The organism is Rhizobium altiplani (assembly GCF_001542405.1).
In the GTDB taxonomy this organism is placed as follows: Bacteria; Pseudomonadota; Alphaproteobacteria; order Rhizobiales; family Rhizobiaceae; genus Rhizobium; species Rhizobium altiplani.
Genome location: NZ_LNCD01000012.1, coordinates 1 through 113,228, shown reverse-complemented (window position 1 = coordinate 113,228; position 113,228 = coordinate 1). Strand labels below are relative to the sequence as shown.

Annotated in this window: 103 protein-coding genes, 1 tRNA gene and 5 pseudogenes (1 of these 109 running past the window's edge); 54 read left to right on the top strand and 55 right to left on the bottom strand. The window is 58.7% G+C overall.

Going from position 1 to position 113,228, the window contains the following annotated elements; genetic code table 11:
* Positions 1 to 160 carry the 3' end of a branched-chain amino acid ABC transporter permease gene (locus AS026_RS02915; RefSeq protein ID WP_018116860.1) on the top strand. Its footprint begins 737 nt before the window's first position, so 160 of the gene's 897 nt are visible here — the last part of the coding sequence; its start codon lies beyond the left edge, outside the window; its stop codon occupies positions 158 to 160.
* Here the strand turns inward: AS026_RS02915 and AS026_RS02910 are convergent, their stop codons facing one another.
* The 5 genes from AS026_RS02910 to AS026_RS02890 form a co-directional block, all read right to left on the bottom strand.
* Positions 161 to 628, bottom strand: a complete 468-nt coding sequence (locus tag AS026_RS02910) for a molybdenum cofactor biosynthesis protein MoaE (protein WP_025659807.1) — start codon at positions 626 to 628, stop codon at positions 161 to 163.
* A gap of 1 nt (position 629) precedes the next feature.
* Positions 630 to 884 (bottom strand): molybdopterin converting factor subunit 1, encoded by a 255-nt coding sequence (gene moaD / locus AS026_RS02905; RefSeq protein WP_018116862.1) that lies wholly within the window; start codon positions 882 to 884, stop codon positions 630 to 632.
* Complete coding sequence (gene pgsA / locus AS026_RS02900; protein WP_018116863.1) at positions 881 to 1,471, bottom strand: CDP-diacylglycerol--glycerol-3-phosphate 3-phosphatidyltransferase; 591 nt, start codon at positions 1,469 to 1,471, stop codon at positions 881 to 883. The genes moaD and pgsA overlap by 4 nt, the downstream gene beginning before the upstream one ends.
* A 110-nt stretch (positions 1,472 to 1,581) precedes the next feature.
* The gene (gene uvrC, locus AS026_RS02895; RefSeq protein WP_062368608.1) at positions 1,582 to 3,621 is read right to left on the bottom strand and encodes an excinuclease ABC subunit UvrC; all 2,040 of its coding nucleotides are present in this window, start codon (positions 3,619 to 3,621) and stop codon (positions 1,582 to 1,584) included.
* Positions 3,618 to 4,385 carry an SDR family oxidoreductase gene (locus tag AS026_RS02890; RefSeq protein WP_025659805.1) on the bottom strand — a complete coding sequence of 256 codons (768 nt, stop codon included), beginning with the start codon at positions 4,383 to 4,385 and terminating at the stop codon, positions 3,618 to 3,620. The genes uvrC and AS026_RS02890 overlap by 4 nt, the downstream gene beginning before the upstream one ends.
* 362 nt (positions 4,386 to 4,747) lie before the next feature.
* Between AS026_RS02890 and AS026_RS02885 the strand changes: the two genes are divergently transcribed.
* Positions 4,748 to 5,380 (top strand): outer membrane protein, encoded by a 633-nt coding sequence (locus AS026_RS02885; RefSeq protein ID WP_018116866.1) that lies wholly within the window; start codon positions 4,748 to 4,750, stop codon positions 5,378 to 5,380.
* Positions 5,381 to 5,452: 72 nt separating this feature from the next.
* On the opposite strand, the gene AS026_RS02880 is transcribed toward AS026_RS02885, so the two are convergent.
* Entirely contained in the window at positions 5,453 to 6,286 is an 834-nt protein-coding gene (locus tag AS026_RS02880; protein WP_062368607.1) for an oxidoreductase, read from the bottom strand.
* 113 nt (positions 6,287 to 6,399) lie between these two features.
* Between AS026_RS02880 and AS026_RS02875 the strand changes: the two genes are divergently transcribed.
* The gene (locus AS026_RS02875; RefSeq protein ID WP_062368606.1) at positions 6,400 to 7,305 is read left to right on the top strand and encodes a LysR family transcriptional regulator; all 906 of its coding nucleotides are present in this window, start codon (positions 6,400 to 6,402) and stop codon (positions 7,303 to 7,305) included.
* Here AS026_RS02875 and AS026_RS02870 read toward each other — a convergent pair.
* Together AS026_RS02870 and AS026_RS02865 are read right to left on the bottom strand one after the other, a co-directional pair.
* Positions 7,296 to 7,892, bottom strand: coding sequence for a glutathione S-transferase (locus AS026_RS02870; protein WP_018116869.1), 597 nt, complete (start codon positions 7,890 to 7,892; stop codon positions 7,296 to 7,298). The two genes, AS026_RS02875 and AS026_RS02870, sit on opposite strands and share 10 nt — an antisense overlap.
* A 58-nt stretch (positions 7,893 to 7,950) precedes the next feature.
* Complete coding sequence (locus AS026_RS02865; protein ID WP_062368605.1) at positions 7,951 to 8,820, bottom strand: 23S rRNA (adenine(2030)-N(6))-methyltransferase RlmJ; 870 nt, start codon at positions 8,818 to 8,820, stop codon at positions 7,951 to 7,953.
* 83 nt (positions 8,821 to 8,903) lie between these two features.
* Between AS026_RS02865 and AS026_RS02860 the strand changes: the two genes are divergently transcribed.
* The 3 genes from AS026_RS02860 (at position 8,904) to AS026_RS02850 (ending at position 12,895) form a co-directional block, all read left to right on the top strand.
* Complete coding sequence (locus AS026_RS02860) at positions 8,904 to 11,042, top strand: molybdopterin-containing oxidoreductase family protein (protein ID WP_062368604.1); 2,139 nt, start codon at positions 8,904 to 8,906, stop codon at positions 11,040 to 11,042.
* Positions 11,039 to 11,632: an NUDIX domain-containing protein gene (locus AS026_RS02855; RefSeq protein WP_062368603.1), complete on the top strand. Its 594-nt coding sequence runs from the start codon at positions 11,039 to 11,041 to the stop codon at positions 11,630 to 11,632. The genes AS026_RS02860 and AS026_RS02855 overlap by 4 nt, the downstream gene beginning before the upstream one ends.
* 99 nt (positions 11,633 to 11,731) lie before the next feature.
* Positions 11,732 to 12,895 (top strand): alpha-D-ribose 1-methylphosphonate 5-triphosphate diphosphatase, encoded by a 1,164-nt coding sequence (locus AS026_RS02850; protein WP_062368602.1) that lies wholly within the window; start codon positions 11,732 to 11,734, stop codon positions 12,893 to 12,895.
* A 106-nt stretch (positions 12,896 to 13,001) separates the two neighbouring features.
* Here AS026_RS02850 and purN read toward each other — a convergent pair whose 3' ends face one another.
* Together purN and purM are read right to left on the bottom strand one after the other, a co-directional pair.
* A complete protein-coding gene (gene purN / locus AS026_RS02845) occupies positions 13,002 to 13,676 on the bottom strand; it encodes a phosphoribosylglycinamide formyltransferase (protein WP_018116874.1) in 675 nt (224 codons plus the stop codon).
* On the bottom strand, positions 13,673 to 14,746 hold the full coding sequence (gene purM, locus AS026_RS02840; RefSeq protein ID WP_018116875.1) for a phosphoribosylformylglycinamidine cyclo-ligase: 1,074 nt from the start codon (positions 14,744 to 14,746) through the stop codon (positions 13,673 to 13,675). The genes purN and purM overlap by 4 nt, the downstream gene beginning before the upstream one ends.
* A gap of 246 nt (positions 14,747 to 14,992) precedes the next feature.
* Here purM and AS026_RS02835 point away from each other — a divergent pair, with 246 nt between their 5' ends.
* From AS026_RS02835 to AS026_RS02815, 5 genes are all read left to right on the top strand, one after another.
* Positions 14,993 to 16,117, top strand: coding sequence for an AI-2E family transporter (locus AS026_RS02835; RefSeq protein WP_018116876.1), 1,125 nt, complete (start codon positions 14,993 to 14,995; stop codon positions 16,115 to 16,117).
* Complete coding sequence (hdaA, locus tag AS026_RS02830) at positions 16,110 to 16,823, top strand: DnaA regulatory inactivator HdaA (protein WP_018116877.1); 714 nt, start codon at positions 16,110 to 16,112, stop codon at positions 16,821 to 16,823. Before AS026_RS02835 ends, hdaA begins: the two co-directional genes overlap by 8 nt.
* A gap of 65 nt (positions 16,824 to 16,888) precedes the next feature.
* Positions 16,889 to 19,093 carry an RNA degradosome polyphosphate kinase gene (locus tag AS026_RS02825; protein ID WP_025661241.1) on the top strand — a complete coding sequence of 735 codons (2,205 nt, stop codon included), beginning with the start codon at positions 16,889 to 16,891 and terminating at the stop codon, positions 19,091 to 19,093.
* Between the two features lie 12 nt (positions 19,094 to 19,105).
* Entirely contained in the window at positions 19,106 to 20,629 is a 1,524-nt protein-coding gene (ppx, locus tag AS026_RS02820; RefSeq protein WP_062368601.1) for an exopolyphosphatase, read from the top strand.
* Between the two features lie 233 nt (positions 20,630 to 20,862).
* Positions 20,863 to 21,483 (top strand): YdeI/OmpD-associated family protein, encoded by a 621-nt coding sequence (locus AS026_RS02815; protein ID WP_062368600.1) that lies wholly within the window; start codon positions 20,863 to 20,865, stop codon positions 21,481 to 21,483.
* Positions 21,484 to 21,570: 87 nt separating this feature from the next.
* On the opposite strand, the gene AS026_RS02810 is transcribed toward AS026_RS02815, so the two are convergent.
* The 4 genes from AS026_RS02810 to AS026_RS02795 all read right to left on the bottom strand — a co-directional run bounded on the left by AS026_RS02810 (position 21,571) and on the right by AS026_RS02795 (position 26,810).
* Positions 21,571 to 22,929, bottom strand: a complete 1,359-nt coding sequence (locus AS026_RS02810; protein WP_062368599.1) for an esterase-like activity of phytase family protein — start codon at positions 22,927 to 22,929, stop codon at positions 21,571 to 21,573.
* Positions 22,930 to 22,974: 45 nt separating this feature from the next.
* The gene (locus AS026_RS02805) at positions 22,975 to 24,042 is read right to left on the bottom strand and encodes an adenylate/guanylate cyclase domain-containing protein (protein WP_025661237.1); all 1,068 of its coding nucleotides are present in this window, start codon (positions 24,040 to 24,042) and stop codon (positions 22,975 to 22,977) included.
* Positions 24,043 to 24,189: 147 nt separating this feature from the next.
* Positions 24,190 to 25,335 (bottom strand): ribonuclease D, encoded by a 1,146-nt coding sequence (gene rnd / locus AS026_RS02800; protein WP_018116883.1) that lies wholly within the window; start codon positions 25,333 to 25,335, stop codon positions 24,190 to 24,192.
* 83 nt (positions 25,336 to 25,418) lie between these two features.
* Positions 25,419 to 26,810 carry a multicopper oxidase family protein gene (locus tag AS026_RS02795; RefSeq protein ID WP_062368598.1) on the bottom strand — a complete coding sequence of 464 codons (1,392 nt, stop codon included), beginning with the start codon at positions 26,808 to 26,810 and terminating at the stop codon, positions 25,419 to 25,421.
* A 268-nt stretch (positions 26,811 to 27,078) separates the two neighbouring features.
* On the opposite strand from AS026_RS02795, the gene aspS reads away from it, so the two are divergent.
* Complete coding sequence (aspS, locus tag AS026_RS02790; RefSeq protein ID WP_018116885.1) at positions 27,079 to 28,869, top strand: aspartate--tRNA ligase; 1,791 nt, start codon at positions 27,079 to 27,081, stop codon at positions 28,867 to 28,869.
* A 59-nt stretch (positions 28,870 to 28,928) separates the two neighbouring features.
* Here aspS and AS026_RS02785 read toward each other — a convergent pair whose 3' ends face one another.
* Positions 28,929 to 30,095 (bottom strand): serine hydrolase domain-containing protein, encoded by a 1,167-nt coding sequence (locus AS026_RS02785; RefSeq protein ID WP_062368597.1) that lies wholly within the window; start codon positions 30,093 to 30,095, stop codon positions 28,929 to 28,931.
* A 66-nt stretch (positions 30,096 to 30,161) separates the two neighbouring features.
* Between AS026_RS02785 and AS026_RS02780 the strand changes: the two genes are divergently transcribed.
* The gene (locus AS026_RS02780) at positions 30,162 to 30,806 is read left to right on the top strand and encodes a TetR/AcrR family transcriptional regulator (RefSeq protein ID WP_062368596.1); all 645 of its coding nucleotides are present in this window, start codon (positions 30,162 to 30,164) and stop codon (positions 30,804 to 30,806) included.
* A gap of 80 nt (positions 30,807 to 30,886) precedes the next feature.
* Here AS026_RS02780 and AS026_RS02775 read toward each other — a convergent pair whose 3' ends face one another.
* Entirely contained in the window at positions 30,887 to 32,074 is a 1,188-nt protein-coding gene (locus AS026_RS02775; protein ID WP_062368595.1) for a YdgA family protein, read from the bottom strand.
* Positions 32,075 to 32,310: 236 nt separating this feature from the next.
* Between AS026_RS02775 and parC the strand changes: the two genes are divergently transcribed.
* Both parC and AS026_RS02765 read left to right on the top strand, forming a co-directional pair.
* Positions 32,311 to 34,566: a DNA topoisomerase IV subunit A gene (gene parC / locus AS026_RS02770; RefSeq protein ID WP_062368594.1), complete on the top strand. Its 2,256-nt coding sequence runs from the start codon at positions 32,311 to 32,313 to the stop codon at positions 34,564 to 34,566.
* 132 nt (positions 34,567 to 34,698) lie between these two features.
* Positions 34,699 to 35,232 carry an SRPBCC family protein gene (locus AS026_RS02765; protein ID WP_018116890.1) on the top strand — a complete coding sequence of 178 codons (534 nt, stop codon included), beginning with the start codon at positions 34,699 to 34,701 and terminating at the stop codon, positions 35,230 to 35,232.
* Here the strand turns inward: AS026_RS02765 and AS026_RS02760 are convergent.
* The 4 genes from AS026_RS02760 to hemB all read right to left on the bottom strand — a co-directional run bounded on the left by AS026_RS02760 (position 35,171) and on the right by hemB (position 38,562).
* Positions 35,171 to 36,058: a DMT family transporter gene (locus AS026_RS02760; protein ID WP_062368593.1), complete on the bottom strand. Its 888-nt coding sequence runs from the start codon at positions 36,056 to 36,058 to the stop codon at positions 35,171 to 35,173. The two genes, AS026_RS02765 and AS026_RS02760, sit on opposite strands and share 62 nt — an antisense overlap.
* The gene (locus tag AS026_RS02755; protein WP_018116892.1) at positions 36,059 to 36,835 is read right to left on the bottom strand and encodes an arginyltransferase; all 777 of its coding nucleotides are present in this window, start codon (positions 36,833 to 36,835) and stop codon (positions 36,059 to 36,061) included. It abuts the gene before it with no gap.
* 179 nt (positions 36,836 to 37,014) lie between these two features.
* Positions 37,015 to 37,473 carry an RDD family protein gene (locus AS026_RS02750; protein WP_018116893.1) on the bottom strand — a complete coding sequence of 153 codons (459 nt, stop codon included), beginning with the start codon at positions 37,471 to 37,473 and terminating at the stop codon, positions 37,015 to 37,017.
* Positions 37,474 to 37,548: 75 nt separating this feature from the next.
* Entirely contained in the window at positions 37,549 to 38,562 is a 1,014-nt protein-coding gene (hemB, locus tag AS026_RS02745) for a porphobilinogen synthase (RefSeq protein ID WP_018116894.1), read from the bottom strand.
* A 135-nt stretch (positions 38,563 to 38,697) separates the two neighbouring features.
* Between hemB and AS026_RS02740 the strand changes: the two genes are divergently transcribed.
* The 7 genes from AS026_RS02740 to AS026_RS02710 all read left to right on the top strand — a co-directional run bounded on the left by AS026_RS02740 (position 38,698) and on the right by AS026_RS02710 (position 45,405).
* Positions 38,698 to 39,135, top strand: a complete 438-nt coding sequence (locus AS026_RS02740; protein WP_018116895.1) for a DUF6163 family protein — start codon at positions 38,698 to 38,700, stop codon at positions 39,133 to 39,135.
* Between the two features lie 130 nt (positions 39,136 to 39,265).
* Positions 39,266 to 39,781, top strand: a complete 516-nt coding sequence (gene ldtR / locus AS026_RS02735) for a transcriptional regulator LdtR (RefSeq protein WP_018116896.1) — start codon at positions 39,266 to 39,268, stop codon at positions 39,779 to 39,781.
* Positions 39,782 to 40,405: 624 nt separating this feature from the next.
* Positions 40,406 to 41,710 (top strand): L,D-transpeptidase family protein, encoded by a 1,305-nt coding sequence (locus tag AS026_RS02730; RefSeq protein ID WP_018859192.1) that lies wholly within the window; start codon positions 40,406 to 40,408, stop codon positions 41,708 to 41,710.
* A gap of 177 nt (positions 41,711 to 41,887) precedes the next feature.
* Positions 41,888 to 43,186: a serine hydroxymethyltransferase gene (gene glyA / locus AS026_RS02725; protein ID WP_062368592.1), complete on the top strand. Its 1,299-nt coding sequence runs from the start codon at positions 41,888 to 41,890 to the stop codon at positions 43,184 to 43,186.
* Positions 43,187 to 43,195: 9 nt separating this feature from the next.
* Entirely contained in the window at positions 43,196 to 43,672 is a 477-nt protein-coding gene (gene nrdR / locus AS026_RS02720) for a transcriptional regulator NrdR (protein ID WP_007531462.1), read from the top strand.
* 3 nt (positions 43,673 to 43,675) lie between these two features.
* A complete protein-coding gene (gene ribD, locus AS026_RS02715) occupies positions 43,676 to 44,785 on the top strand; it encodes a bifunctional diaminohydroxyphosphoribosylaminopyrimidine deaminase/5-amino-6-(5-phosphoribosylamino)uracil reductase RibD (protein ID WP_062368591.1) in 1,110 nt (369 codons plus the stop codon).
* Positions 44,785 to 45,405, top strand: a complete 621-nt coding sequence (locus tag AS026_RS02710; RefSeq protein WP_062368590.1) for a riboflavin synthase — start codon at positions 44,785 to 44,787, stop codon at positions 45,403 to 45,405. The genes ribD and AS026_RS02710 overlap by 1 nt, the downstream gene beginning before the upstream one ends.
* Here AS026_RS02710 and AS026_RS02705 read toward each other — a convergent pair.
* The 3 genes from AS026_RS02705 to AS026_RS02695 form a co-directional block, all read right to left on the bottom strand.
* Positions 45,368 to 45,904: a GNAT family N-acetyltransferase gene (locus tag AS026_RS02705; RefSeq protein ID WP_025661227.1), complete on the bottom strand. Its 537-nt coding sequence runs from the start codon at positions 45,902 to 45,904 to the stop codon at positions 45,368 to 45,370. The genes AS026_RS02710 and AS026_RS02705 overlap by 38 nt on opposite strands.
* A 26-nt stretch (positions 45,905 to 45,930) precedes the next feature.
* Positions 45,931 to 46,434, bottom strand: coding sequence for a cupin domain-containing protein (locus AS026_RS02700; protein WP_062368589.1), 504 nt, complete (start codon positions 46,432 to 46,434; stop codon positions 45,931 to 45,933).
* A 99-nt stretch (positions 46,435 to 46,533) separates the two neighbouring features.
* Positions 46,534 to 46,884, bottom strand: coding sequence for a hypothetical protein (locus AS026_RS02695; RefSeq protein WP_018116903.1), 351 nt, complete (start codon positions 46,882 to 46,884; stop codon positions 46,534 to 46,536).
* Positions 46,885 to 47,216: 332 nt separating this feature from the next.
* Here AS026_RS02695 and AS026_RS02690 point away from each other — a divergent pair, with 332 nt between their 5' ends.
* From AS026_RS02690 to AS026_RS02680, 3 genes are all read left to right on the top strand, one after another.
* Positions 47,217 to 47,672, top strand: coding sequence for a 6,7-dimethyl-8-ribityllumazine synthase (locus AS026_RS02690; protein WP_016553506.1), 456 nt, complete (start codon positions 47,217 to 47,219; stop codon positions 47,670 to 47,672).
* 3 nt (positions 47,673 to 47,675) lie between these two features.
* Complete coding sequence (gene nusB / locus AS026_RS02685) at positions 47,676 to 48,158, top strand: transcription antitermination factor NusB (protein ID WP_018116902.1); 483 nt, start codon at positions 47,676 to 47,678, stop codon at positions 48,156 to 48,158.
* A gap of 207 nt (positions 48,159 to 48,365) precedes the next feature.
* A complete protein-coding gene (locus AS026_RS02680; RefSeq protein WP_062368588.1) occupies positions 48,366 to 50,501 on the top strand; it encodes a sodium-translocating pyrophosphatase in 2,136 nt (711 codons plus the stop codon).
* Positions 50,502 to 50,567: 66 nt separating this feature from the next.
* On the opposite strand, the gene AS026_RS02675 is transcribed toward AS026_RS02680, so the two are convergent.
* A complete protein-coding gene (locus AS026_RS02675; protein WP_018116900.1) occupies positions 50,568 to 51,104 on the bottom strand; it encodes an outer membrane protein assembly factor BamE in 537 nt (178 codons plus the stop codon).
* A 179-nt stretch (positions 51,105 to 51,283) separates the two neighbouring features.
* Between AS026_RS02675 and AS026_RS02670 the strand changes: the two genes are divergently transcribed.
* From AS026_RS02670 to AS026_RS02640, 7 genes are all read left to right on the top strand, one after another.
* Positions 51,284 to 51,874, top strand: a complete 591-nt coding sequence (locus AS026_RS02670) for a ubiquinol-cytochrome C chaperone family protein (protein WP_205634443.1) — start codon at positions 51,284 to 51,286, stop codon at positions 51,872 to 51,874.
* Between the two features lie 10 nt (positions 51,875 to 51,884).
* Positions 51,885 to 52,439 carry a YceD family protein gene (locus AS026_RS02665; RefSeq protein ID WP_018116898.1) on the top strand — a complete coding sequence of 185 codons (555 nt, stop codon included), beginning with the start codon at positions 51,885 to 51,887 and terminating at the stop codon, positions 52,437 to 52,439.
* Positions 52,440 to 52,542: 103 nt separating this feature from the next.
* Positions 52,543 to 53,589: a phosphate acyltransferase PlsX gene (gene plsX, locus AS026_RS02660; protein WP_025661225.1), complete on the top strand. Its 1,047-nt coding sequence runs from the start codon at positions 52,543 to 52,545 to the stop codon at positions 53,587 to 53,589.
* Between the two features lie 19 nt (positions 53,590 to 53,608).
* Positions 53,609 to 54,580 carry a beta-ketoacyl-ACP synthase III gene (locus AS026_RS02655; RefSeq protein ID WP_041912225.1) on the top strand — a complete coding sequence of 324 codons (972 nt, stop codon included), beginning with the start codon at positions 53,609 to 53,611 and terminating at the stop codon, positions 54,578 to 54,580.
* Between the two features lie 107 nt (positions 54,581 to 54,687).
* Positions 54,688 to 55,026: an integration host factor subunit alpha gene (locus AS026_RS02650; RefSeq protein ID WP_007531489.1), complete on the top strand. Its 339-nt coding sequence runs from the start codon at positions 54,688 to 54,690 to the stop codon at positions 55,024 to 55,026.
* A gap of 217 nt (positions 55,027 to 55,243) precedes the next feature.
* A complete protein-coding gene (locus AS026_RS02645; RefSeq protein ID WP_018116346.1) occupies positions 55,244 to 55,786 on the top strand; it encodes a MerR family transcriptional regulator in 543 nt (180 codons plus the stop codon).
* 125 nt (positions 55,787 to 55,911) lie between these two features.
* Positions 55,912 to 56,577, top strand: a complete 666-nt coding sequence (locus AS026_RS02640; RefSeq protein ID WP_025661223.1) for an HAD family hydrolase — start codon at positions 55,912 to 55,914, stop codon at positions 56,575 to 56,577.
* Between the two features lie 4 nt (positions 56,578 to 56,581).
* Here the strand turns inward: AS026_RS02640 and AS026_RS42205 are convergent, their stop codons facing one another.
* From AS026_RS42205 to AS026_RS02635, 3 genes are all read right to left on the bottom strand, one after another.
* Positions 56,582 to 56,734, bottom strand: a complete 153-nt coding sequence (locus tag AS026_RS42205) for a hypothetical protein (protein ID WP_167354881.1) — start codon at positions 56,732 to 56,734, stop codon at positions 56,582 to 56,584.
* 168 nt (positions 56,735 to 56,902) lie between these two features.
* Positions 56,903 to 57,337, bottom strand: coding sequence for a CAP domain-containing protein (locus AS026_RS39105; RefSeq protein WP_082728416.1), 435 nt, complete (start codon positions 57,335 to 57,337; stop codon positions 56,903 to 56,905).
* A 173-nt stretch (positions 57,338 to 57,510) separates the two neighbouring features.
* On the bottom strand, positions 57,511 to 57,888 hold the full coding sequence (locus tag AS026_RS02635; RefSeq protein ID WP_062368612.1) for a hypothetical protein: 378 nt from the start codon (positions 57,886 to 57,888) through the stop codon (positions 57,511 to 57,513).
* A gap of 471 nt (positions 57,889 to 58,359) precedes the next feature.
* Here AS026_RS02635 and AS026_RS02625 point away from each other — a divergent pair.
* From AS026_RS02625 to AS026_RS02615, 3 genes are all read left to right on the top strand, one after another.
* A tRNA-Pro gene (locus AS026_RS02625) sits at positions 58,360 to 58,436 on the top strand.
* A 217-nt stretch (positions 58,437 to 58,653) separates the two neighbouring features.
* Complete coding sequence (locus AS026_RS02620; protein ID WP_025661220.1) at positions 58,654 to 58,869, top strand: hypothetical protein; 216 nt, start codon at positions 58,654 to 58,656, stop codon at positions 58,867 to 58,869.
* A gap of 177 nt (positions 58,870 to 59,046) precedes the next feature.
* Positions 59,047 to 59,259 (top strand): hypothetical protein, encoded by a 213-nt coding sequence (locus AS026_RS02615; RefSeq protein ID WP_018859824.1) that lies wholly within the window; start codon positions 59,047 to 59,049, stop codon positions 59,257 to 59,259.
* A 24-nt stretch (positions 59,260 to 59,283) separates the two neighbouring features.
* On the opposite strand, the gene AS026_RS02610 is transcribed toward AS026_RS02615, so the two are convergent.
* Genes AS026_RS02610 through AS026_RS02590 form a run of 5 tightly spaced genes read right to left on the bottom strand, consistent with a single transcriptional unit; the run spans position 59,284 to position 64,215 of the window.
* Positions 59,284 to 59,577 carry a DNA-binding protein gene (locus AS026_RS02610; protein WP_025661219.1) on the bottom strand — a complete coding sequence of 98 codons (294 nt, stop codon included), beginning with the start codon at positions 59,575 to 59,577 and terminating at the stop codon, positions 59,284 to 59,286.
* 10 nt (positions 59,578 to 59,587) lie between these two features.
* Positions 59,588 to 60,850 (bottom strand): O-antigen ligase family protein, encoded by a 1,263-nt coding sequence (locus AS026_RS02605; RefSeq protein WP_062368586.1) that lies wholly within the window; start codon positions 60,848 to 60,850, stop codon positions 59,588 to 59,590.
* Positions 60,847 to 62,406: an undecaprenyl-phosphate glucose phosphotransferase gene (locus AS026_RS02600; RefSeq protein ID WP_025661217.1), complete on the bottom strand. Its 1,560-nt coding sequence runs from the start codon at positions 62,404 to 62,406 to the stop codon at positions 60,847 to 60,849. The genes AS026_RS02605 and AS026_RS02600 overlap by 4 nt, the downstream gene beginning before the upstream one ends.
* 57 nt (positions 62,407 to 62,463) lie before the next feature.
* The gene (locus AS026_RS02595; RefSeq protein WP_018116398.1) at positions 62,464 to 63,633 is read right to left on the bottom strand and encodes a glycosyltransferase family 4 protein; all 1,170 of its coding nucleotides are present in this window, start codon (positions 63,631 to 63,633) and stop codon (positions 62,464 to 62,466) included.
* Between the two features lie 6 nt (positions 63,634 to 63,639).
* Positions 63,640 to 64,215 carry a polysaccharide biosynthesis/export family protein gene (locus AS026_RS02590; protein ID WP_025661216.1) on the bottom strand — a complete coding sequence of 192 codons (576 nt, stop codon included), beginning with the start codon at positions 64,213 to 64,215 and terminating at the stop codon, positions 63,640 to 63,642.
* Between the two features lie 192 nt (positions 64,216 to 64,407).
* On the opposite strand from AS026_RS02590, the gene AS026_RS02585 reads away from it, so the two are divergent.
* Entirely contained in the window at positions 64,408 to 66,552 is a 2,145-nt protein-coding gene (locus AS026_RS02585; protein WP_062368585.1) for a GumC family protein, read from the top strand.
* On the opposite strand, the gene AS026_RS02580 is transcribed toward AS026_RS02585, so the two are convergent.
* Positions 66,553 to 67,794, bottom strand: coding sequence for a GNAT family N-acetyltransferase (locus tag AS026_RS02580; protein ID WP_062368584.1), 1,242 nt, complete (start codon positions 67,792 to 67,794; stop codon positions 66,553 to 66,555).
* Between the two features lie 118 nt (positions 67,795 to 67,912).
* The gene (locus tag AS026_RS02575; RefSeq protein ID WP_018116394.1) at positions 67,913 to 68,122 is read right to left on the bottom strand and encodes a DUF2842 domain-containing protein; all 210 of its coding nucleotides are present in this window, start codon (positions 68,120 to 68,122) and stop codon (positions 67,913 to 67,915) included.
* Between the two features lie 113 nt (positions 68,123 to 68,235).
* Between AS026_RS02575 and AS026_RS02570 the strand changes: the two genes are divergently transcribed.
* Together AS026_RS02570 and AS026_RS02565 are read left to right on the top strand one after the other, a co-directional pair.
* The gene (locus AS026_RS02570; protein WP_025661213.1) at positions 68,236 to 69,339 is read left to right on the top strand and encodes a COX15/CtaA family protein; all 1,104 of its coding nucleotides are present in this window, start codon (positions 68,236 to 68,238) and stop codon (positions 69,337 to 69,339) included.
* Positions 69,340 to 69,519: 180 nt separating this feature from the next.
* Positions 69,520 to 70,249 (top strand): annotated as a pseudogene (locus AS026_RS02565) (NYN domain-containing protein).
* A gap of 57 nt (positions 70,250 to 70,306) precedes the next feature.
* On the opposite strand, the gene AS026_RS02560 reads toward AS026_RS02565, so the two are convergent.
* Positions 70,307 to 73,144, bottom strand: coding sequence for an Rne/Rng family ribonuclease (locus AS026_RS02560; protein ID WP_062368583.1), 2,838 nt, complete (start codon positions 73,142 to 73,144; stop codon positions 70,307 to 70,309).
* A gap of 746 nt (positions 73,145 to 73,890) precedes the next feature.
* On the opposite strand from AS026_RS02560, the gene AS026_RS02555 reads away from it, so the two are divergent.
* From AS026_RS02555 to prfB, 3 genes are all read left to right on the top strand, one after another.
* Positions 73,891 to 75,045, top strand: coding sequence for an N-acetylmuramoyl-L-alanine amidase (locus tag AS026_RS02555; RefSeq protein WP_245307302.1), 1,155 nt, complete (start codon positions 73,891 to 73,893; stop codon positions 75,043 to 75,045).
* 241 nt (positions 75,046 to 75,286) lie between these two features.
* On the top strand, positions 75,287 to 77,734 hold the full coding sequence (locus tag AS026_RS02550; protein WP_062368581.1) for a penicillin-binding protein 1A: 2,448 nt from the start codon (positions 75,287 to 75,289) through the stop codon (positions 77,732 to 77,734).
* 100 nt (positions 77,735 to 77,834) lie between these two features.
* Positions 77,835 to 78,966 (top strand): peptide chain release factor 2 gene (gene prfB / locus AS026_RS02545; protein ID WP_100248113.1). Its coding sequence is split into 2 segments (ribosomal slippage): positions 77,835 to 77,903 and positions 77,905 to 78,966, totalling 1,131 coding nucleotides; the frame shifts between segments, so codons are not numbered across the junction.
* Positions 78,967 to 79,064: 98 nt separating this feature from the next.
* Here prfB and AS026_RS02540 read toward each other — a convergent pair.
* The 4 genes from AS026_RS02540 to AS026_RS02525 all read right to left on the bottom strand — a co-directional run bounded on the left by AS026_RS02540 (position 79,065) and on the right by AS026_RS02525 (position 81,663).
* Entirely contained in the window at positions 79,065 to 79,580 is a 516-nt protein-coding gene (locus AS026_RS02540; RefSeq protein ID WP_025661208.1) for a hypothetical protein, read from the bottom strand.
* A gap of 3 nt (positions 79,581 to 79,583) precedes the next feature.
* A complete protein-coding gene (locus tag AS026_RS02535) occupies positions 79,584 to 80,357 on the bottom strand; it encodes an NAD kinase (RefSeq protein WP_025661207.1) in 774 nt (257 codons plus the stop codon).
* A gap of 398 nt (positions 80,358 to 80,755) precedes the next feature.
* Complete coding sequence (locus AS026_RS02530; protein WP_062368580.1) at positions 80,756 to 81,049, bottom strand: hypothetical protein; 294 nt, start codon at positions 81,047 to 81,049, stop codon at positions 80,756 to 80,758.
* A gap of 95 nt (positions 81,050 to 81,144) precedes the next feature.
* Positions 81,145 to 81,663 (bottom strand): Hsp20/alpha crystallin family protein, encoded by a 519-nt coding sequence (locus AS026_RS02525; protein WP_029792831.1) that lies wholly within the window; start codon positions 81,661 to 81,663, stop codon positions 81,145 to 81,147.
* Between the two features lie 397 nt (positions 81,664 to 82,060).
* Here AS026_RS02525 and AS026_RS02520 point away from each other — a divergent pair, with 397 nt between their 5' ends.
* Positions 82,061 to 82,516, top strand: a complete 456-nt coding sequence (locus AS026_RS02520; RefSeq protein ID WP_062368611.1) for a pyridoxamine 5'-phosphate oxidase family protein — start codon at positions 82,061 to 82,063, stop codon at positions 82,514 to 82,516.
* 210 nt (positions 82,517 to 82,726) lie between these two features.
* On the opposite strand, the gene AS026_RS02515 is transcribed toward AS026_RS02520, so the two are convergent.
* Positions 82,727 to 83,524, bottom strand: a complete 798-nt coding sequence (locus tag AS026_RS02515) for a lytic murein transglycosylase (protein WP_062368579.1) — start codon at positions 83,522 to 83,524, stop codon at positions 82,727 to 82,729.
* 83 nt (positions 83,525 to 83,607) lie between these two features.
* On the opposite strand from AS026_RS02515, the pseudogene AS026_RS44375 reads away from it, so the two are divergent.
* The 3 genes and pseudogenes from AS026_RS44375 to AS026_RS44370 form a co-directional block, all read left to right on the top strand.
* Positions 83,608 to 83,691 (top strand): annotated as a pseudogene (locus tag AS026_RS44375) (recombinase family protein); the annotation flags it as partial.
* A 236-nt stretch (positions 83,692 to 83,927) separates the two neighbouring features.
* Positions 83,928 to 85,601 (top strand): dihydroxy-acid dehydratase, encoded by a 1,674-nt coding sequence (gene ilvD / locus AS026_RS02510; RefSeq protein WP_062368578.1) that lies wholly within the window; start codon positions 83,928 to 83,930, stop codon positions 85,599 to 85,601.
* Between the two features lie 87 nt (positions 85,602 to 85,688).
* On the top strand, positions 85,689 to 85,868 hold the full coding sequence (locus tag AS026_RS44370; protein ID WP_082728417.1) for a helix-turn-helix domain-containing protein: 180 nt from the start codon (positions 85,689 to 85,691) through the stop codon (positions 85,866 to 85,868).
* A 523-nt stretch (positions 85,869 to 86,391) separates the two neighbouring features.
* Here the strand turns inward: AS026_RS44370 and AS026_RS02505 are convergent.
* Positions 86,392 to 86,967, bottom strand: coding sequence for a helix-turn-helix domain-containing protein (locus AS026_RS02505; protein ID WP_245307299.1), 576 nt, complete (start codon positions 86,965 to 86,967; stop codon positions 86,392 to 86,394).
* Between the two features lie 192 nt (positions 86,968 to 87,159).
* On the opposite strand from AS026_RS02505, the pseudogene AS026_RS44115 reads away from it, so the two are divergent.
* From AS026_RS44115 to AS026_RS02490, 4 genes and pseudogenes are all read left to right on the top strand, one after another.
* Positions 87,160 to 88,254: pseudogene (locus tag AS026_RS44115) on the top strand (AAA family ATPase); the annotation flags it as partial.
* A gap of 297 nt (positions 88,255 to 88,551) precedes the next feature.
* The gene (locus AS026_RS42925; protein ID WP_245307301.1) at positions 88,552 to 89,139 is read left to right on the top strand and encodes an ATP-dependent metallopeptidase FtsH/Yme1/Tma family protein; all 588 of its coding nucleotides are present in this window, start codon (positions 88,552 to 88,554) and stop codon (positions 89,137 to 89,139) included.
* Positions 89,139 to 90,113: a hypothetical protein gene (locus AS026_RS02495; RefSeq protein WP_062368577.1), complete on the top strand. Its 975-nt coding sequence runs from the start codon at positions 89,139 to 89,141 to the stop codon at positions 90,111 to 90,113. The genes AS026_RS42925 and AS026_RS02495 overlap by 1 nt, the downstream gene beginning before the upstream one ends.
* Positions 90,114 to 90,239: 126 nt before the next feature.
* Positions 90,240 to 91,007, top strand: a complete 768-nt coding sequence (locus AS026_RS02490) for a metallophosphoesterase (RefSeq protein ID WP_062368576.1) — start codon at positions 90,240 to 90,242, stop codon at positions 91,005 to 91,007.
* Positions 91,008 to 91,210: 203 nt separating this feature from the next.
* Here the strand turns inward: AS026_RS02490 and AS026_RS41925 are convergent, their stop codons facing one another.
* Positions 91,211 to 91,348, bottom strand: a complete 138-nt coding sequence (locus AS026_RS41925; protein WP_160330088.1) for a hypothetical protein — start codon at positions 91,346 to 91,348, stop codon at positions 91,211 to 91,213.
* Positions 91,349 to 91,590: 242 nt separating this feature from the next.
* Between AS026_RS41925 and AS026_RS02485 the strand changes: the two genes are divergently transcribed.
* Positions 91,591 to 92,028: a hypothetical protein gene (locus AS026_RS02485; RefSeq protein WP_062368575.1), complete on the top strand. Its 438-nt coding sequence runs from the start codon at positions 91,591 to 91,593 to the stop codon at positions 92,026 to 92,028.
* A 78-nt stretch (positions 92,029 to 92,106) separates the two neighbouring features.
* On the opposite strand, the pseudogene AS026_RS42920 reads toward AS026_RS02485, so the two are convergent.
* A pseudogene (locus AS026_RS42920) lies at positions 92,107 to 92,255 on the bottom strand (aminoglycoside phosphotransferase); the annotation flags it as partial.
* 127 nt (positions 92,256 to 92,382) lie between these two features.
* Here AS026_RS42920 and AS026_RS02480 point away from each other — a divergent pair.
* The gene (locus AS026_RS02480) at positions 92,383 to 92,826 is read left to right on the top strand and encodes a hypothetical protein (protein ID WP_062368574.1); all 444 of its coding nucleotides are present in this window, start codon (positions 92,383 to 92,385) and stop codon (positions 92,824 to 92,826) included.
* A gap of 98 nt (positions 92,827 to 92,924) precedes the next feature.
* On the opposite strand, the gene AS026_RS02475 is transcribed toward AS026_RS02480, so the two are convergent.
* From AS026_RS02475 to AS026_RS02445, 7 genes are all read right to left on the bottom strand, one after another.
* Positions 92,925 to 94,196 carry a phospholipase D family protein gene (locus AS026_RS02475; protein WP_062368573.1) on the bottom strand — a complete coding sequence of 424 codons (1,272 nt, stop codon included), beginning with the start codon at positions 94,194 to 94,196 and terminating at the stop codon, positions 92,925 to 92,927.
* 49 nt (positions 94,197 to 94,245) lie between these two features.
* On the bottom strand, positions 94,246 to 97,269 hold the full coding sequence (locus tag AS026_RS02470; RefSeq protein WP_062368572.1) for a type I restriction endonuclease subunit R: 3,024 nt from the start codon (positions 97,267 to 97,269) through the stop codon (positions 94,246 to 94,248).
* Positions 97,270 to 97,279: 10 nt separating this feature from the next.
* Positions 97,280 to 97,522 (bottom strand): hypothetical protein, encoded by a 243-nt coding sequence (locus tag AS026_RS02465; protein WP_062368571.1) that lies wholly within the window; start codon positions 97,520 to 97,522, stop codon positions 97,280 to 97,282.
* Positions 97,523 to 97,535: 13 nt separating this feature from the next.
* Positions 97,536 to 98,825 carry a restriction endonuclease subunit S gene (locus AS026_RS02460; RefSeq protein ID WP_062368570.1) on the bottom strand — a complete coding sequence of 430 codons (1,290 nt, stop codon included), beginning with the start codon at positions 98,823 to 98,825 and terminating at the stop codon, positions 97,536 to 97,538.
* On the bottom strand, positions 98,825 to 101,215 hold the full coding sequence (locus tag AS026_RS02455) for a type I restriction-modification system subunit M (protein WP_062368569.1): 2,391 nt from the start codon (positions 101,213 to 101,215) through the stop codon (positions 98,825 to 98,827). The genes AS026_RS02460 and AS026_RS02455 overlap by 1 nt, the downstream gene beginning before the upstream one ends.
* A gap of 222 nt (positions 101,216 to 101,437) precedes the next feature.
* Entirely contained in the window at positions 101,438 to 102,853 is a 1,416-nt protein-coding gene (locus AS026_RS02450) for a UvrD-helicase domain-containing protein (protein ID WP_062368568.1), read from the bottom strand.
* Positions 102,850 to 104,580 carry an ATP-dependent nuclease gene (locus AS026_RS02445; RefSeq protein WP_063805893.1) on the bottom strand — a complete coding sequence of 577 codons (1,731 nt, stop codon included), beginning with the start codon at positions 104,578 to 104,580 and terminating at the stop codon, positions 102,850 to 102,852. The genes AS026_RS02450 and AS026_RS02445 overlap by 4 nt, the downstream gene beginning before the upstream one ends.
* A 629-nt stretch (positions 104,581 to 105,209) precedes the next feature.
* On the opposite strand from AS026_RS02445, the gene AS026_RS02440 reads away from it, so the two are divergent.
* Positions 105,210 to 106,880 (top strand): AAA family ATPase, encoded by a 1,671-nt coding sequence (locus AS026_RS02440; protein ID WP_062368566.1) that lies wholly within the window; start codon positions 105,210 to 105,212, stop codon positions 106,878 to 106,880.
* 77 nt (positions 106,881 to 106,957) lie between these two features.
* The gene (locus AS026_RS42200) at positions 106,958 to 107,719 is read left to right on the top strand and encodes an HNH endonuclease (RefSeq protein ID WP_167354880.1); all 762 of its coding nucleotides are present in this window, start codon (positions 106,958 to 106,960) and stop codon (positions 107,717 to 107,719) included.
* Between the two features lie 60 nt (positions 107,720 to 107,779).
* Here the strand turns inward: AS026_RS42200 and AS026_RS39075 are convergent.
* Positions 107,780 to 107,951, bottom strand: a pseudogene (locus AS026_RS39075) (ArsR/SmtB family transcription factor); the annotation flags it as partial.
* 694 nt (positions 107,952 to 108,645) lie between these two features.
* Between AS026_RS39075 and AS026_RS02425 the strand changes: the two are divergent.
* Positions 108,646 to 110,109: a recombinase family protein gene (locus AS026_RS02425; RefSeq protein WP_062368563.1), complete on the top strand. Its 1,464-nt coding sequence runs from the start codon at positions 108,646 to 108,648 to the stop codon at positions 110,107 to 110,109.
* A 31-nt stretch (positions 110,110 to 110,140) separates the two neighbouring features.
* Here AS026_RS02425 and AS026_RS02420 read toward each other — a convergent pair whose 3' ends face one another.
* The 4 genes from AS026_RS02420 to tnpA are packed head-to-tail and all read right to left on the bottom strand — an operon-like array spanning position 110,141 to position 113,147.
* The gene (locus AS026_RS02420) at positions 110,141 to 110,704 is read right to left on the bottom strand and encodes a UPF0149 family protein (protein ID WP_062368490.1); all 564 of its coding nucleotides are present in this window, start codon (positions 110,702 to 110,704) and stop codon (positions 110,141 to 110,143) included.
* On the bottom strand, positions 110,701 to 112,275 hold the full coding sequence (gene tnpC, locus AS026_RS02415; protein ID WP_028749712.1) for an IS66 family transposase: 1,575 nt from the start codon (positions 112,273 to 112,275) through the stop codon (positions 110,701 to 110,703). The genes AS026_RS02420 and tnpC overlap by 4 nt, the downstream gene beginning before the upstream one ends.
* Before the next feature lie 48 nt (positions 112,276 to 112,323).
* Positions 112,324 to 112,680 carry an IS66 family insertion sequence element accessory protein TnpB gene (tnpB, locus tag AS026_RS02410; protein WP_028749713.1) on the bottom strand — a complete coding sequence of 119 codons (357 nt, stop codon included), beginning with the start codon at positions 112,678 to 112,680 and terminating at the stop codon, positions 112,324 to 112,326.
* Positions 112,677 to 113,147 carry an IS66-like element accessory protein TnpA gene (tnpA, locus tag AS026_RS02405; protein ID WP_062368489.1) on the bottom strand — a complete coding sequence of 157 codons (471 nt, stop codon included), beginning with the start codon at positions 113,145 to 113,147 and terminating at the stop codon, positions 112,677 to 112,679. Before tnpA ends, tnpB begins: the two co-directional genes overlap by 4 nt.
* Positions 113,148 to 113,228: the final 81 nt, after the last annotated feature.

Here is a 113,228-nt window from a genome sequence, read left to right as displayed (position 1 = left end):
ATATTCAGATCCGTTGAAGTCGGCCGGCGGTGCCGCCGGTCTCGGTGTCGCGGAGACGATGTGGAGCGCTTACGGCCCTTATCTCTGGCGTGACCTTGTGGTGTTCTCGCTGCTCGTGCTTCTTCTCGTCCTCAGCCGGAGGGAGCGGGCGATACCCTGACTATTTCCATTTGTCGCGGGCAGCGTCATCTGCATCCTTGGCCGCGACCCATCCGCCCGTCGAACCATCCTTGCCGTGCTCTTTCTTCCAGAAGGGAGCGGCTGTCTTCAGATAGTCCATCACGAAGTTCGCGCCATCGAACGCGGCCTGCCGATGCGGCGCCGCGGCGATGACAAGCACGATATTCTCCCGCGCGGCGATCTTGCCGTAACGGTGGATGGCGGTCAGCCCGAGGAGCCCGAAGCGCTCGATCGCAAGGCTGGCGATCCGGCTCATCTCGGCCTCGGCCATGCCCGGATAGTGTTCGAGTTCGAGTGCTGCAAGCTTGCCGCCCTCGTCACGGCACAGGCCCGAGAATGTGACGATCGCGCCGATGCCGCTGGTTTGCGTACTGAGCCGATCGACTTCCGCCTGAAGGTCGAAGTCCTCGCGTTGGACGCGAATATAAGGCTCGACCTTGCTGCTCACTTCAGCCTCCGGTCATCGGCGGGAAGATGCCGATCTCCCTGGCGTTGCCGATCGGTTCGTCATGCTCGACGTGCTCCTGGTCGACCGCGACGCGGATGACGTCTGGAAACTGAAGCGCGGTCTCATATTCTTCGCCCATCGTCTTCAAATGATTCAGAAGGTCGGCAACGGAAACGACGGAAGAGGGCAAGGTCATTTCTTCTTCGGCCTTGCCGATCCGTTCGCGCACCCAGGCGAAATAGACGAGCTTTGTCATTCTTCATCATCCACGATGTGCTTGAGGCCCGCCCGGAAATAGTCATAGCCGGTATAGATCGTCAGCAGTGCTGCGATCCAGAGAAGGCCGATGCCGGTCTTCGTTGTGTAAGGGAAGATTTCGTCTCCAGCGGGGCCAGCGAGCAGGAACGCGATCGCAACCAGCTGCACCGTGGTCTTCCACTTGGCAATCCGGGTTACGGGCACGCTGACCTTCAGGGCTGCCAGATATTCGCGCAGACCGGAGACCAGGATCTCGCGGCAGAGAATGGTGATTGCAGCCCAGATCGACCAACCGGCAATCGTCTGGTCGGCCGCTACCAGGAGAAGAATGGAGGCGACCAGCAGCTTGTCGGCGATCGGATCGAGCATTCGGCCGATGTTCGACGTCTGGTTCCATATGCGGGCGAGATAGCCGTCGAGAAAGTCGGTGATCGACGCGATGATGAAGATCCACAGCGCCACCCATCGTGCCGTATTGCTGATCGCCAGCTTTCCTTCGAGGAAAAAGCACAGCACGATCAACGGTACTGCCAGAATGCGGCCATAGGTCAGCAGGTTCGGTATATTATATGCGCGCGATGCCATGAAACATGTCTCTGAAGTTATGTGCTCGTAGATGACGGCTTTGAGCGTAAAGCGTCAACATTCTTTATATTTTTTCGCTGCCTTTGCGTGGAATTTGCGACTGACGCCACCTATTTCGCGGCGTCATCATGAAAATGATTATAAACCTGCTTGGCGACGGTCTCCGAAATGCCTTCGACGGTCATCAGATCGGACAAAGCGGCGCGGGAGACCGCTTTCGCGGTTCCGAAGTGCTGCAACAGGGCGCGCTTGCGCGACGGTCCGATCCCGCCGATCTCATCAAGCGGGTTCTTGACCATCTCCTTCTTGCGCCGGGCGCGATGCGAGCCGATGGCGAAGCGGTGCGCTTCGTCGCGCATGCGCTGGATAAAATAGAGTACGGGATCGCGCGGCGGCAGCGTGAAGCTCTCGCGTCCCGGTGGGAAGAAGCGCTCGCGCCCGGCGTCGCGGTCGACGCCCTTGGCAACGCCGATGGCGATCACACTGTCGGTGATCCCCAATTCCTCAAGGATCGCACGCACGGCCGTCATCTGTCCCTGGCCGCCGTCGATCAGGATGACGTCCGGCCAAGCGGGGAAGGGCATGTCGGCGGCATCCGCCGGCGATGCCGGTTGGCTGCGATCGGGAATGCCTTCTTCTTTCAGCAGACGCGAGAAGCGTCGTGTCATCACCTCGCGCATCATGCCGAAGTCGTCGCCCGGCGTGATGTCGGTCGATTTGATGTTGAACTTCCGGTATTGGCTCTTCACGAAGCCTTCCTGTCCCGCGACGACCATGCCGCCGACCGCATTGGTGCCCATGATGTGCGAGTTGTCGTAGATCTCGACGCGCTGTGGCACATAGGGAAGCTTGAAGGTCTCCTTGAACCCCTCGAGCAACCGCGATTGCGACGCGGTTTCAGCGAGTTTGCGGCCATGCGCCTCGCGGGCATTGGCAATCACGTGCTCCACGAGGTCACGTTTCTCTCCGCGCTGCGGAATGAGGATCGATACTTTGTGTCCGGCCTTTTCGCCGAGCGCGGCAGCGAGCAGTTCGAGTTCCTCTACGGTCTCCGACAGCAGGATTTGCTTCGGTACCGGCTTGTCGTCGTAGAACTGCGCGAGGAAGGCGTTCAACACCTCGGCAGCCGAGAGCTGCGGGTCAGCCTTCGGGAAATAGGCGCGGTTGCCCCAGTTCTGCCCAGTGCGGAAGAAGAACACCTGGATACAGGAGATCCCGCCCTCATGATGGATCGCAAAGACATCCGCCTCTTCCACGCCCGCGGGGTTGATGCCCTGGTGACTGGAAACATGCGACAGCGAAGCCAGGCGGTCGCGGTAGACGGCGGCGCGTTCGAAGTCGAGATCCTCGGCAGCGACATTCATCGCCTCGGCCATATGCTCCTTGACCTTCTGGCTCTTGCCGGAGAGGAAATCCTTGGCCTCCTGCACGAGCTCGGCGTAGCCCTCGTCACTGATCTCATGCGTGCATGGCGCCGAACAGCGCTTGATCTGGTAGAGAAGGCAGGGGCGGGTGCGCGTCTCGAAGACGCTGTCGGTACAAGTCCTGATGAGGAAAGCGCGCTGCAGCGAGTTGATCGTCCGACCGACGGCGCCGGCTGACGCGAAGGGACCGAAATAGTCGCCCTTGCGAGCGCGGGCGCCGCGGTGCTTGAAGATGGCCGGGGCGCGGTGGTCCCCCGTGATCAGAATGTAGGGAAACGACTTATCGTCACGTAAGAGCACATTAAAACGAGGCCGCAAGCGCTTGATAAGATTCGCTTCCAGTAGCAGCGCTTCCGTCTCGGTGCGGGTCGTCACGAACTCCATGTTCGCCGTCAGCCGTACCATCTGGGCGATCCGGTTGGAGTGCACGCGCCCGAGCGCGTAGTTGCTGACGCGCTTCTTCAGGCTGCGGGCCTTGCCGACGTAAAGCACGTCGCCGGCCTCGTTGAACATGCGGTAGACGCCAGGGCTGTTGGGCAGTCGCTTGACGAATTCGGCGATCAGGTCGGCGCCGACGAGGCCGGTTTCGTTCACCCCGCCTTCGTTCCAATCGATCGCAGTCGTGGTGGGCGCAGCGGAGACGTCGCTCTCCACTTCGATTTCGTCGTCTGCGTCGTCCGTTTCGTCGTAAAGAACGCCGCCATCCGGCAGCTTTCTTGAATTCATTCCGTAATCTCCGCCACATCTGGCGTCTGCCAGGCAAGATGCTGGCCGCCATCCAGGGCAATCATTTGACCGGTGATCGAGGGCGTTTCGTAGAGGAAGCGAATCGTTTTGCCGAATTCCCCGAGCTGCGGCCCTCGTTTGAGGATAAGCGCTGAAACCTGCGCTTGGAAGTCTTCTTGCGACTGTCGCTCGCTCGGCATCGAGGGGCCGGGTCCGATCGCATTGACACGGATACGCGGCGCGAGCGCCTGCGCCATGGTCTGCGTCGCCGTCCACAGGGCGGACTTAGACAGTGTGTAGGAATAGAAGCTCGGCCGCAGCGCCCAAACGCGCTGGTCGATGATGTTGACGACGAGACCATCCGTCTCGTCGGGCAATTGCGCCGCAAAGCCGGCCGACAGAATCGAGGGGGCGCGAACATGGACCGCGAAGTGCTCGTCCCAGGCGTCGGCATCGATGTGGCGGACGGAGTCCTCGTGGAAAACAGAGGCGTTGTTGACGAGGAGATCGATCGGCCCGATCGCTTCCGATGCCCTTTTTATCAGGTCGCTCGTCTCGCCAACTTCCGTAAGGTCTGCCCTTACGGCAATCGCCCGGGAACCGTTTTGCCGCAATTCCGCCGCGAAATTCTCGGCCTCCTCAATCGAGCGGCTGGCATGGATTGCGACCGCAAAGCCATTCGCAGCCAAATCCACAGCGATTGCCCGGCCTATTCTTTTCGCCGCCCCCGTCACCAGCGCCGTTCGAAGTCTTTTCTTGTTCAAAACAATGCCTTTTCGCCGCGCAACTCTGTTCGCTGCTTATATAGGCGCGGGAGAAGATGAGATAAATAGCCGTTTTCATTGCGATGTTGCCGGAATTACTGTATGTATTATTTAAGAATATAATTCCGCAAAATAAGTATTCATGATTTAACCATTTATTATGGTTAACAAATAGTCTGTTGCGGCAAAGCAACATCGAATTTCAGCCGCCCCCGCGCCACAATCAAATCACAATTTGGCTCTTTCAAATCCTCAATTGGGCATCAATTTCCCTTCCGAACCGCAAGGGACATTTGTAATAACCCGCGAATGCTTCGCTGTAGGACAGTTGACGAAGGGCGCGGGTCTGAAAGGAGACGAGTATGCGTACGTTTATTGCTAGCCTGTTGGTTTCGACCGTTGCCCTTGGTGGGTTTTCCGCCGCTTATGCAGCCGATGCCGTTGATCAGATCCCGGAAGCTCCGGTTGCACAGAATGAGCCGGCTCCCGCTGCCAACTGGCAGGGCTTCTACCTCGGTGGTGCCGGCACCTACAACATGGGCGGCTTTGGCAACAAGTACAACGCGCGTGCGCTCGGCGGCCAAGTCTACACCGGCTACAACTGGCAGGCTGGCCAGATCGTTTACGGTGCCGAAGCCGACATCGGCTATTCCGGTGCTGACGGCGCTGCTGGCGGCGGCGAAGGCAAGAACGAAGTCAACGGCTCGATCCGCGGCCGTATCGGCTACGACCTGAATCCGTTCCTGCTGTACGGCACGGCCGGTCTCGCTGCGACCAAGAACAAGTTCAGCAACGCCGCTGGCTCCGACACCGACACGTCGCTCGGCTACACGGTTGGTGCAGGAGCGGAAACCTTCGTCACCAACAACATCACGGCCCGTGTCGAGTACCGCTACACCAACTACGCTGACAGCGACTTCCACGTAGGCGGCGCGAACATTTCGCGTGGCTACGACGAGCACAGCGTCAAAGTCGGTATCGGCGTCAAGTTCTAAGCCGAACATCGAATGCGGAAAAGCCGGGTTCCCAGCCCGGCTTTTTTGTTTCTGCGATGAACTGCTTGCGGCCTATTTGGGAAAGTCAGTCGAGACGGCAAGCTCACGCCATGCAGCGAGTTCTTTGGCGACATGGGCGTTCTTGGCTTCGATCACCGCCACGGTATCGCTCCCGAAGGGCATGCGCAGCGGAGGATTGTCGGAATGCGCCAGCGTGACCATCGCCTTGGCAAATCGAGCAGGGTCGCCGGGCTGCTGGTGGTTATGGCCGGCTGCGAATTCGCGCATCGCGCCGACCGGCGTCTCCTTGTAGTCGGCAATCGAGCTGGGACTAACGGCCAGTGAGCTCTCGTCGAGGAAGTCGGTGCGGAAGAAACCGGGCTCGACGACCGTCACCTTGATGCCGAGTGGGGCCACTTCAGCAGCGAGAGCCTCGGAGATACCTTCGACCGCGAACTTGGTCGAGCAATAGATACCCCAGCCGGCATGCGACTCGTAGCCGCCGATGGACGAGATATTCAGCACCTGCCCCGAGCGCTGGCGACGCATGTGCGGCAGGACCGCGCGGGTGACCTTTAGCAGGCCGAAGACGTTTGTTGCGTAGAGCTTTTCGATCTCCTCAATGGTTGCTTCTTCCACGGCGCCGAGCAGGCCGAAACCGGCATTGTTGAGCAGGATGTCGATCTTGCCGAAGCGCTTGACGGCTGCTTCAGTTGCCTTGTGCGCCGAGGCTTCGTCCGTCACGTCAAGCGACACGGCGAGCAGATTGGGATGATTGCCGAATTTCTCTTCAAGACCCTTCGGGTTACGCGCCGTAGCGACAACGGCGTCGCCGGCATTGAGAGCTTCCTGGGCGATGAGGCCGCCGAAACCACGCGATGCCCCTGTAATGAACCAAACACGCATGACGATCTCCTTTGTCAGTTGCGCTGCGATTTGCTTACGGAGTGAAGGTAGCGTATTGGCATAACTGAGAGAATTTACGTTGTGTTTCATAGGGTGCTGAGAAAAATTCATCAATGAAACGTGTCCGTTCGACCGATCTTGCGATTTTCCTGGCGATCGCCAACCACCGAAGCTTCAGGAAGGCATCGGTCGAACTGGGTGTCACGGCGTCTGCCCTCAGTCACGCGCTGCGGGCAATCGAGGAACGGTTGGCAGTCCGCCTCGTCAACCGGACGACCCGAGGCGTAGCTCTGACCGAGGCCGGCGAGCGACTGTACGACCGTATCCGACCGGCATTCCTCGACATCGATGCAGCCCTCGACGATCTCAACAGCTTCCGCGGCCAACCGCATGGCAAGCTGCGCATCAATGCCGCGCGGGTCTCCACCAAGCTTGTGCTGTTGCCGATCGTCTCTCGTTTCCTGAAGGCCTATCCATCCGTCGAGGTCGAGATTGTCATCGATGACGGACTGATCGATATGGTGTCATCGGGCTTCGATGCCGGTGTGCGCTTTGGCGAAAGCATCGAGGCCGATATGATTGCGGTGCCGATCGGTCCGCGCCACCGTTTTGCGGTAGTTGCCGCGCCGAGCTACTTCGAGAGCCGGAACCGTCCGTTGACGCCGCACGATCTGCGTGACCACGAATGCGTGCGCTACCGCTTTGCCGGTGGCGCCTTCTATCGATGGGAGTTCGAGCGCGGCGGCATCGAACTGGAGATCGAAGTCAGTGGTCCCCTGACATTGGGCGATCAGGACACTATCCAGGATGCCGTGCTGCGCGGTTGCGGTCTCGGATACCTTTTCGAAGAGCAGGCGCAAGCGGCGATCGCAGAGGGCAGGCTGATACGCGTGCTGGAAGATTGGTGCCCTTTCTATCCGGGCTTCTTCCTCTATTATCCGAGCCGCCGGCAATTGCCGACGGCGCTCCGGGCCTTCATCGATTTCGTCAGGGCCGACAAGGGAACGTCTCAGGTCTGAGGTTTCAGTTCGCCGTAGGCGGCAAACTTCTTTTCGAATTCGCGGCCCCAGCCGATCAGTTCGGCATGATCGGCTTCCCATTGTTCCTTGAAGCGCAGATCGAGATACCCGAGCGTGGCGGCAAGCGCGAAGTGGCCGCCGTGCAGCCGCTTGCCGATCTTTGGCAGGTGCACACTGAGATGGTTCAAGCCGCTGACGGCCTTCTTCCACTGCCGGTCGATCCACGGCTGGTGGACCTTTTCCTCGTCGCGGAAGCGCCGCTCATAAACGATCGCCAGCAGGCAATCGCAGATACCGTCGCATAGTGCCTCGAGGATTTCCGCCTCGGTCCGCTTGCCGTTCTTGGCAGGGTAGAGCTTCTTGCCTTTCAGCCGGTCGAAATAGTGCATGATCGCGACGCTGTCGAAGATTGACAGCCCATCGTCGGTTAGCAGTGTCGGGATTTTGCCGAGCGGATTGTTATCGACAAGGATCGCTGGGCCGGCATTGGTATCCACTCGGATTTCGATGGCGTCGAGCTCCAGATAGCGCGCCGCCATGCGCACCTTGCTGGAATAGGGAGACGTCGGTGCGCAAAGGATCTTCATGGTCATTCTTCCATACTGTCATGTCTTGGCGCGACTATTTCGCGCCAGCTAGAGTCGGTCAATCGTCCTTTGCCGCCTTGGTTTCGCCGCGCAGCCAAAACGCTCGATGCGACGCGTAGCGATCCTGTGCAAGATGGTCCTTGAGCGCGGGTAGAAGCGCATGCAACTCGTCCTTCAGCGTGAAGGGCGGATTGACGATGATCAGGCCGGAGCCGGTCAATCCGTTGATCCCCCGGTCGCTGCGGACGATGAGCTCGGCGCAGAGAATCTTCGGAATGTCGAGGGCCTGCAGCGCCTCGTGGAATTCCTTGATCGGCGCCCCCTTCTTCAGCGGATACCACAGGCAATAGGTGCCGCCGGGGAAGCGGCGATAGGCTTTCGCCAAACCATCCGCAAGGCGTTCGTATTCGCCATCTTCCTCGAACGGCGGATCGACCAGGACGATGCCGCGTTTCTCCTTCGGCGGCAGGTGTGCGCCGAGCGAGAGCCAGCCGTTGAGCTTGGTGATCCGCACCTGATGATCGCCCTCGAAAAGCCGATGCAGCCGGGCAAAGTCCTCCGGATGCAATTCCATCGCGGAGAGCCGGTCCTGCGATCGAAACAGCATGCGGGCGAGCTTTGGAGAGCCGGGATAAAGGCGGATGCCGCCCTCCGCGTTTAGCTCACGCACGGCGGATAGATAGGGCTCCAGCAACTCGGCGACCTGTGGAGCAAGCTCTGTGTCCAGGAGCTTGCCGATGCCCTCGCTCCATTCACCGGTCTTTTGAGCCTCCTCGGAGGAGAGGTCGTAAAGCCCGATGCCGGCATGCGTGTCGAGCACGCGAAAGGCCGCATCCTTCTTCTGCATGTAGCGGATCAGTCGCGCCAGGACGGCGTGCTTGAGCACATCGGCAAAATTGCCCGCGTGGTAGATATGGCGGTAGTTCATTTTCGCTGATGCCCGTGATGAATTCGCCTGATCGACGACATTTGTGGCTTTTGGCCGGTTTCCGGTTCGAATATAGAAAAGCCATGAACATTGCGACCCCCATTCACGCCAAATCCGCCAAGTCGAATGTCAGGCTCGGTCACACCGCCTGTCCGCACGACTGTCCCTCCACTTGCGCGCTGGAGGTGGAGATCGGCGACGATGGCCGCATAGGCCGTGTGCGCGGAGCAAACAATCACAGCTACACCTCGGGAGTGATCTGCGCGAAGGTCGCGCGCTACGCCGAGCGCCTCTATCATCCGGACCGGCTGATGCACCCGCTGCGCCGAACGGGCGCCAAGGGGGCAGGGCAGTGGCAGCAGATTTCCTGGGACGATGCGCTGGATGAAATCGCCGAAGCCTTCGTCAAGGCGGAAGCCAGGGACGGCAGCGAAGCGATCTGGCCCTATTTCTACGCCGGAACGATGGGCTGGGTTCAGCGCGACTCGATCGAGCGCCTGCGCCACGCCAAGCGCTATTCCGGCTTCTTCTCGTCGATCTGCACCAACCCGGCCTGGACCGGTTTCACCATGGCGACGGGAACGCTGCGCGGACCCGACCCGCGTGAGATGGGCGGCACCGATTGCGTCGTGATCTGGGGCACGAATGCGGTGTCCACCCAGGTCAACGTGATGACCCACGCGATCAAGTCCCGCAAGGAGCGCGGCGCCAAGATCGTGGTGGTCGACATCTACGACAATCCGACGATGAAGCAGGCCGACATGGCGCTGATCGTCAAGCCGGGTACGGATGCCGCGCTGGCCTGCGCCGTCATGCACATCGCCTTCCGCGAGGGCTATGCCGATCGCGAGTACATGGCAAAGTATGCCGACGATCCTGCCGGCCTTGAAGCGCATCTGAGGACGAAGACGCCCGAGTGGGCCGCCGCCATCACCGGCCTTTCCGTCGATGAGATCGAAGCCTTCGCGCGCCTCGTCGGCATAACGAAGAAGACCTATTTCCGCCTCGGCTACGGCTTTACCCGCCAGCGCAATGGTGCGGTTGCCATGCATGCGGCGGCCTCGATCGCGACGGTACTCGGCTCCTGGCAATACGAAGGCGGCGGTGCCTTCCATTCAAACAGCGATATCTTCCGCATGAACAATGCGGAACTGACCGGCAAGGCGATGAAGGATGCGGATATCCGCATGATCGACCAGTCGCAGATCGGCCGCGCGTTGACTGGCGATGCCGTGGCGCTCCGCCATCGCGGCCCGGTGACGGCAATGCTGATCCAGAACACCAATCCGGTGAACATCGCCCCCGAACAACGGCTGGTGAAACGCGGCTTCGCTCGCGAGGACCTCTTCGTCGCGGTGCACGAGCAGTTCATGACGGAGACGGCCGAGATGGCCGACATCGTCATTCCAGCAACGATGTTCGTCGAGCATGACGATATCTATCGCGCCGGGGGCCAGAACCACATTTTGCTCGGCCCTAAGCTGGTTGAGCCGCCGGAGACGGTCCGGACGAACCTGTTCGTGATCGAAGAACTGGCAAAGCGTCTCGGTGTCGCCGATCGTCCCGGTTTCGGTTTCACGGCCCGCGAAATGATCGATCGGCTTCTCGAAGCCAGCAACCTGCCGGGATACGACCATTTCCTCGAACACAAATGGTTCGACCGTCAGCCGGATTTCGAGGATGCGCATTTCCTCAAGGGCTTCGCGCATCCTGACGGCAAGTTCCATTTCCGCCCGGACTGGGTCGACGGCCCTGCGCCGAACAAGCCGCCGGCCGCTGTCGGTGCTCTCGGACCATACAAGCAGCTGCCGGCGTTTCCGGATCAGGTCGATGTTATCGAGCTTGCCGATAGCGAGCATCCGTTCCGCTTGGCAACGTCGCCGGCGCGCAACTTCCTGAATTCCAGCTTCTCCGAGACGAAGACCTCGCGCCAGAAGGAAGGGCGGCCGGAACTGATGATGAACCCCGCCGATGCGACGGCAGGCGGCATCGAGCATGGCGACCTCGTGCGGATCGGAAACGACCGTGGCGACCTTCGGATCCATGTGCGCGTCACCGAGGAGGTCAAGCCGGGTGTGTTGATTGCCGAAGGCCTCTGGCCGAACAAGGCGCATATCGACGGTGAAGGGATCAACGTGCTGACCGGCGCCGATCCGGTCGCGCCCTATGGCGGCGCGGCGGTCCACGACAACAAGGTCTGGCTCCGCAGGGATGTTGCATGACGAAATTTGACAAGGCAAAAGCCGAGATCGTTGATGAAAAGACGCTCTCGAACGGCTGGACGCGCCTGAGCGACTTCCAGATCGACTATACGGATTCCGACGGCGAGACGCATCGGCTGCAGCGCGAGGTCTACCATCGCACGCCGGCGGCGACGATCCTGCTATACGATCCGAAGCGAGACACCGTTGTCCTCGTGCGGCAGTTCCGGCTGCCGGTCTTCCTGCATGATGAGCCGGCCTGGGTCATCGAAGCCCCGGCAGGGCTGTTGGATGGTGATGCCCCGGAAGTGGCGATCCGCCGCGAAGCTGAAGAAGAAACCGGCTTTCGCGTCCGCGATGTGCGCTTCCTTTTCAAGGCCTACAGTTCGCCGGGCTCGAGCATGGAACTGCTGCATTTCTTCGCCGCGACGTTCGACACCACCGATCGGGTATCGGATGGCGGCGGCCTTGCTCACGAGCACGAAGATATCGAAGTTCTGGAAGTGCAGCTCGACAAGGCGATGGCGATGATCGAGCGTGGGGAAATTGTTGATCTGAAGACGATTGCGTTGCTGCAATGGGCCACGTTGAACCGCGGGTCGCTGCGATAGCCGCAGGTTCAATCATGCGCGGTTCGTCGTTCACACCGATGTCATGAATCAGCGCTATGCGCTCCGCCTTGTCATAAATACGCGCTTGGAGAAAAACCGATGTGGCTCAGCAATTTTACTCTCGTCCTTCCAGATGAGATCGTGAGCCACGGCTCGGTGCGCGTCGAGGACGGCGTAATCGCTGAAATCAGGCCGGAACCGGTCGCCAACACCGCAATCGATGGTGGTGGGCGCCTGCTGATGCCGGGCTTCGTGGACCTTCACGGCGACATGGTGGAGCGCGAGATCGCGCCGCGTCCGAATGCGCCGATGCCGATCGATTTCAGCATCCATGAACTGGATAAGAAGCTGGCCGCTGCAGGCGTCACGACGGCGTTTGCCGCCGTCTCCTTCGCAACGGAAAGCGTCTACGGCCATGTCCGCTCGCTTGAGACCACCTCGGCCGTCATCGAGGGTATCAACCGACTCCAGGATGATTTGCTTATCGATCACCGCGTCCATGCGCGCTATGAGATCACCAACCTCGGTGCCGCGCCGGCGCTCGAGAAGCTGCTTGAAGCCGGCCACGTCGACATGGTCTCGCTGACCGACCATACACCGGGGCAGGGGCAGTATAACAACATCCAGAGCTACATCCTGAGTATTGCCGAGCGCCGGGCCATTTCCGAGGAGATGGCCGCCGAGATGGTCGCCAAGCGCATCGAGATGCGCAACAATACGGAGATCGAGATCAAGCTGAAACAGGTCGTCGATCTCGCCCTGAAACACAAGCTGTCGCTCGCCTCCCACGATGACGATAGCGCCGAGAAGGTCGCGCAAATGCACGATCTCGGTGTCACGATCAGCGAATTTCCGGTGACGCTTCCGGCGGCGGAAGAAGCGCGGCATCGCGGTCTCTGGACGCTGATGGGGGCTCCGAACGCCCTGCGCGGCCAGTCCATGTCCGGCAATCTCAGTGCGATCGATGCAGCGGCCGCTGGCCTGCTGACCGTCATCGCTGCCGATTATCATCCCGCGGCCTTCGTGCCCGGCATCTTCAAGATTGCCGACCGCACGAGCCTGCCTTACGCCGTTGCCATGGCGACCCGTAATGCGGCGCGTTCGGCAGGTCTTCTGGATCGCGGCGAGATCGCCGTTGGGCAGCAGGCGGATCTCGTGGTTGTTGAAGCCGGCGACGTGCACCGCATCCGCGCGACGTTCCGCAAAGGCCGTTTCGTTTACAGCGACGGCACCCTGCACCAGCCTCGGGCGCTTGCCGCCTGAGGCCAAGAGCATGTCTCCGAAAGTGGGAACCGCTTTCAGGACAAACACATGCGTGAAAGCAAAAAACTAAAGTAGGGCAAGCGAAACCAAAAGATCGCGCCGTGTTTTAGGCCCCTTCGCCGATCAGCGAGATAACGCTGCTACGTTCCGCCGGCGCTGCCGCAGCGCCGGTGCTGACGGCCTTGCCGCCCTCCATCTTCACCTTGCCGTGGGCAAGGAGCCGCAGCGCCTGCGGGTAGAGTTGATGCTCCACGGTGAGCACACGGGCGGCCAAGCTTTCTGCACTGTCGTTGGAGAGGATCGGAACGGCGGCCTGGCCGATAACCGGGCCCTCGTCCATGCCTTCGGTCACGAAGTGCACGGTGCAGCCGGCGATCCGCATGCCGGCGTCGATCGCTCGCTGGTGGGTATGCAGACCCGTGAACAGCGGCAGCAGGGAAGGGTGGATATTTATCATCCGGCCCTCGTAGCGCTGGATGAAGGTGCCGCTCAGAAGCCGCATATATCCCGCAAGGCAGAGGATGTCAGGCGATAGCTCATCGAGCGCGGCAAAGATCGCTCCTTCGTGCGCCTCCTTGCTGGCATAATCCTTGCGAACGAAGGCAAAGGTCGGAATGCCCTCGGCTGCCGCCTTGGCAAGCCCTCCGGCATCGGCCCTGTCGGAGATCACCCCGACGATTTCCGCCGGATAGTCGGCAGCCTTGGCAGCGGTGACCAGCGCCATCATGTTGGAACCGCCGCCGGAGATGAAGACGACGGCGCGTTTGCGTGACGTCGTCATATGGCGAGCGTACCCTTGTAGAGCGTGCCGGCCGCGCCCTCGGCGCGGGCAATCATCCGGCCGAGCGTTACGACCGTCTCGCCTTCAGCTTCAAGAGCGGCAGTGACGGTTGCGACGTTCTCAGCCGAAACGACTGCGATCATGCCGACGCCGCAGTTGAAGGTGCGCAGCATTTCATTGGCTTCAACGCCGCCGGTCTTCGACAGCCAGGAGAAGACGGCCGGAACTTTCACGGCCGTAAGGTCGATCTCGGCTGCAAGGTGCTTCGGCAGGACGCGCGGAATATTCTCCGGGAAGCCGCCGCCGGTGATGTGCGCCAGTGCCTTGATGGCCTTGGTTTCGCGGATCGCCTTCAGCAGCGGCTTTACATAGATGCGGGTCGGCGTCAGCAGCGCTTCGCCGAGGCTCTTGTCTTCCGCGAACGGAGCCGGGGCATCCCAGGCGAGGCCCGAAATCCCGACGATCTTGCGCACCAGCGAAAAGCCGTTGGAGTGAACGCCTGAGGAGGCAAGGCCGAGGATCACATCGCCTTCGGCGATGTCGCCTGACGGCAGCAGCTGGCCACGCTCGGCAGCGCCGACGGCAAAGCCTGCAAGGTCGTAGTCGCCGGAGGAGTACATGCCCGGCATTTCGGCAGTCTCGCCGCCGATCAACGCGCAACCCGCGTCGCGGCAGCCGGCAGCAATGCCCTCGACAATCGCCGCACCCTGGTCGGGATCGAGCTTGCCTGTCGCAAAGTAGTCGAGGAAGAACAGCGGCTCTGCGCCCTGGACCACAAGATCGTTGACGCACATGGCGACAAGATCGATGCCGACGGTATCATGATAATCGGCGTCGATGGCGATCTTCAGCTTGGTGCCGACGCCGTCATTGGCGGCAACGAGAACCGGATCCGTGAAGCCGGCAGCCTTGAGGTCGAACAAACCGCCGAAGCCGCCGATCTCGCCGTCCGCGCCCGGACGGCGCGTCGAGCGCACAGCCGGCTTGATCTTCTCCACCAGAAGGTTTCCGGCATCGATGTCGACGCCTGCGTCGCTATAGGTCAGGCCGTTTTTTCCAGACTGGCTCATACTGCTCTCCGATGGCTGCGCGGGGGCGGGAAATGTCACCGCCTCAATATTTGGGTCGCCATTGCATGACACGGGCCTACATGCAAGGGATTGCATGGAAAATGCCCCAATTTCCCGCTCTTTTGACGCAGGCCCTCTGGATTTTTAGCGCCGGGGTTGACCATTCTCTCGGCCACATCCTATGTGCTCGAAAGGTTGCATCTGTATGATGCGAAAGATCGAGACAGTCGATCAGCGGGGAATGTGATGCCACAGCAGGTTAGCGGGGCAGGTCTGAAGCGCCAGGTGATCTTCTGGCTGATCGTGCTTGCCTTCTTCATCGGCTTCCTTTTCATCTTCAGCTCGATCTTGTTGCCGTTCCTGGCCGGGATGGCACTGGCCTATTTCCTCGATCCGGTCGCGGACCGGTTGGAACGCCTTGGGCTGAGCCGCCTCATGTCGACGATCGTCATACTGATCGCCTTCATCATCATGATCGTGCTGGCCCTGATGATTTTGATACCGGTCTTGGCGAGCCAGTTCAGCGACTTTGCCGGTCGCCTGCCGGGCTACATCGAGCAGTTGCAGTCATTTATCACGAACTCGCAGAACTCCCTCATGCCGGATTGGGTGAGGAACCAGCTCGGGACGATCAAGAACAACTTCTCCGAAATTCTGTCGCAGGGATTTGGATTGCTCACCGGTCTCTTCAGCCAGGTCTGGAGTTCCGGCCTCGCCGTCGTCAACGTGATCTCGCTGATGATCGTTACGCCCGTCGTGGCCTTCTACATGCTGCTTGATTGGGACCGCATGATCGCCAAGGTCGATCAGTACATTCCCCGCGACTACGTGGCGAACGTCCACCAGATCATGCGTGAAATCGATCAGGCGATCGCCGGGTTCATCCGCGGGCAGGGCTCGCTCTGCCTGATCCTGGGCGTCTGGTATGCGGTTGGCCTGTCGTTGGTCGGTTTGAACTTCGGCCTGTTGATCGGCCTGTTTGCGGGCATGATCAGCTTCATTCCCTATGTGGGCTCCTTGGTGGGGCTTGTTCTTGCCGTCGGCGTTGCCATCGTTCAGTTCTGGCCGGACTACATCTGGGTCGGCGCGGTGCTCGCGGTCTTCTTCAGTGGCCAATTCATGGAAGGCAACATCCTGCAGCCGAAACTGGTAGGCCACAGTGTCGGGCTGCATCCGGTGTGGCTGATGTTCGCCCTGTTTGCCTTTGGTGCGCTGTTCGGCTTTGTCGGTCTGCTGGTTGCCGTACCGGCGGCAGCGGCCGTTGGCGTGCTTGTCCGCTTTGCCCTTTCGCGCTACCTTCAGAGCGATCTTTATGCCGGCCACTCGAAAGAGGGCCAGGTCGGCAAGACAAAAGCTGATCCCAATGACTGATGTGAAAAACGCTGGTCCAAGGCGCGCCGCCGTCGAGCAGCTTCCCTTGGCTTTTTCGCACGATGCTGCGACCGGGCGCGATGATCTCTTGATCTCGGAACGGCTTGCCGCTGCGGTCTCCATCGTTGATGCCTGGCCGAATTGGCCTTCTCCCGTGGTGATCCTCGCCGGTCCGGTGGGCTCGGGAAAATCGCATCTCGCGAATATCTGGAAGGACCATAGCGGCGCCGTAGAGATCCATCCGAAGGCCGGCGCCAACGCGGCTATTGATGCGGCGAACGGTCCCGTGCTTTTCGAGGATGTCGATCGGGTAGGGTTCGATGACAACGAACTCTTCCATGTCATCAACAGCGTGCGGGAGAACGGCCACAGCCTTCTGATGACAAGCCGCCTCTGGCCCATGTCGTGGCCGGTGGAGCTGCCGGATTTGCGCTCGCGCCTCAAGGCCGCGACCGTCGTCGAGATTGGCGAGCCGGACGAGGAACTGCTGTCGCAGGTCATGGTAAAGTTGTTTGCAGACCGCCAGCTTTATATTGATGACAAACTGGTCCTCTATATCGTTGTCAGGATGGAACGATCGCTGAATACGGCTCAGACGATCGTCGACAGGCTGGACCGGCTCGCCCTCTCTCGCGGCACAAAGATTACCCGAGCTCTGGCCGCTGAAGTGTTGAATGAATTGGGTAATTCGGAACCGTCGGATTGACTGTCACAGTTCCGTCGTGAAACTGATATAATTCGCTTGGCCGAATGAAACGGGACAATCAGACCATGGACAGCGCAGTCACGGAGCATCACGAACCCACTCCGGAAACCGATGAGACTGCGCCTTCGCTAGAAGAACTGTTGGCCAGCCCCGAGCGCTTCATCAACCGCGAGTTCTCATGGTTGCAGTTCAATCGCCGTGTTCTCGAGGAAACGCTGAACACTGAGCATCCCCTGCTCGAGCGGGTCCGCTTCCTGTCGATCTCGGCCGCAAACCTCGACGAATTCTTCATGGTGCGCGTTGCCGGTCTGGAAGGGCAGGTACGTCAGAATATTATGATGCGCTCGCCGGACGGCAAGACGCCGGCCGAACAGCTCGATGCTATCCTCCAGGAGATCGACAATCTGCAGATGGAGCAGCAGGCATCGCTGGCCGTGCTCCAGCAGTACCTTGCCAAGGAAGACATCCTGATCGTGCGTCCGGGAGCTCTCAGCGAATCCGATCGCGCGTGGCTCGCGACAGAATTCGAGCAGGCGATCTTCCCGGTGTTGACACCGCTGTCCATCGACCCGGCGCATCCGTTCCCCTTCATCCCGAACCTCGGCTTCTCGATCGGCCTGCAGCTTGTCAGCAAGAGCGGCCGCGAACCGATGACAGCGCTGCTGCGCCTGCCTCCGGCTCTCGACCGCTTCGTTCGCCTGCCGGATGATCGCAATACGATCCGCTACATCACGCTTGAGGACGTGACGAACGTCTTCATTCACCGGCTCTATCCCGGCTACGAAGTGCAGGGCTCGGGTACGTTCCGGATCATCCGCGACAGCGATATCGAAGTCGAGGAAGAGGCCGAAGACCTCGTGCGCTTCTTCGAAACCGCGCTGAAGCGCCGCCGCCGTGGATCGGTGATCCGCATCGAGACCGATTCCGAAATGCCGGCGTCGTTGCGCCAGTTCGTCGTGCAGGCGCTGAACGTTCCCGACAATCGCGTCGCGGTTTTGCCGGGCCTCCTTGCGTTGAACACTCTCTCCGAGATCACCAAGGCACCGCGCGACGACCTTCGATTTCCCCCCTACAATGCGCGATTTCCCGAACGCGTCCGCGAGCACGCCGGCGACTGCTTCGCTGCCATCCGCGAAAAGGACATGGTGGTTCACCATCCCTACGAGTCTTTCGACGTGGTGGTCCAGTTCCTGCTCCAGGCTGCGCGCGATCCTGACGTCCTGGCGATAAAGCAGACGCTCTACCGCACGTCGAACGACAGCCCGATTGTGCGTGCGCTGATCGACGCGGCCGAATCCGGGAAGTCTGTCACCGCTCTGGTGGAGCTGAAGGCACGGTTCGACGAAGAGGCAAATATTCGCTGGGCCCGCGATCTGGAGCGCGCCGGCGTACAGGTCGTTTTCGGTTTCATCGAGCTCAAGACCCACGCCAAGATGTCGCTGATCGTCCGGCGGGAAGAGGGCAAGCTGCGCAGCTACTGCCATCTCGGCACCGGTAACTATCATCCGGTCACCGCGAAGATCTATACCGACCTGTCGTTCTTCACGTGCAATCCGGTGGTCGCCCACGACATGGCGAACATCTTCAACTTCATTACCGGCTATGGCGAACCGGAAGAAAGCATGAAGCTTGCGGTCTCGCCTTACACGCTACGCACCCGAATCCTTCGTCACATCGACGAGGAGATCAAACACGCCAAGGGTGGTGCGCCGGCGGCGATCTGGATGAAGATGAATTCGCTTGTCGACCCGGAGATCATCGACGCGCTCTACACGGCAAGCCGCGCCGGCGTTGAGATCGATCTCGTGATCCGCGGCATCTGCTGCCTGCGTCCACAAGTTGCCGGTCTCTCTGAAAATATCCGCGTGAAATCGATCGTAGGCCGTTTCCTGGAGCATAGCCGCATCTTCTGCTTCGGCAATGGTCACGGGCTGCCGTCGGACAAGGCGCTGGTCTATATCGGCTCGGCCGACATGATGCCGCGTAACCTCGATCGCCGGGTCGAAACGCTGGTGCCCTTGAAGAATCCGACGGTTCACGAGCAGGTCCTGTCACAGATTATGCTCGGCAATATCATTGACAACCAGCAAAGCTACGAGATATTGCCCGACGGAACGTCAAGGCGCATGGAAGTGCGCAAGGGCGAAGAGCCGTTCAATGCGCAGCAGTATTTCATGACCAACCCCAGCCTGTCCGGCCGTGGCGAAGCCTTGAAATCCAGTGCACCCAAGCTGATCGCCGGTCTGCTTTCTGGCCGAAACAACAAGTAATATTGGACCTGCATGGTTGAATCAGAAGCCCAGGGGCGCCTTCCCGGTATTGCCCCGGTCTCCGTCGTCGACATCGGGTCGAACTCGATCCGTGTGGTCATCTATGAAGGCATGTCCCGATCGCCGACGATCCTTTTCAACGAAAAGGTGTTGTGCGGCCTCGGACGGGGCATCGCGCTGACCGGAAAGATGGACGAGGCAAGCGTCGAGCGCGCTCTGGCGGCTTTGCACCGGTTCAAGGCTTTGTCCGATCAGGCGCGCGCTGCCACCATGTACGTTCTCGCGACCGCGGCTGCCCGCGAAGCATCGAACGGCCCCGACTTCATCCATCAGGCCGAGACCATTCTTCAGCGCAAGGTCCGTGTTCTATCCGGCGAGGAAGAGGCGAAATTCTCCGCCCTCGGCATTGTCAGCGGCTTCTATGCGCCAGACGGTATTGCCGGTGACCTCGGCGGCGGTTCGTTGGAATTGATTGACATCAAGGGCAAGGAAGTCGGCAAGGGGGTTACCTTGCCGCTCGGTGGGCTTCGTCTGTCCGAATATGCCGGCGGCTCGATGGAGAAGGCCAGGACGTTTGCTCGCAAGCATGTGAAAACAAGTTCCAAGCTGCTGGCGAAGGGGGCTGGGCGCACTTTCTATGCCGTTGGCGGTACCTGGCGAAACATCGCGAAGCTGCACATGGAAATGACGGAATATCCGCTGCACATGATGCAGGGTTATGAGGTTCCGTTCGATGCAATGATGCAATTCCTCGATCAGGTGGAGATTGCCAAGGACTCGAAGGATCCTGCGTGGATGGCCGTTTCGAAGCATCGCCGCGCGCTGCTTCCCTTCGGCGCGGTTGCCATGAAGGAAGTCCTGACCGCGATGAAACCGTCTGTCATCTCGTTCTCGGGGCAGGGCGTGCGCGAAGGCTACCTCTATTCATTGCTCTCCGAGAGCGAGCGCCGCAGCGATCCACTGCTGGCGGCCGCTGGCGAACTCGCCATTCTGCGCGCCCGTTCGCCGGAACACGCCAGGGAGCTGGCGGACTGGACGGGCCGCATGATGCCCTATTTCGGCATCACGGAGACGGAAGAGGAGGCGCGCTATCGCCAGGCTGCGTGTCTGCTTGCCGACATCAGCTGGCGCGCGCATCCCGATTACCGCGGCCTGCAGGCGCTGAACATTATCGCTCACTCATCCTTTGTCGGCATCAGCCATCCTGGCCGCGCCTTCATTGCGCTGACGAACTACTACAGGTTCGAAGGGCCTTATGACGACGGCGCCACGGGGCCTCTTGGTACGATCGCAACGTCGCGATTTATCGAGCGCGCCAAGCTCCTCGGCGGCCTGCTGCGTGTCGTCTATCTCTTTTCGGCATCGATGCCCGGCGTCGTGCGCAATCTCACCTTCCAGAAATCGTCCAAGCCCGATCTCGACCTGGAGTTCGTAGTGCCGGCGGAATATCACGACTTTGCAGGTGAGCGTCTCGATGGCCGGCTGCAGCAGCTTGCCAAGCTGGCGGACAAGCGTCTGGCTTTCCGCTTCGAATAGCACTCGGCGCGGAACTGACGTTCCGCGAAACCCGACCAACGGATGGCCCATCGACGTCCGGTGATCAGAAGGCTGGCGCTGCGGATAGCGGGAGACCGCATGCCCCGATGCCTGGCCCGCAAATATTGCCGATGCATGCAGCGTAGCGCAGTCCGGCGGCTATCGGCTAGGTTGACGTATCTGTTTGACATGCTTCAACTGGCCAATGACACAAACGAAATGCGGGCAGAGACATGATCACAGATATCGAGGACTTCTTCACGAAGGGATGCGGACGCTGCGAGCGCTTTGCGACTCCGGACTGTTCGACGCGGCAATGGATCGACGGCCTGAACGACCTTCGCCGAATTTGCCTCGAGGCCGGGCTCGTCGAGACGGTGAAATGGGCGCATCCCTGCTACATGCACGAAGGCCGTAATATCGTGATCCTCGGTGCCTTTCGTAGCGACTTTCGCGCCACTTTCTTCAACGCAGCGCTCATGAACGATCCCGAAGGCGTTCTCGAGAAGCAGGGGCCGAATACCCGGCATCCCGACATGATCCGCTTTGTGGACAACGCCCAAGTGGCAAAGATGGAACCTGTCATCCTGTCCTACCTTAAGGAGGCGATGGGATATGCAGAGGCAGGCATTAAACCGCCAAAGGAAGAAAGCGAACTCGAATTGCCTGACGAGTTGGTCGAGGCATTGGATTCCGACCCTGAACTTGCAGAAGCCTTTCACGAATTGACGCCCGGGCGACAGAAGAGCTACGTGATCAATCTCAGCGGGGCAAAGACGTCCGTTACGCGCACGTCACGCATTGTGAAGTTTCGCGATCACATTATCGCCGGAAAGGGCGCGACCGAGCGCTGAGCCGAACTTTCGAACGTCCGTAGATCGAGCATTCCGGTCAATGAAGCCCCGCCCTTCCGAGCGGGGCTTCTTGGCGAAGCCCGAGACTTACTTCGCGTTCAGAAGTTCGCCGACTTCAAGCAGGCTGAATTCGTTGTTGTCGGCCTTATCGACGGCGCGGCCGGCCGAGAAGGGCAGGTTGTTGTCGTTGCCGACGATGATGTGCGTGGCATCGACGCGATCGACGTTCTCAATCGTCACGAACGGCATGTCGTAGACGCCATCCTTGCTGCCGGCTTTCTTCTTGTTGTCGGGGTCCTTGATGTTCAGGAGGTCGATGTAGCCGATCTTGCGAACAGCCTTGCCGACGTTGGCGTCGTTGAATTCGATCTTGTAGATGCGCTTGAGTTCGGCTGGGGCTTCAAAGCAATCCGGCTTCGGCTGCTTGGGATCGGCGCAGGCTTTGTCCTTGGTGCCAGCGCCGTTGTCGCGCTCGATCACGAGTGCGGTCGAGCCATCGAGCATGTTGAAGTCGCCGATCGAAACGCCCTTGTCTTCGAAGGGGTAGAACCACGTACGACCGGTCCAGCTTTTGGAAGCAGTGTCAAATTCGATGACGCGGATGGCGGTGTGGCCGTCAACCGATTCCATCTTGCCGTCGTCCTGATAAAGCGCGCCTTCCAGCAGGCCATAGAGCTTGCTGCCGTCCTTGGACATAGCAAGACCTTCAAAGCCGCCCGAGCGCTTCAGGTTGAAGACCGGCGTCTTCGCGGTCGGGTTTGCCTGGATGGAAAGCACCGGATTGTCGGGCGACATGACCGGCTTACCATCGACCGTGGTCGCAATAACGTCGGTCAGGCGGCCTTCGGTGTCGAACTTGAGAAGGTACGGTCCGAATTCTTCGCCGATCCAGAAGCCGTTTGCGACGGGCTGCACGGATTCGATGTCGAAGTCCGCACCCGTCAGATAGCGGTTTTCGGCACCTTCGAGCACGATCGGGAAGGGGGCCTTCTTGTCCGGATCGGAGAGGAAGAGGTTCTTGACGACATCGACCTTGCCGGCCTGCCAGTCGAACTTGACCTGATGCAGGAAGAGCATCGCGTCGCTGGAGTTGGCCTTGGCGCCGAAGCCGTTATCCGAGAGCGTCCAGAACGTGCCGTCCGGCATGCTCTTGATGCCGGAGAAGCCCTGGATCGGCTGCCCATCGAAGGGCAGTTTCAGATCGGTCACGCGTGCGCCGTCCTTGCCGGGAACGCTGTTGAGCGCTTCGGTGCGCTTGCGGTCAGCAGTGGTGAATTTGCCGGAATGCTTGAGGAACTCTGGCGCATCGGCGGGAGCCGCCACGAGCGTGTTGGCGGGCAGAATGGCCTGGCTTGCAAGCTTTGCCGGAAATTCCTGCTGGTCAGCGGCGGCTGAACCGGCGATCAAAAAAAGAAATGAAACAGAAGCAAGAAGAGTATTTTTCATCGAAACCCCCAATGATTGGAATGCGGGTCTCGAATACCAAGGCTTTCATGTCGGTGCGTTGACGCTTGCATGAAGCTTTGGTGACGTCTTGTGGTTGTCCGCCTTGGCAAGAGCAATGATGCCGAGGCTTTGGCCGCGGCCCTTGACGGCGTGGCTTCCAAGATCCTCAGCCGAGATGGTCTCCGGCATCTTGATCCGCTGGGCGAGGTCGCTCGAGATCAGGACTGACCGGTTCAGCGTCTTTGAGAGCGATTCAAGTCGGGAGGCGGTGTTCACGGTGTCGCCGAAATAGGTGATCTTGTGATGGTCGACCCCGATTTCGGCCGTGATAACCGTACCGCCGTGGAGAGCGGCGCGCAGGCGAGGGACTTGGCCGTATGTCTTCAACCAGTTCTCGGCATCCGCCTCTATCGCTCCGATGATGTCGAAGATGCAGTTCACGCATCGCGCGAACTTGATCCCGCGCTCCAATGGCCAACTGATGATGGCGGCGTCGCCTATGTAGTCGTCGATGGTGCCCCTGTGCTTTCTCACGGGCTCCGCGAAGGCCGCAAACAGGGAGCTCAGCATCTGCTGCGCGCGGAGGTCGCCATGCTTCTCTGCGAAGGACGTCGAATCCACCAGGTCTATGAACAAGAAGACGCGCTCCTCGCTGATCGGCTTCCGGTAGCGGCTAAAAAGCATGCTCGTGAAGATGTCGCGCCCCAGTAGTTCGCGAATGCGCAGTACGAAGATGATGAGCGAACAGACGGCGAGTGCATAGAGAAAGGCATCGAAGGGCAGAACAACGGCATTGACCCAAGATGCCGGACTAAAGACGCCGAGCCACCACATGGAGAGGCCGGCGACCGCGAACCCAATGCTCATCAGGATTTCGTAGGCGAAGATTTTGGCAAGGAAGAACGTCACCGTCGGCAACGCCTGCATGCGCCGGTAAAGGCCGCGCAGGATCACCTTGCGCTCGAAGGCCATGATCGGCATACCGATGAACAGCGCAAAGGTTGCGCCCACGAAGGGATGGCCGCCGTAGAAGCGCATGTCGTAGAGGACGCCGCTCGCAGCGATAACAAGCGCGATCAACAACCAGTTCTGAACTGGAGATATTTCCCTCATGTCGTCCTTTTCGCGGTGCCGTGTCGCCGGGGGTGCTCAAGCCATATAGGAACACTACTGAGCTTCCGAAAGGCGCGCCAAGCCGGCGTCCCTGGATCAAATCGATCTGGCGATGACTATGCGCGAAAAAAGTCCGCTTGATGGCGCTTAGAGCGCCACCGTCTCCACCTTCTTGCCGACGAAACGGAGAGCGACCTGGCCCTGGATAAGCTGCAGCGCCGGCTCGCCGAAAAGCTCCCGGCGCCAGCCGTGCAGCGCCGCGACCTCTGCCATTTCACCTTCCGCTGCGATCCTGTCGAGATCCTCGCTGTTGGCGATGACCTTCGGAGCGACGCCGTGTTTTTCCGAGATCAGCTTTAAAAGGACCTTAAGCAGTTCGGCGGCAGCGGCAGCACCTTCCGGCTGCTGCGTCTGCCGCGGGGCGTGCGGCATTTCGGCCTTTGGCAAGGCAAGGGCCGCATTGACGGCGTCGATGACAGCTACGCCGGCAGCCGATCGCTCCCAACCCTTGGGGATCGTTCGCAAGCGACCGAGCCCTTCGGCGTCCTTCGGTTGCTGCTGGGCGATCTCGTAAATCGCGTCATCCTTCAATACGCGTGAGCGCGGCACGTTGCGGGAGCGGGCCTCGCGCTCGCGCCAGGCGGCGACATATTTCAGGATGGCAAGCTCCTGTGGCTTGCGCAGGCGCATTTTCAGGCGCTGCCACGCATCATCAGGATGCATGTCATAGGTCTCGCGCGCCTCGAGGATGTCCATCTCCTCTCGGAGCCAGGAGGATCGCCCTTCGCGTTCCAGCTCGGATTTGAGATAGCGGTAGACGTCGCGCAGATGCGTCACGTCGGCAAGCGCATAGTCCAGCTGCTTTTCAGAAAGCGGCCGGCGGCTCCAGTCGGTGAAGCGCGAGGACTTGTCGATCTGAACGCCCTTTGTGCGGCTGACCAGCTGATCGTACGAGACCGAGTCGCCGAAACCGCAAACCATCGCGGCAACCTGCGTATCGAAGATCGGATGCGGGATCAGTCCGCCGCGGTTGTAGATGATTTCGATATCCTGGCGCGCGGCATGGAAGACCTTTAGGACGGCCGGATTGGCCATCAACTCGAAGAACGGCCGGAGGTCGAGGCCCTTGGCGAGCGGGTCGACCAGCACCTCGGTCGTCGGGCTTGCCATCTGGATCAGGCAGAGTTCCGGCCAGAACGTCGTCTCTCGGAGAAACTCGGTGTCGATGGTAATGAATTCTGACTTGGCCAGCTCTTTGCAGGCCGCCTCCAAATCGGCGGTAGTTTCGATCATCTCAATTCATTCGCAGGATAGACATAGTTGAACCTTCCTTCTCCTTTCGGCCGGATATGTCAACTAGAACCCGCAAAGACCTGTCAAACAACTCTAACATAACTGGTCATACCGGTCTTTTGATGTTCGATGATGTGGCAATGCAGCACCCAGTCGCCGAGATTATCGGCCACGAAGGCGAGCTGCACCTTTTCGTCAGGCTGGACGAGATAAGTGTCGCTGACAAGGGGCGTGACATCCCGCGTCGATGACGACAGGACCGTAAAACTCATGCCGTGCAGGTGGATGGGGTGCGTGTGCGGCGTCACGTTTTCGAGCTGCAGGATGTAGCTTTTGCCAAGCTTCAGCTCTGCCAGGGGCGCCGTCGGATCCGGCCCATCACCCGGCCACGGCACCTTGTTGATGGCCCAGAAGTTGTAGCCCAGCGTGCCGCAGATGCTGTCGGCCGCTCCGCTTTCTGCCGTGGCGCTGAGGACAAGCGGGATCTTCTCTGCGGAAGACAGGTCGGCCTTGGCCACAGGGTTCTCGCCGAGCGCGGCGAGATCGCCGACATTGCGCTTCAGCGATGTTCCGACGGCTCGAAGCTTGGCGATCGTCTTCGGTGTTGTACCGCGGATGTCTTCAAGCGCGGCAATGGCGCCCTCGCTATCCGGCATCCGCACGGCGAGATCGAGACGCTGGCCGGGGCCGATCAGCAGCAGATCGAGCGAGAAACGTTTTGGCACCGGATTGCCGTCGATCGCGATGATCGTCGCCTCGGCCCCTTGCATCCTCAACGAAAAGATGCGGGTGACGTCGGTCGCGGCGATCCGCAGCCGAACAAGGCCGCCGGCGGGCGCATCATATTGGGGCTCCTGACGCCAATTGGCTGTCCTGACAGTGCCGTAGGTGCCGCTCTTTGCCGCGTCGCGCGGGCGGAAAGCCGCAATGAATTGACCATCGCCGCCGAGGCGCCAGTCGCGCAGGTTGAGCAAGACCTCTGCGTCGAATTTGGGGTCATCAGGATCCTCCACCACGAGAAGGCCTGTCATGCCGTGACCCATTTGCGTCAGAGTGTTGCAATGCGGGTGGTACCAGAAGGTGCCGGCATCCGGCGGGGTGAAGGCGTAGTCGAAGCTGTCGCCGGTATAGACGTAGGGCTGTGTCAGGAAAGGCACCCCGTCCATCTTGTTGGCGATTCTCAGACCGTGCCAGTGGATCGTTGTCGGCTCGTCGAGCGTATTCGTGAGCCTGGCAGCAAAAGGCTTCCCCTTCGTCATTCGCAAGATGGGCGGCATGCCGCCATCGCCCCAGGTCATGATGTCCCTCGTGATGCCTGCGTCGGTGATACCAGCGGTCGTCTTCACGGCCTTCAGCACCTGCGGCGCGGGTGCAGCCTCCGCCAGCCCGAACTTGCCCGCGATCCCGATCCCTACGCCGTAGGCACCTGCGACTGCAGACGCTTTCAGCAGATTGCGGCGAGTGAGAAGAGGCATTTCGAGGCTCCACACGAACGATATCGCTCCTCTTTAAAGTTGACCGAGAGTTTCAGCAATATGGTGCGAGGCTGTTAAACTGCCGCACGGCTGTTCACCAGCACGGGTTGCACTGCTGCTATAACCGCTCGCAAAGCGCAGACTCGGTGCGCCAACCCTTGACAAATCAGGCCGTCCATGCGCTTTTCCGCCCGATTTTCTTGTCGGTACGGGAGAGCCATCAGAGCCCCTTGCTGCCGTCTTAAGCCAAATACCGGGAATTGAGATTATGCATCGCTATCGCAGCCACACATGTGCAGCCCTCCGCAAGTCGGATGTCGGCGCGAACGTCCGGATTTCCGGCTGGGTCCATCGTGTTCGTGACCATGGCGGCGTTCTCTTCATCGACCTTCGCGACCACTACGGCATTACACAGGTCGTCGCCGATCCGGACTCTCCGGCCTTCAGGCAGGCTGAACTGGTTCGTGGCGAGTGGGTCATCCGCATCGACGGTCTCGTGAAGGCGCGCACCGAAGACACGGTCAACAAGAACATGGCAACCGGCGAGATCGAACTCTATGCGCAGGAGATCGAAGTTCTCTCCGCCGCCAAGGAACTGCCGCTGCCTGTTTTCGGCGAGCCGGATTATCCCGAAGACGTGCGCCTGAAGTACCGCTTCCTCGACCTGCGCCGCGAAACGCTGCACAAGAACATCGTCAAGCGCACGCAGGTGATCTCTGCCATGCGTCGCGAGATGGGCAATATTGGCTTCACCGAATACACGACGCCCATCCTGACGGCCTCCTCGCCGGAAGGTGCGCGCGACTTCCTGGTGCCATCACGCATTCATCCCGGCACCTTCTATGCCCTGCCGCAGGCACCGCAGCAGTACAAGCAGCTGCTGATGGTCGCCGGCTTCGACCGCTACTTCCAGATCGCCCCGTGCTTCCGCGATGAAGACCCGCGCGCCGACCGCCTGCCGGGCGAGTTCTACCAGCTCGACCTCGAAATGAGCTTCGTCGAGCAGGAAGACATCTGGAACACCATGGGTCCGATGATGACCTCGATCTTCGAGGAATTTGCCGAAGGCAAGCCAGTCACCAAGGAATGGCCGCGTATTCCTTACGACGAAGCGATCCGCAAGTACGGTTCCGACAAGCCGGATCTGCGCAACCCGATCGTCATGGAAGCCGTCACCGATCACTTCGCCGGCTCTGGCTTCAAGGTCTTCGCGGGCATGATCGCCTCGAACCCGAAGGTCGAGATCTGGGCGATCCCGGCAAAGACCGGCGGCTCGCGCGCATTCTGCGACCGTATGAACGCCTGGGCGCAGAGCCAGGGCCAGCCCGGCCTCGGTTACATCTTCTGGAAGGAAGAAGACGGCAAGATCGGCGGCTCCGGCCCGCTCGCCAAGAACATCGGCGAGGAGCGCACCGAAGCGATCCGCACGCAGCTTGGCCTTGATGCGGGCGATGCCTGCTTCTTCGTCGCTGGCGAGCCGTCCAAGTTCTACAAGTTCGCAGGCGAAGCCCGTAACCGCGCCGCCGACGAATTGAACCTCATCGACCGCGACCGCTTCGAGCTGTGCTGGATCGTCGACTTCCCGTTCTTCGAATACAACGAGGAAGAAAAGAAGATCGACTTCGCCCACAACCCGTTCTCGATGCCGCAGGGCGGCCTCGACGCGCTGATGAACCAGGATCCGCTTGGCATCAAGGCCTATCAGTACGACGCGGTCTGCAACGGCTTCGAAATCGCTTCGGGCTCGATCCGTAACCAGTCGCCGGAAACCATGGTCGCCGCCTTCGAGAAGGTCGGCCTCAGCCAGCAGGACGTGGAAGATCGTTTCGGCGGCCTCTACCGCGCCTTCCAGTACGGTGCGCCTCCGCACGGTGGTGCTGCATTCGGTATCGACCGCATCGTCATGCTGCTCGTCGGCGCCAAGAACCTGCGCGAGATCTCGCTGTTCCCCATGAACCAGCAGGCGCAGGATCTGCTGATGGGCGCACCGACACCGGCAACGCCGACGCAGCTGCGCGAACTGGCGATCCGCCCGATCCCGCCGGTCAAGAAGGACTGAGGCAGAGTACATGATTGAAAAGAAGCCCGGCGCGCGTCGGGCTTCTTTTGTTTCTGGCTTCAGAGCGCTGTGTAGATCGCGTCGCGCAGATCCACCGTAAACTGCCCCCACATCCCCTCCAGTGTCGTATTCGTCAGCGCCACGACACTCAGTTTCTTTGTGGGATCGACAAACCAGCTGTGGCCGTAGGCGCCGCCCCAGCGGATCGTCCCCTTCGACCACGGCACCTGTGCGGCGACCGGATCGGTCACCACCGCCCAGCCGAAGCCGAAGCCGACGCCCGGATCGAGAGGCTGGCGCACGCCGTTCGCCTGATCCGCCATCATGGTCTTGACCGTCTCGGGCGAGAGAAGCGGCGCGCCACCCTTGCGGATCGTCTCCAGAACCGCCAACACCTCGCCTGCCGTTCCTGCCATACCGGCGCCGCCGGAATGATAGGAGTTCGGATCGAAGATGCGGTCCGGCGCGAAACTCACGAAACCGGTCAGCGCCCGCACGGACGCTTCCTTGCCCATCCGCTCCGGCTGCGGCGAGGCACTCATATAGGCGGCGGCCAGCCGATCCCGGTCGCGCACCGCAAAGGCGGTGTCAGCCAGGCCGAGTGGCTCGGTCACCAGTCTTGCCACCGCCTCGCCGAGCGAACTGCCGGTCTCTTTCTCGATGACGCCGCCGATGACATCGATGGCGAGCGAATATTGCCAGTTCGAACCGGGCGCGAAGAGAAGAGGGGCGCTCGCAAGCCGCTTCAGGTTTTCGGCAATCGGCAGGCCGGGCTGATCGAGGCCGTCGGAAATGCCGGCCCGGGCATAGGGGCCGCCTTCCTCGGTGAAGCCATAGCTGAGGCCGGATGTATGGGTGAGCAGATGCCGGATGACAATGACCGGTTCCGTGCCGTCGGCAAGACGCGGGCGGAAATCCGGCAGCCATTTCGTCACTGGGTCGTCGAGGCCGATGCGGCCTTCCTCGACAAGCCGCATGGCGGCGATCGTGACGATCGGCTTGGTGATCGAGGCGAGCCGGAAGATCGTGTCCTCGGCCATGGCCTGTCCCCTTTCGCGGTCGGCCAGGCCGGCGGTGCGGCTATAGACGATATCACCGTCTTGGGCGATCAGGACCACCGCACCGACGAGGCGCTTTGCGGCGATGGTGCGGTCGATCACCGCATCGAGCGCGTTCGCGAAGCCGACTGTCTGCTGTGCATCCTGGGGTTCAAGGGGAAGACTCATCGGATCGAACCTCCTATAATCACAATGACCGTTCCTGAATAAACCGGATCGAGAAATATTTCTAGAGTGACCATTGTGAAAAATAATGACGACGCACGAGATAGCGGACAAAGAAAGCGCGGCCGCCCGCCGGCCTTCGATCGCGAAACGGTTCTTTCGGCCGCGCGCGACGTCTTCTGGGAGCACGGCTATGACGGCAGCTCGATTGCCGATCTGACCGCCTCGATGGGGATCACCCCGCAAAGCCTCTATGCGGCGTTCCGCTCGAAGGCGGAACTCTATCGCGAGGCGTTGAATCAGTACCGGCGCATGCCGCGGCCGAATCCCGGCAATCCGTTCGAAGAAAAGATCGATACAGTGTCGACGTTCAGGCGCTTCCTCGAGACATCGGCTGCCCTATTCACCGCCCCGGAACATCCCAAGGGGTGCATGATTTCCACTGCAGTTCTGAACTGTGCTTCCGAGAGCGGGGACATTGCGCACCACGTCGCGTCGTTGCGATTGCAGACGCTTGGCCTGTTCACCGCTCGCATCGAGCGCGGCATGAAGGAAGGGGATATCAGGCAGGATGCGAACGCTGGATCGCTTGCGCGCTTCCTCGGTGCGATCGTCCAGGGCATGTCGGTACAGGCGCGTGACGGTGCCACGACTGCAGAACTGCTGGAGATGGTCGGGCACGCTATGAACGAGCTACGCTGCTACGCCGCCTAACCGGCAGCGACCACCTTGCAAAAACAAAGAAACCCGGCGGGCAAGTGCGCGCCGGGTTTCAAAAACTCAAGCTCGGCGCATCAGTCGTTCGCCGAAACCTTGACCCCAAGCACCTGCGGCAGCGTGTTCGGTGCGCCCATGGCAGCGCCCATGATCATCGGGAACGGAACGGGCTTCGCCGGTGCGGCGGCAAGCGTCAGGCTCTTCGGGTTGTCGAGGAAGGTGTTGACGGCTGCCGATATGGCGTTCTGCAGCTCCGGAATGTTGAGCTGTGCCAGCATGATCGGCGTCATTGCCTTCAGCGAGTCCGCCATCTGCTGGCCGGAAATGTTCTGCTGGCCACCGGCGTAGTCGAGCGCACGCTTGGTGATGGAAGCGTCGTCGAAGCGGATCTGGGCGCTCTCGAACGACAGCTGCTGCATTAGCCCGAGCATCGAGAGACCGAGGGCCTGCTGCGCCTCTTCCTTGTTCTGGTTCGCTTCGGCCTGCTTGGCGGCTTCCTGCAGAGACTTCACGAAGGGCATCGTATAGCCGGAGATCTTGAAGGCCAGGTTCAGCTTGCCGACGTTGTTGAAGTCGAAGGCGAACTCGGAAACGTCGATCGTGCCGGGCGTCAGGTCCCAGGCGCCCTTCATCGTGATGTCGCCCTGGATATGCTGGAGGGCAAGCTTCTCGATTGCTTCCTTGCTCTGTGCGTCGCTTGCCTTGCTGAGATCGGCCTTCAAGCCCTTGAAGGCACCATCGAAATCGAAGCCGGACTCATCTTCGCGAAGCGTCAGATTGAGGTCGCTTTCGGCGAGAGAGAACAATTCCTCTCCATTCTGGATAACCTTCACGGGGCCGCTGTGGGCATTTTCGTAGAGGAGCATTGCGTCGAGCCCTTCGCCCTTCGGATCCGCGGGGATCGAAATGCCGCTCAGGGTCAGGTCGGATGCCGTGAAGGTGGAGCCTTCACTCGTGGCGCTGACGTTCGGGAAGGATGCTTCCTCGACATAGTAGCTGCCATCCTCGTCTGCTTCTACGCCGGTCATGGTGATGTCGCCGATGGACACCGCTTCGCCGCTGTTTGATTTGAAGCTTGCCTTCTTCAGCGTCACGGTGGTTCCGTTGACATCGACGCCGTCGGCAACGATGGTACCGCCCTGCTGGCTATAGGCTGCGTTGATCTTCTTCAGCAGATCCTGGCCGTCGAGCGCGAAAGCCGAGCCGGCGAGAGAAAGAAAGGCGACGCTCGAAAGCATCAGCCGTGTCGTCCGGTAAAAAGTCATTTGGGTCCTCTGGTGGCGGCGTTGTGCGGCGAGCGAGAATTCGCCGTCGGTCTATTGTGGTTCGGTCGTGGTTTATATTTACGGATTTCTAAATTTGTGTTGAAGGGAAAACGAAACAACGACGAAATTCAGGCAAAGCGTCTCGGGTCATTCTTTTCTCGTGCGCCAAGACTTCATCCACAGCCGGAATGCCCGGATTCCTTGCTCAAAACAACCATCTCGGCTAGTCAGGACATATGGGACAAGAGATTTTGCCGCCCTCTGGCGGAGACGACGACAGTATCCTTCCGGTCGATTTGAAGGCGGCGCTTGAAGAGCGTTACTTGGCCTATGCGCTATCGACGATCATGCATCGTGCGCTCCCTGACGTGCGCGACGGTCTGAAGCCGGTGCATCGCCGCATCATTCACGCCATGAGCGAAATGGGCATTCGGCCCAATTCCGCGTTCAAGAAATGTGCTCGTATCGTCGGCGATGTCATCGGTAAGTTCCATCCGCATGGCGACCAGTCTGTCTACGATGCGCTCGTGCGTCTCGCGCAGGATTTCTCACAGCGTTACCCTGTCGTCGACGGGCAGGGCAATTTCGGCAATATCGACGGCGACAGCGCTGCCGCCTATCGATACACCGAAGCGCGCATGACGGATGTGGCCGGCCTCTTGCTTGAGGGTATCGATCAGGACGCGGTCGATTTCCGCCCGACCTACAACGAGGAAGACGAAGAACCGGTCGTCCTGCCGGGCGCCTTTCCGAACCTGCTGGCGAATGGCTCGTCGGGCATTGCAGTCGGCATGGCGACGTCCATTCCGTCGCACAATGTCCACGAACTCTGCGACGCGGCCCTCCATCTCATCAAGCATCCCGATGCTACCGTCGAGAAGCTGGTCGAGTTTATTCCCGGTCCGGATTTCCCGACCGGCGGCATCATCATCGATGGCCGTGAAAGCATCATCGAGGCCTATAAGACTGGCCGTGGCGGTTTCCGTACACGCGCCAAGTGGGAGACCGAGGATCTTGGCCGCGGCGGTTATCAGATCGTCGTCACCGAAATCCCGTTCCAGGTACAGAAGTCCCGCCTGATCGAAAAGATCGCCGAACTTCTCTTGGCGCGCAAGCTGCCCTTGCTCGAGGACATTCGCGACGAGTCCGCCGAAGATGTCCGCGTCGTGCTGGTGCCGAAGAACCGGACGGTCGATCCGACGATCCTCATGGAATCGATGTTCAAGCTGACGGAATTGGAAAGCCGCTTCCCGCTGAACATGAACGTTCTCTCCATGGGCCGCATCCCGCGCGTCATGGCGTTGAACGAGGTCCTGAAGGAGTGGCTCGACCATCTCCGCGAAGTGCTGCAGCGCCGCTCGCGCTTCCGCCTGGCGGCCATTGACCGCCGCTTGGAAATCCTCGGCGGCTTGCTCATCGCCTACCTCAACATCGATGAGGTCATTCGCATCATCCGCGAAGAGGACGAGCCGAAGCCGGTGATGATCGCGCGCTGGTCCCTGACCGACAATCAGGTCGAAGCGATCCTCAACATGAGGCTGCGGTCGTTGCGCAAGCTCGAGGAGTTCGAGATTCGCACCGAGTTCGACGAACTCACCAAGGAGAAGGGCGAGATCGAGGCCCTGCTGGCATCGGAAGAAAAGCAGTGGCAGACCGTCGCCTGGGAAATCGGCGAAGTGAAGAAGAAGTTCGCCAAGGCGACCGAGCTCGGCCGTCGCCGCACCCAGTTCGCCGACGCGCCGGAAGCCGACGAGCAGGCTATCCAGCAGGCGATGATCGAGAAGGAGCCGATCACCGTCGTCGTCTCCGAAAAGGGCTGGATACGCGCTCTGAAGGGGCACATCTCCGACACCGCAACCCTGACCTTCAAGGAAGGCGACGCGCTGAAGGTTGCCTTCCCTGCGCAGACGACCGACAAGATCCTGATCATCACCACCGGTGGCAAGGCCTACACACTTGGCGGCGACAAGCTGCCCGGCGGTCGAGGTCATGGCGAACCGCTGCGCATCATGATCGATATGGACAACGATCAGGACGTCCTGACCGCCTTCGTTCACGATCCTGCCCGCAAGCAGATGATCGTCTCGACGGCGGGCAACGGCTTCGTTGTTGCCGAGACCGACATGGTCGCCAATACCCGCAAGGGCAAGCAGATCATGAATGTCTCCATGCCTGATGAGACGAAGCTGATCGTTCCCGTCAGTGGCGACTATGTCGCTGTCGTCGGCGACAATCGCAAACTGCTCGTCTTCCCGCTATTGCAGGTCCCGGAAATGGGTCGCGGCAAGGGCGTCCGCCTGCAGCGCTACAAGGATGGCGGCATTTCCGACGTACGCTGCTTCGCAATATCAGACGGCCTCGTCTGGGAAGACAGCGCGGGCCGCACCTTCACGAAGAACATGGACGAGCTTGCCGAATGGCTTGGCGATCGCGCCACCGCTGGTCGGACCGTTCCGAAAGGCTTCCCGCGCAGCGGTAAGTTTGCCGGCTAAGCGAAAATAATTCTGAGCCTCGCACTTGGCGAGCGGGGCAACTCCTCTACTTCTGGCCTGTAATCACAACATGGACAGACGTCATTCCGCAGGCGGACGGAATGATCGAGTGTGGTGCTCCTGGAGAGTGCCATGTCCGATCACGGAGGATTGTTGATGAGTGCTTGCAATACCATCACCTTGAACGTTGCGCATACATTCAATGCCTCGCCCTGCGCCGTCTACGACGCATGGCTGAACCCTCAGATCGCCAAACGCTTCCTTTTCGCAAGCGACGAAGGCCGCGTTATCCGAGCCGACATCGATCCAAAGGTCGGCGGACATTTTCTCGTCATCGACCGACGTCCGACAGGCGATGCGGTGCATTACGGCGTATTTCTCGAATTGCGCCGACCGCGGCGGATGGTCTTCTGCTTCTCGGCAGCCGAGCATGATCACAATGCGGATCGAATACAGATCGACATCGAACCGCTCGCCGAAGGCACGCGGTTGACGCTCTCGCACGAAATGTGCGCCCAATGGGGCCAGTTCGAAGAAGAGACGCGGAAGGGCTGGGTCCACGTCATGCAGGGGCTCGAGCGCGAACTCGATGCGATGCAGGTGGTCAGTGTGCCAGAGATTGTCGCGCAGGCTTCCGCCGAACCATCCAAAGCGAGTGCAGCATAATCGCGCAGACCAGGATCGTGCCGCCTACGAGCGTCATCGTCGGTGGGGCTTCCGCGAAGATCAGCCATATCCAGATCGGAGCCAGGATGGTTTCGAGCAGATAGAACATGCCGACTTCAGGCGCGGAGAGATAGCGTGGTCCGGTAGCTAGGCACCAAAAGGCGACCGGCATCAGAAGCGTACCGTTGAGGATGATCCAGGCTGGATTCTCTATAGCTAGCCCGACCGGCAGGGCCTTTGCAAAGCCGAGGGCCGCCGGCAGGGCGGCGGCAAGCAAGGGCACGAAGCCCATTTCCCGACGCGACGCCCGGGCAATGGTTATCGCCGATGCGAGGATAAAGGCGCTGAGAAGTGCCATGGCATCGCCGAAGAGATGGCCGCCGGCCAATCCATCATGCACGATCAGGCCAACACCGAACACCATGACCGCCATGGTGACGAGCGTGGATGCCGTGGGACGTTCCTTGAGAAAAATCCATGACAAGAGAGCGCCGAACATCGGATTGAACGCGACGATAAAAACCACATTGGCCGTCGCCGTGTTGAAGACGGCAAGCAGGAAGGTCAGCGTCGAGCAGCCGTAGAGCAGTCCCGTCGCAAGGCCGTGCCTGCCGGGCACGAGCACGGGCCATGCTCCCTTGGCGTATCTGATAAGACAGATCACCAGCAGCGCGGCGGCGACCGTCGTGATGCTGCGCATGCCCAGGATCGACCACATGTCGCCGTGAGCAAGCCGCACCAGTGGAATGTCCATGGAAAGAGCCAAGCCGCCGATTGCCGTCAGCAGCAGGCCTTTCCGATGATCGGAAAGGGAGGGGAGGAGCATTTAGTAGCGCGGGCTTTCGGGCAATACGGAGGGATCGAAACGTTCCCAGCCGCGCGAAGTCAGATGCTCCTGCGGCTGGAAGCGAGTCTTGTAGTCCATTTTCCTCGACCCTTGAACCCAGTAGCCGAGGTAGACGTGTGGAAGACCCAAGGCCTTTGTGCGCCTGATGTGATCAAGGATCATGAACGTGCCAAGGGAGCGGCGATCCATGTCAGGGTTGAAGTAGGAATAAACCATGGACAGGCCATCGCTCATGGTATCGGTCAGGGCGGCGGCCAAGAGCTCGCCGGTCGGGCGCTCTTCCAGGCCCGTCCCTTCCTTTCGAAGCCGATACTCGATGATTTTGGTGTTCACATGGGTGTCTTCGACCATGATGGCATAGTCGAGCACCGTCATGTCGGACATTCCGCCCTGCTGGTGGCGAAAATCGAGATAGCGTCGGAACAGCGAATATTGTTCGCTGGAAGGTTGGGCAGGGAATTCCGTGGAGATGATGTCGGCGTTCGTTGCCAGCACGCGCTTCATCGACTTCGTCGGCAGGAATTCCTGTGCGAGGATGCGCACGGAAATGCAGGCGCGGCAGGCCTCGCAGGCCGGACGATAGGCGATGTTCTGCGACCGGCGAAAGCCGCCCTGTGTCAGGATATCGTTCATCTCCGCTGCGCGGGGACCGACGAGATGCGTGAAGACCTTACGTTCCATCTCGTTGGCCAGATAGGGGCACGCAGCCGGAGCAGTCAGGTAGAACTGCGGTGATGGCGTCGTCTGCGTATTCATCTGTTGCGGAGATTTCCTTTGGTTCGCTGCTTATCTGACAGGATGACTTAAGAATAAAAAACGTCAACAGCGGGGCCGTTCTCCTGCCCGATGTCGCGCGTCATACTTTTGGATATGGCGTCGAAAGGCTCCCGGCAAAGGTCGGGAGCAGCGTTTATTTTAGCTTGTGGCGAGCCTGATCAGGCGGTGCGTACCGTGACGGTGCCAACCAGAAAATCGTGGATCAACCGGCTGCGTTCGGTGAACAGGCCAACCAGCAGAATCAGCGGCGTCAGGACTGAGTTCAGGATCCAGAAAAGCGCCAGGTGAACGATGGCCGTCAGGAAGTCCATCGGCTGCCCGTCGACGCGGATGATGGCAATGCCCATTGCGCGCATGCCGAATGAGGCCTGCTGGGAACCGCCCACCGTAAAGCCGAAATACAGGCCTGCAACGATCACGAACAGCGCCGGGTAGAGAAAGAATCCGAGCCCCAGTGTGACGATCGACAGGAAGAAAAGAATGACCGCCGCCGGTATGCAGAGCAGCAGAATGATCACGTAGTCGAGGATGAATGCGAAGACACGACGGCTCAGCGTGCCGCTATAGGCGCGCCAGTCGTCCGGTGCAGCATAGAGCGGATTGGGCGTGAGCGTCATCGTTACGGTCTCCTTTCGAAAAAGCGATGCCGTTGATATGGTATCGCTTCCCTCAAATGCAATATTGGCGCGCAATCAGCGCCTGGCTAGGATTCTTGCCACCTCGACTGCAAAGTAGGTGAGGACGCCGTCGCAGCCCGCACGCTTGAACGAGAGCAGGGTTTCCAGCATGGCGCGCTCGCCGTCGATCCAGCCGTTCATCGCGGCCGCCTTGATCTGCGTGTACTCCCCCGAAACCTGATAGGCGAAGGTCGGCAGACCGAAGGCTTCCTTCATGCGCCAGCAGATGTCGAGATAAGGCAGGCCCGGCTTGACCATCAGCATGTCGGCACCTTCCTCCACGTCAAGCGCGGCGTCGCGGATGGCTTCGGTGCCGTTTGCCGGATCAATGTAGTAAGTCTTCTTGTCACCCTTGAGCAGACCGCCGGTGGAGATCGCCTCGCGGTAGGGGCCATAGAATGCCGAGGCGAATTTGGTGGCGTAGCTCATAATACCAACATTCTGGTGCCCGGCAGCGTCAAGGGCGCGGCGGATGGCGCCGATTCTGCCGTCCATCATCTCCGACGGCGAAATGATGTCAGAGCCGGCATCGGCCTGCATGACGGCCGCGCGCGCAACCTGATCGACCGTCTCGTCGTTGACGATCTCGCCCTGTCGCAGGATCCCGTCGTGGCCATGGCTCGTGAAGGGGTCAAGCGCGACGTCAGTGATGACACCGATATTGGGCACCGCCTTCTTGATTGCAATTGTCGCTTGGTTGATCAGATTGTTGGTTTCAAGACTGTTCGAGCCTGTTTCGTCGCGCAGTTCCATTTCGATGTTCGGGAAGGTCGCGATCGCAGGGATGCCGAGATCGGCCGCTTCCTTGGTGGCTTCGACCAGCCTATCCACGCTCATGCGGTTGACGCCGGGCATCGCCGGGATCGCTTCGACGATGCCCGTGCCGGGAACGACGAAAACCGGCCAGATCAGGTCGTCGACCGTCAGGCGGTTCTCCTGCACGAGGCGCCGCGTCCAATCGGCCTTGCGATTGCGGCGCATGCGCCGATGGCCGGTAATCTCGTCGACGAGATGGGTCTTGTCCTGCATGGTGGTTTCCAGCTTTCTGCCATTCCAATAGTCGAAGCGCTCATTATCATGGCGTGGCCGAAATCCAAACCGGACGATTGGCCGCAATGGAGGAGGCGCTGGCGAAGTCGCAACGGCAACCCTATTGTTTGAGACATGGACGCTGATTCTCCGACGATACCTAAGCGGACGCTGACCAGCGTTCTCTTCATCCTGTTCCTGCGGCTTGTCGCCGTTTCCTGCTTCTGGTTCGGATTGCAGTATTGGGCGATGCTCGTCGGCTATTCGCTGGTCGGGGCAGGGCGCTTCGATCTGCTCAGCCTTCCGTGGAAGGTCGCAAGCACCAGCCTCGCCGTTCTCTTCCCCGTCGCCTCTCTCGGTCTATGGCTGGCCGTCTCCTGGGGGCCGGTTATCTGGGTGCTCGCGGCAGGCGGACAGATCATCATGTACGGCTTCATGCCGGAGGTTTTCGGGTCCAACCGGCTGATCGTTTTGCTGCATGCCGCGGTCGTCCTGGTCTACCTGGGATTCCGTGTTGCGCTCTGGTACGAAAAGCGCAAGCGGCGCCAGCAGGTAAGCGTTGATTTACCCTGATACATCTAGGGTTTCCGGTAAGGCACTGTTAAGCCTGCGGTTTAAGTAGAATTTTATTTGTATTCGATAGGGTCTGTCTCAAGGCGGGAAGAAAACCAACACCGCCAAACAAAACAGTGAGGCAGTCATCATGAACACGAAAATCAAGCCGCAGGCGGTATCGAACTTCCGTGACCAGCAGGAACAAGGCATCCGTGATCTTTACATGGAATCCCTTCATCTTGTTGAACGTCTTCACCGCCGTCTCCTCGACGTCATCAAGGACGAGTTCGACCGCCAGGGTCGCAGCGACGTCAATGCCGTCCAGGCACTTCTTCTCTTCAACATCGGCAACTCCGAGCTCACCGCCGGCGAACTTCGCTCCCGCGGTTACTACCTGGGTTCCAACGTTTCCTACAACGTCAAGAAGCTTGTCGATCTCGGCTTCATCAACCATCAGCGCTCGCGCATCGACCGTCGCTCGGTCCGCATCAGCCTGACGGAAGCGGGTCAGGACATCGCTGAAACCGTCGCCAAGCTCTATGAACGTCACGTCGGCTCGATCGACAAGGTTGGCGGCATCGGCTCCGACGAATTCACGCAGATGAACAAGCTGCTTACCCGTCTGGACCGCTTCTGGAACGACCAGATCCTCTATCGCCTGTAATCTCGTAAGCCAACTTCCCTGCTGGCTTATCGGACCTCCAAGGCACGAAAGGGCGCAACGGTATTCCGTAGCGCCTTTTCGCCGTTAGCAGCGTCTCGGTGCCGGGCTGCCTACTCGGTCGCCGACTTGGACAATGACCTCGCGACGAGCTTGGGGTTTCCCGGGAATCACGCGACGCGGTCGCGACGTCAGCTCTATTTGTTGCAGGCAGTGGGCGGACCGGACGCGCGTAATCCGCGCCTTGTCTGCGAGGTCGTGACATCTTTGCAACGCATGGCAGGCAAGCATAATCGACTGTATTCAAGCCGTTTTTTAGCCGCTATTAACCGCCACATTTCTGTGGATGGATATGGTTCTTTGCGCATCGCCCGCGACCGACGGTTGAGCGTGGTGCAGGGCGACACGAATTGGCCATATTAGCATGTCAGCGGAAATACACGGCAAAGGGCGCTTCCCAAATTGAGGTCTGACAACCTCGCGCTCCCTGGCTCGCAATCATGTGATCGCCGGCAGAGAGATTGTGCGATGCGCCGTAGCGACGGGTTGATAGAGAGATCTGCGTTCTCGCAGGGATAGCGAAGGCTGCCGGTCTCTCAAGCGGCGGCAATTTAGTGGTTGGGATGAATGTCGAAGAAAATCGGTACTGAAGCTTTCTCTCGTCGGGCGTTTCTGACGTCTGCGGCAATGGTTGGCGCGGGCGCATTGGCGGCCCCCGCACTTGCGCAATCGGCGATCGACTCGCTCATTAATGCTCCACAACGCGGCGATTGGGACGATCAGTTCGATGCGAAGGCTGCGTCCCGCACCGCAACGGCTGTCGTTTCCAACACGCCGATTCTCGGGCCGCAGTCGGTGCCGAGCATCCAGCAGGCAATCGCCCAGTATCAGCAGATCGCTTCGGCTGGCGGTTGGCCCGAAGTCAGCCCAAGCCAGCAGCGCTTGCAGATCGGCGTGACCGACCCGGCCGTCCAGAGCCTTCGCCAGCGTCTTGCCATCACAGGCGACCTACCGCGGGAGGCCGGCATGTCTTCGGCGTTTGATTCCTATGTCGACGGCGCCGTCAAGCGCTTCCAGGCGCGCCACGGCCTTCCGGCCGACGGCGTCATCGGCGAGTTCACCTTGAAGGCCATGAACATTCCGGCCGATGTTCGTCTGCAGCAGCTGAACACCAACCTCATCCGCATCCAGACCTTCCCGGAAGAGCTCGGACGCCGCCACGTGATGGTTAACATTCCGGCCGCCTACGTCGAGGCCGTGGAAGACGGCAGCGTTGCGACGCGCCACGCTGCGGTCGTTGGCCGTCTCAGCCGTCCGACGCATCTCGTCAACTCGAAGATCTACGAAGTTATCCTCAATCCTTATTGGACGGCACCGCGCTCGATCGTCGAAAAAGACATCGTACCGCTGATGCGCAAGGACCCGACCTATCTCGAGAAGAATGCCATTCGCCTGATCGACGGAAAGGGCAACGAGGTGGCGCCGGAAACGGTGGACTGGAATGCCGAGAAGGCTCCGAATTTCATGTTCCGTCAGGACCCGGGCAAGATCAACGCCATGGCGTCCACGAAGATCAACTTCTACAACAAGAACGGCGAGTATATGCATGACACGCCGCAGCAGGGTCTCTTCAACAAGCTGATGCGCTTTGAGTCCTCGGGCTGTGTTCGCGTCCAGAACGTTCGCGATCTGACGACGTGGCTGCTGCGCGAGACCCCGCCGTGGTCGCGTCAGCAGATGGAGCAGGTCATCACGACCCGCGTCAACACGCCGATCAAGCTCGCCGAAGAAGTGCCGGTTTATTTCGTCTACATTTCCGCCTGGGGCATGCCGGATGGCGTCGTGCAGTTCCGCGACGATATCTATCAGCTCGACGGCAACGCCGAGCTTGCGCTCGACACGACCGCAACCACGGAGCAGCCGGTTCAATAAGTCAATTGGATCGCGTTTGATTTTGAAGAAACCGCGTCTCTCTGGCGCGGTTTTTTGTTGTCCTGTCGGGCATAGAACGCGCGGCGCGTAGATTGCCTAGCAAATGTCGTTCTCCGTATTGCCCTTGAAAGGGCGGGGCGCTAATACCTTCGCGCATTCCAGTTGAGGAGCCCGCTCATGACCAATGCCTCCACCCAGACCTTCTTCAATCGCTCGCTTGCCGATACCGATCCGGAAATCTTCAGCGCGATTGGCAAGGAACTCGGCCGCCAGCGGCACGAGATCGAACTCATCGCCTCGGAAAACATCGTTTCCCGCGCGGTGCTGGAAGCCCAGGGCTCCATCATGACGAACAAGTATGCCGAAGGCTATCCGGGCAAGCGCTACTATGGCGGCTGCCAGTTCGTCGATATCGCTGAAGAACTGGCGATCGAACGCGCCAGGAAGCTCTTCGGTGTCAACTTCGCCAACGTTCAGCCGAACTCCGGTTCGCAGATGAACCAGGCCGTGTTCCTTGCACTGCTGCAGCCGGGCGACACCTTCATGGGCCTCGACCTCAACTCGGGCGGTCACCTGACGCACGGTTCCCCGGTCAACATGTCCGGCAAGTGGTTCAACGTCGTGTCCTATGGCGTGCGCGAAGGCGACAACCTGCTCGACATGGACGAAGTTGCCCGCAAGGCCGAAGAGCATAAGCCGAAGCTGATCATCGCCGGCGGCACCGCTTACTCCCGCATCTGGGACTGGAAGCGCTTCCGCGAGATCGCTGACTCGGTCGGCGCCTACCTGATGGTTGACATGGCGCACATCGCCGGTCTCGTCGCCGGTGGCCAGCATCCGTCGCCGTTCCCGCACTGCCACGTTGCCACGACGACGACCCACAAATCGCTGCGTGGTCCCCGCGGTGGCGTGATCCTGACGAACGACGAAGATCTAGCGAAGAAGTTCAACTCGGCCGTCTTCCCCGGTCTGCAGGGTGGTCCGCTGATGCACATCATCGCCGCCAAGGCCGTCGCCTTCGGTGAAGCGCTGGAGCCGGAGTTCAAGGACTACGCCGCGCAGATCGTCAAGAACGCTAAGGCGCTTGCGGAAACCCTGATCGCCGGCGGCCTCGATGTCGTCTCCGGCGGCACCGACAACCACCTGATGCTCGTCGATCTTCGCAAGAAGAACGCGACCGGCAAGCGTGCCGAAGCAGCCCTCGGCCGCGCCTACATCACCTGCAACAAGAACGGCATCCCGTTCGACCCTGAGAAGCCTTTCGTCACTTCGGGTGTGCGCCTCGGCGCGCCGGCCGGCACGACGCGTGGCTTCAAGGAAGCGGAATTCAAGGAAATCGGCATTCTCATCGTTGAGGTTCTCGACGGCTTGAAGGTCGCCAACTCCGACGAGGGGAACGCAGCCGTGGAAGCAGCCGTTCGCGGCAAGGTGGTCGAGCTGACCAACCGCTTCCCAATGTATGATTACATGGGCTAAGGATAACGCATGCGCTGCCCATTCTGCGGATCGGAAGACACACAGGTCAAGGATTCACGCCCGGCGGAGGACAATACGTCCATCCGCCGCAGGCGTATTTGTCCCGATTGCGGCGGTCGTTTCACGACCTTCGAGCGCGTGCAGCTGCGCGAGCTGATGGTGTCGAAGAAGACCGGCCGCAAGGTACCGTTCGACCGCGACAAGTTGGTGCGATCTTTCGAGATCGCACTGCGCAAGCGTCCCGTCGACCGCGACCGCATCGAACGTGCGGTATCCGGCATCGTTCGACGGCTTGAAAGCTCCGGCGAAGTCGAGATCAGCTCCGAGCAGATCGGCCTTCAGGTGTTGGAAGCATTGAAGAGCCTGGATGATGTTGGTTTCGTTCGCTATGCCTCTGTCTATCGGGATTTTTCGCATGCCGAGGATTTCGAGAAAGTCATTTCCGAGATCAACGCCAAGATCGCCCGCGATCCCCTGGACAACTAGCTCATGAGCGCTTCGGAAGACGACGCGCGTTTCATGGAAGAGGCGATCCGCCTGGGTCTCCTGCATCTCGGCCAGACATCTACCAATCCTTCCGTCGGCTGCGTGATCGTGCGTGACGGTCAGATCGTCGGCCGTGCAGTGACGGCAGTCGGCGGGCGTCCCCACGCCGAACCGCAGGCCCTGGCCGAAGCCGGCGAACTGGCGCGCGGCGCCACCGCCTATGTCACGCTCGAACCCTGCTCGCATTACGGCAAGACACCACCCTGCGCGGAGGCGCTGATTGCCTACGGCGTTGGTCGTGTGGTGATAAGCGTCACCGATCCGGATCCGCGTGTCTCGGGCAGGGGCATTGCCATGCTGCGCGATGCGGGGATCGAGGTCGAGTCAGGAATTCTCGAAAAGGAAGGCAAGCGTTCGCTTGCTGCTTACCTCACACGGCAGACGAAGAACCGGCCCTATGTGACTCTCAAGCTTGCGGTTTCCGCTGACGGCATGATCGGAAAAAAGGGCGAGGGGCAGATTGCGATCACTGGGCCTGCGGCACGGGTAGAGGTGCAGAAGCTGCGCGCCGAAACCGATGCGATTCTGGTTGGGATCGGGACTGCGATCGCCGATGATCCCTTGCTCACCGTTCGCATGCCTGGACTTGAGGCCCGCTCACCGGTTCGTGTCGTGCTCGATGAAGATCTCTCTTTGCCCTTGGACAGCAAGCTGGTCGCGACGGCCAAGCAGGTGCCATTGATCGTCGTCGCGGCCGAACCGCCCCGCTTCGACAATAGCGAGGACGAGGCCTTTCTCGCACGACGAGACGCTTTAGATCAGGCTGGCGTCGAAGTGGTCCAATGCAGTCCCTACCGGCCCGACCAACTGCTGCCTGCACTAGCATCGCGCGGAATTTCTTCGCTTGTCATCGAAGGCGGCGCGCGGACGGCGAAGCTTTTCCTGGATGCCGGTTACATCGACCGCATCCTCCTCTATCAAGGCCCTGCGGTGATCGGGCAGGACGGTATTGAATCGCCGGTCCAGAAGACCGATATGCCATCGGGCTTCCTGCACAGGGGCACCTTCATGTTTGGCGACGATCGCCTGGACGAATACGAAAGAGAGCTTTGATGTTTACCGGAATTGTCACCGACGTCGGCAAGATCGAATCTGTTTTCCCATTGAAGGAAGGCATCAAGCTGCGTGTCGCCACTGCCTATGATCCGGCGACCATCGACATGGGCGCCTCGATCTCGCACTCCGGTATCTGCCTGACGGTGACCGGCCTGCCCGGCGAGGGCAGCAACGGCCGCTGGTTCGAGGTCGAAGCTTGGGAAGAGGCTCTGCGCCTGACGACGATCGGGACGTGGAAGGAAGGTACCCGCATCAATCTCGAGCGCTCGCTGAAGATCGGCGACGAACTCGGCGGCCACATCGTTTCCGGTCATGTTGATGGCAAGGCCGAGATCCTCTCGGTGACGGAAGAGGGCGATGCGACGCGCTTTCGCCTGCGTGCGCCTGAACATCTCGCCAAGTTCGTTGCACCCAAGGGCTCTATCGCTCTGGATGGCACGTCGCTCACCGTCAACGCTGTGGACGGTACCGATTTCGACGTCCTGCTGATCCGTCACACGCTTGAGGTCACGACCTGGGGCGAACGCAAGGCAGGCGACTTCGTCAATTTCGAAGTCGATACCATGGCGCGCTATGCCGCTAGGCTGGCGGAGTTCCCGACCGCGAAAGCAGAATAACCTCTCCATTGTAGTTGCATCGCTGGACTTCGCGGAAGCCGAGCTTGCGCGCCAGGCGCAGCGAGGGATCGTTCCCCGGGTCGATAATGCAGGTCATTGGCTTGGAGGGGAACCGCTCTTCCGCCCAGGCGATCAGCGCCGTGAGCGCTTCGCTGGCGTAGCCGTGCCCTTGCGCGAAGGGCATCAGTCCCCAACCGGTCTCCAGAGTGCCTTCCGTGGAAACGGGGTGCATATCCCGTTTCATGTCGAGGAAGCCTGCTTCCCCGATGAAACGCCCTGACTGCTTTTCCTCGATCGCCAGAAATCCGAAACCCATGTGATGCCACATGCCGGCGACACGCAGCATGCGTGCCCAGGCCTGTTCGCGGGTGGAGGGAACACCTCCGATGAAGCGCACCACCGCTTCGTCGCTCCACATCGTCATATAGTCAGAAAAATCGTCAACGGTGTGCGGACGTAGCAGCAGTCGCGCTGTCTCGATGGTAGGAATGCTGGTCATCTTGAAGTGTTCCCCTCGGATGGAGGTCAAGCACCCGGCTCGCCGTCCCAGTAGTCCAGCTTGCCATGCTCGCTGCCGATAAAGCGAAAGCGATTCGCTTGTCCCTCGTCGCGATTGGTCTTGGCGAGAAACTTTCCGGAATCGGGATATTCGACAATCTCGGTTTTCGCCATTGTCGAAATGCCAAGGTAGATCAGAGGCGTCGAACCAGTGTTGATGATCTGGTGGGCGGTCTCTTGTCCCCCGGCTGGAGCGCCGAGCGTGTCACCCTTCCGGATCGGATAGCGATCAGGACCGAAACGATATTCGCCGGTGCCTTCGATGACGAAAAACAGCTCATCCTCCACGTGATGGTTGTGGAATGGACAGCTGGATTTGCCGGGCCGGACTTCGTTGTAGCTTATGCCGAGACCTCCAAGGCCGAGAAGCGAGCCGAATGAGACATCCGTCCCTTCGTACAGATCCCCTTGCTTCCAGTGCTCAAGCTTCAAATCAGCGACGTTGATGACGGGCTTCGATACGCCGGACATTGTCTTCTCCTGTTTCCGGAGAAAAGGCATCATCCTGCGAGAAAATACAACCCGCAAAGCATCGTGACGGGCGACAGTCTTCCGCTGTCGCCCTTGACCTTATCGATAGTAGACCGTGATACCGCCGTCCGCGGCCTGATCAGCGTTGACGATGTTCCCGAGCAGCACACCTCTGGCGTTGAGCTGATGCATAAGGGGTTTGTTGACGGCAATGGCCGCACGGATCACTTGGATGTCGTGGACACTGTGTGCGGCAAATGAATTGGGCGCTCCGATATTTTTCGATCTGCCGTGGTCGGCCACCTGCCGAATATCGAGATTTGCGCCGCTGAAGCTGCGGAGCGTTCGTTCGATGCCCGACGGGGTGGTCATGTCGAGACTTTCGGCACGGCTGGCATCTGCAAAGGCAAGGGTAGCGACTGCGGAGGCGATGGCTGCAACGCGATTCATGGTGTATCCTTTCATCTGCTCTGACGATCGACCGTCGGCAGTGGATCGTCAGCGTTACGCAGATGAAATTGGTAATCGGATCATCCGCCTTCAATTCATAAGTATCTGGAATTTAGTCACATATTGTTCATGCGAATTGCCCTTCATTTGCCATCTTCGAGGCGCCGGTCCGACGCCGGCACAAAATGACGCAAGAATTGCCCGCTCCGCCGTTGCCGGGATTCCGGATTCGGCATCCAACCATGGTCGGAATTTGCTTGCCATTCGGGTCGCGGCGTGTTTTGACCGCGGCCTGCCGAATGGTGAAGTCCTCTAGCTACTGAAGGTGAAGCATGGCGCGAGAAACCGCTCCCCACATTTTGATCGTCGAAGCACGCTTCTACGACGACATGGCCGATGCCCTGCTTGAAGGCGCGACCTTCGCCTTGAAAGAGGCGGGCGCAACCTATGAGGTCGTCACCGTTCCGGGCGCTCTCGAGATTCCGGCGGCGATTGCCATGGCGCTCGACGGAGCAGATAATGAGGGCACGCAGTATGATGGGTACGTCGCCCTCGGTATGGTCATCCGCGGCGAGACCTACCATTTCGATATCGTGTCGAACGAATCCTCTCGCGCGCTGATGGATCTGGCCGTGAGCGAATCCCTTGCCATTGGCAATGGCATTCTGACTGTTGAGAATGACGATCAGGCCTGGGCTCGCGCCCGCCGTTCGGACAAGGACAAGGGCGGATTTGCCGCCCGCGCAGCTCTTACGATGATAGAGCTGAAGAAGAAGTTGGGTGCATAACGAATGAACAACGAGAACTCGGAGCGTCCGGTCAAGGCTGCAAACCAGCGAGGTGCTGCACGCCTTGCTGCCGTTCAGGCGCTCTACCAGATGGATATTGGCGGCACCGGCGTGCTGGAGATCGTGGCTGAATACGAGGCGCATCGCCTGGGCCAGGAACTCGACGGTGAGACCTATCTGAAGGCCGACCCCTCCTGGTTCCGCTCGATCGTATCAGGCGTCGTGCGGGAGCAGCGTCGCCTTGACCCAATGATTGCGTCCGCCTTGCAGGACGACTGGGCGCTCTCGCGTCTCGATAGCACGGTCCGCGCGATCCTCCGTGCCGGCGTCTTCGAGATTCTCGAACGCAAGGATGTTCCCGTTGCGGTCATCGTGACGGAATACGTCGAAATCGCTCAGGCCTTCTTCAGCGACGATGAGCCGAAGCTCGTCAACGCCGTGCTTGACCGCATCGCAAAGCAGGTGCGGGGCGAAGCCAAGAAGTAGCGTTCTGCCGGGTCAGCAGGCCCGACCTCCAAGAATCCTCCGTTCCCATTGTGCTGCAAGGGCTTTTGGCTCTTACGGGCTTGACGCGCCGTTTTCCTCCACGCAATCTCCGCCCGGCGTTGCAGCATTTCTGTGGGAGGAAATCGAGTCGGCGTATTCGCAGCCGGAGAGGGAGTGAGCTCCGGCTCTTTTGGAGGAAAGAGCGAAATGAGCATTCTTTTATGGGTAATAGCATGCGGTCTGCTCTCGGTGGTCTATGCCATCTGGGCAACCCGGTCGGTGCTTGCCGCCGATCAGGGTAACAAGCGCATGCAGGAAATTGCAGGCTATATTCGTGAGGGTGCGCAGGCCTATCTGACGCGCCAGTATAAGACCATCGCAATCGTCGGCATCGTCGTTTTCATTGCAGCCTGGCTGCTGCTCTCCGGCACGGCTGCAATCGGCTTCCTCATCGGCGCTGTTCTGTCAGGCGCTGCTGGCTTCATCGGCATGCACGTCTCGGTGCGCGCCAATGTTCGCACGGCGCAGGCGGCATCCCAGAGCCTGGCCGCCGGACTTGAGATTGCATTCAAGTCGGGTGCCATCACCGGGCTTCTGGTGGCCGGTCTCGCGCTCCTTGGCGTGTCGATCTACTACTACGTGCTGACTGTCGTGCTTGGGCACGAAGGCAGCTCTCGCGAAGTCATCGATTCCCTCGTCGCGCTTGGCTTCGGCGCGTCGCTGATTTCGATCTTCGCCCGTCTCGGCGGTGGCATCTTCACCAAGGGCGCTGACGTCGGCGGTGACCTCGTCGGCAAGGTCGAAGCGGGTATCCCAGAAGATGATCCGCGCAACCCCGCGACAATTGCCGATAACGTCGGCGACAACGTCGGCGATTGCGCTGGCATGGCAGCTGACCTTTTCGAAACCTACGCCGTATCCGTCGTCGCGACCATGGTTCTCGCCGCAATCTTCTTTGCCGGCGCACCCGTTCTTGAATCGGCGATGCTCTACCCGCTTGCGATCTGCGGCGCCTGCATCATCACCTCGATCATTGGTACGTTCTTTGTCAAGCTCGGCAGCAATGGCTCGATCATGGGCGCCCTTTACAAGGGGCTCATCGTCACCGGCCTGCTGTCGATCATCGGCCTTGGCGCAGCGACATCACTGACCATCGGCTGGGGTTCGATTGGCTCGGTCGGTGGCGAGGACATTACCGGCACGCATCTCTTTGTCTGCGGTCTGATCGGCCTGCTCGTCACAGCGCTGATTGTTGTCATCACCGAATATTACACCGGCACCAACAAGCGCCCAGTCAATTCGATCGCCCAAGCCTCTGTGACCGGCCATGGCACGAACGTCATCCAGGGTCTTGCGGTGTCGCTGGAATCGACAGCCCTCCCGGCGATTGTCATCGTCGGTGGCATCCTGGCGACTTATCAGCTCGGCGGCCTTTTCGGCACCGGCATCGCGGTTACCGCCATGCTCGGCATTGCCGGCATGATCGTTGCTCTCGACGCTTTCGGTCCGGTGACGGACAATGCCGGTGGCATTGCGGAAATGTCCCACCTGCCGCCGGAAGTACGCAAGTCGACCGACGCGCTCGACGCAGTCGGCAATACGACGAAGGCCGTTACCAAGGGCTATGCGATCGGTTCTGCTGGCCTCGGCGCCCTGGTTCTGTTTGCGGCCTATTCCTACGACCTCAAATACTTTGCCGCCAACGGCGACACGTACCCGTATTTTGCAGGTATTGGCGACATCTCCTTCGATCTTTCCAATCCTTACGTCGTTGCCGGACTGATCTTCGGTGGTCTCATTCCTTATCTCTTCGGTGGCATCGCGATGACCGCCGTCGGCCGCGCGGCCGGCGCAATTGTCGAAGAGGTTCGCCGTCAATTCAAGCAGAAGCCCGGTATTATGGCAGGGACCGAGCGTCCGGACTATGGCAGGGCGGTTGACCTGCTGACCAAGGCAGCCATCCGCGAGATGGTCATTCCTTCGCTTCTGCCGGTTCTTGCCCCGATCGTCGTCTACTTTGGCGTATTGATCATCTCGGGCTCGAAGGCTTCCGCTTTCGCGGCGCTGGGCGCATCGCTGCTCGGTGTTATTATCAACGGCCTGTTCGTCGCGATCTCGATGACCTCGGGTGGTGGCGCGTGGGACAATGCCAAGAAATCCTTCGAGGACGGCTTCGTCGACAAGGACGGCGTTCGCCATATGAAGGGCTCCGACGCGCATAAGGCATCGGTGACCGGCGACACGGTCGGCGACCCCTACAAGGATACGGCCGGTCCTGCCGTTAACCCGGCGATCAAGATCACCAACATCGTCGCTCTTCTGCTTCTCGCCGTCCTGGCTTGAGGCACACCGCCGAAACTAAAAACCCGCCGGAGCGATCCGGCGGGTTTTTCTTTGAGAGCTCCCGCTTTAGCGGAGGCTGGCCGGGTTCTGCGGCGAGGCCGGCTGCGAGGTGCCGCCACCGAAGAGGCCCTTCGCAGCGTTCGCCGCGCTGCCGCCCGATAGCAGCTGTTGTAGGAAGGTGAAGTCCTTGCCGCCCGTCGGGGTGACGCGGGTAATCGTATCGAAAATTTTGCCGTCCTTGAGGGTGTAGTTCGCACGGCGCGTAACGATGCCGTCCTTGTCGAAATAGATCGCCAGCACGCTCTGATCGACCACCTTCAGCTTCTGGAAGGCCATGGAGCGCTCGCGGCGCTGCGAGATGTAGTAGAAGACTTCGCCATCGAACGTCGCCGTCGTGGACGGGGTGCCGAGGGATAGGAGAACCTGCTCGCGGCTCGATCCTACTGGGACGAGATTCAGCGACTGCTCGTCGGCGACATATCCACCGTTGAGGACGGTTTGTGTCTGGCAGCCTGAAAGTCCGGCGGAGGCGATCATGATGGCAATAGCGGCATTGCTGAGGAATTTTTTGTCAGACTTGAAATACCGTTTCGTCAACGACATCTACTCCCTAAAATTATGAATGGCAGCCACCGGCCTCAGATCGCTGATGCAAAACCATTGTGGCCATTCCGGGGAGAGACATCCCGTTGGCTCATGCGGACAGAAGGGGTGCTGTCCCGAAAGTGGCCACCTTCGGCATTGCAATTCGCGCCTGCTTCGGTAAACCAGCTTTCGAAATCATGCAACAAGGCCGGACGCCGCTTGGCGCCCAGAATGAGGCCTTTCCGGAAAAAACGATGATCTTCGGGCTCTTTGGCAAGAAAAACAACAACCAGGTAATCGTAGATCGGCAATATCAGGCACTGACGTCGGCCGCACGGATGCCGGAATTCTATGAGCGCTTGAATGTCCCGGATACGGTGATGGGGCGTTTCGAGATGCTCTCGGCGGTGATGATCCTCTTCTTCCGGCGCACACGAACCTCCGGAACGAGCGGCCAGGAGATCGCGCAGGAAATCGTCGACGCCTTCTTCCAGGATATCGACTACTCCATCCGTGAATTGGGGATCGGTGACAACACGGTTCCCAAACGCATGAAGAAGCTGGCCGGCATGTTCTATGGCCGCCTGGAGGCCTACGCCAAGGCGATGGACACCAGGGATGCCGAAGGACTCGCTGCGGCGCTCGTGCGAAACATTCATCCGAAGGCGAATGAGCCGGTGGATATGCGCGGTCTCGCGGACTGGATGTTTGTTGCCGAAGACCATCTTTTGTCGCAGTCGGAGGACGTCATAGCGAGAGGCTCGGCGACACTTCCGAAGGTAGCGTGAGGAAGAGACGATGAAAAACAAAAGAGACGACGTTCCGTTCTCCTACCTCGTAAATGTCGGTCATATATCGGCCAATCCTGTCGAGGTGCATCTGGAGGCCGACAAGCGCGAATTGGCAGCCCTTGCGGACAGTTGGAGTGTCCTATCGGTGGACAGCTTTGGTGCTGACCTCCAGATCGGTCGGTGGAAGCGGGATGGTGTGCGCATCAAGGGCAGGGTGCGTGCCAACATCGTTCAGTCCTGCGTCGTGACCCTCGATCCGGTCCCATCGGAGATCGACGAGAGCTTCGAGCAGATCTTCGTGCCGGAGAATTCCAAGCTTGCGCGCCGGCCCGCCAATGATGCCGGCGAAATGGTGCTGGACCCCGATGGCCCGGACCTTCCCGAAAGCTTCACCGGCGACACGATTGACGCAGGTGAGGTGGTTACGGAATTCGCTGCTCTTGCGATCGATCCCTATCCGCGCAAGCCCGGTGTGGAGTTCTCCGGTCACATAGAAGACACTGGAGAGAACGATAAAAAGCCGTCTGCCTTCGCCGTGCTGAAGGATTGGAAAAAGGACTGAACCCCGTTGGGGATTTGACACAATTCAGTTGTAAGCGACGGGAAAACCGGTATTTTGGCCGAAATTTCGCCCGCCGGAGGCGAAAAACAAGGATCAGGGACGCGTGATCAGAATTTCTATCGACCTCATGGGTGGCGACTTTGGTCCCCAGGTTGTCATCCCCGGCGCCGCCAAGGCACTGGAAAGACATCCCGATATTTTCTTCGTGATGTATGGATTGAAGGAACAGTGCGAGCCGGTTCTCGACAGGTTTCCGAAGCTCAAGGAAAAGACCGTTTTCCACGACTGCGAGCTGGCCGTCCGCATGGACGAGAAGCCGAGCCAGGCGCTCCGTCGCGGTCGCTATATCTCTACCATGTGGCGGACGATCGAAGCGGTAAAGACGAAGGAAGCCGACGTCGCGGTGTCGGCCGGCAATACCGGCGCGCTCATGGCGATGGCCAAGTTCTGTCTGCGTACGATGGCCAATATCGAGCGGCCGGCGATCGCTGCCATCTGGCCCACCTTGAAGGGCGAGAGCATCGTTCTCGACGTGGGCGCGACGATCGGCGCGGATTCGCAGCAGTTAATGGATTTCGCGCTCATGGGCGGGGCAATGGCCCGTGCGCTGTTCGAGATCGAGCGTCCGTCGATTGGCCTGCTGAATGTCGGGGTCGAAGAGATCAAGGGCCAGGAAGAAGTGAAGGAAGCGGGGCGCCTGCTCCGTGAGGCCAACATCGACTCGCTCGAGTACTATGGCTTCGTCGAAGGCAACGACCTGGGGAAGGGTACCGTCGACGTCGTCGTGACCGAAGGCTTCTCTGGCAATATTGCTTTGAAGGCGGCCGAAGGTACAGCGCGGCAGATCGGTGAGTATCTGCGCGCTGCAATGTCGCGCACGCTGCTTGCCAAGATCGGCTACTTCTTCGCCAAGGGCGCCTTCGACATGCTGCGCGAAAAAATGGATCCGAGCCGTGTGAACGGCGGCGTCTTCCTCGGCCTCAACGGCGTCGTCATCAAGAGCCATGGCGGCGCCAATGCCGAAGGCATCGCTGCCGCCATCGAGGTCGGCTACGACATGGCCAAGAATGGCCTCAATCAGAAAATAGAAAACGATCTTCAAAAGTATCATGCCAAGCGGCTGCCCCCGATCGGGCCGGAAGCCGCATGAGCGACGGGGTTTAAGCAATATGATCCGTTCAGTTGTTCGCGGGTTCGGAGCCGCACTTCCGAAACGCGTTATGACCAATCGCGACATGGAAGATGTCGTGGACACATCGGACGAATGGATTGTCCAGCGTACGGGCATTCGCCAACGCTACATCGCGGGCGAGGGCGAGACGACATCGTCGCTCGGCGAAGCTGCGGCGCGTGCTGCGCTCGACAAGGCCGGCCTGACGCCAGCTGATATCGATCTAATCATCTGTGCCACCTCGACGCCCGACAACACATTCCCGGCGACTGCCGTCAATATCCAGAACCGCCTGGGCATGCACCATGGCTTTGCGTTCGACGTACAGGCCGTCTGCACAGGCTTCGTCTATGCTGTGACAACGGCCGACGCCTTTATCAGGGGCGGTCTCGCCAGGCGCGTGCTGGTAATCGGCGCCGAGACCTTCTCGCGCATTCTCGACTGGAACGATCGCACGACCTGTGTCCTCTTTGGCGATGGCGCCGGGGCGATCGTGCTGGAGGCTGCCGAGGGCAAGGGCACGACCGCTGATCGTGGCGTGCTGACGGCGCACCTGCGTTCCGATGGCTCCCACAAGGAGAAGCTCTATGTGGATGGCGGTCCCTCGACGACCGGCACGGTTGGCAAGCTGCGCATGGAGGGCCGCGAAGTCTTCAAATATGCGGTCGGCATGATCACTGACGTCATTCAGGCCGCCTTCGACGCCACGGGAACGACCGCCGACGATCTCGACTGGCTCGTGCCACACCAGGCCAATCGCCGTATCATCGACGGTTCCGCCAAGAAGTTGCATATCGCACCTGAGAAAGTAGTCATTACGGTTGATCTCCACGGCAACACGTCTGCCGCCTCGATTCCGCTCGCGCTGGCCACGGCCGCTGGCGACGGCCGGATCAAGGAAGGCGATCTGGTGATGTTGGAAGCGATGGGCGGCGGCTTCACCTGGGGCGCAGCACTCCTGCGCTGGTAACCCGAAAATCCAAAAAACTACCGACGAACAAGAGCTTGACCGTGAGGCGCAAGACAAATACTCTTTGTCCGCTTTCATAATATAATTGGCAAATGGGCGGGGAAACCATGACCGGAAAGACAGTGACGCGAGCAGACCTGGCGGAATCAGTTTTTCGTAAGGTCGGTCTTTCAAGAACCGAATCTGCTGAGCTCGTGGAAACTGTCATTGACGAGATTTGTAACGCGATTGTTCGCGGCGAAACCGTCAAGCTCTCCTCTTTTGCGACGTTCCAGGTGCGCGACAAGAATGAGCGCATCGGCCGCAATCCGAAGACTGGCGAGGAAGTACCGATTTCTCCCCGACGCGTCATGACCTTCAAGGCCTCCAATGTCTTGAAGACGCGGATCCTCAAGGCGCATACTCTGCGCAAGACCAAGCAGAAGGCCGCAAATCCGGCTTCCTGATCGGGCTGAGGAGAGGGAGGTTCCTCTCGCTCGACGACAATAACCTGCAATCTTCCCTGAACGATCTGTGCGGTATTCAAGACGTGACTTGAATTCGCGGCGTCAAACCGTTGAAATATGATGAGTCGCGGCTCGGTTCTGACGTTCGTGAGACACAGCTGCGCCTTGTCAGCCGAACAGACGCGCGGCGCACCCCGAGACCGCGTAGGGAGTAAGGATGTTGGATAAGAGCCCCGATGCGTTCCGCACCATCAGCGAGGTGGCGGACGACCTAGACCTTCCACAGCATGTCCTGCGCTTCTGGGAAACTCGGTTTCCTCAGATCAAACCGATGAAACGCGGCGGCGGCCGCCGCTACTACAGGCCCGAGGATATTGATCTTCTGAAGGGCATTCGCCACCTGCTCTATGATCACGGCTACACCATCAAGGGCGTGCAGAAACTTCTGAAGACCAACGGCAACAAGTTTGTCATCTCCATCGGGCATGGCGATCTCGCCAGTGTCCAGGCGCTGACGGGCGGCCCGCAGGAGGGCGGTGATGCGGCCGAGCCACGGGTCGGAATGTCCGAGGAGGATCAGGTGGTTGGCCGCGCGAAGCCGCCGATCACACGCCGCTTCTTCAATTTCGGCGGTGGCGATGAAGAATCCCCGGAAATCTCGATCGGCAAGTCGAGCGTCGGCAAGGAGGATCGAGCGCTGCTTCAGGAAGCACTCTACGATCTCCTCGAATGCAAGCGCCTGTTGGATCAAGTTCGCTGATCCAATTTACCGGAGCGCCTCGATGGCTTAGTTAGTGAAGCATCGCCCGCGCGTTCGGACGGCCTCTGCCAAACGCATCGTAGTCGGCGGCGAGCGTAATTCCAGTCAGTACCAAGGAAACCTTCGTGACCGCGTATCATTCCGTTCCCGGCAAATTCTATGACGCCTTCCTGTTCGATATGGATGGCACGCTCTTGAACTCGATCGCGGTGGTCGAACGCGTCTGGACGGAATGGGCTATGCGGCATGGCCTCGAGCCAGAGGTTTTCCTCAAGACGATCCATGGCATTCGCGCCTCCGACGTCATTCGCCAGCTGGCGTTGCCAGGCGTCGATCCGGAGTATGAGGCAAAGCAGCTACTGAAGGAGGAGATGGAGGACGTTGGAGGTATCGTCTCGATCCCCGGCGCGATCGATTTCCTGAACAGCATTCCACCGGCAAAGTGGGCGATCGTAACCTCGGCACCGATCGAACTCGCCCGGCGGCGCATGGCCGCCGCAGGCATTCCGACGCCCGTGGCGATGGTGAGCGGTGAAGAAGTGGTAGCCGGGAAACCGAGCCCGGAGTGCTACCTGCTGGGGGCCAAGCGCCTCGGAGTCGATCCGACGAAATGCCTGGTGTTCGAAGATGCCGTTGCCGGAATTCTCGCAGGCGAAGCGGCGGGCGCGGATGTGACAGTCATCACCGAGACGCATACGACGCCGTTCGCAACGCCGCACTTTTCGATCTCCGACTATCGGGAGTGGCGTGTCGACACCGGCCCAGACGGGCGCGTTGCGCTGGTCAGATAGCGCGCTAGTGCTTGCGCTGTTGCTGCGCCTGCTTCTTCATGCGCTCGAAAGCAGCAATCATTTTTGCCTTTACCGAACCCAGCGTCCCCAATACATGTCCGCAGGTGAAGCAGGTAAGGATATCGGTGTCGAGCGGTTCGGGCCGCTCGAATTTCATTCGGGTGTTCCTGCATTTGGGGCAGGGGATCTCAATCTGCATGGTCTTATCCAAAGTCTTGCGTTTCCGAGGTCTCTTATTCGCGGGGGGGCGATCGAGCAAGCGTTTTTGACCACGACCGAGTACTGACATTTCCCGGCGTTGGCAAAAATCAAAATCGAGATGATGCTACTGGCAAGCGAAGAAAGTCGAGTAGCCTCCGACAGTGGCCACTCCCGCGTATCGCAGATTAGGTCGAAGCAGATTCGTGTTATGGCCCCAGGAACGCCTCCAGCCAGCAAAAAGCTGCTGCGGTGTCGTATACCCCATGGCGACATTTTCTGAACATACCACACTAAGTCCAGCGGCTCTGGCTTGAGCCGATCTCTGGCGGAAACCATCATGGCTCATGCTTCGCCGAGCTGCCTGGTAGCGGCTATGCTGCTGCGCCAGGGCTTTCAAAGTGCCATTCGCGGCCAGGGGAGACAGTCCACGGCTGGCCCTATACGAATTGATGAGAGCGAGCGTCTGGGAGCCAAAATCGCCAGTAGTAGTTGATGGTTGCGCTGCGCTTATGCACGCCGAGCTCAGAATCGCAATGGCTATTGTCCGTAGCGTCTTCATCGTCGGATTTCCTCTTGGCAAGAATTCGCCTTTGGCGGGCCCGAGCAGACATAAAGCAAACGATCCAGGCAACCATAAACGGGCACGATGCCTCGATTTGATGTCGAGCAGAAATGTAAACTCCAACGAGCTGACCAGCTGGGTGATGTCAGGAGACGCTCAGCGGACAAGCGTCAGCTCACGACCCCATTCTGCCGGCACAGATTGTTGAAGTTTGTTTGTGCGCTGCCTTGGCCGGTCAGGGTAAACGAAAAAGCCGCTCTTCCAGTCGCGCTTGTGTTTCTCAAAACACCGGCGAAGGGCTCTCCGCCAGTAAAGGCACCGGCCTTGTTCTTGGAGTCCACTATGCCGCAAACATAGACGATCCCGGGCTGTCTCTGTGCCGCCATCATGCTCTTGAACCTCGCACTGGAGGGATCCTTGAGATAGCTTCGAACTGTGTTCTGAATGGCAGAAACCTCGCCCTCCGAGAGCGTATACGGGATTGTCTGCTGAGTGACGCTCCCGCAGGAACTAAGTAACAAAAGGCCGGCGATCATGATTCTCTTCATGTGCTCCCCCACGAGGGCGCCAAACGACAGGCCCCCCGCCAAGAAAGTCTCTTCTAGCAGTTGCTAAATCAAGCCAGTATTTCGACGTATCTCGATGGGAACTGTGAGCCGGGGTCCGAAACAGGCTACATGCAATTCAGAAGTTTGTGACTCTCTTTGCCTCTAGCCAAGCTTCGCGTTCAAAGCCTTTCGTCACTGCCGGCAAGCGTTTCGATTGCGATCGCCACTCTGAGTGCGCGCATTTTTTTATCGGAGGGACCGCACATATTTGATTGCCGACATGCAAAAGGCGCTCGCTGGCCTGATTTGCTGTGAGACGCAGGTCTCACGGACGGCAGCGGAACTGACCGTGGAACTTCTGTTGCAAGCCCACCTATCCCCGGCTTTCGTTCCTTTTTATTCCTCCTGCATGATTTTTCCCTTGCGCCGGAAATTCCAAAATACTAACAGGATCAGGCCGTTTCGGCAGGTCGGGGCGTAGCGCAGCCCGGTAGCGCACTTGACTGGGGGTCAAGGGGTCGCTGGTTCGAGTCCAGTCGCCCCGACCATTTACAAAGTAACCTTCGGCACCCCCAGCAGCCGATGGTGATCTCTCTTTCATGGCTAGCCTTGCCGAGAATCAACTGCGACGCAGTTGCCCTTTTCCTGTCAGTGTTTCTGATGTCGGGTCCGCACGGATATATCGCTGATAGAAAATTTTCTTAATAACTCGAATAATTATTAGTTTCATGTAATATATATTCGACAACTGTTGGTGGATGACACATGGCCAACCGCGAGGCAAGCGAAACATGCCGGGAAGCTCTGGCGGAGTCCTTCGAGGCTCTGGTCGAGAAGGCTATATCGTCGGGCTGGTCGGAACACGAAGTCGCACTGGCACTGACGGACCTCGCCGAGACCTATCTCGTAAAGGTCGGCGCAAGGGTCATCATCGAGGACTCGATCTATTCGCAGCTTGCCTTGGAGCGACTGAAAAATTGACGCGGAAGTCGCCCATCAATCCGGCCTGAAATATGCCGTTCACATAAATGTTTCCGTTGGAAATGTTCGGTTGATAAATCACCGGCTCGGGCGCATAGTGCCCGCATCGTCGGCTATGGATGGGCGGTCGACGTCAATGCTAGTGGTGTCATTAGCCCTCATGGAACCTGTGGCGTGATGCTTAAATCCCCAGTTCTTCCACGTGACCTGCCACTTTTCTCGGATGATCTAGACCTCCTGTCCGGAGTACTTGACGATGTCTGCCGGGACAGGGGACTTGCGCGCGATACACCGGCTGCCGAAGTCATCGGCGCGCTCCTGATCCAGCTCTACCGACAGGGTGTCAGGGACAAGGGCAAGCTTGCCGCCCTCGCAAGGGCTTACTTGTAATTTCGGAACCTGAAGAGCGCCCGACTAGTCGTCGTTTGCCGCGTTGAGATTTTCCGGGCGGATCCCTTCGTCGATCCCGGTACGTGCTCGCAGCCGGACGCCCGGTCCGCCTTCGTCATGGTTGCCGCTGGCGATGAAGATGATGCCCGCCGCCTCCAGCGCTTGCTTGACCGCGAGCAGCGCATGCGGCTCGCCTTCCTGCTCATCGCGCTCCATTATTTCGATGGTGGCAGCGGGCAGACCTGAGGCGGTTGCCAGTTGCTCGATGCTCATTCCGGTCATCGCGCGGGCGCCGCGCATTTGTGTCGCTGTGATCATGAATCAAACACTAGCGCGTCGGTGCTCGTTCGCAAGCCCGATGTGCAGCACCATTGCGTCTATGGCGCTGTTCCAGCGCGGCGCAGCCCCAGACCACACCAAAAAGCAGGTAGACATGTCGCCAGTGATCGATGTCGATGACATTGCCGATTGCCACATGCCCTAGCACTCCGATCCACGCGATCATCAGATAGGGCTGCCAGGGGCGGTCCTTGAGCAGGTTCCTGAACCCGAGATAGATTGTCCAGCAGAGCATGGTGACGTAGCTGACAAAGCCAAGCCAGCCGTAGCTCGTCAGCGATTTCAGCCAGACATTGTGCTCATCCTCAGGAAACATCGCGCCGAAGACCAGCGGACCGATTCCGAGTGGTCGTTCCATCATCATTGTGAAGCCGATGCGGTGGCGCTCGAAGCGACCGAGGTGTTCACCGTCATACTGCTGCACGAGCTGGGCGCGCGTCGAAAAGAGCGCACTGACCTTCGGGAACTGCAACGCGACGACCAGCGACGCAACCAGCAACATGATCGCCGCAAGCGACAGGATCAGGATGCGCAGTCGAAATGCGCCGCTGCGTTCCTTGAGCAGCATGCAGAAGATCAGCAGAAGAATCCCGGCAGCAAAGAGGCCCCAGGCCGCACGCGAGAACGACAAGAAGACGCCCAGTGCCAGGATCAAGAGCGCTATTGCTTTGATCGGCGACGTCCTCAGATTGCCGACAAGAATGCCGTGGACAAGGTAGAGGGATGGCGGGATCAGGAATGGGCCGAATACGTTCGGGTCCTGGAAGGCGCCCTTGGCACGGTCGTAGAGCGTGAAGACCTCCGCGCCGGGGAAGACGTGAAAATAGCCGAGTATCCCGAGCAGGGAGGTGATAACGGCGGCGAACGCCCAGGCATTGAAGATGAGCGGCAGGCGCCGCGGGCTGTCCTCGACGATCGCGGCATAGAAGATCGCAGTCAATGCGAGGAACGTCGAGACCGCGACATACATTGGCCCGGTCCCGAGGTCCTTCATCTGGGTCAGCGAGAGCATGCCGCCGACGTTGAAGGCAAGCAGCAGGGCAAGCAGCGGCGCTGTGAAGCGTGAAACCCTGAGACCGAGGATGAACCAGATGCCGAGAAGGGCGGCCATCCACAACTCGTAGGGCGCCGGCTCATCGATAACGAAGCCGGAGAGAAAGACACCAAAGGCGACCATCGCCGAACCGATCAGCCGCAACGTTGCTCGTTGCGGTTGAGCAACGCGAAGATGTGTCGCCGAGGCCGAGTTCAATAGGCGTTTTCCGTATTGAACAAGCGGAAGGGCGTGAGGAACAGGATTTTCAGATCGAACCAGAGCGACCAGTTCTCGATATAGTAGAGGTCGTAGGCGGTCCGGAACTTGATTTTGTCGTCGTGATCGACCTCGCCGCGCCAGCCGTTGATCTGCGCCCAACCCGTCACCCCGGGCTTCACGCGATGACGCGCGAAATAGCCTTCCACGACGTCGCCGAAGAGGCGGTCCTTCGCCTGGGCCAGAATGGCATGTGGGCGCGGGCCAACCAGCGAAATGTCACCCTTCAACACGTTGAAAAGCTGCGGCAGTTCATCGATCGAGCTCTTGCGGATGAAGCGTCCGACGGGTGTGACGCGTGGATCGCCCTTGGTGACCGCGGCACGTCCGGTGGGGTCACCCTTGTCGGCATACATTGAGCGAAACTTGAAGATCCTGATGATCTCGTTGTTGAAGCCATGACGGTTCTGCATGAAGAAGACCGGCCCCTTCGAGGTGACCTTGATGGCGATCGCCGTTGCAAGCATGATCGGCCAGAGGAGTGCCAGGGCAAGCAGCGTAAAGACAATATCGAAGCAGCGCTTGGCAACCGAGTCCCAGTCCCGGATCGGCTTGTTGAAGATATCGAGCATCGGGACAGACCCGATGTGCGAATAGGCACGCGGGCGAAAGCGCAGGCGATTTGCGTGCGCGGCTAGGCGAATGTCGACCGGCAGCACCCAAAGCTTCTTCAGCAGCTGTAGGATGCGGGCCTCCGCGCTAAGCGGCAGAGAAATGATCAGCATGTCGATGCGGGTAATGCGCACAAACTCGACCAGTTCGGCGACCGTTCCGAGCTTCGGATAGCCGGCGACCATGATCGGCGACCGTTTCTCGCCGCGGTCGTCGAAAATGCCACAGATCCGGATGTCGTTGTCGGGTTGCTGCTCGAGAATGCGGATCAGCTCCTTGGCCGGTGCCCCGCCACCGACGATCACCGCGCGGCGCTCCATGATGCCATTGCGTGACCAATTGCGGATACCGTAGGCGGTCAGCAAGCGAGCAGCGAGGAGGACGATTGCGCCGGCAATGAACCACGCAAGATATGCTTGCGGCTGTGCCCAGCCGATGTTGCCGGAGAGTACGCTTGCAGCCGTGACAATCAGGAAGACGGATGCCCACACGGCAAGGACTCGCGGCAGCAGGCGCATACGGGCGCGGAGCGCTGGTATGGAGTAGGTGTCGGCCGTCTGGAGCGCACTGACGAGGAGTGCCGCAACAACAATGGCAGCGATCGCCCGCCCTGCAAGGGTTTCGCCCCCGTTCCCGGGCCAGATGAGGAATGCAAGCAACCCGACGAGAAACTGTGAGGCGAATTCAAAAAGTCGGAACTGACCGATGATGATGGCCGGTGAGCGGTTTCCAGTGCTGAATTGCTCGGCGATCTGACGGGCATAGGCGTTGATCGGCTCCGGCTGAACCGTTTCATCCACCCCTTCGTCGCGTCGATGGATGTCGGAAACCTGCTTCCGCAGTGCTTCCAGGTCAAACTGCTCGCTTTTCTCTGCCTTGTTCATGAGGCTACCGCCGCTGGTTATCACGCCGGCAATAGCAGAAAGCCCCTAAGAAAACTTTTACGAAGCAAGAGCAATAGCTTGCTTCGATTGCGGGTCCAGGAGGTCGTGGTACAATTTCAGGACATCGTTGGCCATGATCGAGGCCGAGAAGACCGACCTCACCTGTTCCATCGACGGCATCGCCGTATCATGCCAGCCCGGGATGCGGATCGCATCCGCCATGGCGCGCGCAAGATCGTCGGGATCCTCGGGGTTGGCGAGGGCAGGGCTGTCTCTGCCCAGGGCTTCGGGAATTCCGCCGACGCGAGTTGCGATGATGGTCTTCCCGGCGCCGAGACCCTCGAGCACGATGTACGGCATGGCTTCGGCGCGCGACGGAACGACCAGGTTCTGTGACATCGCGAACGCCTGCTGAACGCGCATCGCCGGCAGCATGCTGATGCGCTTGCCCAAACCACGCTCGATCATCATGTCTCGGTATTTGTCGCGCTCGGGCCCGTCGCCGACCATCACGGCCGAAAGTGGGCGTCCGAGAATGCGCTCCGCCTTCGCGAAGGCCTCCACAAAGAGATCGGGACCCTTTAGGTCCCGCAGCATGCCGACGTAGATGTAATGAACGGCATCCGAACGGGTTGGGATGAGCTCGAAATCGCGCTCCGCAAGTCCATTGTAGATCAGCCGCGTTTCCGTTCGAGGCCGCCCGACCTTCCTCGTATAGGCTTCGCGCTCGTACTCGCAGATGAAGACGAGGGCGTCCGTGAAGTACTCCTGCAGACGCTCCATGCGGAGCACGAATTGCCCTACGAGCGACCTCGGAGAATAATGCAGGCTTCCACCATGCGCAGTATAGAGGCGGGCTACGCGATACCTGTTTACCCGCAAGGCTGAGCCGGCAAGCCGCGCGAGCACACCGCCTTTGGCGCCGTGACCGTGCAGCACATCCGGCCGCAAACTTTTAATATTCTTGTACGTATCCCAGATCACTCCGATGTCGGAGAGGCTGACGTGCCGCCGCATGGGCATGCGGGTCAATCCCATCGCCAAGTAGGGACGAATCTCGTCGAACAAGCGGTCTTCATGCTCGCCGCCCGTTGAGCTGTCGCAAAGAATGCCGACTTCGTGTCCCGCCTTGCTGTGCTCCAACACCAGATCGCGGACGTGGCGGAAGATTCCGCCGACCGGTGATCTGAAGCAATGGAGGATGCGGAGGGGTCGCTGTTCGGTCATCGAGGATTAGAACAGTCGTTCGCGAACGTAGATCGTGTCGCCGGCGACGATCGCCGAAGAGATGTTGACGCGCCCTGTGATCACTTGCCCATTGACCTTTCGGGTTACGTCGACAGCGCCCTGGTTGGCGCGCGACGTAAAGCCGCCGGCAATGGCAACGGCATTCTGCACCGTCATTCCCGGAACGTAGGCGTATTGTCCGGATTGGCCGACTTCGCCCATAACGAAGATCGAGCGGTAGCGGTCGACATCGATCGTGACGTCGGGGTCCCGCAGGTAACCCTGTCTTAGTTTCTGCGCGATCTGGCCCGACAACTGCTGCAGCGTCCGTCCACGAGCCGGCACCTGCCCGATGAGCGGGAAGGCGATATAGCCGGCCTGGTCGATCGTATAAGTGTTGGTCATGCTTGGCTGGTCGAACACAGTAATGCGCAGCCGGTCGCCGCTATCAAGCGAATAGGGCTGGATCGTCGCCTGATTGAAAGCCTGGGGGGCAGGTTTGTAGCTATTGCAGCCGCTCACGACCGCAGTCATGGCGGCGAGGCTCAGAGCCATCAAGAACTTGGGCTGTGCGAAAGGCATCGCGTCTGCTCATCGGAAAACGAAATAGGTCTCAGCCGTTATCAATCCGTTAGGGTTAATGGACGGTAAAAAGCGCCGATTTTTTTGGCTCCGGCCAGTCGACGTGTCGCCGGGATTGCCCGAGCAAGCATTAACCGTTGGGTTACTATAGTCATTTACCCTCGCGGCCACGTTTGTTCTCGGAGTACCAGCATGTCCGGCGTATCGGGTAATCAGGATGTGGACATCGATCTCGGACAATTGGTCCGCGCCGTCTGGGCGCGCCGGCTAAAGGTTTTGGCGATTACTGCGTTGGGGGCAGGGGTCGCCTTCACGAGCGCCAAGATGATCTCCCCCAAATACCGAAGCGAAACGCGCATCCTGATCGAGCCGCGTGCTCCTGCTTTCGCCAATGCGCAGGTGAACGACACCAATGCTGGTCCGTTGCTGGACGAGCTCAACATTGCAAGCCAGGTGCAGCTGCTGCAGTCCGCGGATCTCATCAAGCAGGTCATCAACGGCCAGAAGCTCTACGATTTGCCGGAATTCGACGCTGCCGCGAATGGCTCGGCGCTCACCGACATCCTGGTAGCCCTTCACCTCAAGAAGAATCCATATGAAAATCCCCCCGAAGAGCGCGTGATCGACGCTTTCACCGAGCGGCTGCAAGTCTATCAGGTGCCGGGATCGCGGGTGATCGGCATTACCTTTACTTCGAAGGATCCCAAGCTCGCGGCGACAATTCCGAACGCGATGGCGGCGGTCTATCTCGCCACGCAGAGCGGCGCCAAGCTGGATTCGAATTCCGAGGCGACGCGCTGGCTGGAGCCCGAGATCGAAAACCTCCGCCAGAAGGTCAATGACGCAGAGCAGAAGGTGGCAGAATACCGTGCTGAGCACGGACTGCTTCCGACCAACGGCGGCTCGAATTTCGCGACACAGCAATTGAACGACATTTCGGCTGAGCTCACCCGGGTCCGGGGAGATCGCGCAAACGCTGAGGCGCGCGCCCAGTCCGTCCGCAATGCTCTCTCGTCAGGTGAGCCGTCCGACGCGCTGCAGGACATCATGTCGTCTCAGTCGATCCAGCGACTGAAGAGCACGGAGTCGGGGTTGCAGTCGCAGATATCCGACCTGCAGACGTCATTGCTCAACAACCATCCCCGCCTCAAGAGCCTTCGCGCGCAGCTTTCGGATATCAAGGTCCAGATTCGCCAGGAGACGCAGAAGATCCTTGCAAGCATCGAAAACGAAGCGAAGGTCGCTGCTGTTCGCCAAAAGGAACTGGAGCAGCAGGCCGACAGTCTGAAGGCAAACAGCGCCCGGGCCGGCGAAGACGAGGTTGGCCTCAACGCCTTGACGCGTGAAGCGACGGCGCAGCGCCAGCTTCTGGAGACCTATCTCTCTCGATACCGGGAGGCGGCATCGCGCGCCGACAAGAACTCAAGCCCGGCCGACGCACGCATCGTGTCGAAGGCCATACAGCCCGTCGATCCTTATTTCCCGAAGGTTCTGCCGATCGTCATCGTCGCCGCCTTCGCAACTTTCATCATGACGTCCATCGTGATCATGCTCGCCGAACTCTTCAGCGGCCGGGCGCTCCGCCCCGTTGGGCTGAGCGAAGAGGAAGGGCGCGATGATGAGGAACCTCAATCAGCGACTACCGGCTCCGTCAATCGCGTGGCTACACCGAGCTTGTTGGCCACACCCGCAGACGACGAGCCGGTGGCCGAACAGGCTGAGGACGAGAAAATCGTTGAAACAAACGAATTCTCGATTGCATCCGTCGCGGAGTACCTTCGAGGCAGCAGGGCGCCTCTGGCGATCTCCATTTCTCCGACCGGCGACGACGGCTCGGCGGCAACCGTGTCCCTCGTGCGAAAGTTGGCTGAGGATGGCTCGCGGGTCATTCTGGTCGACATGACCGGCTCCGGTCTGCCGACAGACCTCATGGCTGAGGACAGCAAGATGCTCGGCATAACCGATCTGCTCTGCGGCGATGCAGCCTTCGGCGATACGATGCACGGCGACAGCCGCTCAGACGCGCATTTCATTCCGCAGGGCATCAGCGATCCGCGCCGGGCAATGCGCGGTGCCGATCGCCTGTCTCTGCTGCTGGACGCTTTGATCTCGGCCTATGATTTGGTGATGGTGGAATGCGGTGCCGCCGACGTGGCCGGCGTTTCCAGGCTGACTCAAAGCAAGGATGTCGAGATCATTCTCTCGATGCCTGAGATCGTCGAGCAGGAGTTCGTGACTGTCATGACCGAGTTCGAAGCCGCCGGTTATGAACGCGTCGTTCTGATGTCCGATAGCAGCGGGTCCATAGAGAACCCAGTTTCGCGGCGTGTCGCCTAATCATACGCCGATGACACGGCGCAGGCGCTGGGCCACGACGTATAGCTTCTGTTGAGACTTGATGAAGCCTTTGCCGCGCGTGATGGCCCGGTGCATTAAGGCACCCACGCTGCCGCGAAGCGAAAGCGGTAGAACGACGTCATGGTGCTCAGTCTTTACAGGCGCCCACGAGCGTTTGTATCTCTGGTCGCCAAGGCCGAAATCGAACAGTCTGACGCCCTTGCCGTGCTGGGCGGCGACCATCTGCCAAAACAGGAACTCGCCAGGGCTCGTCTCCGGCGCCGCACTTTCATCGAAGGCGGTGAACTGGCAGATGATGTGGTCGCCTTTGCGAGAAAGACCGGCGAGTGCGGCGATGCGGCCGGAATGCTCGCCCTTCAGGCGGATTGCGTGCATTTCCAGTCCCACCATCCGGCCGTCGCGGTCGCGGATGTCGATGGCGCCGTGCAGGAACGCTTTGGTCTCCGGGTCTGCAAATACGTCAGGCAACCCGAGCGCCTTGAGACGCTCACGTTTCTGTTCGAAGAAGCGATCGAGCAACTGGTGTTGTTCATCCGGGGTGCCGCTGGAGATGTAGTCGAAGCCACCGAGCGCCTCAAAACGCCGCAGCTGCGCCCGGAACCTCTTGCGTCGGCCCTTGGCGTTCACCTGTTGAAGCGTCGACTCCATCTTGTCGAGAAGTGGAAGCTGGTAGGCGTGATTCTGGTTCTGGACCATCGGCAATAATGCCAGGGGATTGCGTCGGCCGCGCCATTCCAACGGAACATTCTGCAGCAGCAGAAGATCGGTCCGTCCGGCCAGAGCACGGCGCAGCGACATCGCAAGCTTTTGAGGCTCCAGATTGTCGGCAAGTTCAATGAAGCGTGTTGAGAAGAGGCCGGTGTTGATGTTGCTGTGATCGGCGCCGATGAATCTGGCGGTCCGGAAGCCATGAAAGCTGGTTATCTCTAGCGGTAGAATGAATGCAGTCTCTCCGCCAATCCTGCCCCAGACTATCGACAGTTGGCGTCCGAAGGACTTGGTCCACGCCATGCACCAGTCATAGCCTTGATGAAGAGAATTCAGATTGTCGCGATCGAGTGCGCGCCAAACCGCTTCCAGCGGCGCCAAGCTATCCAGGACGGTGATATCGGGTTCTGCCACAGCAAGCTGCGCATCCGACGCCAGCCATTCGGAAATACCGGCGTCGGGTTCCGTTGAATGGTGCGCCCTATCTGAAACAGGAAGCTTCTGCGCCTGCACTGATTTTCTCCGGACTGACTTGCAGGCGCGAAGAATAGTCCAACGGAACGTCCATTTGGTTTATGAGCGGCGCTAAACCTTGCTTTCCGTCGATCACGGTTATCCCGTCGTTAACGGATCACTGCTGCTTCGGCCCGGCCATCCATTTGATGATGACCATCGCGGGCAGCACCCACAGTAGGCCGGTCAGGAAAAAGTACAGGAGCTGACCCCACCATGGCGCATCACCGAGCGTGGCGACCGCGATCGTGTTTGCGAGCAGCGCATAGGCAAGCACGAGCACGACGATCAGGATCGTACCGATGAATTTGCGGAGGCGGACAGGCATCAAATATCTTTCAAACTGGTGTTCCGATTGCCGCGACGGCATGCCGCAAAGGTTCGGGGCTTGTTTTGCATGAGCCGCTCAGGCAAATCAACTACCGGAAGTAAGGAGCAGCCATGGCGATCGCGAACTTGAGCACCGAACAGCAAATACTGCGTGAGATACGCCGGCAGGATGGCAATCGCCGGGCCGTTCGCATTTGGCTGGGCTTTGTGCTCTTGGCGCTGTTCTGTCTTGTGATCATCGGTGGAGCCACCCGGCTCACGAATTCGGGGCTTTCCATCACCGAATGGAAGCCGATTCACGGTGTCATTCCGCCTCTTAGCGCTGCGGAATGGGACGAGGAATTCAAACTCTATCAGCGCATTCCCGAGTTTCAGCAGATGAACAGCGGAATGACTGTCGACGAGTTCAAGGGCATCTTTTGGTGGGAGTGGGCCCATCGCCTGATCGCACGTGGCATTGGTGTCATCTTTGCGCTGCCGCTGCTCTATTTCTGGCTGGCGGGAAAAGTGGAGAGACGGCTGCGCTGGCCGCTCTTCGGAATTCTCATGCTGGGTGGACTGCAGGGTGCGATCGGCTGGTGGATGGTGTCGTCAGGACTCTCCGTCCGAACCGACGTCAGCCAATACAGGTTGGCAACGCACCTGATCATGGCTTGTCTTATCTTCGCGTCCTGCATGTGGATCATGCGAGGGCTTTCCCCTCACTCCGATGACAAGGCGCCCACACAAGGCTCGCATGTCTGGGCGGGCGCCATCGTGGCGTTTGCGCTATTCCAGATCTACCTCGGCGCGCTCGTCGCAGGCCTCGACGCCGGCTTTACCTATAATACCTGGCCGTTGATGGATGGTGCCCTCGTGCCCTCGGATCTGCTGATCCAGCAACCGGCCTGGATCAATTTCTTCGAGAACCCCAAGACCGTGCAGTTCATTCATCGGCTGGGCGCCTACACCCTTTTTGCGCTGACGCTGATCAACATGATCATAGCTCTGACCGCAGCGCCCTCCACGACGCATGCCCGGCGCGCCGTCGTCCTGTTTGTTCTGGTGACAATACAGGCGGCGATTGGCATCGCGACCTTGCTGCTGCAGGTCCCGCTTCATTGGGGGCTGCTCCATCAGGCGGGAGCGCTGGTGGTTTTTGGTTTCGCGGTCGCCAATTGGCGGGGCTTCTACGGAGAGTATCCGCACGAGACCATGATTGCCGAGCGGGACTAAGACGCGTCGCCGGGATCAGCGAGAGTCGCGTTCGAACGTCAGGCATCCGATGGCAAATGGCGCCAGCCTCCTTTGAGGCCGTCGACGTGTTGTTTACCGATTTTATTACTACTGGTTGCAAAAAATGGTCAGTTCGTTGATGGTGGACGTCGGATCTATCATGAGGGACTGGAGCCGTTTATGCCCGAACCCCGCTCGCCCCGACTTGCCGTACTTATTGACGCGACAACACTTCCGCAAAGATCGCTGCTGGCTTATTCGAGGAGATAGCCAAGATCGGCGAGGCAAGTGTTCGGCGCATTTATGGCGACTTCACCAGTGCTAGCTCAAAAGCGTGGAACGACGTGCTGGCGCGACGCGCAATAGTCCCTCAACAGCAATTCGAACACGCGACGGGCAAGAACGCTTCCGATATTACTCTTGTCATTGACGCCATGGACCTGCTGCACAGTGGCCGTTTCGACGGCTTTTGTCTTGTATCCTCGGACAGCGACCTCACCCGACTTGCCTCGCGGATCCGCGAGCAGGGCATCGATGTTTTCGGGTTTGGTGAGCAGAAGACACAAGAGAGTTTTCGTCAGGCATGCCGTCGATTCATCCATACCGAAAACCTGGTGCCCACGGTCACATCAAACGGCAGCGAGGCCACGCAAGCGCGCTCGCTACGCCAACCGAGCGAAGCGACGCCCGTCATCAAGAAGGTCATCGCTCAGATGGAGAGTGAAGATGGATGGGTATCGCTCGGTGCAGTTGGAGCGCAGCTCGCAAATCTGGCGTCGGACTTCGATCCGCGGACATATGGCTTCCGGAAGCTAAGCGACCTCGTCAAAAGACGAAGTCGTTCGACATGAACAATGTCGAAGGCAAGCCGCTCCGTATCCGGGTGAAACAGCCGTCGCCGAGAGTATAAAAAAATCCGGCTGCGTCGCCGCAGCCGGATCCTTTTACTTATCGCCGAAAATCAATCTTAGAAAAAACCGCGGCGCTGCCACCAGCCAGCTTTCTTCGGCTTGCCGTCGCCTTCGGTCTCAGCAGCATCGCTGCGCGTCGATTTAACCGTTGGTTCAGACGAGGAGATGTTCGACTCCCTGTTGGCGCGGACAGGCTTCGCTTCTTCGACTGCGGGCGTAGCCAGGTCTGCGGATGCAGCCTCGATCTCAGCTTCAGCGGCGGGTGCTGCCTCCGTCGCTTCTTCAACGACAGGCTCTTCGACCGGAGATGCCTTGCGGCTGCGACGTGCACGCTTCGGCTTTATGTCTTCCGTAACCGAGGCGCCCGCTTCAACAGCGACCATCGCTGGCTGAGCTTCGACTGCTTTCTCGGCGGCGGCTTCGATCACCTCGACGGTGGTCACTTCCGTCTCGCCATCTTCGGCATCGTCATCTGCCGCTTCCGCTGCAGAAGCCTCCTGCTCGCCACCTTCCTCGCGGTTGCGGCGGCCGCCGCGCTTGCCGCGACGGCGGCGCTTGCGGCGCTGGCTCTCATCACCTTCGTCACGCGTTTCCGAGGTGGCGGCAACGCCTTCGTCACCTTCTTCCTCGTCATCGCTGTCGATCTGGTCGCCTTCCACTGCGTCACCCGAAACGCTGTCGGCAGCAACCGCCTCGCCATTGCCGTTGCGGCCGCGACGACGACGGCGACGCTTGCGCTTGCGGCCCTCGCCATCGCCTTCGGCGCGCTGCGCTGGACGTTCGGCTGCGGCCGGCTTGGCCTCCAGTTCCTCTTCTTCCTCCTCGTCGACTTCGACCACGATATCGTCGTCTTCGTCATCGGGGATGGCAGCAAAGTTGAACAGGGTTTCGATCTTCACCGGGTTCTCGACCGGCTCGCCGCGGTCGATCGCAAAGTGCTGCGAGCCGACCGAGCCATCCGCATCGATAATGATCGACACACCGAAGCGGGCTTCGTAGTCGACGATTGTCTGCCGCTTGTGATTGAGCAGGTACAGGGCAATATCAGGCGTCGTGCGAACCGTGATGTTGTGCGTGGTATTCTTGAGCAGGTACTCCTCGATGCCGCGCAGGACATGCAGCGCAACGGAGGACTGCGAACGGACGTGGCCGGTACCGCCGCAATGCGAGCAGACCTGCGTCGTTGATTCAAGAACGGATGCGCGGATGCGCTGGCGCGACATTTCCAGAAGACCGAAATGCGAGATACGGCCGACCTGAATGCGCGCGCGATCGTTCTTCAGGCATTCCTTCAGCTTCTTCTCGACAGCGCGGTTGTTGCGCTTTTCTTCCATGTCGATGAAGTCGATGACGATCAGGCCGGCAAGGTCGCGCAGACGAAGCTGGCGGGCGATTTCTTCCGCCGCTTCGAGGTTGGTCTGCAGAGCAGTGTCCTCGATCGAGTGCTCGCGCGTCGAGCGGCCGGAGTTGACGTCGATCGAAACCAGCGCTTCGGTCTGGTTCATGATCAGGTAGCCGCCCGACTTCAGCGTTACCTGCGGCTGCAGCATGCGGTCGAGCTGAGCCTCAATGCCGGAGCGCGAGAAGATCGGGTGGATGTCGCGATAGGGCTGAACCACCTTGGCGTGGCTCGGCATCAACATCTTCATGAAGTCTTTCGCTTCACGATAGCCTTCCTCGCCGGCAACGATGATCTCGCCGATATCCTTGTTGTAGAGGTCACGGATCGAGCGCTTGATGAGCGAGCCTTCCTCATACACGAGGCAGGGAGCGGTCGACTGCAGCGTCAGCGTGCGGACGTTCTCCCACAGGCGCATCAGATATTCGAAGTCGCGCTTGACCTCGACCTTGGTTCGATTCGCGCCGGCGGTGCGCAGGATGACGCCCATGCCCTGCGGCACTTCGAGCATACGCGCGATTTCCTTCAGGCGCTTGCGGTCCTGCGGATTGGTGATCTTGCGGGAGATGCCGCCGCCACGCGCCGTGTTCGGCATGAGGACGGAGTAGCGACCGGCCAGCGAAAGATAGGTCGTCAGGGCAGCGCCCTTGTTGCCACGCTCTTCCTTTGCCACCTGCACCAGCAGGATCTGGCGGCGCTTGATGACTTCCTGGATACGATATTGCTTGCGCGGCTTGCGCTGGACGCGATCGGGAACCTCCTCCATGGCGTCTTCGGCGCCGACGGATTCGATCACTTCCTCTTCGTGGTCGTGATCGTCGTCATCGTCGTCATCGCTGCGGCGGCGGGCGTCGACCTCTTCGGAGATCGAGTCGGTTTCGACCATTGCGGCCATCTCGTTGCCCGACGAGCCTTCATCGTCGTTGTCGGCGGTGGCTTCGCTGGCAGCCTCGTCGTTGGCAGGCGCTTCAGCCGCCGGCGCCACCTTCTTGCGGCTGCGGCGGGGCTTTGCCTTCTTGACGGGTGCTTCCTCGGCGACTTCCGCAACGGCCTCGACCGTTTCGGTTGCTACGGCAGCGTCTTCTTCGGGAGCGGCTTCCGCTGCCGGCGCTTCGGCAGTTGCGGCTACGCCAACGTCGGGCTGTTCCTGGGTGGAGAGATCGACCGGCGCCGTCTCGACGTGTTCGACGTCGTCGTCGCGGCGATGCTCTTCGGCTTCGGCGCGAAGCAGGGCCTGACGATCGGCAAGCGGGATCTGGTAGTAGTCGGGGTGAATTTCGGCAAAGGCCAAAAAGCCGTGCCGGTTGCCGCCGTAATCAACGAACGCGGCCTGCAGCGAGGGTTCAACCCTCGTTACCTTTGCGAGGTAGATGTTGCCGCGGATCTGCTTCTTGTGCTGTGACTCGAAGTCAAATTCTTCTATGCGGTTTCCGCGAACGACAACAACGCGCGTCTCTTCCTCGTGAGACGCGTCGATAAGCATCTTGTCTGCCATGTAAGCTGTGCTCCTCGGCGCGGCCGAACGTCGGCATCCCCTTGTGTCGAAGAGACAGAGGAGAGGCGGCTCGTCGTTGCAGCGCCGGATAATGAAAGTCGCGTTTGGTGCGGTGTGGAAGGCAGCAGCCAGACAGCAGCGGGGGAGATGTTCTCCCGGGGCCTGTAGACTTCAGATAAAACCTGCTGCGACACCATCAAAGACCAAGCGAGATCGACAAAACTAAGACCTTGTTCAGGTCCGATGAGTTTGCTCTCTCTGTAAAGAGCGGTTGGTGGCTATCCACCGATGAAGTTCCCGCATACGCCGGAAAATTCAGGATCCAATTTCGAGTGGAAACACATAAGACGGCGGACGATTGCCGGTTGTGGCGCCAGTTCCCTTGCGGTTTGGCTGCCGTGCAGGCGACTCTATCCCGTCAGCACTTCTACCCTAAAAATCCTTGTATGTTTTCTCTGTCACAATAGCAAGGGAAAAGCCAAATGTGCCATAATATTGATGGATTTCGGAAGGCATACAAAATCGGGGATTAAGGGCGCCGATTCGGCTCCGTGGCCGCGAACGTCGCTGATACCGGCGATCTCGCGTTTGCCGGGAGAAGTTGATCGGAATGATATTTAAGGTGTGGCGGTCGATTGTTTAAGAGGGTACGACCCGCGACGGTAATATCCGGATGGCGGAAAATAAGGTTTACCGGCGTGGTGGCCGTTGCCGCGGCCGCGACGACTTTTGCATTTCTTCCTGAGGTGCGAGCAGACGAAGCAGCGAAGGCCGACCCCTTGCTCGCCTATGGCGCCCGAATCATCGGCGACGATGCACGTACGCGCATTGTCATCGACTTCGATCGGGCCCCCGATTTTTCCGTCCACTATATCGCCAATCCCGAACGCGTCGTCGTCGACCTGCCTGCGACAGCCTTCGGCTTCCCAGCTGCGGATCTCGCGGCGAGGGGGCTCTTCAAGGACATACGCTACGGCAAGATGGACGAGGACAGCGCCCGTATCGTGCTGACCGCCAAGAAGCCGGTGAAGATGGAAGTCGCCAAGGTCCAGGAAGATGAGGACGGCAAGGGGCACCGTCTCGTCCTGGATGCGGCAATGACGGACAACGAGAAGTTTGCCGAACTGGTCAAGGCCCAGTCCTGGAGCGATCCTTCGTCCCAACAGACGACGAGCGCCATTGCTGTGCCGGAGAAACCGGCTGATGGAGATTTCATCATCGCTGTCGATGCTGGTCACGGCGGGATCGACACGGGTGCGATCGGCGTCGATACCAAGACGCAGGAGAAGGACGTAACGCTCGCCTTCGCCAAGGCGCTCGCCGATCGCCTCAACCGCGAGTCCGGCATCAAGGCGTTCCTGACGCGAAAGGATGACTCGTTCCTGTCGCTCTCCGAGCGTGTGGAGATTGCCCGCCAGAACCATGCGGGCCTCTTCATTTCGATGCATGCGGACACCCTGAAACAAAAGGATATTCGCGGCGCGACAGTCTACACGATCTCCGACAGGGCCTCCGACAAGCTTGCCGCCGATCTCGCCGACCGCGAAAACCTCTCCGACCAGATTGCCGGCAAGGAGACCGTGGCTGAGCCTCCCGAAGTCGCCGATATTCTGCTCGACCTGACGCGCCGCGAAACGCAGGCTTTTTCTATTTCGCTTGCTGAAAGCGTGCTTACATCCTTCAAGGATCAGGTAGGGACGATCAACAATCCACACCGCCATGCGGGCTTCCGCGTTCTGCAGGCACCGGATGTGCCGTCTATCCTGTTGGAACTGGGCTTCCTTTCCAACAAGGACGACGAAAAGCTCCTGCTTGATGACGGATGGCGGGGAAGGATGGCCGACCTGCTGACGGAGGCCGTCAAGCACTACCGCACGGCGATGGTTGCAAATGGGGGCTGATTGCAGCCGTGGCGCAGATGTGACACTTGCTGGTGTAACACGATCGCAATGTGGGAATAGCGCTTCAAGGCCCTATTTTACTCACATTCACGCCGTTACTCAGCCTTGTGTTTCCATAGATGAAACGGAATCGGCTTGTGGCGAAAACGCTCATGGAGTAAGTCGCCCAACATGCAAGATGCCCCGATCCTGCGATTGTTATGTCGCGCTGATCGATGATTGAGATACCGGTAGCTTAAATATGATTAGACTTCTTGGATATTTCTTCGGAGTGGCTTGCGTCCTGTTCTTGGGCGTGGCGGCTGTTGTTGCTGTTTACTTGGCAACCGTCACGAAGGACCTTCCGGACTACGCAGTGCTGAACAGCTACGAGCCGCCGGTGACGACCCGCGTTCATGCAGGCAACGGTGCGCTAATGGCGGAGTATGCAAAGGAACGCAGACTTTTCCTGCCGATCCAGGCTGTTCCCGACCGCGTCAAGGCGGCCTTCCTGTCTGCTGAAGACAAGAACTTTTATCAGCACCCCGGCATCGATGTTACCGGCTTTGCGCGCGCACTGGTTGCTTATCTGACCGGCGGTCCGACGCAGGGCGGTTCGACGATCACGCAGCAGGTTGCCAAGAACTTCCTGCTTTCCAGCGAACAGACGATGGAGCGCAAGGCGAAGGAAGCGATCCTTTCCTTCCGTATCGAACAAGCCTACAGCAAGGACAAGATCCTTGAGCTGTACCTGAACGAGATCTTCTTCGGCCTGAATTCCTACGGTATCGCGAGCGCCTCGCTCACCTATTTCAACAAGTCGGTGAACGAACTGACGGTCGCCGACGCTGCCTATCTTGCCTCCCTGCCGAAGGGTCCCGCCAACTATCATCCCTTCCGCCATCCCGAAGCAGCGATCACCCGCCGCAATTGGGTCATCGATCGCATGGTCGAGAATGGCTATGTCAGTCAGTCCGATGGTGCCGAGGCCAAGAAACAGCCGCTCGGTGTCACCGGTCGCAGCAGCGGCCCCTCGCTTTTTGCATCCGGCTATTTCGCCGAGGCGGTCCGCCGTCAGTTGATCGACCAGTACGGCGAGAAGATGCTGTACGAAGGCGGATTGTCCGTTCGTACCTCTTTTGACCCCGCGTTGCAGGTCTTTGCGCGCAAGGCCCTTCAGGATGGTCTGACCAACTACGATGAGCGTCGTGGCTTCCACGGTCCGATCAAGCAGATCGACACGGCTGCTGACTGGGGCAAGGCGCTGGCCGATATTCCGGCTTTGACGGACGTGCCAGAATGGCGACTGGCTGTCGTGCTGGCCGTATCGGCCGACGGCGTCGACATCGGGCTGCAGCCCCCGAAGGATGGCGCTGGCAAGATCCCTTCCGAGCGCGAGCGTGGAGCCATCGAGGCCAAGAATATGCAGTGGGCATATCGCTCGGCTTCCGGCCGGAAGACAGCAAAGTCGCCCGACGGCGTTCTGTCGGCCGGGGATGTCGTCTACGTCGAGCGGTTGGGGGACGAAGCTTCCAAGTCCTACCGGCTTCGCCAGCCGCCGAAGGTCGAAGGCGGTCTCGTCGCGATGGACCCGAAGACCGGTCGCGTGCTTGCGATGGTCGGCGGCTTCTCCTACGCGCAGTCGGAATTCAACCGCGCGACCCAGGCGATGCGCCAGCCGGGTTCGTCCTTCAAGCCGTTCGTCTATGCGGCGGCCATGGACAATGGATATACGCCGGCGTCGGTTGTCAGCGACGATCCGCTGTCGATCCAGACGGGCAATGGCCAGGTATGGGCACCGGATAACTATGAAGGCGAGGGTGGTGGCGCCAACACGCTTCGCTTCGCGATCGAGCACTCGCGCAACCGCATGACGGTGCGCCTTGCCAACGATCTCGGCATGAATGTCGTCGCCGAGTATGCAGAACGCTTCGGGATCTACGATCACATGATGCCGGTTCTCGCCATGTCGCTCGGTTCCGGCGAAACCACGGTCTTGCGCATGGTATCGGCTTATTCGGTCATCGCCAATGGCGGCAAGCAGATCAAGCCGACCCTGGTTGACCGGATCCAGGACCGCTATGGCCGTACGATCTTCAAGCACGAGGAGCGCGTCTGCGAGGGCTGCAATGCGAGCGACTGGCATAACCAGGACGAGCCCAACGTCGTCGACAATCGCGAAACCGTTCTCGACCCGATGACCTCCTACCAGATCACCTCGATGCTGCAGGGTGTCATCCAGCGCGGCACGGCCGCCGGCAAGGTCGATCTCGGCGGGCGTGACGTTGCTGGCAAGACGGGTACGACCAACGATGAAAAAGATGCGTGGTTCGTCGGCTTCACGCCGGATCTTGTCGCCGGCCTTTACATCGGCTTCGACTCGCCGTCGACGCTTGGACGCGGCGGCACAGGCGGCTCGCTTTCTGCGCCGATCTTTAACGAGTTTATGCAGGTTGCTGTGAAGGACATGCCGGAATCTAAGTTTGTCATTCCGGCGGGCATGAACCTCATTCCGATCGACCGCAAGACCGGCATGGCTGCGGTTCAGGGCGACCCGAACACGATTATCGAGGCCTTCAAGCCAGGTACCGGTCCTGCCGACAGCCTCTCTGTTATCGGCATGGACAATGCGATGGCGCCCGAAGAAATTCTGCGGACGTCGCCGCAGGCCAACCAGGCCGTCCAGTCCGGCGCCGGCGGCCTCTACTAACCTTTTCCCTGACCCGTTGTGGCGGTTGCGGCCCTTTACATCCGCAGCCGCCACAATTATTTGACGGGCAACTTTTCAAGCAACGCGAAGAAGCAGGAAAATGCGAGCGGAAATCCAGAACGTAGTCGATGAAACCAAGCAGGCTATCACCCTGCTGAGGAGGCATCTTTGACTGGGACCAGGCGATAAGACGACTGGACTGGTTGAACAACAAGGCAGAGGATCCGACCCTCTGGAACGATGCTTCGGAAGCACAGAAGCTGATGCGCGAGCGTCAGCAGCTAGATGACGGCATCAACGGCGTGAAGCAGCTCGAGCAGCAGCTCAACGACAACGTCGAACTGATCGAGATGGGCGAGGAAGAGGGCGACGAGAGTGTCGTCAAGGACGCCGAAGACGCGCTCAAGAGCCTGAAGGCTGAAGCCGCCCGCCGCCAGGTGGAGGCGATGCTATCGGGTGAGGCCGACAGCAACGATACCTATCTCGAAGTCCACTCCGGCGCAGGCGGAACGGAAAGCCAGGACTGGGCCAACATGCTGCTGCGCATGTATACCCGCTGGGCGGAGCGCCAGCGCTTCAAGGTAGAGCTTCTTGAAGTGCACGATGGTGAAGAAGCAGGCATCAAGTCTGCAACCCTGCTGGTCAAAGGCCACAACGCCTATGGCTGGCTGAAGACGGAGTCGGGCGTGCATCGCCTGGTGCGTATTTCGCCCTACGACAGCAACGCGCGGCGCCACACCTCGTTCTCCTCGATCTGGGTCTATCCCGTGGTCGACGACTCGATCAACATCGAGGTCAACGAGAGCGACTGCCGCATCGACACCTACCGCGCCTCGGGAGCGGGCGGTCAGCACATCAACACGACCGACTCGGCCGTGCGCATCACGCATATCCCGACCGGCATCGTGGTTTCCTGCCAGCAGGAACGCTCGCAACACAAGAACCGCGCCAAGGCTTGGGACATGCTGCGTGCTCGTATGTACGAAGCCGAGTTGAAGAAGCGCGAAGAAGCGGCGAACGCCGAGGCAGCCTCGAAGACCGACATCGGCTGGGGTCACCAGATTCGCTCCTACGTGCTGCAGCCCTACCAGCTGGTCAAGGACCTGCGGACCGGCGTGGCGAGCACGGCGCCGGGCGACGTGCTGGATGGCGAGCTCAACGAGTTCATGGAAGCCGCTCTCGCTCACCGCATCAGCGGCAAGCCGGACGCTGTCGTCGACGACGTCGAGTAACCGCTCAAACGTATGAACATAGAGAAGGCCCCGAATGGGGCCTTTTCGATTCAAGCGGGAAAACCGGAAGTTCTCCAGCGACAAATCAACGGCTGCGACTAGTTGCTGGCTTTGCCGACGGTAACCTCACCAAATTCGTCGATGACGACAGTCCAAGTCTCCGATTCCGCATCCGGATCGGTCTTCAGGTAGACCATTGCAAAAAGGCCGGGCTCCTTGAGCATGCCGGAGGAGTTTTCGGGCCTGATGTCGGTGACATACGGCTTCAGATCGCTGAGTTCCTGCAACTCCACCGTCGAGGTGATGGACGGCTCAGCGTCGCTCTGCTCGATTTGCTGCAAATATATCTTGGCGGTGCGGTCCGCCTGCCTGACGGCAAACAGCTTGTAGTAGCCGTGGCGCGGTTTTGCGGGAGCGGGAACGGCAGCCGCAGTTTGGGGCGCCGAAGGTGATCGTTGAATGGCCGGCGCCGCACCGTCGTCTTCCCAGTAACCGGTGCTGGTCGCGAAGATGACTGAAGCCGGTAGGATCGCGTCTTCTGCCTCAACGCCTCGCGCGCAGAGGGTGGACGCGGCTAGCAGCAAGGTACAAAGCGTCGTTCGTCGCAAGCTCATGTCTCAGTCCTCGAACTGCTCCGCAAGAATACGATCGGACCATGATCGATCGGGATCGGAGAGAATGCGCGCGGTCGTAAGTTCCGATTGCGCGATGCGAATATGCAGCACCGATTTCACTTCCGTGTTGTCAGCGACCGCGTTGACCGGCCGCTTCTCCGCCTCGAGTATGTGTATATCGACCGTCACCTTGTTGGGCAGAAGGGCGCCGCGCCAGCGCCGCGGCCGGAACGCGCTGACCGGAGTCATCGCCAACAGAGGGGCGTCAAGCGGCAGGATCGGTCCATGCGCGGAGAGGTTATAGGCCGTCGAACCCGCGGGCGTGGCCACCATCAGGCCGTCGCAGATAAGCTCGTCGAGTCGCACGACGCCGTCCACTTCGACCCGCAGTTTGGCGGCTTGATAGGATTGCCGGAACAGCGAGACTTCGTTGATGGCAAGTGCTGTCGAATTCGTGCCGTCAGAATTCGCCGTTGTCATCCGCAAAGGGTGAAAGGCATTTTCGACTGCTGTGCAGATTCGATCCTGCAGGCCTTCCGTTCGATAGTCGTTCATGAGGAAGCCGATGGAGCCGCGATTCATACCGTAGACCAGCTTGCCCGAGTTCATCGTGCCATGCAGCGTCTGCAGCATGAAACCATCGCCGCCGAGGGCGACGATCACGTCGGCCTCTTCAGGGGGCACGTCACCATAAATGCCTATCAACTCTTCCCGAGCCGCCAGCGCCTCTGTCGCCGAGGAGGCAAGGAAGGAAAGCGTCTGAAACGAACGGCCCATGTAATTCCTTTTACGTATTCAACGAACGATAACATAGTCTTGGCGTCTAGGCGCCAATAAAAGCCGATTTTGTCAAGTGCATCTGCAGCGCCGGCTGGAGCCATCGTCAATTCTTCGCTGCTCGATTTCAGGCGTATGCTGTGGAGGGCCCGGAACTCGAGCCGGGCAAGCCTCGGATCATCTTTCGTCGACAAGGCAGATGGCGTCAATCCTGACGTGGGGCGGCACTGCGTACTCTCCGTCGATAGCGAGACCGTACGCGCAGGCTTGCCGAGGCATTCGTAGTGACAATGGATACAGAACGTTTTGAAACGTGCTCCAATGCCAAGTTGGCGTCTATAACCGCCCTTCTTTGCGGTAGCGTGCCACGCATGTATCGAGGCTCGTATCTGGAGGCGTTAGCGACAGCCGCCTGCTTCTGCCACAGCGCACTTTAACACCTGCTCCGCATATTCGACGACGGCTCTTTCGTCGGTGACACATAACTTCAGGACTTGGCATCTCTCCTTGAGCTCGTGGAGGACGCGTCGGTGAACCCTTGCAATCGCGGCAGTATTCTTGAGCTTCATGAGCTCCTGGAGACAAGCCACTGCTACGATCTCTGAAACCAGCAGCTTGCCTTCGACTTCTCCCTGCGTTGGAATGGCAAAACGCCCACCGCCGGGTTTGGAATCTCTATCGGGCGACAGCATGACAAACCTCCCATGGCCTTGATCGACGAAACGATGAAGAAATACGCCAGAGGGGCCGCCCAGGGTCGACAGCCGCCCTTTCGCACGCTCCAAGGCTATGTGGCTTTGACCTCGATCTTGCGGTCGTTCGTCCCGGTGTTGGCAGCCTTTGGAAGCGTGACCTTCAGGACGCCTTTCGCGAAAGCGGCGGCGATCTTATCTGCCTCGATGTAGTCAGGAAGCCGAAACGAGCGCTGGAAGGAGCCGTATCGGCGCTCCGAAAGGTGGTAGGCCTCGTCCTTCGATTCCTTTTCCTCCGTCTTTTCGCCCCGAATGGTCAGCACGCCGTTCGAAAGCCTGATGTCTATGTTGCTCTCGTCGAGGCCGGGAACTTCCGCGGTGATCTCGAATGCGTTGTCTTTCTCGACGACATCCACCGCGGGAGACACGACCCAGTCGGCAGCAGAAGTCGTGCGTCCGAGGAGCTGACCTGAGAGCGGACGCCATGAGGAAGGGCCGAAGTCGTCGAACAGCCGGTCGATTTCGGTACGAAGTGAGTCGAATGGAGACCACATCCCGCCGGGAGCCGGCGTCGTGGTCTTCTGTTCTTTCTTAATGGGGAACATATCGGGCATGATCATCTCCTGTTGGCCAAGAGGTCCGGAAGCCGGATCTAATCATTGCGTTTCGCTCGACATCGAGCGCAGTCATTAAAGCACGCGCGTGGGCAAGAGACTTTGATCAATGTCAAGAACACAGGAAATTAATTGGCGCGCGGACTCAGTCTAACGCAGTATCGGTCGAACCGTCCGCCGGATAACGCACACTTAGAACATCGGTCGAAGACGCGGTTCGGTACCATCCGTTTTGCAGTGCGCCGAGCGATATCCTCTGCCCTATCCGTACACGTTTCAGGATAGGAAATTGATCCAGCACAATGCAGATCCAGCAAAAAAGGAGGATTATTTATGTAGGCGGTATCCTCGTTTTGCGGCCCGTCGAGTATTCCTCGGAGGAATGGGAGAGACAGACATGTCAACGACACTCAGGAGTATGAGCCATGTGGAATGCTTGGAAATGCTGGAACGGGCGCATTTTGGTCATCTGGCTTGCAGTAACGAAGGCCGGCCTTACGTGGTCCCAATCTACTTTGCGTTCCAATCACGAGTAGCCTACAGTTTTTCGATGCCAGGACGAAAAGTGGAGTGGATGCGGCTGAATCCAAGAGTCTGCCTCCAGGTGGAGGAGCAGTGGGGGAAGGGCGGATGGAGGAGCGTCGTGCTGAACGGCCACTTCCAGGAACTGCCGGACGATGATGTCTGGCACGAGGAGCGCCTGCACGCGTGGTCACTTTTGCAGAGACACTTGGACTGGTGGGAGATCGGCTCGCTTGAGCCTCGCGAACTACCGACTGCGTCTGCATCTGCCCACCTATTCTACTGCATCTACACGGACGATGTCTCCGGTCGGGTCGTGGCCCTTCAGTGACAACGCCTCGGCCCTCGCGGTTTCCGCAATGTCTGCGCACCGTGACGGAGGAAGCCAATCGACTGTATCGGCGTTCACGTGCCCATTACACGAGCCCAACCGAGTCGCTGGTAGCCTGAGAGATTAGCCACAGACCGAGCATTCTCGTCCCCTCCCACGCAAATAGCATTCTGACTCGGCGCATGGCGGCTTTGTAACTGGAGGCAGGATCTAACCGCCGTCGATCGCCTCGCCGATGCGGGCGATCGCATGCTGATAGACACTCGCGGAGTTCCAGCCGGCGATGGCGCCCATGTTGCCCTGATAGTCCCCGCCGGCGCCCCAGCCGTGCGCCCTGAGGAAGTTGGCCGTGGACATCAGCGCCGTGCTCTTGTCGCGCATGTTCCTGTTTCCGACGCCGTATCTCAGGACATTCCCAGGCAGGAACCCTGTGTGGCCGATCTCGCCATGCATGGCGCCGACCGAGCCGGCACTCAGCACGCCGCTGTCGACTAGCTTGAGCGCCGCGATAGCATGGGGCGCGAAGAATTGCGGGCGGCGACAATCGTAGGCGAGCGTGACGATTGCCGAAACTGTGTTCTGGTTGCCCATAGAGGCGCCGAAGTTGGTCTCCATACCCCAGATGGCGAGAAGCACGCCGGCGGGCACGCCGTAGTTGCGCTCGATGCTGTCGAAGAGCGCTGCATTCGCCGTCTTAAGCGAACGGCCCTTGGAAATAATCGCGGACCCACCGCGTCGTCTCATAAAGTCGGCGACCGAGCCGCTGAAAGCCTTGTTGACGGAGCGGTCGGCCTGAATTGTTCCTACGGCGTATTTCGCACCGGCAAGCGCTGCAAGACCCTTCCCCTTGACGCCTGCAGCCTTTGCCGTCTCGGCAAACTCTACTTTCCACTGTTCAAACCCGGCAGCGCTTTTGCCGCACGATGCCGCCTGCGCAACGCAAGCCAGAAGGCAGAAGGCGAGGGCGCCCGCCGCAGCAAGCAAAACTCCCTTAGCAAAGAATGCCATGTCGCTCTCCTCGTGGGTCTGAACCATCACGCATCCGGCCGCATGACGTCACTCGTTCACTTGCGAAACCGGCTTGGACCGGGAAGCGAAAGGAACTGAGAAGGTGCCTCTACTATGCACGTGAGGGCGATACGGTGCTAGTGACGAAATTGGACCGCCTGGCGCGATGAACGCGGACCTGATGGCGACTCTGGCGAAGCGGAAGATCGGCGGTTGCTGACCGAGTCCAAGACACCGAGGAAATTGCAGCTTCTCGTCGACGGCGACAAATTTGGCGGATCTGTCTCAGTTCCATCGGCAGCCTTTGATATGTGCGGCGACTTAGTTGGAGGCAAAAAGCATATTTCACAGCGTATTTGGTTTCCAATAGAGTATGGTTCCGTTTGGCTAGCGGGAGGCGCTTATGGCTCACAACGACCGTTCACGGCATATCACCCAAGGCATTGCTCGCTCACCCAATCGCGCGATGTACTATGCGTTGGGCTATACCAAAGTGGACTTCGACAAGCCGATGATCGGCATCGCCAACGGGCACTCGACGATCACGCCATGCAATGCCGGCCTCCAGCCGCTTGCCGACGCGGCGATAGCCGCCATCAAGGCGGCCGGAGCCAATCCGCAGATATTCGGCACGCCTACCATCTCGGACGGCATGGCCATGGGAACGGAGGGCATGAAATATTCTCTCGTCTCGCGCGAGGTTATCGCCGATTGTGTGGAGACCTCGGTGCAGGGCCAATGGATGGATGGCGTTCTAGTGCTCGGCGGGTGCGACAAGAACATGCCGGGCGGTATGATTGGCATTCTCCGCGCTAACGTTCCGGCCGTCTATGTCTATGGCGGCACCATCAAGCCGGGTCGATGGAAGGGCGAGAGCCTCTCCATCGTGTCCGCGTTTGAGGCCGTCGGCGCTTACATGGCCGGAAAGATGAGCGCTGAGGATTTCGAGGGCATTGAGCGCAATGCCTGCCCGACGACCGGCTCTTGCGGCGGCATGTACACCGCGAACACCATGAGTTCGTCCTTCGAGGCGCTCGGCATGTCGCTGCTCTACTCCTCCAACATGGCCAATCCCGACCAAGAAAAGATCGATAGCGCGGTCGAGTCCGCGCGCGTTTTGGTGGAAGCGGTGAAGGCCGGCATTCGACCACGCGACATCGTCACGCGGAAGTCGATTGAAAATGCCGTGGCGCTCATCATGGCCACTGGAGGTTCAACGAATGCGGTGCTGCACTATCTCGCCATTGCGCATGCGGCCGAGGTGGAATGGACGCTGGAGGATTTCGAGCGGATACGCCGTAGGGTACCAGTAATCTGTGATCTCAAGCCATCCGGCCGTTACATGGCTGTTGATCTCCACGCTGCCGGCGGCATTCCTCAAGTCCTAAAGCTACTGTTGAATGCGGGCCTTCTGCACGGCGATTGTCTCACGATCACCGGCAAGACGATCGCTGACGAACTCTCGGCCGTGCCCGACGAGCCTCGTGCGGACCAGGACGTTATCCGGTCGCTCTCAGCGCCACTGTATCGCGAGGGACATCTAGCCATACTCACAGGCAATCTGGCAGAGGGTGGGGCGGTGGCAAAGATCAGCGGGCTCAAGAGCCCGGTGATTGCTGGCCCGGCGCGCGTCTTCGAAGACGAGCAATCCGCAATGGATGCTATTCTCTCGGACAAAATCAAGGCCGGCGACATTCTGGTCCTGCGTTACCTCGGGCCGAAGGGTGGTCCGGGAATGCCGGAAATGCTTGCCCCGACCTCCGCTATCATCGGACGTGGCCTTGGAGAGAGCGTCGGCCTCATCACAGATGGGCGGTTCTCCGGCGGCACATGGGGTATGGTGGTCGGGCATGTCACGCCCGAAGCCTTCGAGGGGGGGACAATCGCACTTGTCAAGGACGGCGACCAAATCACCATCGACGCCCATCAGCTACTTCTGCAGCTCGACGTCCCAGATGAAGAGATTGCGAGACGCCGAAGCCTTTGGAGCCAGCCTCCGCCGCGCTACAGGCACGGCGTCCTCGCCAAGTTTGCGGCCTTGGTCCGACCAGCGAACGAGGGAGCCGTGACGGGTTGAGGTCACATGAAAAAAACGCGCCAACTGAGGCGAATTAGTCATCAAGTCACTGATTTCGTGTAAAATTAGTGGTGCCCCGACCGGGACATAACTATTAACCGCGACATCTACTGGGAAGTAAACAGGAAAATCCCGCCTAGCGACTGCTCAGGTCTTACCGATGACATTCTCGCGCTTCGCCAGAGCGGCAAGACCATCGTGGAAATCGCCGAGTGTCTCGGGATTAGCAGAACCACCGTCAAGAAATATTTGGTCCGATCCCCGTAAGGTGACCATCTCTTTTAGATGCATTCATAATGCATCGACATCTGAGGGTAATGAAGCGCGCGCTACAAATCAAACGAGTTGCCGCAGGTCGTATCTTAGATGTCAACATGACTAGCGGCCCACGGGCGGAGGCTTGGGTGCGGCGCGACCGAAAGCAAACGACTGGTCTCTTAGAAATGCCCGCTGGCTGTGATCAGAGCGAACCCAAAGTTCACAACTGGACTGGGAAGTGTCATTGCCTTCGAGGTGCTATTCAAACGTAAGGCCATTAACCGCCCCTCGGGCATCGTAATTCATTACAATGCCGCGTCGTTCGAATACCTCCATGATCTTTGCCAGCGAAGAGGGCGTTACTTTCCCATCGAGTTCAAGCTTAAAGATTGTTCGGGATGAAACCCCAGCAGCATGCCCCAGCTCTTTGTGGCCAAGGCCTGTGTATGCCCTGGCTGCTCGTGCTATTGACGGCTTCAATATTAGCACGGCGGCAGAATTCCTATGTTGAAGGTCCCGCTTTGATGCTGCCTCAGGCTTTCCATCGCACGCCAACCCCAAAATAGCGCCTGGTGCTAGCGTCGCCCCATCCGACGAATTCGACCCCTTGGTTCTCGAAATACAATTGCATGGTGGCGGAGGTGTCCGTCCAGTGGCCACCCCGCTCCAAGGCCTTCACTGTCGCGACTGACAACCCGATCTCCTCTGCAACATCTGCTTGCGTTTTGTTCAGAAGTGCACGTGCGCCCCGAAACGAGATACCGTCGTCTTCCGTGCGATACCGCTCGTAGTCGCTAGTGAGGAGTGTTGTAGTCGGGGGTGGCCGCCATCTTGCACCTGCGCACAACACCTCGTGCCCAACTGCCGCTTGTCCCAAAAACTCTATCCCTCGGGCGGTATAGAAGTCGATCAGTTGGAGGTTGAGATTGAACATAGCCTCCGACGTTTCAGCAGTAGAGATGTAGCGTCGCGTGACTCCAGCGAGTTCCGCCGCTTCTTGCTGGGAAAACGCCGTCAGTGCGCGTGCGACTCTAAGTGCTTCTGGTGGAGCAGGTAACCTCATCGGCTCGACAAGATGCCCCGCAAAAAAAATGTCAATGATAACCATTTAGGGTCTTTTAATGTCCAAAATGGAGTCTATAAGCATCCTTATTGGATAATAAAACATCCATATATTCGCAGGCCTCTCCTTGGGCGAATGTGATTCGAAGGCGTGGGCCATTAGGGGGACGTTAATGTTGCCTCCTTGGTGGGCTCAAGTATTGACCGCGCGTCAATCGAAGGGCCGGCAAATACTATCATGGTCGTGGAGAGCGGCCCGGTAGATAATGATCAGGATATCACAATGCCGAACGGTGTTACGGGCAAGCGACCACGCGTGCCATGGAATCAAACTAATAGTAACTGGCAGGGCGTTACACTGCCCGTATACATGGCGTACTGCTCGATAGCAGCCGCGTTGCGGCCTTGGAACAGAATCGAGCGGAAGTTCATCGCGACGCTTGTTTTCAAAGAGGACTACTACCAACCTATCTACTCTCAGGCAGCCCAAGTGTTCGCGATGGAGATTTGGAAGTCGTCTGATTGGGAGACCTACATCTTCGAGTGGTCGAATTCGCCATTTCGTGACCAGTCGCTTGCTGAGAAGAACGGGCGAGGCATCTTTCTATCGCCGCCTGGATACAGGCTTACCGATGACGAACGGCTTTTTTCGGATATCGTGATCGAGATCGAGCCTCGGTCTCCGGAGCATGCAAGGGCTGCACTTCGAAGGGCCGAACTTCCCGTTGACGAGAAGCTCGTCGAGCTCCTGATATCGGAACCTTGGCCAAGGCTTCATTCCGCGTTTCAGGACCGTCGTGGTCCACTCCAAGCGTTGGAGCGCCTTCGAAGGGAAACGGCTAGGCTCAAACGTATTGCCGATCAGACAGCAACCCACAGTGGCCCTACGCTTGAAGACATGCATGGTCTGGGACCGGCAGTGGACTGGGGACACAACCTTGCAAAAGACCTTGCAGACTACAAGAATGGCCTTATCGGTTGGAACGACGTCGACGCTGGCGTCTTACTATCCGGGCCCCCAGGCATCGGGAAGACGCTGTTCGCGAGCGCGCTAGCCAATTCCTGCAAAGTACCGATCATCTATGGCTCTGTTTCTAAATGGCAGGAAGCTGGTGCTCTGGATGCGCACCTTAAAGCCATGCGAGCGTCATTCAAACAGGCGCGGGACAAGGCTCCATCGATCTTGTTCATCGATGAATTCGACACCTTGGGAAAACGTACGACCTCTGACCGGAACGCGGGCTACCACAACGGCGTGGTTGCCGGTGCACTTGAACAGCTCGATGGCTTTGAACGTCGAGAGGGCGTAGTCGTTGTTGCTGCGTGCAACCACCCTCGGCTCGTCGATGCAGCCCTTCTGCGAGCGGGAAGGCTTGATCGGCACCTGGAGTTGATGCTCCCCGATGGCCCATCGCGTCGCGGAATTCTGAAGTTTCACACTGGAATCGAGCTGTCGTCCGCTGATGCGGAGTTGTTCGAATTCGCTACCGAAGGGTTTTCGGGTGCGGAGATCGAGCGGCTTGTCAGGGATGCGAGGCGAGCGGCCCGCCGTCAAGCTGATTGCTTTAGCGCGATTCACATTATCGATCAGCTCCCAGTCCTTGAGAAACTTCCTGAAGATTATCTCAGAGTGATCGCTGCCCATGAGGCTGGCCATGCCCTCGTCGGTTTCGAAGTTGGGCATGAAGTCTCAGGCATCACGATTTCGAAATGGCTGGTCAGCGGCCAGCGGCGGGTCCTTGGCAACGTCGATTCCAAGCTTCCGCAGGTGCGGGCCAGAACGAAAACAACCTACCTGGACACGATAGCCATCTTCTTGGCGGGCATAGCAGCGGAAATGGAAGTCTTCGGGACCTTCGCTGATGGGGCATCGGGTTCGAGTGAGGCCGACCTGAACAGGGCGACCGATCTTGCGACGATGGTTGAGGGCACGAATGGCATGGGCCGCACGCTGGCGGTGGAGGTTCCCGATCCCGAGGAGTTCGCAAGGATGCGCCTGTACAATCCGGAGCTGCGAGAACAGGTCCACGGGTTGCTCGAAAGCGAACTTGCAAGGACGAGGTCCATCATTCAAAGGCAGCGTCCCGCGCTAGACGCGCTGGTCGAAATACTAATGGTTAGTCCGACCATGACCGGAGAGGAAGTCGTCCAGGTGTTGCAAAGCAACAGGCGCTCGGTCGTCAGCCTCGCGAAAGCACAGCTCAGGACGGGAACTTGATGGCAAAACGAACAACCTCAGCCGGCCGGCGGCCGGCGTCGAACAAGACATATGCGGGTTCGCTCGGTGAGACACTCGATGAGGCCGGTTTTGAAGCGTTGGGCAGGCGAATAAAGGTTCATGATCGCGGCGTCGGAACTCAGCCCGCATTGCCCCCCAAGTGGTTCGATCCAGTGGTCGAATTTTTGTGGGCGGCCTTACCGGACTTGGTTGCTAATCACTGGGACCATCTCTATATCGACGCTCTTCAATCTGCTTGCCAGGCATTAGTCGCACTCGGTCAAGCAGTTCTTGATGGCAGCGGTGGGATAAAAGCTAACCCGGAGCCTGCGCTGCCTAGCATCCTTCCGCGATTGGACGATGTTGCGACAGTGATCGTCTGCTTGGCAGCGCAAGTGAGCTTACTCGAGTATCGACATTTCACAGGAGCCCGCGACCGACCGAGCCCAACGGGACTTCGACGTCCGAACATTCGGGCGGATCATGGCAGTGGCCCTGCGTATCTAGCCCCAGACGCGTTCCGGGTGTTCGAAAGCCTAGACCTTGTTATTGGAGCTCGATGGACGGAGCGCGCCGAAACAATATTCTGGCGTGACAACCCGTCAGTGTGGGGTGTTGATTTCACGAAAGACCGCCGGTTCTTACGGGCTCGGGATGCGGCCCTAGCAACCGTCCCCGACGATATCGCGGAGAAGATCGAGAAGACGGCGGTGATAACCGAAGAGAGTATCGTGGAGTGGCTCCAGATCGCACCGAAAACCAAGACCCGAGAAGACGCGCTCAAGTCTCTCAGGTTCTGGAGCAGTCAGAGTCTTGATCGGGTTTTCCATCGTCGATGGCGTCTGGACTGCGGATGGTTATCGGTCGAGGAGTCGTACAGGACGCTCCTGATCGAATACGATGCCCTGTCTATCAACATGCGTCGGCATTTTGCGGCCCGATATCTGCCGCACGCTCCATTTCTGTATGAATGATGATGGTGAGGTGGGATAGATCGCACGCTGTCGACGTAACCCACCGCCACTCCTGGAGAGATAGATGACCTCAATTTCCGTAAACGCGGTCTATGAGTTGCCCGCTGCTCAGTCCGTGCAATTTTGATGAAAATCTGGGTTTTCTCAGACGTCCATCTCGAGTTCGGCAAGCCGTTCAGCGCGGCCCCGCCAGATGACATCGACGTCATTGTCTGCGCGGGCGACGTCCTCGACAGAGGCGTTGTGCCCAGCATTGAGTGGCTCGCGAAAAGCTTGGGTCCCGAGTTGCCATTGATCTTCGTCGCTGGAAATCACGAGTTCTACCGCAGCTTCCTTACGGACAGCATAGCCGCGGCGAACGCGTTGCGCGATCACTATCCGAACATCTACTTCCTCGACGACCGCGACGTAGTGATTGAAGACGTTCTTTTCGCCGGCGCGACCCTTTGGACCGACTTCCGGCTATTCGACAGCAATCCCGAAACGTCTATGTGGTCGGCCCAACAGGGAATGAAAGACTACAAACGGATCAACCTCTCCAAACAGCCATTCAGAAAATTCAAACCCATCCATGCATTCCGGAGACACGGCGCTTCCATGAAGCTCCTGACGGAGAGCCTGGGTCGGGCCGCCGTCAGGAAAAAGGTTGTGGTCACCCATCATGCGCCCTCATCGAGGTCCATTTCTCGATGGTTCCGAGATGACCCACTAGCGCCGTGCTACGCCTCGGATTGCGATGATTTCATCAGGGAGGCAGAGCCCGATCTTTGGGTTCACGGGCATGTACATCAAAAACTGGACTACATGCTCGGGTTCACCAGAATCGTCTGCAATCCACGCGGCTATCCGGGGGAGGCAACAGGCTTCGACCCGGACTTGGTAATTGAAATCTAGCGGTAGCGCAGCAGACGGCCGACGGAGGCAACTGGAGGATGTCAGATTGTCGACATGGCTGATCCTACTAGGTCTCACTCGGTGCCTGCAACGCGTTAGAGCAAACACATCATCGGAAGCTGGCGCGACGCCGCTTCGCCGTCGGCGCTTCCCAGCGCTGAATGAAAGGTCGCGACAGCCGACATTGAATCGTGTGGTTCCTGTCATTGCGGCCCGGTCGCTGGCGCTTGGGCCTTTACCGCTTCGAATGATGTTCCGATCTGCTCGGACGTGCTTGCGGTCAGCCATTCAATACCCTCCGGCGGCGCGGATGTTGCGTAGACGATGGCCTTCTCACTCATCCCCAGCTGGTCGAGGTAGGCTCCTACGACCGCATTGGCCGAGCCCGATACTTACGCCTTGCCATCGGAGGCGGCTAGCGACATCTGCGTTCCTGCAGTATTGGGACTCCACTGTCGGACGCATTTCAGTCGCTATGCGTGGGCAATTGACGGAGCGCAGTCGATCGAATTCGACAGAATGAGTTAGGATCGATTTTAGTTGTGCCGTGTAGACGAGGGCAGCCTAAAATTGGAAAAGAACAATGAATTACAAACTTTATGCCTTTGCCTCGATAGCCTTCGCCGCAGGTCTCTGCCAGCCATCATATGCCCAGCTTAAAACTCCGGAGACGCTGACGGAGGTTATGTCATCAATCGCGTATTTCACCAGCTTGGCTGATCCGGCCGCAATGAGCTATTCGGATGACGAGTCTGTGGCCGCCGCAATCACCCCCCAGCTGATAGGCAACGCATTTTTGGTCAAGCATAATGCAAGGGCGCTTTTGTTGCCCGCCAAAGACGTGGCTAACTATAAGATTGTCTTCGACGGCCTGAACAAGGGTGAGTGCAGAGACGCACTAGGATTCGCGCATGTTTATCCTGACCTGTATCCCCAGGTCGAAGTAAATGGTAAGGAAGCGATGAACTACTCCAGTGCTGACTGCTCGAGGAACTCGACGGTCACGATTTATCGCAGGTAAGAGTGGGATCGCCCGGGCCATAGCGTTGAATTGGCTCCGACGCCAGGACGAGGAAACTTCGACATGTGACTCCTCTCAGGCGATCAAGGCGACCCGATGAGCTGTCATGCGGACGTTTGCAGCACTGTTGGGGTTGCCGTGGACAACTGGCGTCCGTCGAGCCGCGCCCACGCTGCTCGACATCGAACAACGTCCTGCGCCGGCATCGCGGCAAGGTTGATCCTCGTTCGGCGTGAAGGACTCCATCGGTCGACGCAGGGCTGGCCGCCCAGGTCGCGCCCACCAAGCTCATCGAACGCACTACTGGTTGTGGGTGTGTTCGGGTCATCTGGCACGGTCGCGCGAAGAGGTAACATGCCGCGAGAGAAACAGAAGCTGCGCCCCGCAGTTGCCTTGCCGGAAATTGAGGCCGGTGACTGGCATGGGGAGTTCGCTGGTCCACCCTCTGGCAACATCGGGCAGCACATACAGCCAGGGCCGCCCATCATGGTCGTAGAGTTTACTTACTTGATCGTCGGAGCGGTGGTCATTTCGCCGATCAGCAAATTCCACTGGCCAGCAGTAGTCTCCTTCTGGGTGCGAACGCCGTTGACACCTGAAAGAGTCGAAGCCGGCCTTATGTTCAAATCCGATGAAATTCCGTCTGTGAATGTCAGCTTCGAAGTCACGCGGCAGCAGTTCACCGACACCTGCTGGCTTTTCAGAGAAAAATTGCTCAAAGACTTTCATTTCCGCATTGGGCCTGGGACAGATAATCATTGGCCGCTAGAGAGCTGGGGAGCGAGTTTTCAGCTTTGATTGATCGCGACGGCGGATGCCTCGCCAAAAAAATTGCTGCGCGCCCCGCATGCCAAACCGACATACTTATGCGTTAGCGTCCTTATTGTTCCTATTGGCTAGCCCCCTTGCTTGCCACTGAAGCGGCGTCTGCGCAAGGAGACCAGAATGAATGCTCCAGACTCAGGAATGGCGCGATCGAGGGCCGTCTGATCGGCTTCCAATTGCGAACCAGACCGTGGTTCAAGCGACGTGACAAGCCTCCATGTGTTAATCTTGCGATCCCCTCGCGCTTCCCGCCTAGCGACGTCATCCGAAAGAGATGAATCCGATACGTCTATAATGTCGACTTCAGAATATACTGGGTCCCAGCCTGTCCGCTCTCGCTCAAATGCATACTCGTAGGATGGCAGCGACGTATCGACCACCTGGGCTCGCACCTGCTGCATGCCAGCAGGTGTAGACGGGCGGAATGTTGTGGAAGGCACCGGAGTGAGAGCCCAACTGCCATCAATGATCCAGTCCACTGATACTTCTCGGTTGCCTTGGCCGTTTTCAACCCCAATGGTCTGACACGTGTAGCGTCTGCTTGCGCTGCTGATGGCATTGATTGCGCTTATCGGATCGGCAGGCATGGTGTCGTAAAGGAACAAATGAACTTCAGTCTTGAGTGATTCAATTTCCTCGATCCCGGCAGGGATTTCGAAGTAGATTGTGTCGCCGGTCTTTGGCAAGCGCCCACCCTGAATATGTGAGAACGCGAGAATTGTGCGAACAATCGCCCAATCGGTCGGCATGCGTATCTCGGCCTTGAGGCCCTCTACATATTCCTTGAACCACCACGAAAATCCTTCCTTCATGGTGGGTGAATAGGGCGTTGCCTGTCTCTCCGCTTCATTAATATGGCCTCGGACAGCAGCGAATTCGGGCGCGTGCACATCACCTTCAATAAGGACTGCAGCCTCCCCATTGCTGCCGCCCAAGGCGAACGCTGTCACGTTGTGCGACCCGATGAATGCGCATGCGCGTGAGGCGGGCAACTCCATGTAATAGACCTTGCTGTGCAACATCGGATGATAGCGCACCACCGGATTCTTGGGCGTGCCAGAAGGCGCACTGAAGCCTAGATGGACGTGCAACCGATCCATAGGCACACCCGCGGCCAAAAGATTGTCGAGCGCTAGAAATCCAGGATATGTGGACGCGCCGATCACGAAGGTTTCAAGGCTGCCGGTGTTCGCGAGTATCGGACCGCCAATCTCAGCCAATCCGCCTGGCGTGGCAAAACCCGTTACAATACGTGTGGCGACGGATCGGGAAAGTCGATCGCGGATCAGCGTTGCAATCTCCTGCTGCGGCCGTTGAAATAACACGGTTGTCGTTACTGACATTCTTCGCCCGCTCCAATTGCGTTTGCGTTTCGGCTTAGTTCATCAACCGTTACACGCCGGTCCTTAGGACCGTTTCGATGCTTTGGCTCCAGGCGGCTTTGAACGCCGGATCAGAAGCGAAAAGCTTATACAGCTCAAGTTCTTCCTTTCGGCGTTTAAGCATCACGTCTTGCATCATCTTCTCGAGCGCGAGTCCACGATTGTAGGGGTCGGTGTTCTCCTCGTATTTCTGGGTGAAATCGGGGTGCGCTCTGATGCCGTTCACGACATTGATGAATTTCACCCGTTGCTCTTCCGGTGTCGCGCCCCATCCCTGGAACCATCGCTCATTGAAGGTGTGAATGATGTCGTCGAGCGGGTCTCGTTCCTGTTCACCATCCCGGTAACCGCGGGGATTAGGGTTTTGCGGGTCAAGCTCCGTCGGCGTTGCGTCAAGCTCGATATCTTGGTTCAATCGGGTTCTCTCAAGTCCGTAAGACGACAGGTCCACGGCCTCCAGCAGCTCATCGAGCATGTCCTGGTCCGGGTCAGTGATGTGCAACTTAGGGATCAGAAACTTCAGCAGCCAAAAGAGCTTTTCCCACTCAACGACCTCGAACGACATGATTGACGCCATCTGGCCGTAAATCTTAACGAACTGGCGCGCCTTGATCTTGAAGTCGATCTTGTCATTGTCGGCCAAGCCCAGTTGGTGATTGAACCTATCGGCCGCTGCATCGATGATTGGACTAAGCGATTGGGCATCGTCCCCGGCAAAATAGCGGGCGACAAAATCCTCTACCTCTTGCCACTCATAGACTCCGACGGCGTCAAGCGCATCCTTGATCTCATGAAGCACATTCACATCCGTCGCCGATGACAGTGTGGTGACCGTATAAAATGGATCGAAGGCGGATTTGATATCGGTGACGTCGTTGAAAAAGTCGAGGATAAACAAGTCTTCTGTACGCTTGCCGAGTTTCGGCGCGGAGCGATTTAGCCGTGACAATGCCTGCACAGCCAGAACATGTTGCAGCTTCTTGTCGACATACATGGTGGTCAGCTTTGGCTGGTCGAAGCCGGTCAGGTACTTGTTTGCGACCACAAGCAACCGATATTCATCCTCGTCGAACTTGTCCCTCGTGTCCGACTCCGGGAAACCGTTCATGTCGGCCTCGGTGTAGGTCACACCGTCGACCTCCTTCTCACCGGAAAACGCGATCAAGACCTTGAGCGGATATCCTCGTTCCGCCAGTAGCTTCGTCAAAGCCTTGTAGTAGCGGATCGCCGACTCGATGTTCTGGGTGACGACCATACCCTTGGCTTTGCCGTGAAGCTTCTTCGGCGTCACAACCTGCTCGATGAAATGGTCGAGCATGATCTCAGCTTTTGTGTTTATCGTTTGTTGGCTGCGCTCCACGTGAGCCCGGAGTTTTTTCTGAGCCTTCTTGGTGTCGAACAGTGGGTTGTCAGCTATCGACTTCTGGATTTCATAGTAGCTCTTGTATGTCGTGTAATTTGCCAAGACGTTCAGGATGAAGCCTTCCTCGATCGCCTGCTTCATGCTGTAGAGGTGGAACGGCTTGAAGCTTCCGTCGGGCTGAAGCTCACCAAATTTTTCGAGCGTTGTGTTCTTCGGCGTCGCCGTGAACGCAAAATAGGAGGCATTCCCGCGCATTTTGCGTGACTGCATCGCTGCCAGGATACGATCTTGCGGGTCTTCTTCGTCCGGGTCTGCTTCGCCCGCGCCCATTGCACGGTTCATGTTATCATGCGCGCTGCCACTTTGCCCGCTATGCGCTTCATCAATGATCACTGCGAAGCGTTTGTCGCTGAGGTCGGCGATCCCCTCGATGATAAAGGGGAATTTCTGGATCGTCGTGATGATGATCTTCTTGCCGTTCTCCAGCGCCGATTTCAGGTCGACGGAACGCACGGCTGGTGCGACGATGTTTTTGACTTCGGAGAAGTCGTTAATGTTGTCACGCAGCTGCTTGTCCAGAAGACGTCGATCAGTGACAACAATGACGCTGTCGAACAGCGGTTGGTCCGATGCTTTTCCGCCCGCCACGCTGGTAGATGCCGGATAGGTATCTATTAGCTGATATGCCGCCCAGGTGATCGAATTCGACTTTCCGGAACCCGCCGAATGCTGGATCAGATAACTTTGTCCGACGCCGTTCGTGGCAGCGTGCGACAACAGCCGGCGCACGACGTCCAACTGATGGTAACGTGGGAAGATCATCGACTTTTTGGCCAGGGGGTCTGTCGACTTCCCTTCCAGTAGCACGAAGTGCTGGATGATGCCGGCCAAGCTTTCCTTGGAGAACACTTCTTCCCACAGATAGGCGGTCCTGTGGCCGTTAGGGTTGGGCGGATTGCCCTCGCCTTCGTTATGACCCTTGTTGAAGGGTAGGAAGAAGGTGGCCGGCCCGGCAAGCTTCGTCGTCATGAACACCTCGTCGGTGTCCACGGCCATGTGTACTAACGCACGGCCAAACTGAAGAAGGGGTTGGGTAGCATCACGGCCGTCTCGATACTGCTTCTGCCCATGGTAGCGAGCGGTCTGACCGGTCCACGCATTCTTCAGCTCTACAGTGATCAGTGGCAGTCCATTGACGAAAAGGACCATATCGATCTCTTCGCCTGGATTAGTTTCCGAATAGCGGACCTGTCGGGTAACACTGAAGATATTGGCGGCGAAGTTTTCATGGACTTTGGCCGCCGAGCTGGCGAGGGGGGCCGCGTACATGAGCGTGAAGGCTGCGTCATCGACGGCAAGTCCCTTCTTCAAGAGATACAGAAGCCCATTCTTCTTCACTAGCCGGTCGAAGCGCTCAAGTATCTTGCGCTGCCAGTCGGCTGGGCTGTGGTTCTTCAGTTTGGCCAGCTCTTTTGCCTGGGTGGTTTCCAGAAACTCCCAGAAGAGCCTTGTGTCGATCGCATATTGAGCGTCGAAATCGGAAGGTTGGCCGAACCGGAAGAAGCGTTGTTCGGCCGGCACGGGTTCACTGGCCAAGTCCTCGGTTGTCGTGCCAGTCAGATGCCGCTGGATAGCCTGTTCCAGAGCTACTTCCTTGGTATTGCTGACCATTGCTTGCCCCTTAGACACCAAGATTGCGGCTCTCGATTTCGCGTTTCAGCATATCCCGCCATTCGGCCCAATCTGAATAAATGTCTGTCCCGTAGTAAACTCCGTCTTGTTCGAATTGCTGAAACAGGCTCTTTTGGTCGTCTGATAGACTCGCATCGTGCTGGAAAGCTCTTTCGACAGCACGGTAGCATTCCGAGATGTAGCTATCTGAGACCTTCGCCAACATTTCTTCGACTTGTTTTTTATCCGGCATTGCACCCTCCTCGTTAAATGACTTTGATTTTGCCGGTGACCGCCTCGTTTATAAGGCTGGACTTGAATTCCTTGAGAACGGCGATCTGGCCTTCTTTGAGGCGTACGGCATCGCCGATCTGTTCGGACAAGTTGTTGATGTGCAAGACGATCGCGCCTTGTTCAGTAAGTGGGGGAAGCGCAACCGATATAGCGCCAAAATCATCTGTATATAGCCGCATGAAGCCGGAAGAACCGGTTCCGAGACCTCGCGATGCGTTTCGGAACTGCTCTCCCATGACCCCGGTCTTGAAGAGCTGGAGAAAAAAATCCCCGCTTGCACGCGGAGCGATGTCAAAGATGGCGTAGTCTGGGCTGACAATTCCGCTGGATGTGACTATCCCAAAAATTCCGATGGATGCCCTCATCCGGTTCATCACAAGCTGCCCAGCAAAGACCTTCTTGTAGTCTTTCAGCGCGTCTGCACCGATAGGTTTGTCTGAAACATCGTTATGTGGGACGAGGCCCTCGTTCATCCGCAGAGACAGCAGTGTTTCTGCGCCGGTCGTCGACCTGTCGTTACGCTCTCGGAACAGTCGCTTTAGCGGCACGACGCCCCAATTGGCAGGAATTTGTCCGATCCATTCGATGCCGCTATCCTTCATGGGCGCGTTGGGGTTCAGGCCGCGGGTAACAGCCTGGTGGATCAGGATTTGCCGCCGCTCGCGCAGGAGCGCGATCTGCTCTTCCTCGATCCGCACGGCCTCGTTCACCTTGGCGCATTTCTCATCCAAAAATGCTACGATGGCGCGCTGTTCCGGCGGCGAAGGGATCGGCAGTCGCAGGTATTTGAAGTCGTCATAGGACAGATTCTGTCGCAGTCCGGACCCAAGCGCGTAAAACACCTTCTTCACGTCATAGGAATGAAGAAGGTAGTGCAGAAACACCGGGTCAATTTCGGCCTTGGGCCGCAAATTGATGTAGGCCGATGTGATGATGCCTTTGTCCTTCGCCAGTCCGGTGCGGAGGCTGGTCGTGTCGTTCTGAAGGTCGGTGCCCCGAATGATGATGTCGCCAGGTTGGACGACCTGATAGGTCTCAAAGCTCTCTGGCACCAGCCCGGTCAGCTTGTCCTCATCCTTCACAATCACCCGGCCATAGCTGAGGGAAAGCACCGTGCTTTCCTTCATGCCGGTGTTCCTGTCCCTATTTTCATAGAGACACTGGCGGCCAGGCTCGACGAGCCATTGGTCCGGCACATCTCCGATCCACTCCACGCCGCTGTCCTTGTAGCTGTCATAGGTTGGCCAGGTGGCAAGTGTCATCACGCCGCCTCCGACAGGTCGGCGGGTTTTAGCCCGAGGATATCGGCGATCAGGCCATCGGCCTTTTGCTCCAGCGCCAGAATGTCCCGCGTCACGTCATCAAGGCTGCGCAGCGGTTTGTGGCGGTAGAAATGCTTGTTGAAGCTGATCTCATATCCGATTTTGATTGTGTCGAGGTTGATCCAGGCCTCGCGCACATGCGGCTTCACCTCGGCCGTGAAATAGCGGTGGATGCTATCCTTCAGCGGCACTGCCTCGCTATCACGCAAATCGGCGCTACTCTCGTATGTGAGCCAGCTGCCATCAGGCTGAATGTAAAGGCCGAAGTCGCCAAGTTCGTCGATATGACAACCAAATCGTGCTGCCACATCCTCCAGCTCCACCTTGGTAAACCGCTTGACGCTGTCGATCACCTTTTCTGCGTCGTCTGCATACCAGCTGACGGCGTTTAAGATCGCGTTCTTCTCCGTCGCGGTCAGCTTGATCTTGCGGGCCCTCAGGGCTTTGCTGACGTGTTCTCGGAAGGCGTTGAAATCAGCCGTCTCCTCGGTGCCCACGTCCTGCATCAGATGATAGCTGACTTCAATCAGCTCTCGTTGCCGCAGCCAGAGTCCTGGGTCGGCAAGCTTGGCGCGTTGTTTTGCGTTGAGCGCGATCTCCCGTTCTTCGCACCAGGATTGAATTGCCTTGGCCTGTGACTTCAGGAACCCAGGCTCATACACCTTGTCGCCATGCTCAGCCCACAGATGTTCCATTGGCTCGCGCAGAGACTTGTCGAAGCGCAGAGATTCTAGCCGTTCCGCGCTGAATTGGGCGCGACGACGGTCAGGCCGTTCGACGGTGACCTTGTGATAGCCGAAATCGGTGTTGTCGAAAATCTGCACCGCGATGCCGGTCGGGTCGCCGTCCGCATCAAGTTGGCGTTCTACCGGCTGGAAGGCCGTGTAGGCGGCAATTATGTCTTCGATATGCCCCGGCGCGAATTCGCAGTTCTTGTCGCCGAGGTTCTTGCGGAGCTTGCGGTACATCAGGTTGGCGTCAATCAGCTGCACGCGGCCTCGTCGTGCCTCGGGCTTGGTGTTGGTCACCAGCCAGATGTAGGTGGTGATGCCGGTGTTGTAGAAAAGGTTGTTGGGCAGCTGGATGATGGTGTCTAGCATGTCCCTTTCTATGATGTAGCGGCGAATGTTGGATTCGCCGCTGCCAGCATCGCCCGTGAACAGGCTGGAGCCGTTGTGAACGCTGGCAATGCGCGAACCGATGGCGCTGTTTGCGATGGGCTTCATCTTGCCCACCATTTCCATCAGAAAGAGGAGCTGGCCGTCGCTGGAGCGTGGCGTGGCGTCGACGGTTTCCTTGTTACCCCAATAGTCGGTCAGCTCGACTTGAAATCGCGGGTCGATAACATCCTTGCCATCCTTGATGTACTTGAGCTCGCTGCTCCAGCTCTTGCCATAGGGCGGATTCGACAGCATGAAGTCGAAGCGATGGCCCGAGAACTCATCTGTCGAGAGGGTGGAGCCGACCTTGATATTCTCGGGGTTGTTTCCCTTGATCATCATATCGGATTTGCAGATGGCATACGTCTCGTCGTTGATTTCCTTGCCGTAAAGATACACGTCGCCCTTGGCCGCGATGGGCCCCTCGAGGTCCTTGATATAGTTCTGGGCCTCGGTCAGCATGCCGCCGCTACCACAGGCCGGATCGTAGATGGTCATGACCGGCGGCAATTGGTTGTTGATCGGATCGAAGATGAGGTGAGTCATCAATTGGATCACCTCGCGCGGAGTGAAGTGCTCTCCAGCTTCCTCGTTGTTCTCTTCGTTGAACTTCCGGATCAACTCTTCAAAGACATAGCCCATGCCCAGATTCGACAGGCCAGGCATGATGTTGCCATCGGGGTCTTCGACGTTTTGTGGCGTCAGATTGATGTACGGAGAGATGAACTTCTCGAGCACGTCCAGCAACACCTGCTTGTTTGCCATGTGTCGCATCTGGTCTAGCAGCTTGAAGCGGCCGATGATCTCCTTGACGTTTTCGCTGAAACCGCCGAGGTACTCCTCAACGTTCGCCAACAGAATCTGCTGATTGTTCGTGGCGGTCGCGTGGAGCTGCTTCAGCGTCCATTTACTGGTGTTGTAGAAAACGTATCCGGATGCGGCCGTAAGCGGCGCATCGTCCAGTTCCGTTGATTTCATCTCTTCGCGTTGGAAGCGAACTTCCTCAAGAATGGCCGCCTTGGTGGGTTCAAGCAGAGTGTCGAGGCGACGGAGTACGACCATCGGAAGGATGACGTCACGATATTTACCGCGGACGTAGACATCGCGGAGGCAGTCGTCCGCGATAGACCAGATGAAGGATACGAGCTTGTTATGGGTGGCGTGATTCATGGTGTGTAGTTCAGCTTTTTGTGTTGCTGGCGCAAAGTACAGGCCAAATCTTTAAATTGAGTCCAGTGGATTGCCTCAGGTATCATGCGGAATGTTTCCGCATGATAGGGGTTAGAGCGTTAGGTTCGAAAGACGGTACAGGAGTTTCTCGAATTTTATCGACCTGCCGTCGGATGCGCGATCTTAGAGGACCGCGTCTAGTGAAATCCGCCCGATAGCCCGTCACTTCTTTGGTCGCAATATGTTTGTCTCCGAGCAAATGACGATCTTGCGAGCACCACGTGTCAATGCCACGTAGAGGTCCTGGGCACTGAACGTTGAGGTGTCCAACAGAACAGCCACGTCCGCTTCAAGCCCTTTCAACAAAAGGGTGCTGCCCACAGCACGTCCTTTTATCTCACGACCGATCACTCTCTGTTGTTCGCGAACCGCGATCGCAAGCTCGTGAAATTCCTCTGCGTCGGAGCAAGAATTTAAGGTTCTGAGGCACGCAGATAAGAGTGCTGGCCGGTGCGGTCGTACCCCCGGCTGTTTGTTGATCTCGACGAGTAGCGCGTTAGCCTTGGATGGGGTGGGACTGCCTGCAAAATCCAAGGCGGCTTGCTCCGCATCAGTTACGGGTTTCGAAGCTGTCCCTTTGCCCAAGGATTTCAGTCTTGTTTTCATCGAGCTTGCGTCCACGCCCGTCATCACAGTGGCAGCAAAGTCGATCAGTTCTTCAGTGGCCTCCGCACCGTCGAACGCAAACGACGCGGCAAAATCGACGAAATCCGACAAATCCACACTTTCGACGACGACCGCTCCCGGAGTGTGTCGAGCGACATTCTGCTGTCGTCGTTTGTCCTTTCCGCTGCACAAAATCAATATCGAGCCGGCCCTTACGGGAGAGGCGGTTCGCGCGGCTTTTAACAAGGTAGCGGAGTCCGATGAGCCGGATATCTTTACCCATTCCACTTGTTCAGGTGCCGCCGTCAGATCAATGGGAGAACCCTCACGAAGGAGCGGGCGGATATCGAGTAGCCACTGACCGAGTTCATTACAGCCGACGTTGTTCCAGCGATGGGGGGTATCCAGCTCGCCGATCAAAGGAAAAAAATTCAGGACCTCGGTCCAGTCCACCTTAGGGCCGGACCAACCAAATATGCACTGCAAATCATCCCCTAATACGCAAGTCGGAACGAGTTCAGCCATGGCCATGACGATGTCGTGCTGTGGCTTCATGCAATCCTGGTACTCGTCGACGAGAAGGCGCGAGTAGGTCGCCTTCAAGACATCATCGAGATGTCCGCCTTTCAAAAGCGCTAGAGTATGGGTCTTGATAGCGGTGTAATCGCTCCCAGGAGACCTCAGTTCAGTTATCTTGGGGTCGTGTCCGCTCCGGGTTGGGAACGTGGAGATCAGGTGCAGCGCCCACCCGTCAATGGTCGCGAGGCGATACTTTCGCGCGGGTATTTGCAGAGCATTTAGCCGCTTTTTTAAGGCCGCGACACCCGCGTTTGTATGGGTCATCACAAGGATAGGCTTGTTGTCATCGTGCCGGGCGAGAGTAGATACAATCAAATGCGTCTTGCCACATCCAGCGGGAGCACTCACGCATCCGCGATGTATCGACAATAGATCAGGTATCGCTGCCGTCATTTGACCACCCAGGTCAAAATCGATTGAACGACAGTTCTGAACGGTGGGTCGAACTCCTTGAATTTGGGCGCGATCACATCGCGAGCGAGGGATTCCATACGCCCGATGTCTTTGAACCAGCCCTTCTTGCCTCCCGCAGCTTTGGCGATCCACCCTTTTTGCTGAAGGGTCAGGCAACCCACGTCGGCCAGCGCTTTAGCGTTCTCGAGGGTTAGCTGGCCGCCAGAGGCTGTCCTGATCTTCCCGTCTATCGACGACTCGTCATCTGGGTTCAACTCGACGGCGGCTTCTAGTATCGCCAAGACGGTTGCGTCTGAGGCCGAGCAGATAATGGCATCCTCGATCGACTGGCCAGCAGCCCAGTGAAACAGCTCGCCGCCATTATCCGTAAAGAGCTTCGCCTCCGCCGCTGGGATCGTTCGGTCATTGTCGATGAAAATCGCGACGCGGTAGCCAAGTGATTGGAAAGACGCCGCGCGCTCGAACGGCCGGGTCTCAGACCCCCCGTCGCAGTCAAGCAGCGATACTCCTGCGGCGTCTACAGATTCCTTGCCCTTGACCTCGATACGAAACAGATCGATTCCTCGAATGAAACCGATCTCGGTCTTGCCTTCGCAAATCATAACGGATTTCGCGAGGAACGCGTTTGAGGTGGCACGTAGCGCCCCTTGGGCATCGGCGGGAACAGCAAGCACATGTGTGTGCCCCAGCGCCTTGTCATGCCGAACGACGTGTACCTGCCCGTGGGAAAGCTCCTGCAAAACTATCGGCGAGTGCGATGTTGCAAAAACCTGAACGCTTGGCATCTTGTCTTTCGAGCCCAACGATTTCAGGAAGCGGACGATCCGATGAGGTTCGAGTCCGATTTCGATTTCATCGACAAGGGCAATTGACGTTGCCTTGGAAGCTTCCTTGTGCAGGCCCGCGGTGAGCAATCGTTTGGACCCGGTGCCCATTCCACGCAAGGGAATTCCCGTATCGTCATGTAGGGAGATCGTTCCAGAGCCAAACGTGACAGAGTGGATGTCGAGCATCGCCGTGGCAGTCGCTCCCACCGAAATGCCGAGGCTTTTGGCTGTCGTATTCACGATTTCGATGGCGTCAGTGAGCTGGCCCTTTGCCTTACCGCCGAACGCTGTCCGAGCGTCACGGGCGGCTGCCGACAAGACGCCGGACGTGTCCGGTTTTTCGTCGGACAGCTTGTTGAGCAACGATCCACGCCGCCATGCGAGATGCGTATCGCCGAGCGCTCCCAATCTCATGGGCGACAACCGTTCGCGATCAGCCCACTTGAGGTCGCGCTCCAATCCCTTGGCGGCTGCTCTCGTGGATTCGAGCGTCCAAACGGGTTCGAGGTCTTGGGCGACCGTCAGTTTGAGACACAGCACAGTCTCCAAACCTTTACCCGGCTCCTCGTCCAGATCGCCCAAGGTCGCATTATAGCCTCGAAGGAAGTCTCCGTATGCGTCAAGCTTCTTGAGGTCGTCTTCAAGCGCGCCCAGCACGACCGTGATTGTGATCGGTTCCGCTATATCCAGATTGTGAAAATCGGCATCGGTAAAGGTGGCGACGCGTCTTGCCCCAAGGCATAGGTCAACGGCGTCCAAAATGGATGTCTTCCCGGAATCGCCAGGTCCGATAAGGCAATTAAATCCGGGGCCCGGCATCCATGAGAGATGTTTGATGCCCCGGAAATTGCGGATGTCTATTTTTCGTATGGTCGGCATCGTCCACCGGTCGTATCTGACATTTCGCTGTGGTTAGGCCTCAGCTCGCTAATGCGACTCAGGCGCGCAAGCGCCGATGATCACTAAACATCCGATGGCGTCAACGTGGGGCTGCGGGCTTGGGCTGGGGGAAGAGTTGAAGTGGCTGTGCGAATACTCCGATCACACTCCTCGCGCCTGAGCAAGCTCCTCGCAAACGACTCGCTGTCATAACGAACGCCTTTAGCGCCACGCCAAGCGGGCGATCCTTATGCCATGCCAAACCGATCACCGGAGGCGGCAGCCCCTCGATACGCTTCGAGTACTTCTCGTCATTTGGTCCGAGATCGGTGGTCATCACAGTCGCGAGCGCCGCTAGCTCACCTGTGCCAGCGAGCGACTGCCAGCCGATGTCGCTGCCGACATCGAGGCGATGGCGCAGGCCAAAAACTGCTACAAGTCGTTGCGCGGGCGGTGAGGCTCTACCTCAAAGGCAGGTTATCCGCAGATGAGCACTCTCCGGGCGCAGAGGTGAAAGTCGCGGCGTCTTCATAGATTCTTTCGCCGCCGCTCTCGAGTTGATATCTCAGGTTGAGAACCGCATCAAATAATCATAGCTTCCCCCAGTTCTGACAGCCGAGGGGAGATCAATGCAGGTAATCTACGCTGGCCGTGCGGGCGGAAGAAGCGCGCCAACTACTCCTCTTGGCGAAGGTGATGTCCTTGAACTGCTTGATAACAACTGGAATGACTTCGGTTACGAGACGACCTTCAATACAGCCTGCCGCATCAACGGGGAAATCTTCCACCTCGGCCTGCTTAAAATTCTTTTTACCGGGACGCACGTCAGTCGGGCTTTATTGAAGGACCGGTTGGAAAACGGTTGGGATGGTTCATTTCCCATAGCTGATATCTCGTACACATCTGTCCCGATTGAAGTAAGCTTCTATGCGCAGCTGGTCAGCAATCTAGGTGAAGAGACTGCCACGTCGGTAGCGGTAGCTTTGAGAGACGCCAGTTATCTGGTGAATGTAAAGCATGACCCAGGTGCATTGCATCTCTCTATCACTCCCGGCTTTGGTACTTCGCTTCAGAGAGAGCGCGGTGAACAGCAGAGCTTCGCTAATGGCTGGAAAATCTTCGCGAATGAAGTGATCGCCGTAAACAATCTTGAATTCCGGTTTGTCGACGCTGCGGAAAACCTGCAAGACATCCGTTTCAATTTCCAGCCGACAACTCTTTTGCCAAGCGACATCAACATTCTAATTGGACCCAACGGCGTTGGGAAATCGCGACTTCTTCACCAAATCGTTGAGGATTGGATCGAGGATCGCGACAAGATCGAAGACGGCCCCGGCTTTCTGTCACGCCCGAACCTAAGTCAGATCGTCCTGCTTTCCTACAGCCCGTTCGAGAATTTCCCAGTAAGAGTCGAAGGCAGCAATCGCCAAGACACCGACGTTTACCGCTATTTTGGCCTGCGGGATTCAAATGAACCGTCGTCGTCTACTCTCAGCCTAGATACGCCGAAGAGAGCCACCGCCTTTTCACTTCTGGCATGTGCCATCGACGACATCCGCTTCCGATCAATGCAAACCTGGGCGAAAAAGGTTGCAACAGCCGAGAAAGTCCTGCGGACAGCGTTCGATTTCGATTTCGCAGCGCTTGAAGTTCAAAGCGATACCGATGCGATCTATTCGGACAATACCGACGGAGCTGTTTTCGACGATGCGGAGGGGAAGCGGTTTGTGCGTTTATCGCCGTCAGACCTTCGATACCTTCATACTCAGTCACTCATCGAGAACCTGATCGCACAAAGTGGGGTCGCGTTTTTCAAAAACGGCACTGCCTTGATGCTGAGCTCAGGCCAAAGGCTTTTTTCTTACATCGTCATCAATCTTCTGGGCGTGATGCGACGCAACAGCCTGATTTTGATTGATGAGCCGGAATTGTTTCTTCACCCAAATCTGGAGATACAGCTCATAGAAATGCTGAAGGAAATTCTCAGGGAATTCAGCTCGAAAGCCCTTTTCGCTACGCACTCGATAGTAACAGTTCGGGAAGTCCCTGCCGACTGCGTCCATGTCTTCGCAAGGACCGATGAGGGGATCGCGATCAAGACGCCGCCTTTTCAAACCTTCGGTGGCGATATTCAACGTATCACCTCGTATGTGTTCGGTGACCGGGCGGTGTCCAAACCTTTCGAAGCATGGATCGACGAGCAGTTGCAGGAGCACTCGGCTGCCGACCTGATCAACATGCTTCGGGATCAGCTGAACGAAGAAATGATCATCCAGATTGCCGCAAAGGGCCGCCAATAGTGGTCCATCCTTTAGCGCCTCCAGATTTCGATAGCGTCGAACTTATCAATGAAGTTGTTGCGGAACGACAAGGTGGCGTGAACGCTGCCTACTTCACTGGACGCGCGCAAGAGTGGGCGGAACGTGTCCAAGGTTACGTTCACGGCGGAGGATCGCCTGCGGAAGTTCCCGTCTGGCCCGAGATCGAAGACCGTAAGACTACATTTATCGGCCTCTACACCCATCCGGCGGAAGACTCGGCACAGGGCGCGGTCCTCGACGCGCTCCGGGCTCACAGACTTACATTTTGTCCCGCCTGTGGCGAGATGGGCAAACCGAACACGCTCGATCATTTTCTGCCAAAGAGGAAGTATCCTCACTTCGCCATCGTGCCCCACAATCTCTTCCCGATGTGTGACGCGTGTCAGGGCAAAAAGCTGGAGAAGACTGGCGATGAGGACGCTCCGAAATTCTTCATCCATCCGTATTTTGATCGCTTCACGTCGCCGCGCGTCGTGAAGCTGGCGATAGACCCTCCCTACGATACCCCAACATTCACTATCGGTCCCAGCGAAGACCTTCTGGAACATGAAAGGACGCTTGTGGCTGTTCACCTCCGTGAACTCGCCATAGAAGTGAGGTTCACTCATTTTTTTCGCGAAGAATATATTCGCCTTCTACGGTTGATGCAGGACGCGAGAGACGGCGGACAGAATTGCGCCGCACTGTTGGCCCTCTTCAGGGGGCACGCGAATTCCATTTCACCGAATTCGTGGCAGCACATCTTTTATGACAGCGTGCTGAACAATCCTGATCTCGTGGATTACTTGGCGACGGCTGATTTGCCTGAGCTCCTTTGAGGATGTCCGGATGATCAGTATGCGACGGCAGTTTCCGTTGGAACGGCACTGACCAGGCGAGTGTCAAGGTCGCAAGATGGGCGGACATGGTGTTTTGCGGCACGTCCATGAGCCGGGCGAGCTCTCCCGCCGGAATGCCATCCGGTTCCGACTTCACGAGAAGCCGAAAGGTTTCGAGTCTAGTCGTCTGGGCGAGTGTGGCCAGCGCCGCGATAGCGTTCTTCGATTCCATACCTCCAGAAGAATGGATGTATAAGCGTCTAATACGCACCCTTTTGGAAAGGTCGGTTAGTCGACGAGATGAGCTGTTTATCGTCTCCTGGGCCACCTGGATGCATTTTGAGTGCATTAATTATGCCGGGCCCGAGCAACCCATTATCACGTTTCCGTGATGCGTCTTAGAAGTTGAAGTCTTCGCTTGAAAACGATTTTCAAAGCGGAGTCTTCGGTAGGCACTAATTCAAGACCCCAAGTAACTGATTATGTAAAGGATTTTCGCTTAAACGATATGACGCTGCAGGGCCGTTTGATCATCGTTGATTCGACTATTTAAGGCAACGTCAAATTGTGTCACCGTTGGTTCGTAGATCAGAAGTCAAGCGCAGGATGAGATCGTGGACTTCCTGATTGGTGACAATAGTGAAGGGAGCGACGTGTGAAGAACCGTGACGGACATATCCCGATTCCTCCAATAGGCTCATTTCGAAAACAATCGCTTCTGGAAAACTTCCACTCGCAGCCGAGGGTGCCATGCTCGATCCAGACCAAGACGAGCGGCTGCTGGACTGTCACGACACTCTTCATATCGGACGTGCGAGTGACGGATATAGAGGTTCGCGCTCTGCGAACCGGGCTGGCGGACGCAACGATAGGCGCTCTATTTCAAAAAGTGACTAGAACCTTGCCGACTGTGAAGGGACGGGCCCATGGCAAAGGATAGAAAGCATAACGGTTCGAAGTCGGACATTGTTTTGCCCGAAGGACCGGTATCGCAGCGGCGAGGGTCAGTGGCAGAGCGGCGGCGATTACTGAAGGGCACGGCTGCGGGGAACACTACTGTCACACTAACGCAGTTGCGGGTGGCTGCCTATTGCCGAGTTTCTACGGGAGAGAGTGTTGCCAGCAATCTGTCTATTCCCGACCAAGAGCGATACATGCGAAAGTTCGCCGAAGATAGAAATTGGCAACTGATCAAAGTATATAAGGAAGAGGGACGGAGCGCCAAAACTATAAATCGGCCGGTTTTTAAAGAAATGATCGAAGAGTTGCTCAACGGAAAGCTTAAAATCAAGAAATTACTTGTGTACCATACCGCAAGGTTTTCCAGGAGAATGCGTGATTTCGATGAATACGAAAGTCTACTTTATGAAAATGGCATCGAGGTAATATTTACAACCCAGCAGTTTTCCAGGGACATTGGCGGATTCATCGGCAAGGCTGGTTCGACGCTTTTCGATGAGGTGCACTCTCGGAAAACTGCTGAGGACACCAGCCGGACGATGACGGAGCTGGCGCTGGGCGGCTTTTACGTGGGGGGAGTACTTCCACTTGGCTATAAGGCGGTGCCGTTAGAGTCTAACCCATTGCGCAAGATCATTGTGATCAATGAGGAAGAACGACCTCTCGTGCGCCGTATTTTCGACATGGCGTTATACGGCACGTCTGGCAGTGGCCCGATGGGAATGAAGGCCATTGCCATGAAGCTCAACGAGGAAGGCTGCTGGCCGCGTCGGGTCAAGCGATGGAACAAGACCCATATTCACAGGTTGGTGACCAACCCGATTTACAAAGGGACCAAGCTCTACAACGAGTGCGCACAAGATGAACAGTGGCTTAGCCGCCCAGCAGAGCTGATAACCATACCCGTCCCCCCAATAGTGACTCCCGAGGAGTTTGATGCACTGGCGGAGCAGTTGCAAAGAAAAGACCCTCGGAAAGGCGGCACATCCAAGGCGTTCTCGAGCCCCCTTTTGTTGTCGGGAATTGCGTTTTGTGCGTGCGGTGCACACATGACCTTGTCCACAGGCAGGAACCGTTTCGGACAAACGTATCGGTACTACCATTGCGGCAGCGAAGACCGAACGGGGAAAATCGATTGCGATGGACCACGGGTTCCCGAATCGACGCTCGATCAGATGGTTATCGACTCCGTTGTCACTCATGTGCTCGAGCCGCGACGCATACGAACGTTGCTGGAAAAGCTGAGGGAGCAGTTTATCTCCGAAGAACTTCAGCGGGAAGGGCATGCACAGGCTCTGCGAGATCGTCTCAAAGAGGCCGAGCTGGCTTTCGAGAACGTTTATACCATCGCAAAGTATTCACCCAACCTAGCGAACGAACCATTGATCCTTGGTGAGCGCAACGAATGGCCCACGGCTTTCGTGATTTGACTAAATAGGTTTCTGGCTTTCTGGCTCTCGGTCAGAACTTCTGCTTTGCCCGCTTCGGCATAAAATAGGTTCGGATATTGACGAGTGCTTCGGCGACGGCAGCAGCATCCTGGTGGGTCGCTTTCCGTTTTACCTCGCCGAGCTTGCGGATCGGCGCAATGATATCCCCAGTGACGGCATGACCTCGAAGGACAGGCTGCCAAAGCCTTGGCGCGTGTCGTGTTCCAATGAGAAAGCAGATGTCCCAATCAAATGGATCAAGGGTCTGATCATCGATCTGGGTGAACCTTGGCCGGTGGTCTTTCGGTCTCTCGGAAAGGCTTGCAGATATCCGATTATACTCTGCAACGATCGTCTGCACGGCCCGATGTTCGGTTGTTTCCATCGGCAGGTTTAGGGCATCCGGGCCGGTCAGTTCCGGGATCCATTGCCGTGGGTCGATGAACCTGGGGCCGATGATGAGGGCCGTAAGATAACCATCGAGTCTGCTCATTGACCAGATAGGCGATGGCGGACGACGTCTCCTGATAAAGGCTTCGAATGCGTCGTCATCGAGCTTCGGTCGCGGCGTCATCTCCTGGCTGTTCTGTGTCATGCCGCTTGTCGCTCCTGCTGTGTCATCGCTTCGCGTTCCGCCTTCCAGGCCCAAGGCAAAAGGCTCTCCATCTCGTTGGCTTTCACTTTGCCGGAGATGATGCGCTCCAGCACATCGGCAAGCCAGACGTCGGGGTCCACGCCGTTAAGCTTTGCCGTGTTCACGAGCGATGCCAGGACAGCGAAGGTCTTTCCACCCCGCTCGTTGCCCACGAATAATGAGTTCTTTCTCGTCAAAGCCACGGATTTCATGGAACGCTCGACGACATTGGAGTCCACCTCGATCCGGCCATCCTCTAGAAAGGCTGTCAATCCGCTCCAGTGGTTGAGCATGTAAGTGACTGCCTTGCCAAGTGCCGATTTCGACGACACCTCGTCGCTCAGTTCGGTGAGATGGACCTTCAGTTCTCTCATGATGGGAGCTGCCTCACGACGCCTGCCGCTAAGCCGGGTATCTTCATCTTCCCCTCGTAGTTTTGCTTCGATGCGATAGATTTCGGCAATCCTGGCAAGGATCGACAAGGCCTCCGAAGAGCCGGTCAGTTTGACGACGTCAACGAACTTTCGCCGTGCATGAGCGAGGCAGAAGGCCAGCCGCATGGGGGCAACGTTGCTCTTGCCGCGTCGTTTGACCATGGTTTTATAGGCTTGATATCCATCAACCTGAAGCACGCCGGCGAACGACGACAGTTGCCCCTCGATCTCGCGAGCGCTGCGGCTTTCGGCAAAAATGTAGGCCACCGCCGGCGGCGCCGGACCGTTCCATGGCCGATCGTCAACCGCTTGTGCCCATAACTGGCAGACCTTGGTTCGTTTGCGCCCCGGATCGAGGCGCGGAAGTGGCGTCTCGTCACAGAACACCCTCGGCTGCGAGCGGATGAAGGCGGTGAGTGCATCGTAGAGAAGTTCGAGCCACCAGGCGACCCGCGTGACCCATGCCCCGAGCGTACCGCGATCAATGATGACGCCGCAGGAGGCCAGCATCTGCGCCTGGCGATGCAGCGGCAAATGCCAGGCAAACTTCGAAACGGCGACATGGGCTGCAAACGCCGTGGTCACCATGCCGCCGTCCATGATGCGTGCTGGTGCGGGTGCTTGCACGATGCCACTCTCGCAAGCCCGGCATGCATAGCGTGGCCGGATCGTCCGTTTCACCCGGACTACTGCAGGCACGATGTCGAGCGCCTCGCTGACATCAGTGCCGATGCAATGAAGTTCGAACGAACAGCAGGGGCAAGTCTTGCTCGCTGGCTCGATGAGCTCGTCATAACGCGGAAGGTGTTTCGGCAAACGGCCGATATTGCGGGCTGGCGATCGCCGTGCCTGCGTTTTGTCTTCATCGACCGGCGCGACATCGTCATTGGCAGCAACGGGAATGTCGCCTAGATCGCCAAGATCGAGCATTGCCTGCGTTGGATCGATCGTCGTCATCTTCTCCGATTTCGTCCCGAAGAGCTGGCGCTCAAGGAAGGCAACGCGCGCCTTGAGATCGGCATTCTCTTCGTCGAGCGAGAGAATGATCCGGGTCAATTGCGCAGCATCCTGGGGCAAGGGATCGGGTCGAAGCGGCATGACAGACCCTACCACACGGGTCTGAATCTTCAAGCAAAACCAATAGGATCAGCCTGCTTTTGAGGGCCTCCTCACCGCGTTTCGTTTGACGCGCGTCCAGTCAATGCCGGCCAGCAAAAGCGAGAACTCCTGGGCACTCATCTGCATAGCGCCATCGCGGATCGGAGGCCAAACGAACTTGCCCGCCTCCAACCACTTCGTCGCTAGGATCATGCCTGATCCGTCCCAATAAATGCAGCGAAGCCGATCAAGACGCTTGGCGCGGAACACGAACACGTCGCCACAATAGGGATCGGCCGCAAGGGCTGACGCCACCAAAGCTACCAGGCCATTCATGCCGCGCCGGAAGTCGACGGGTTGCGTCGCAACCATGATCTTCACGCCATTTGGCGAAACTCCGATCACCGGCGCCCTCGCAACGCCGCTACCATCGCCTGCGCCAGTTCAGGCGCTACCGAGCCGATGACCGTCATGCGTGCGCCCGCAATCTCGATCTCAATTCGGCCAGCGAGAACCTCTGGGGCATTCGATGGCGAGCCTTCGTGTCGTGCGCCATCCCCAACCACTGTCACCGGCACGAACACGGCAGGCGGCAAACTAGTCTTTGCCGACCGTTGAGAGGTTAGTCCGGCTTCCCGTCGCCACACATTCAGCAAGCCGCGATTGACGCCCCAGCGCCTCGCAACAGCCGAAATGTTCACTTCAGGTTCTGCGCTCTCCGCGAGAATCCGCGCCTTCTCCTCGTCAGTCCAATTCCGCCGCTGCCGCCGACCGGTGATCACCTCGATCCGCCGATACTTTCCCTCATGCCTGGCTTCATGCATGCCTTCATCCATGACTTCAAGCATGGCATCAGCGCGATCTCCAACCATCCCGGTCCACTCCTATCAATGATAGAGCTTATCTCGAGGCCTCATTCACAAAAGAAAAGGTGGGCTGTTCGTCGCGCTCAC

What these genes read in the sequence shown, in the direction of transcription:
- moaD (WP_018116862.1), bottom strand. Translation starts at nt 884, where the DNA reads ATGACAAAGCTCGTCTATTTCGCCTGGGTGCGCGAACGGATCGGCAAG.
- pgsA (WP_018116863.1), bottom strand. Translation starts at nt 1,471, where the DNA reads ATGGCATCGCGCGCATATAATATACCGAACCTGCTGACCTATGGCCGC.
- uvrC (WP_062368608.1), bottom strand. Translation starts at nt 3,621, where the DNA reads ATGAATTCAAGAAAGCTGCCGGATGGCGGCGTTCTTTACGACGAAACG.
- AS026_RS02885 (WP_018116866.1), top strand. Translation starts at nt 4,748, where the DNA reads ATGCGTACGTTTATTGCTAGCCTGTTGGTTTCGACCGTTGCCCTTGGT.
- AS026_RS02880 (WP_062368607.1), bottom strand. Translation starts at nt 6,286, where the DNA reads ATGCGTGTTTGGTTCATTACAGGGGCATCGCGTGGTTTCGGCGGCCTC.
- AS026_RS02875 (WP_062368606.1), top strand. Translation starts at nt 6,400, where the DNA reads ATGAAACGTGTCCGTTCGACCGATCTTGCGATTTTCCTGGCGATCGCC.
- AS026_RS02870 (WP_018116869.1), bottom strand. Translation starts at nt 7,892, where the DNA reads ATGAAGATCCTTTGCGCACCGACGTCTCCCTATTCCAGCAAGGTGCGC.
- AS026_RS02865 (WP_062368605.1), bottom strand. Translation starts at nt 8,820, where the DNA reads ATGAACTACCGCCATATCTACCACGCGGGCAATTTTGCCGATGTGCTC.
- AS026_RS02860 (WP_062368604.1), top strand. Translation starts at nt 8,904, where the DNA reads ATGAACATTGCGACCCCCATTCACGCCAAATCCGCCAAGTCGAATGTC.
- AS026_RS02855 (WP_062368603.1), top strand. Translation starts at nt 11,039, where the DNA reads ATGACGAAATTTGACAAGGCAAAAGCCGAGATCGTTGATGAAAAGACG.
- AS026_RS02850 (WP_062368602.1), top strand. Translation starts at nt 11,732, where the DNA reads ATGTGGCTCAGCAATTTTACTCTCGTCCTTCCAGATGAGATCGTGAGC.
- purN (WP_018116874.1), bottom strand. Translation starts at nt 13,676, where the DNA reads ATGACGACGTCACGCAAACGCGCCGTCGTCTTCATCTCCGGCGGCGGT.
- purM (WP_018116875.1), bottom strand. Translation starts at nt 14,746, where the DNA reads ATGAGCCAGTCTGGAAAAAACGGCCTGACCTATAGCGACGCAGGCGTC.
- AS026_RS02835 (WP_018116876.1), top strand. Translation starts at nt 14,993, where the DNA reads ATGCCACAGCAGGTTAGCGGGGCAGGTCTGAAGCGCCAGGTGATCTTC.
- hdaA (WP_018116877.1), top strand. Translation starts at nt 16,110, where the DNA reads ATGACTGATGTGAAAAACGCTGGTCCAAGGCGCGCCGCCGTCGAGCAG.
- AS026_RS02825 (WP_025661241.1), top strand. Translation starts at nt 16,889, where the DNA reads ATGGACAGCGCAGTCACGGAGCATCACGAACCCACTCCGGAAACCGAT.
- ppx (WP_062368601.1), top strand. Translation starts at nt 19,106, where the DNA reads ATGGTTGAATCAGAAGCCCAGGGGCGCCTTCCCGGTATTGCCCCGGTC.
- AS026_RS02815 (WP_062368600.1), top strand. Translation starts at nt 20,863, where the DNA reads ATGATCACAGATATCGAGGACTTCTTCACGAAGGGATGCGGACGCTGC.
- AS026_RS02810 (WP_062368599.1), bottom strand. Translation starts at nt 22,929, where the DNA reads ATGAAAAATACTCTTCTTGCTTCTGTTTCATTTCTTTTTTTGATCGCC.
- AS026_RS02805 (WP_025661237.1), bottom strand. Translation starts at nt 24,042, where the DNA reads ATGAGGGAAATATCTCCAGTTCAGAACTGGTTGTTGATCGCGCTTGTT.
- rnd (WP_018116883.1), bottom strand. Translation starts at nt 25,335, where the DNA reads ATGATCGAAACTACCGCCGATTTGGAGGCGGCCTGCAAAGAGCTGGCC.
- AS026_RS02795 (WP_062368598.1), bottom strand. Translation starts at nt 26,810, where the DNA reads ATGCCTCTTCTCACTCGCCGCAATCTGCTGAAAGCGTCTGCAGTCGCA.
- aspS (WP_018116885.1), top strand. Translation starts at nt 27,079, where the DNA reads ATGCATCGCTATCGCAGCCACACATGTGCAGCCCTCCGCAAGTCGGAT.
- AS026_RS02785 (WP_062368597.1), bottom strand. Translation starts at nt 30,095, where the DNA reads ATGAGTCTTCCCCTTGAACCCCAGGATGCACAGCAGACAGTCGGCTTC.
- AS026_RS02775 (WP_062368595.1), bottom strand. Translation starts at nt 32,074, where the DNA reads ATGACTTTTTACCGGACGACACGGCTGATGCTTTCGAGCGTCGCCTTT.
- parC (WP_062368594.1), top strand. Translation starts at nt 32,311, where the DNA reads ATGGGACAAGAGATTTTGCCGCCCTCTGGCGGAGACGACGACAGTATC.
- AS026_RS02765 (WP_018116890.1), top strand. Translation starts at nt 34,699, where the DNA reads ATGTCCGATCACGGAGGATTGTTGATGAGTGCTTGCAATACCATCACC.
- AS026_RS02760 (WP_062368593.1), bottom strand. Translation starts at nt 36,058, where the DNA reads ATGCTCCTCCCCTCCCTTTCCGATCATCGGAAAGGCCTGCTGCTGACG.
- AS026_RS02755 (WP_018116892.1), bottom strand. Translation starts at nt 36,835, where the DNA reads ATGAATACGCAGACGACGCCATCACCGCAGTTCTACCTGACTGCTCCG.
- AS026_RS02750 (WP_018116893.1), bottom strand. Translation starts at nt 37,473, where the DNA reads ATGACGCTCACGCCCAATCCGCTCTATGCTGCACCGGACGACTGGCGC.
- hemB (WP_018116894.1), bottom strand. Translation starts at nt 38,562, where the DNA reads ATGCAGGACAAGACCCATCTCGTCGACGAGATTACCGGCCATCGGCGC.
- AS026_RS02740 (WP_018116895.1), top strand. Translation starts at nt 38,698, where the DNA reads ATGGACGCTGATTCTCCGACGATACCTAAGCGGACGCTGACCAGCGTT.
- ldtR (WP_018116896.1), top strand. Translation starts at nt 39,266, where the DNA reads ATGAACACGAAAATCAAGCCGCAGGCGGTATCGAACTTCCGTGACCAG.
- AS026_RS02730 (WP_018859192.1), top strand. Translation starts at nt 40,406, where the DNA reads ATGTCGAAGAAAATCGGTACTGAAGCTTTCTCTCGTCGGGCGTTTCTG.
- glyA (WP_062368592.1), top strand. Translation starts at nt 41,888, where the DNA reads ATGACCAATGCCTCCACCCAGACCTTCTTCAATCGCTCGCTTGCCGAT.
- nrdR (WP_007531462.1), top strand. Translation starts at nt 43,196, where the DNA reads ATGCGCTGCCCATTCTGCGGATCGGAAGACACACAGGTCAAGGATTCA.
- ribD (WP_062368591.1), top strand. Translation starts at nt 43,676, where the DNA reads ATGAGCGCTTCGGAAGACGACGCGCGTTTCATGGAAGAGGCGATCCGC.
- AS026_RS02710 (WP_062368590.1), top strand. Translation starts at nt 44,785, where the DNA reads ATGTTTACCGGAATTGTCACCGACGTCGGCAAGATCGAATCTGTTTTC.
- AS026_RS02705 (WP_025661227.1), bottom strand. Translation starts at nt 45,904, where the DNA reads ATGACCAGCATTCCTACCATCGAGACAGCGCGACTGCTGCTACGTCCG.
- AS026_RS02700 (WP_062368589.1), bottom strand. Translation starts at nt 46,434, where the DNA reads ATGTCCGGCGTATCGAAGCCCGTCATCAACGTCGCTGATTTGAAGCTT.
- AS026_RS02695 (WP_018116903.1), bottom strand. Translation starts at nt 46,884, where the DNA reads ATGAATCGCGTTGCAGCCATCGCCTCCGCAGTCGCTACCCTTGCCTTT.
- AS026_RS02690 (WP_016553506.1), top strand. Translation starts at nt 47,217, where the DNA reads ATGGCGCGAGAAACCGCTCCCCACATTTTGATCGTCGAAGCACGCTTC.
- nusB (WP_018116902.1), top strand. Translation starts at nt 47,676, where the DNA reads ATGAACAACGAGAACTCGGAGCGTCCGGTCAAGGCTGCAAACCAGCGA.
- AS026_RS02680 (WP_062368588.1), top strand. Translation starts at nt 48,366, where the DNA reads ATGAGCATTCTTTTATGGGTAATAGCATGCGGTCTGCTCTCGGTGGTC.
- AS026_RS02675 (WP_018116900.1), bottom strand. Translation starts at nt 51,104, where the DNA reads ATGTCGTTGACGAAACGGTATTTCAAGTCTGACAAAAAATTCCTCAGC.
- AS026_RS02670 (WP_205634443.1), top strand. Translation starts at nt 51,284, where the DNA reads ATGCAACAAGGCCGGACGCCGCTTGGCGCCCAGAATGAGGCCTTTCCG.
- AS026_RS02665 (WP_018116898.1), top strand. Translation starts at nt 51,885, where the DNA reads ATGAAAAACAAAAGAGACGACGTTCCGTTCTCCTACCTCGTAAATGTC.
- AS026_RS02655 (WP_041912225.1), top strand. Translation starts at nt 53,609, where the DNA reads ATGATCCGTTCAGTTGTTCGCGGGTTCGGAGCCGCACTTCCGAAACGC.
- AS026_RS02650 (WP_007531489.1), top strand. Translation starts at nt 54,688, where the DNA reads ATGACCGGAAAGACAGTGACGCGAGCAGACCTGGCGGAATCAGTTTTT.
- AS026_RS02645 (WP_018116346.1), top strand. Translation starts at nt 55,244, where the DNA reads ATGTTGGATAAGAGCCCCGATGCGTTCCGCACCATCAGCGAGGTGGCG.
- AS026_RS42205 (WP_167354881.1), bottom strand. Translation starts at nt 56,734, where the DNA reads ATGAAATTCGAGCGGCCCGAACCGCTCGACACCGATATCCTTACCTGC.
- AS026_RS39105 (WP_082728416.1), bottom strand. Translation starts at nt 57,337, where the DNA reads ATGAAGACGCTACGGACAATAGCCATTGCGATTCTGAGCTCGGCGTGC.
- AS026_RS02635 (WP_062368612.1), bottom strand. Translation starts at nt 57,888, where the DNA reads ATGAAGAGAATCATGATCGCCGGCCTTTTGTTACTTAGTTCCTGCGGG.
- AS026_RS02620 (WP_025661220.1), top strand. Translation starts at nt 58,654, where the DNA reads ATGGCCAACCGCGAGGCAAGCGAAACATGCCGGGAAGCTCTGGCGGAG.
- AS026_RS02615 (WP_018859824.1), top strand. Translation starts at nt 59,047, where the DNA reads ATGCTTAAATCCCCAGTTCTTCCACGTGACCTGCCACTTTTCTCGGAT.
- AS026_RS02610 (WP_025661219.1), bottom strand. Translation starts at nt 59,577, where the DNA reads ATGATCACAGCGACACAAATGCGCGGCGCCCGCGCGATGACCGGAATG.
- AS026_RS02600 (WP_025661217.1), bottom strand. Translation starts at nt 62,406, where the DNA reads ATGAACAAGGCAGAGAAAAGCGAGCAGTTTGACCTGGAAGCACTGCGG.
- AS026_RS02595 (WP_018116398.1), bottom strand. Translation starts at nt 63,633, where the DNA reads ATGACCGAACAGCGACCCCTCCGCATCCTCCATTGCTTCAGATCACCG.
- AS026_RS02590 (WP_025661216.1), bottom strand. Translation starts at nt 64,215, where the DNA reads ATGCCTTTCGCACAGCCCAAGTTCTTGATGGCTCTGAGCCTCGCCGCC.
- AS026_RS02585 (WP_062368585.1), top strand. Translation starts at nt 64,408, where the DNA reads ATGTCCGGCGTATCGGGTAATCAGGATGTGGACATCGATCTCGGACAA.
- AS026_RS02575 (WP_018116394.1), bottom strand. Translation starts at nt 68,122, where the DNA reads ATGCCTGTCCGCCTCCGCAAATTCATCGGTACGATCCTGATCGTCGTG.
- AS026_RS02570 (WP_025661213.1), top strand. Translation starts at nt 68,236, where the DNA reads ATGGCGATCGCGAACTTGAGCACCGAACAGCAAATACTGCGTGAGATA.
- AS026_RS02560 (WP_062368583.1), bottom strand. Translation starts at nt 73,144, where the DNA reads ATGGCAGACAAGATGCTTATCGACGCGTCTCACGAGGAAGAGACGCGC.
- AS026_RS02550 (WP_062368581.1), top strand. Translation starts at nt 75,287, where the DNA reads ATGATTAGACTTCTTGGATATTTCTTCGGAGTGGCTTGCGTCCTGTTC.
- AS026_RS02540 (WP_025661208.1), bottom strand. Translation starts at nt 79,580, where the DNA reads ATGAGCTTGCGACGAACGACGCTTTGTACCTTGCTGCTAGCCGCGTCC.
- AS026_RS02535 (WP_025661207.1), bottom strand. Translation starts at nt 80,357, where the DNA reads ATGGGCCGTTCGTTTCAGACGCTTTCCTTCCTTGCCTCCTCGGCGACA.
- AS026_RS02530 (WP_062368580.1), bottom strand. Translation starts at nt 81,049, where the DNA reads ATGCTGTCGCCCGATAGAGATTCCAAACCCGGCGGTGGGCGTTTTGCC.
- AS026_RS02525 (WP_029792831.1), bottom strand. Translation starts at nt 81,663, where the DNA reads ATGCCCGATATGTTCCCCATTAAGAAAGAACAGAAGACCACGACGCCG.
- AS026_RS02520 (WP_062368611.1), top strand. Translation starts at nt 82,061, where the DNA reads ATGTCAACGACACTCAGGAGTATGAGCCATGTGGAATGCTTGGAAATG.
- AS026_RS02515 (WP_062368579.1), bottom strand. Translation starts at nt 83,524, where the DNA reads ATGGCATTCTTTGCTAAGGGAGTTTTGCTTGCTGCGGCGGGCGCCCTC.
- ilvD (WP_062368578.1), top strand. Translation starts at nt 83,928, where the DNA reads ATGGCTCACAACGACCGTTCACGGCATATCACCCAAGGCATTGCTCGC.
- AS026_RS02505 (WP_245307299.1), bottom strand. Translation starts at nt 86,967, where the DNA reads ATGGTTATCATTGACATTTTTTTTGCGGGGCATCTTGTCGAGCCGATG.
- AS026_RS02495 (WP_062368577.1), top strand. Translation starts at nt 89,139, where the DNA reads ATGGCAAAACGAACAACCTCAGCCGGCCGGCGGCCGGCGTCGAACAAG.
- AS026_RS02490 (WP_062368576.1), top strand. Translation starts at nt 90,240, where the DNA reads ATGAAAATCTGGGTTTTCTCAGACGTCCATCTCGAGTTCGGCAAGCCG.
- AS026_RS41925 (WP_160330088.1), bottom strand. Translation starts at nt 91,348, where the DNA reads ATGAGTGAGAAGGCCATCGTCTACGCAACATCCGCGCCGCCGGAGGGT.
- AS026_RS02485 (WP_062368575.1), top strand. Translation starts at nt 91,591, where the DNA reads ATGAATTACAAACTTTATGCCTTTGCCTCGATAGCCTTCGCCGCAGGT.
- AS026_RS02480 (WP_062368574.1), top strand. Translation starts at nt 92,383, where the DNA reads ATGCCGCGAGAGAAACAGAAGCTGCGCCCCGCAGTTGCCTTGCCGGAA.
- AS026_RS02475 (WP_062368573.1), bottom strand. Translation starts at nt 94,196, where the DNA reads ATGTCAGTAACGACAACCGTGTTATTTCAACGGCCGCAGCAGGAGATT.
- AS026_RS02470 (WP_062368572.1), bottom strand. Translation starts at nt 97,269, where the DNA reads ATGGTCAGCAATACCAAGGAAGTAGCTCTGGAACAGGCTATCCAGCGG.
- AS026_RS02465 (WP_062368571.1), bottom strand. Translation starts at nt 97,522, where the DNA reads ATGCCGGATAAAAAACAAGTCGAAGAAATGTTGGCGAAGGTCTCAGAT.
- AS026_RS02460 (WP_062368570.1), bottom strand. Translation starts at nt 98,825, where the DNA reads ATGACACTTGCCACCTGGCCAACCTATGACAGCTACAAGGACAGCGGC.
- AS026_RS02455 (WP_062368569.1), bottom strand. Translation starts at nt 101,215, where the DNA reads ATGAATCACGCCACCCATAACAAGCTCGTATCCTTCATCTGGTCTATC.
- AS026_RS02450 (WP_062368568.1), bottom strand. Translation starts at nt 102,853, where the DNA reads ATGACGGCAGCGATACCTGATCTATTGTCGATACATCGCGGATGCGTG.
- AS026_RS02445 (WP_063805893.1), bottom strand. Translation starts at nt 104,580, where the DNA reads ATGCCGACCATACGAAAAATAGACATCCGCAATTTCCGGGGCATCAAA.
- AS026_RS02440 (WP_062368566.1), top strand. Translation starts at nt 105,210, where the DNA reads ATGCAGGTAATCTACGCTGGCCGTGCGGGCGGAAGAAGCGCGCCAACT.
- AS026_RS02425 (WP_062368563.1), top strand. Translation starts at nt 108,646, where the DNA reads ATGGCAAAGGATAGAAAGCATAACGGTTCGAAGTCGGACATTGTTTTG.
- AS026_RS02420 (WP_062368490.1), bottom strand. Translation starts at nt 110,704, where the DNA reads ATGACACAGAACAGCCAGGAGATGACGCCGCGACCGAAGCTCGATGAC.
- tnpC (WP_028749712.1), bottom strand. Translation starts at nt 112,275, where the DNA reads ATGCCGCTTCGACCCGATCCCTTGCCCCAGGATGCTGCGCAATTGACC.
- tnpA (WP_062368489.1), bottom strand. Translation starts at nt 113,147, where the DNA reads ATGGTTGGAGATCGCGCTGATGCCATGCTTGAAGTCATGGATGAAGGC.